This is a genomic window from Virgisporangium aurantiacum (genome assembly GCF_016863635.1).
GTDB lineage: Bacteria > Actinomycetota > Actinomycetes > Mycobacteriales > Micromonosporaceae > Virgisporangium > Virgisporangium aurantiacum.
Map to the genome: position 1 here is coordinate 1 of NZ_BOPG01000071.1, position 114,933 is coordinate 114,933.

103 protein-coding genes and 1 pseudogene (1 of these 104 only partly in view) are annotated in these 114,933 nt (G+C 72.2%); 66 read left to right on the forward strand and 38 right to left on the reverse strand.

Features of this window, described 5'->3' with window-relative positions; genetic code table 11:
- Positions 1-1,118: 1,118 nt before the first annotated feature.
- Positions 1,119-2,873 carry a hypothetical protein gene (locus tag Vau01_RS46280; RefSeq protein ID WP_204006908.1) on the reverse strand — a complete coding sequence of 585 codons (1,755 nt, stop codon included), beginning with the start codon at positions 2,871-2,873 and terminating at the stop codon, positions 1,119-1,121.
- A 39-nt stretch (positions 2,874-2,912) separates the two neighbouring features.
- Between Vau01_RS46280 and Vau01_RS46285 the strand changes: the two genes are divergently transcribed.
- Together Vau01_RS46285 and Vau01_RS46290 are read left to right on the forward strand one after the other, a co-directional pair.
- Complete coding sequence (locus Vau01_RS46285) at positions 2,913-3,668, forward strand: tetratricopeptide repeat protein (RefSeq protein WP_239152430.1); 756 nt, start codon at positions 2,913-2,915, stop codon at positions 3,666-3,668.
- Positions 3,665-4,660, forward strand: coding sequence for an HAD-IIA family hydrolase (locus Vau01_RS46290; RefSeq protein ID WP_204006911.1), 996 nt, complete (start codon positions 3,665-3,667; stop codon positions 4,658-4,660). The genes Vau01_RS46285 and Vau01_RS46290 overlap by 4 nt, the downstream gene beginning before the upstream one ends.
- A gap of 166 nt (positions 4,661-4,826) precedes the next feature.
- On the opposite strand, the gene Vau01_RS46295 is transcribed toward Vau01_RS46290, so the two are convergent.
- Positions 4,827-5,162, reverse strand: a complete 336-nt coding sequence (locus Vau01_RS46295) for an SCP2 sterol-binding domain-containing protein (protein ID WP_204006913.1) — start codon at positions 5,160-5,162, stop codon at positions 4,827-4,829.
- Positions 5,163-5,290: 128 nt separating this feature from the next.
- Between Vau01_RS46295 and Vau01_RS65070 the strand changes: the two genes are divergently transcribed.
- The 16 genes from Vau01_RS65070 to Vau01_RS46375 all read left to right on the forward strand — a co-directional run bounded on the left by Vau01_RS65070 (position 5,291) and on the right by Vau01_RS46375 (position 25,789).
- Positions 5,291-6,277 carry a phasin family protein gene (locus Vau01_RS65070; RefSeq protein ID WP_308440516.1) on the forward strand — a complete coding sequence of 329 codons (987 nt, stop codon included), beginning with the start codon at positions 5,291-5,293 and terminating at the stop codon, positions 6,275-6,277.
- 20 nt (positions 6,278-6,297) lie between these two features.
- Positions 6,298-6,459: a hypothetical protein gene (locus tag Vau01_RS46305; RefSeq protein WP_204006915.1), complete on the forward strand. Its 162-nt coding sequence runs from the start codon at positions 6,298-6,300 to the stop codon at positions 6,457-6,459.
- Between the two features lie 10 nt (positions 6,460-6,469).
- Complete coding sequence (locus tag Vau01_RS46310) at positions 6,470-7,246, forward strand: TlyA family RNA methyltransferase (RefSeq protein WP_204006917.1); 777 nt, start codon at positions 6,470-6,472, stop codon at positions 7,244-7,246.
- Positions 7,243-8,130, forward strand: coding sequence for an NAD kinase (locus Vau01_RS46315; protein WP_204006919.1), 888 nt, complete (start codon positions 7,243-7,245; stop codon positions 8,128-8,130). The genes Vau01_RS46310 and Vau01_RS46315 overlap by 4 nt, the downstream gene beginning before the upstream one ends.
- A 35-nt stretch (positions 8,131-8,165) precedes the next feature.
- Complete coding sequence (gene recN, locus Vau01_RS46320; protein ID WP_204006920.1) at positions 8,166-9,911, forward strand: DNA repair protein RecN; 1,746 nt, start codon at positions 8,166-8,168, stop codon at positions 9,909-9,911.
- Between the two features lie 106 nt (positions 9,912-10,017).
- Positions 10,018-11,190 (forward strand): putative cytokinetic ring protein SteA, encoded by a 1,173-nt coding sequence (steA, locus tag Vau01_RS46325; protein WP_204006921.1) that lies wholly within the window; start codon positions 10,018-10,020, stop codon positions 11,188-11,190.
- A gap of 20 nt (positions 11,191-11,210) precedes the next feature.
- Positions 11,211-12,152, forward strand: a complete 942-nt coding sequence (locus tag Vau01_RS46330; RefSeq protein WP_204006922.1) for a copper transporter — start codon at positions 11,211-11,213, stop codon at positions 12,150-12,152.
- Positions 12,142-13,008 (forward strand): hypothetical protein, encoded by an 867-nt coding sequence (locus Vau01_RS46335; protein WP_204006923.1) that lies wholly within the window; start codon positions 12,142-12,144, stop codon positions 13,006-13,008. Before Vau01_RS46330 ends, Vau01_RS46335 begins: the two co-directional genes overlap by 11 nt.
- Positions 13,009-13,013: 5 nt before the next feature.
- Positions 13,014-14,603, forward strand: a complete 1,590-nt coding sequence (murJ, locus tag Vau01_RS46340) for a murein biosynthesis integral membrane protein MurJ (protein ID WP_239152412.1) — start codon at positions 13,014-13,016, stop codon at positions 14,601-14,603.
- Positions 14,604-14,610: 7 nt separating this feature from the next.
- Positions 14,611-15,795 (forward strand): glycosyltransferase family 4 protein, encoded by a 1,185-nt coding sequence (locus tag Vau01_RS46345; protein ID WP_204006924.1) that lies wholly within the window; start codon positions 14,611-14,613, stop codon positions 15,793-15,795.
- Positions 15,792-18,008: a hypothetical protein gene (locus Vau01_RS46350; protein ID WP_204006925.1), complete on the forward strand. Its 2,217-nt coding sequence runs from the start codon at positions 15,792-15,794 to the stop codon at positions 18,006-18,008. Before Vau01_RS46345 ends, Vau01_RS46350 begins: the two co-directional genes overlap by 4 nt.
- A 138-nt stretch (positions 18,009-18,146) precedes the next feature.
- Positions 18,147-20,408 (forward strand): rhamnogalacturonan lyase, encoded by a 2,262-nt coding sequence (locus tag Vau01_RS64840; RefSeq protein ID WP_204006926.1) that lies wholly within the window; start codon positions 18,147-18,149, stop codon positions 20,406-20,408.
- Positions 20,409-20,473: 65 nt separating this feature from the next.
- The gene (pyrG, locus tag Vau01_RS46360; RefSeq protein ID WP_204007118.1) at positions 20,474-22,162 is read left to right on the forward strand and encodes a CTP synthase; all 1,689 of its coding nucleotides are present in this window, start codon (positions 20,474-20,476) and stop codon (positions 22,160-22,162) included.
- Complete coding sequence (locus tag Vau01_RS46365; protein ID WP_204006927.1) at positions 22,159-22,749, forward strand: NUDIX domain-containing protein; 591 nt, start codon at positions 22,159-22,161, stop codon at positions 22,747-22,749. The genes pyrG and Vau01_RS46365 overlap by 4 nt, the downstream gene beginning before the upstream one ends.
- Before the next feature lie 32 nt (positions 22,750-22,781).
- The gene (locus Vau01_RS46370) at positions 22,782-25,415 is read left to right on the forward strand and encodes an ATP-binding response regulator (protein WP_239152432.1); all 2,634 of its coding nucleotides are present in this window, start codon (positions 22,782-22,784) and stop codon (positions 25,413-25,415) included.
- On the forward strand, positions 25,412-25,789 hold the full coding sequence (locus tag Vau01_RS46375) for a response regulator (protein ID WP_204006931.1): 378 nt from the start codon (positions 25,412-25,414) through the stop codon (positions 25,787-25,789). The genes Vau01_RS46370 and Vau01_RS46375 overlap by 4 nt, the downstream gene beginning before the upstream one ends.
- On the opposite strand, the gene Vau01_RS46380 is transcribed toward Vau01_RS46375, so the two are convergent.
- From Vau01_RS46380 to Vau01_RS46410, 7 genes are read right to left on the reverse strand one after another with little or no spacing between them, the layout of a single operon-like run.
- A complete protein-coding gene (locus Vau01_RS46380; RefSeq protein ID WP_204006933.1) occupies positions 25,782-26,573 on the reverse strand; it encodes an FHA domain-containing protein in 792 nt (263 codons plus the stop codon). The genes Vau01_RS46375 and Vau01_RS46380 overlap by 8 nt on opposite strands.
- 2 nt (positions 26,574-26,575) lie before the next feature.
- Positions 26,576-27,862 (reverse strand): vWA domain-containing protein, encoded by a 1,287-nt coding sequence (locus Vau01_RS46385; protein WP_204006935.1) that lies wholly within the window; start codon positions 27,860-27,862, stop codon positions 26,576-26,578.
- 1 nt (position 27,863) lies between these two features.
- Entirely contained in the window at positions 27,864-28,847 is a 984-nt protein-coding gene (locus Vau01_RS46390) for a PP2C family protein-serine/threonine phosphatase (RefSeq protein WP_204006937.1), read from the reverse strand.
- Complete coding sequence (locus Vau01_RS46395) at positions 28,844-31,237, reverse strand: tetratricopeptide repeat protein (protein WP_204006939.1); 2,394 nt, start codon at positions 31,235-31,237, stop codon at positions 28,844-28,846. The genes Vau01_RS46390 and Vau01_RS46395 overlap by 4 nt, the downstream gene beginning before the upstream one ends.
- Complete coding sequence (locus Vau01_RS46400) at positions 31,234-32,463, reverse strand: hypothetical protein (RefSeq protein WP_204006941.1); 1,230 nt, start codon at positions 32,461-32,463, stop codon at positions 31,234-31,236. The genes Vau01_RS46395 and Vau01_RS46400 overlap by 4 nt, the downstream gene beginning before the upstream one ends.
- 2 nt (positions 32,464-32,465) lie before the next feature.
- Positions 32,466-33,434 carry a glutamate ABC transporter substrate-binding protein gene (locus Vau01_RS46405; protein ID WP_239152414.1) on the reverse strand — a complete coding sequence of 323 codons (969 nt, stop codon included), beginning with the start codon at positions 33,432-33,434 and terminating at the stop codon, positions 32,466-32,468.
- Positions 33,431-34,870, reverse strand: a complete 1,440-nt coding sequence (locus Vau01_RS46410; RefSeq protein WP_204006943.1) for a GlnX family signal transduction membrane protein — start codon at positions 34,868-34,870, stop codon at positions 33,431-33,433. Before Vau01_RS46410 ends, Vau01_RS46405 begins: the two co-directional genes overlap by 4 nt.
- 183 nt (positions 34,871-35,053) lie before the next feature.
- Between Vau01_RS46410 and Vau01_RS63945 the strand changes: the two genes are divergently transcribed.
- From Vau01_RS63945 to Vau01_RS46430, 4 genes are all read left to right on the forward strand, one after another.
- A complete protein-coding gene (locus Vau01_RS63945; RefSeq protein WP_239152416.1) occupies positions 35,054-35,776 on the forward strand; it encodes a TM2 domain-containing protein in 723 nt (240 codons plus the stop codon).
- Between the two features lie 124 nt (positions 35,777-35,900).
- Positions 35,901-37,016, forward strand: a complete 1,116-nt coding sequence (gene ald, locus Vau01_RS46420) for an alanine dehydrogenase (RefSeq protein WP_204006945.1) — start codon at positions 35,901-35,903, stop codon at positions 37,014-37,016.
- Complete coding sequence (xerD, locus tag Vau01_RS46425; protein ID WP_204007124.1) at positions 37,013-37,921, forward strand: site-specific tyrosine recombinase XerD; 909 nt, start codon at positions 37,013-37,015, stop codon at positions 37,919-37,921. The genes ald and xerD overlap by 4 nt, the downstream gene beginning before the upstream one ends.
- Before the next feature lie 16 nt (positions 37,922-37,937).
- Complete coding sequence (locus tag Vau01_RS46430; protein ID WP_204006947.1) at positions 37,938-39,008, forward strand: zinc metalloprotease; 1,071 nt, start codon at positions 37,938-37,940, stop codon at positions 39,006-39,008.
- On the opposite strand, the gene Vau01_RS46435 is transcribed toward Vau01_RS46430, so the two are convergent.
- A complete protein-coding gene (locus tag Vau01_RS46435; protein WP_204006949.1) occupies positions 38,977-40,455 on the reverse strand; it encodes an alkaline phosphatase PhoX in 1,479 nt (492 codons plus the stop codon). The genes Vau01_RS46430 and Vau01_RS46435 overlap by 32 nt on opposite strands.
- A 259-nt stretch (positions 40,456-40,714) precedes the next feature.
- On the opposite strand from Vau01_RS46435, the gene Vau01_RS46440 reads away from it, so the two are divergent.
- Genes Vau01_RS46440 through Vau01_RS46475 form a run of 8 tightly spaced genes read left to right on the forward strand, consistent with a single transcriptional unit; the run spans position 40,715 to position 47,863 of the window.
- Entirely contained in the window at positions 40,715-41,653 is a 939-nt protein-coding gene (locus Vau01_RS46440; protein ID WP_204006951.1) for a ParA family protein, read from the forward strand.
- A gap of 37 nt (positions 41,654-41,690) precedes the next feature.
- Complete coding sequence (locus tag Vau01_RS46445; protein WP_204006953.1) at positions 41,691-42,266, forward strand: hypothetical protein; 576 nt, start codon at positions 41,691-41,693, stop codon at positions 42,264-42,266.
- 14 nt (positions 42,267-42,280) lie between these two features.
- Complete coding sequence (locus Vau01_RS46450; protein ID WP_239152418.1) at positions 42,281-43,165, forward strand: segregation and condensation protein A; 885 nt, start codon at positions 42,281-42,283, stop codon at positions 43,163-43,165.
- A 43-nt stretch (positions 43,166-43,208) separates the two neighbouring features.
- Positions 43,209-44,450 carry an SMC-Scp complex subunit ScpB gene (gene scpB, locus Vau01_RS46455; protein ID WP_373320415.1) on the forward strand — a complete coding sequence of 414 codons (1,242 nt, stop codon included), beginning with the start codon at positions 43,209-43,211 and terminating at the stop codon, positions 44,448-44,450.
- The gene (locus Vau01_RS46460) at positions 44,440-45,174 is read left to right on the forward strand and encodes a pseudouridine synthase (RefSeq protein WP_204006957.1); all 735 of its coding nucleotides are present in this window, start codon (positions 44,440-44,442) and stop codon (positions 45,172-45,174) included. Before scpB ends, Vau01_RS46460 begins: the two co-directional genes overlap by 11 nt.
- Before the next feature lie 57 nt (positions 45,175-45,231).
- A complete protein-coding gene (gene cmk, locus Vau01_RS46465) occupies positions 45,232-45,891 on the forward strand; it encodes a (d)CMP kinase (protein ID WP_204006959.1) in 660 nt (219 codons plus the stop codon).
- Entirely contained in the window at positions 45,888-47,255 is a 1,368-nt protein-coding gene (der, locus tag Vau01_RS46470; RefSeq protein WP_204006962.1) for a ribosome biogenesis GTPase Der, read from the forward strand. Before cmk ends, der begins: the two co-directional genes overlap by 4 nt.
- Positions 47,256-47,302: 47 nt before the next feature.
- Positions 47,303-47,863 (forward strand): TetR/AcrR family transcriptional regulator, encoded by a 561-nt coding sequence (locus Vau01_RS46475; protein WP_204006964.1) that lies wholly within the window; start codon positions 47,303-47,305, stop codon positions 47,861-47,863.
- 374 nt (positions 47,864-48,237) lie between these two features.
- Here Vau01_RS46475 and Vau01_RS46480 read toward each other — a convergent pair whose 3' ends face one another.
- Positions 48,238-49,089 (reverse strand): alpha/beta fold hydrolase, encoded by an 852-nt coding sequence (locus Vau01_RS46480; RefSeq protein WP_204006966.1) that lies wholly within the window; start codon positions 49,087-49,089, stop codon positions 48,238-48,240.
- Positions 49,090-49,220: 131 nt separating this feature from the next.
- Here Vau01_RS46480 and Vau01_RS46485 point away from each other — a divergent pair, with 131 nt between their 5' ends.
- The gene (locus Vau01_RS46485; protein WP_204006968.1) at positions 49,221-50,189 is read left to right on the forward strand and encodes a hypothetical protein; all 969 of its coding nucleotides are present in this window, start codon (positions 49,221-49,223) and stop codon (positions 50,187-50,189) included.
- A gap of 48 nt (positions 50,190-50,237) precedes the next feature.
- Entirely contained in the window at positions 50,238-51,284 is a 1,047-nt protein-coding gene (locus tag Vau01_RS46490) for a carcinine hydrolase/isopenicillin-N N-acyltransferase family protein (RefSeq protein WP_204006970.1), read from the forward strand.
- Here the strand turns inward: Vau01_RS46490 and Vau01_RS46495 are convergent.
- A complete protein-coding gene (locus Vau01_RS46495) occupies positions 51,272-53,263 on the reverse strand; it encodes a glycoside hydrolase family 99 protein (RefSeq protein ID WP_204006972.1) in 1,992 nt (663 codons plus the stop codon). The genes Vau01_RS46490 and Vau01_RS46495 overlap by 13 nt on opposite strands.
- A 328-nt stretch (positions 53,264-53,591) precedes the next feature.
- On the opposite strand from Vau01_RS46495, the gene Vau01_RS46500 reads away from it, so the two are divergent.
- Complete coding sequence (locus Vau01_RS46500; RefSeq protein WP_239152420.1) at positions 53,592-55,118, forward strand: FAD-dependent monooxygenase; 1,527 nt, start codon at positions 53,592-53,594, stop codon at positions 55,116-55,118.
- An 11-nt stretch (positions 55,119-55,129) separates the two neighbouring features.
- Positions 55,130-56,515 carry a tetratricopeptide repeat protein gene (locus Vau01_RS46505; RefSeq protein ID WP_204006974.1) on the forward strand — a complete coding sequence of 462 codons (1,386 nt, stop codon included), beginning with the start codon at positions 55,130-55,132 and terminating at the stop codon, positions 56,513-56,515.
- Positions 56,516-56,522: 7 nt separating this feature from the next.
- On the opposite strand, the gene Vau01_RS46510 is transcribed toward Vau01_RS46505, so the two are convergent.
- Positions 56,523-57,110, reverse strand: coding sequence for a helix-turn-helix domain-containing protein (locus Vau01_RS46510; RefSeq protein ID WP_204006975.1), 588 nt, complete (start codon positions 57,108-57,110; stop codon positions 56,523-56,525).
- A gap of 78 nt (positions 57,111-57,188) precedes the next feature.
- On the opposite strand from Vau01_RS46510, the gene Vau01_RS46515 reads away from it, so the two are divergent.
- The 3 genes from Vau01_RS46515 to Vau01_RS46525 all read left to right on the forward strand — a co-directional run bounded on the left by Vau01_RS46515 (position 57,189) and on the right by Vau01_RS46525 (position 60,414).
- Complete coding sequence (locus tag Vau01_RS46515) at positions 57,189-57,707, forward strand: DinB family protein (protein ID WP_204006977.1); 519 nt, start codon at positions 57,189-57,191, stop codon at positions 57,705-57,707.
- Positions 57,708-57,746: 39 nt separating this feature from the next.
- On the forward strand, positions 57,747-58,496 hold the full coding sequence (locus Vau01_RS46520) for a hypothetical protein (protein ID WP_204006979.1): 750 nt from the start codon (positions 57,747-57,749) through the stop codon (positions 58,494-58,496).
- Positions 58,497-58,695: 199 nt separating this feature from the next.
- Positions 58,696-60,414, forward strand: a complete 1,719-nt coding sequence (locus tag Vau01_RS46525) for an amylo-alpha-1,6-glucosidase (protein ID WP_204006980.1) — start codon at positions 58,696-58,698, stop codon at positions 60,412-60,414.
- A gap of 13 nt (positions 60,415-60,427) precedes the next feature.
- Here Vau01_RS46525 and Vau01_RS46530 read toward each other — a convergent pair whose 3' ends face one another.
- From Vau01_RS46530 to Vau01_RS46540, 3 genes are all read right to left on the reverse strand, one after another.
- Positions 60,428-61,441, reverse strand: coding sequence for a LacI family DNA-binding transcriptional regulator (locus Vau01_RS46530; RefSeq protein WP_204006982.1), 1,014 nt, complete (start codon positions 61,439-61,441; stop codon positions 60,428-60,430).
- 54 nt (positions 61,442-61,495) lie between these two features.
- Positions 61,496-62,983 carry a GGDEF domain-containing protein gene (locus tag Vau01_RS46535; protein ID WP_204006984.1) on the reverse strand — a complete coding sequence of 496 codons (1,488 nt, stop codon included), beginning with the start codon at positions 62,981-62,983 and terminating at the stop codon, positions 61,496-61,498.
- A 155-nt stretch (positions 62,984-63,138) separates the two neighbouring features.
- Positions 63,139-63,963: a rhamnogalacturonan acetylesterase gene (locus tag Vau01_RS46540; protein WP_239152422.1), complete on the reverse strand. Its 825-nt coding sequence runs from the start codon at positions 63,961-63,963 to the stop codon at positions 63,139-63,141.
- A gap of 433 nt (positions 63,964-64,396) precedes the next feature.
- Between Vau01_RS46540 and Vau01_RS46545 the strand changes: the two genes are divergently transcribed.
- Positions 64,397-64,894: a SigE family RNA polymerase sigma factor gene (locus tag Vau01_RS46545; protein WP_204006986.1), complete on the forward strand. Its 498-nt coding sequence runs from the start codon at positions 64,397-64,399 to the stop codon at positions 64,892-64,894.
- Complete coding sequence (locus Vau01_RS46550; RefSeq protein ID WP_204006988.1) at positions 64,891-65,754, forward strand: hypothetical protein; 864 nt, start codon at positions 64,891-64,893, stop codon at positions 65,752-65,754. The genes Vau01_RS46545 and Vau01_RS46550 overlap by 4 nt, the downstream gene beginning before the upstream one ends.
- Before the next feature lie 10 nt (positions 65,755-65,764).
- On the opposite strand, the gene Vau01_RS46555 is transcribed toward Vau01_RS46550, so the two are convergent.
- Both Vau01_RS46555 and Vau01_RS46560 read right to left on the reverse strand, forming a co-directional pair.
- Complete coding sequence (locus tag Vau01_RS46555; protein WP_204006990.1) at positions 65,765-66,445, reverse strand: GOLPH3/VPS74 family protein; 681 nt, start codon at positions 66,443-66,445, stop codon at positions 65,765-65,767.
- Between the two features lie 43 nt (positions 66,446-66,488).
- Positions 66,489-67,163 (reverse strand): cytidylate kinase family protein, encoded by a 675-nt coding sequence (locus Vau01_RS46560; RefSeq protein WP_204006992.1) that lies wholly within the window; start codon positions 67,161-67,163, stop codon positions 66,489-66,491.
- Between the two features lie 171 nt (positions 67,164-67,334).
- On the opposite strand from Vau01_RS46560, the gene Vau01_RS46565 reads away from it, so the two are divergent.
- Positions 67,335-67,808: a hypothetical protein gene (locus tag Vau01_RS46565; RefSeq protein WP_204006994.1), complete on the forward strand. Its 474-nt coding sequence runs from the start codon at positions 67,335-67,337 to the stop codon at positions 67,806-67,808.
- Here the strand turns inward: Vau01_RS46565 and Vau01_RS46570 are convergent.
- Positions 67,786-69,666: a beta-glucosidase family protein gene (locus Vau01_RS46570; RefSeq protein ID WP_204006996.1), complete on the reverse strand. Its 1,881-nt coding sequence runs from the start codon at positions 69,664-69,666 to the stop codon at positions 67,786-67,788. The two genes, Vau01_RS46565 and Vau01_RS46570, sit on opposite strands and share 23 nt — an antisense overlap.
- A 110-nt stretch (positions 69,667-69,776) precedes the next feature.
- On the opposite strand from Vau01_RS46570, the gene Vau01_RS46575 reads away from it, so the two are divergent.
- The 9 genes from Vau01_RS46575 (at position 69,777) to Vau01_RS46615 (ending at position 77,761) form a co-directional block, all read left to right on the forward strand.
- Positions 69,777-69,929: a hypothetical protein gene (locus tag Vau01_RS46575; RefSeq protein WP_204006998.1), complete on the forward strand. Its 153-nt coding sequence runs from the start codon at positions 69,777-69,779 to the stop codon at positions 69,927-69,929.
- 84 nt (positions 69,930-70,013) lie between these two features.
- Positions 70,014-70,775 (forward strand): AraC family transcriptional regulator, encoded by a 762-nt coding sequence (locus Vau01_RS46580; RefSeq protein WP_204006999.1) that lies wholly within the window; start codon positions 70,014-70,016, stop codon positions 70,773-70,775.
- 12 nt (positions 70,776-70,787) lie between these two features.
- Positions 70,788-71,825 carry a GNAT family N-acetyltransferase gene (locus Vau01_RS46585; RefSeq protein WP_204007002.1) on the forward strand — a complete coding sequence of 346 codons (1,038 nt, stop codon included), beginning with the start codon at positions 70,788-70,790 and terminating at the stop codon, positions 71,823-71,825.
- 37 nt (positions 71,826-71,862) lie between these two features.
- The gene (locus Vau01_RS46590; protein ID WP_204007004.1) at positions 71,863-72,609 is read left to right on the forward strand and encodes an SDR family NAD(P)-dependent oxidoreductase; all 747 of its coding nucleotides are present in this window, start codon (positions 71,863-71,865) and stop codon (positions 72,607-72,609) included.
- Between the two features lie 73 nt (positions 72,610-72,682).
- Positions 72,683-73,837 carry a sensor histidine kinase gene (locus Vau01_RS46595; RefSeq protein ID WP_239152436.1) on the forward strand — a complete coding sequence of 385 codons (1,155 nt, stop codon included), beginning with the start codon at positions 72,683-72,685 and terminating at the stop codon, positions 73,835-73,837.
- Complete coding sequence (locus Vau01_RS46600) at positions 73,830-74,507, forward strand: response regulator (protein ID WP_204007008.1); 678 nt, start codon at positions 73,830-73,832, stop codon at positions 74,505-74,507. The genes Vau01_RS46595 and Vau01_RS46600 overlap by 8 nt, the downstream gene beginning before the upstream one ends.
- Positions 74,508-74,566: 59 nt before the next feature.
- On the forward strand, positions 74,567-76,828 hold the full coding sequence (locus Vau01_RS46605) for an MMPL family transporter (RefSeq protein ID WP_204007010.1): 2,262 nt from the start codon (positions 74,567-74,569) through the stop codon (positions 76,826-76,828).
- A 62-nt stretch (positions 76,829-76,890) separates the two neighbouring features.
- The gene (locus Vau01_RS46610) at positions 76,891-77,136 is read left to right on the forward strand and encodes an Lrp/AsnC ligand binding domain-containing protein (RefSeq protein ID WP_204007012.1); all 246 of its coding nucleotides are present in this window, start codon (positions 76,891-76,893) and stop codon (positions 77,134-77,136) included.
- A 4-nt stretch (positions 77,137-77,140) separates the two neighbouring features.
- Positions 77,141-77,761, forward strand: a complete 621-nt coding sequence (locus Vau01_RS46615) for a hypothetical protein (protein ID WP_204007014.1) — start codon at positions 77,141-77,143, stop codon at positions 77,759-77,761.
- A 6-nt stretch (positions 77,762-77,767) separates the two neighbouring features.
- Here the strand turns inward: Vau01_RS46615 and Vau01_RS46620 are convergent, their stop codons facing one another.
- The 3 genes from Vau01_RS46620 to Vau01_RS46630 all read right to left on the reverse strand — a co-directional run bounded on the left by Vau01_RS46620 (position 77,768) and on the right by Vau01_RS46630 (position 79,253).
- Positions 77,768-78,088: a hypothetical protein gene (locus Vau01_RS46620; protein ID WP_204007016.1), complete on the reverse strand. Its 321-nt coding sequence runs from the start codon at positions 78,086-78,088 to the stop codon at positions 77,768-77,770.
- A 104-nt stretch (positions 78,089-78,192) separates the two neighbouring features.
- Entirely contained in the window at positions 78,193-78,852 is a 660-nt protein-coding gene (locus tag Vau01_RS46625) for a class I SAM-dependent methyltransferase (protein WP_204007018.1), read from the reverse strand.
- 2 nt (positions 78,853-78,854) lie between these two features.
- Positions 78,855-79,253 (reverse strand): winged helix-turn-helix transcriptional regulator, encoded by a 399-nt coding sequence (locus tag Vau01_RS46630; protein WP_204007020.1) that lies wholly within the window; start codon positions 79,251-79,253, stop codon positions 78,855-78,857.
- A 105-nt stretch (positions 79,254-79,358) separates the two neighbouring features.
- Between Vau01_RS46630 and Vau01_RS46635 the strand changes: the two genes are divergently transcribed.
- Positions 79,359-80,261: an NADP-dependent oxidoreductase gene (locus tag Vau01_RS46635; protein WP_204007022.1), complete on the forward strand. Its 903-nt coding sequence runs from the start codon at positions 79,359-79,361 to the stop codon at positions 80,259-80,261.
- Between the two features lie 10 nt (positions 80,262-80,271).
- Here the strand turns inward: Vau01_RS46635 and Vau01_RS46640 are convergent, their stop codons facing one another.
- Complete coding sequence (locus Vau01_RS46640; protein WP_239152424.1) at positions 80,272-80,991, reverse strand: VOC family protein; 720 nt, start codon at positions 80,989-80,991, stop codon at positions 80,272-80,274.
- A 40-nt stretch (positions 80,992-81,031) separates the two neighbouring features.
- A pseudogene (locus Vau01_RS63950) lies at positions 81,032-81,211 on the reverse strand (carbon-nitrogen hydrolase family protein); the annotation flags it as partial.
- A gap of 387 nt (positions 81,212-81,598) precedes the next feature.
- On the opposite strand from Vau01_RS63950, the gene Vau01_RS46645 reads away from it, so the two are divergent.
- Positions 81,599-84,616: an AfsR/SARP family transcriptional regulator gene (locus Vau01_RS46645; protein WP_204007024.1), complete on the forward strand. Its 3,018-nt coding sequence runs from the start codon at positions 81,599-81,601 to the stop codon at positions 84,614-84,616.
- 14 nt (positions 84,617-84,630) lie between these two features.
- Here the strand turns inward: Vau01_RS46645 and Vau01_RS46650 are convergent, their stop codons facing one another.
- Positions 84,631-86,100: a M20/M25/M40 family metallo-hydrolase gene (locus Vau01_RS46650; RefSeq protein WP_204007026.1), complete on the reverse strand. Its 1,470-nt coding sequence runs from the start codon at positions 86,098-86,100 to the stop codon at positions 84,631-84,633.
- A gap of 127 nt (positions 86,101-86,227) precedes the next feature.
- Here Vau01_RS46650 and Vau01_RS46655 point away from each other — a divergent pair, with 127 nt between their 5' ends.
- Genes Vau01_RS46655 through Vau01_RS46670 form a run of 4 tightly spaced genes read left to right on the forward strand, consistent with a single transcriptional unit; the run spans position 86,228 to position 89,680 of the window.
- Positions 86,228-86,752, forward strand: a complete 525-nt coding sequence (locus tag Vau01_RS46655) for a PadR family transcriptional regulator (RefSeq protein WP_204007028.1) — start codon at positions 86,228-86,230, stop codon at positions 86,750-86,752.
- Positions 86,749-87,426, forward strand: a complete 678-nt coding sequence (locus Vau01_RS46660; RefSeq protein WP_204007030.1) for an ABC transporter ATP-binding protein — start codon at positions 86,749-86,751, stop codon at positions 87,424-87,426. Before Vau01_RS46655 ends, Vau01_RS46660 begins: the two co-directional genes overlap by 4 nt.
- A complete protein-coding gene (locus tag Vau01_RS46665) occupies positions 87,423-88,739 on the forward strand; it encodes an FtsX-like permease family protein (RefSeq protein WP_204007032.1) in 1,317 nt (438 codons plus the stop codon). Before Vau01_RS46660 ends, Vau01_RS46665 begins: the two co-directional genes overlap by 4 nt.
- Positions 88,740-88,780: 41 nt before the next feature.
- Positions 88,781-89,680, forward strand: a complete 900-nt coding sequence (locus Vau01_RS46670; protein ID WP_204007034.1) for a hypothetical protein — start codon at positions 88,781-88,783, stop codon at positions 89,678-89,680.
- Positions 89,681-89,803: 123 nt separating this feature from the next.
- Here Vau01_RS46670 and Vau01_RS46675 read toward each other — a convergent pair whose 3' ends face one another.
- Positions 89,804-91,135 (reverse strand): glycosyltransferase, encoded by a 1,332-nt coding sequence (locus tag Vau01_RS46675; protein ID WP_204007036.1) that lies wholly within the window; start codon positions 91,133-91,135, stop codon positions 89,804-89,806.
- A gap of 83 nt (positions 91,136-91,218) precedes the next feature.
- Between Vau01_RS46675 and Vau01_RS46680 the strand changes: the two genes are divergently transcribed.
- The gene (locus Vau01_RS46680) at positions 91,219-91,869 is read left to right on the forward strand and encodes a TetR/AcrR family transcriptional regulator (RefSeq protein ID WP_204007038.1); all 651 of its coding nucleotides are present in this window, start codon (positions 91,219-91,221) and stop codon (positions 91,867-91,869) included.
- A 23-nt stretch (positions 91,870-91,892) separates the two neighbouring features.
- Here the strand turns inward: Vau01_RS46680 and Vau01_RS46685 are convergent, their stop codons facing one another.
- The 3 genes from Vau01_RS46685 to Vau01_RS46695 are packed head-to-tail and all read right to left on the reverse strand — an operon-like array spanning position 91,893 to position 95,766.
- Entirely contained in the window at positions 91,893-92,951 is a 1,059-nt protein-coding gene (locus Vau01_RS46685; protein WP_204007040.1) for a 3-oxoacyl-ACP synthase III family protein, read from the reverse strand.
- Positions 92,942-94,798: an acyl-CoA dehydrogenase family protein gene (locus Vau01_RS46690; RefSeq protein WP_204007042.1), complete on the reverse strand. Its 1,857-nt coding sequence runs from the start codon at positions 94,796-94,798 to the stop codon at positions 92,942-92,944. Before Vau01_RS46690 ends, Vau01_RS46685 begins: the two co-directional genes overlap by 10 nt.
- The gene (locus Vau01_RS46695) at positions 94,795-95,766 is read right to left on the reverse strand and encodes an acyltransferase domain-containing protein (RefSeq protein WP_204007044.1); all 972 of its coding nucleotides are present in this window, start codon (positions 95,764-95,766) and stop codon (positions 94,795-94,797) included. Before Vau01_RS46695 ends, Vau01_RS46690 begins: the two co-directional genes overlap by 4 nt.
- 184 nt (positions 95,767-95,950) lie before the next feature.
- On the opposite strand from Vau01_RS46695, the gene Vau01_RS46700 reads away from it, so the two are divergent.
- Positions 95,951-97,153, forward strand: a complete 1,203-nt coding sequence (locus Vau01_RS46700) for an MFS transporter (RefSeq protein ID WP_204007046.1) — start codon at positions 95,951-95,953, stop codon at positions 97,151-97,153.
- Between the two features lies 1 nt (position 97,154).
- Here Vau01_RS46700 and Vau01_RS46705 read toward each other — a convergent pair whose 3' ends face one another.
- Complete coding sequence (locus Vau01_RS46705; protein WP_204007048.1) at positions 97,155-99,536, reverse strand: ATP-binding protein; 2,382 nt, start codon at positions 99,534-99,536, stop codon at positions 97,155-97,157.
- 109 nt (positions 99,537-99,645) lie between these two features.
- Here Vau01_RS46705 and Vau01_RS46710 point away from each other — a divergent pair, with 109 nt between their 5' ends.
- The 7 genes from Vau01_RS46710 to Vau01_RS46740 all read left to right on the forward strand — a co-directional run bounded on the left by Vau01_RS46710 (position 99,646) and on the right by Vau01_RS46740 (position 106,645).
- Positions 99,646-99,783 carry a hypothetical protein gene (locus Vau01_RS46710; protein ID WP_204007050.1) on the forward strand — a complete coding sequence of 46 codons (138 nt, stop codon included), beginning with the start codon at positions 99,646-99,648 and terminating at the stop codon, positions 99,781-99,783.
- Between the two features lie 10 nt (positions 99,784-99,793).
- Positions 99,794-101,629, forward strand: a complete 1,836-nt coding sequence (locus tag Vau01_RS46715; RefSeq protein WP_204007052.1) for an Hsp70 family protein — start codon at positions 99,794-99,796, stop codon at positions 101,627-101,629.
- Positions 101,630-101,706: 77 nt separating this feature from the next.
- A complete protein-coding gene (locus Vau01_RS46720; protein ID WP_204007054.1) occupies positions 101,707-102,963 on the forward strand; it encodes an MFS transporter in 1,257 nt (418 codons plus the stop codon).
- Positions 102,964-103,099: 136 nt separating this feature from the next.
- The gene (locus Vau01_RS46725; protein WP_204007057.1) at positions 103,100-103,630 is read left to right on the forward strand and encodes a hypothetical protein; all 531 of its coding nucleotides are present in this window, start codon (positions 103,100-103,102) and stop codon (positions 103,628-103,630) included.
- Positions 103,630-104,730, forward strand: coding sequence for an efflux RND transporter periplasmic adaptor subunit (locus Vau01_RS46730; protein WP_204007059.1), 1,101 nt, complete (start codon positions 103,630-103,632; stop codon positions 104,728-104,730). Before Vau01_RS46725 ends, Vau01_RS46730 begins: the two co-directional genes overlap by 1 nt.
- Positions 104,727-105,425: an ABC transporter ATP-binding protein gene (locus Vau01_RS46735; RefSeq protein WP_204007061.1), complete on the forward strand. Its 699-nt coding sequence runs from the start codon at positions 104,727-104,729 to the stop codon at positions 105,423-105,425. The genes Vau01_RS46730 and Vau01_RS46735 overlap by 4 nt, the downstream gene beginning before the upstream one ends.
- A complete protein-coding gene (locus tag Vau01_RS46740; protein ID WP_204007063.1) occupies positions 105,422-106,645 on the forward strand; it encodes an ABC transporter permease in 1,224 nt (407 codons plus the stop codon). Before Vau01_RS46735 ends, Vau01_RS46740 begins: the two co-directional genes overlap by 4 nt.
- Before the next feature lie 11 nt (positions 106,646-106,656).
- Here the strand turns inward: Vau01_RS46740 and Vau01_RS46745 are convergent, their stop codons facing one another.
- The 5 genes from Vau01_RS46745 to Vau01_RS46765 form a co-directional block, all read right to left on the reverse strand.
- A complete protein-coding gene (locus Vau01_RS46745; protein WP_204007065.1) occupies positions 106,657-107,382 on the reverse strand; it encodes a hypothetical protein in 726 nt (241 codons plus the stop codon).
- A 15-nt stretch (positions 107,383-107,397) separates the two neighbouring features.
- The gene (locus tag Vau01_RS46750) at positions 107,398-107,928 is read right to left on the reverse strand and encodes a SigE family RNA polymerase sigma factor (RefSeq protein ID WP_204007067.1); all 531 of its coding nucleotides are present in this window, start codon (positions 107,926-107,928) and stop codon (positions 107,398-107,400) included.
- A gap of 84 nt (positions 107,929-108,012) precedes the next feature.
- Positions 108,013-108,906, reverse strand: a complete 894-nt coding sequence (locus Vau01_RS46755) for an endonuclease/exonuclease/phosphatase family protein (RefSeq protein ID WP_204007068.1) — start codon at positions 108,904-108,906, stop codon at positions 108,013-108,015.
- A gap of 10 nt (positions 108,907-108,916) precedes the next feature.
- On the reverse strand, positions 108,917-109,852 hold the full coding sequence (locus tag Vau01_RS46760; protein WP_204007070.1) for a DJ-1/PfpI family protein: 936 nt from the start codon (positions 109,850-109,852) through the stop codon (positions 108,917-108,919).
- 12 nt (positions 109,853-109,864) lie between these two features.
- Entirely contained in the window at positions 109,865-111,358 is a 1,494-nt protein-coding gene (locus Vau01_RS46765) for an MBL fold metallo-hydrolase (RefSeq protein ID WP_204007072.1), read from the reverse strand.
- A 77-nt stretch (positions 111,359-111,435) separates the two neighbouring features.
- On the opposite strand from Vau01_RS46765, the gene Vau01_RS46770 reads away from it, so the two are divergent.
- Complete coding sequence (locus Vau01_RS46770; RefSeq protein ID WP_204007074.1) at positions 111,436-112,293, forward strand: helix-turn-helix transcriptional regulator; 858 nt, start codon at positions 111,436-111,438, stop codon at positions 112,291-112,293.
- 228 nt (positions 112,294-112,521) lie between these two features.
- Positions 112,522-112,941, forward strand: a complete 420-nt coding sequence (locus Vau01_RS46775; RefSeq protein ID WP_204007076.1) for a pyridoxamine 5'-phosphate oxidase family protein — start codon at positions 112,522-112,524, stop codon at positions 112,939-112,941.
- A gap of 24 nt (positions 112,942-112,965) precedes the next feature.
- Here the strand turns inward: Vau01_RS46775 and Vau01_RS46780 are convergent, their stop codons facing one another.
- The 3 genes in view from Vau01_RS46780 to Vau01_RS46790 are tightly spaced (at most 28 nt apart) and all read right to left on the reverse strand, a layout consistent with a single transcriptional unit that may run on beyond the window.
- Positions 112,966-113,919: an AraC family transcriptional regulator gene (locus Vau01_RS46780; RefSeq protein ID WP_204007078.1), complete on the reverse strand. Its 954-nt coding sequence runs from the start codon at positions 113,917-113,919 to the stop codon at positions 112,966-112,968.
- 28 nt (positions 113,920-113,947) lie between these two features.
- Positions 113,948-114,859: an NmrA family NAD(P)-binding protein gene (locus Vau01_RS46785; RefSeq protein ID WP_204007080.1), complete on the reverse strand. Its 912-nt coding sequence runs from the start codon at positions 114,857-114,859 to the stop codon at positions 113,948-113,950.
- Positions 114,856-114,933, reverse strand: the end of a protein-coding gene (locus Vau01_RS46790) for an NmrA family NAD(P)-binding protein (protein WP_204007081.1). Its footprint extends 798 nt past the window's final position; only the last 78 of its 876 coding nucleotides appear in the window; the start codon falls outside the window, past its right edge; its stop codon occupies positions 114,856-114,858. The genes Vau01_RS46785 and Vau01_RS46790 overlap by 4 nt, the downstream gene beginning before the upstream one ends.

Sequence of the window (114,933 nt, forward strand, 5' to 3'; positions counted from 1 at the left end):
CATGACGAGGGCCGCCGTGATGGCGGCCCTCGTTTCATTTCATGTACGGTCCGATCCAACCGCCTGCCGTTTCAGCCCCCGCAGGCCGGGTACGGACCCTTTGGAGAGGGAAAATAGTGACGGACTCCTCGTCGCCGGATCCGTCCCCGGATCCCCGCGATCGCAATGACGCCGGCCGCGCTCCGAGAAGCGGCAACGGCCCCGACCGCCCTGCAGGCCGCGACAGCGCCCCGGGCGGCGGTCGCAACTCCGACAAGTCCGGTGACCGCCCGGGCCGTGACTCCGATCGCGGTGACCGTGGCGGCTTCCGCGATCGTGGCAGCTCCGGCGGCGGCGGTTTCCGCGACCGCGGCGCCTCGGGCGGCGGTGGTTTCCGTGACCGTGGCAGTTCCGGTGGTGGTGGCTTCCGTGATCGCGGCGGCTCCGGTGGCGGTAGCTTCGGCGACCGCGGCGCCTCGGACGGCGGCGGTTTCCGCGACCGTGGCGGTTCGGGCGGCGGTGGCTTCCGCGACCGTGGCGGTTCCGGCGGCGGTGGCTACGGTGGCGGCGATCGTGGCGGCTCGAGTGGCGGCTTCGGTGGCGGTGACCGCGGCGGCCGAGGCGACTCCGGCGATCGTGGCCGCTCCGACCGCGGATCGCGCGAGGGCGGCTTCCGCGAGGGCGGCGGTTTCCGCGGCGGCAGCAGTGGCGGTGGTTTCCGCAGCGGCGGCGACCGCGGCGGCAGCGGTGGCGGTTTCCGAAGTGGTGGCGACCGCGGCGGTAGCGGCGGCGGCGGTTTCCGCAGTGGCGGCGACCGTGGCGGTAGCGGTGGTGGTTTCCGCAGTGGCGGCGACCGCGACGGCGGGTTCCGTGGCAGCCGTGAGGGTTCCGGCTACCGACCCCGCGAGGGAGGCAACCGCGAAGGCGGGTTCCGGGGCAACCGCGAGGGCTCCGGCTTCCGCGACCGCGAGGGCGGCTTCCGCGGCGGTGACCGCAGCAGCTCCAGCGGCGGCGACCGCGGAGGTTCGAGCGGCGGCTTCCGCCCCGACCGCCCACCGCGCGACCGCGGCGACTCGGATCGTGGTGCCGGTGGTTTCCGCGGCGGCTCGGATCGCGGCGGCAGCGGTTTCCGGGGCGGTTCAGACCGTGGTGCCGGAGGGTTCCGGGGCAGCTCGGATCGTGGTGCCGGTGGTTTCCGGGGCGGCTCGGATCGCGGCGGCTCGGATCGTGGTGCCGGCGGTTTCCGCGGCGACCGCGACCGCGGTGGCGACCGGCCGGGTGGCTCCCGCGACGACCGGGGTGGTCGTTTCGGCGACCGCGACAGCGGGTTCCGGGGCAGCCGTGAAGGATCCGGGTACCGTCCCCGTGAAGGCGGCCAGGATCGCGATCGCGGCGGACGTTTCGGCGACCGTGAGGGTGGTTTCCGCGGCAGCCGCGAGGGTTCCGGATACCGGGACCGTGATCAGGAGAGGCCCGGCGGCGGATTCCGTGGTAGCCGGGAAGGCTCCGGCTTCCGTGACCGGCCTTCGGGCCCCCGCGAGGGCGGCTTCCGTGGCGACCGCGACGGCGGCTCCCGGGGCGGCTTCCGCGATCGTGACCGGCCTACCGGCTTCCGTGGCGACCGTGACAGCGGCTCCCGCGACGGCGGTTCCCGTGGCGGTGCCCGCGAGGGCGGCTTCCGCTCGGGCGATCGTGATGGTGGGAACCGTGATGGTGGCTTCCGTGGGGACCGTGATGGTGCTCCGCGGGGCGACCGCGAAGGCGGCTTCCGTGGTGGGAACCGTGATGGTGGCTTCCGTGGGGATCGCGACGGTGCTCCGCGGGGCGACCGCGAAGGCGGTTTCCGTGGCGGGGACCGTGATAGCGGCCCGCGGGGCAACCGTGAAGGCGGTTTCCGTGGGGATCGTGATGGTGCTCCGCGCGGCGACCGTGATGGCGGCTTCCGTGGTGGGAACCGTGATGGCGGGTTCCGTGATGGCGGCCCGCGGGGCGATCGGGACGGTGGGTTCCGGGGCAGCCGTGAGGGGTCCGGGTTCCGTGATCGGGACGGGGGCTCCCGGGGCGAGCGGCCGGGCGGCTTCCGGGCGCGCGACAGGTTTGATCGGCCGGATGACGGGCGGGCCGGGCGGGAAGGTGGCCGGTTCGAGCGGCACGACGAGCGGACCGGGCGGGACGGGCGTCGGTTCGAGCGGCGGGATGATCGGCGGGGCTCGGGCGGCGGTGGCGGGGAGTTCCGCGATCGCGACCGGGGGGCCTTCCCGCGGGACGGCGAACGTCCGGCAGCCGGGGACGCGGGTGACCGGCCGCGGGGGCGGTCGGAGTCGGACTTCCGGGATCGCTCGGGTGGGCGGAACCAGGACGGCGACCGGTCGTACGGGCGGGATCGGCCGGCGGGCGACCGACCGGGTGGTCGGTACGGGCCGGCTGACGGTGAGCGGCGTCACAGCGGTGACCGGGGCGAAGCTGTATCCGGGGAGCAGGGCGTCGGCGTCGACGGGGTCGTCGAGGATCCGGCGGAGGACCTGGCCGAGGATCTGCCGGCGGACATGATCGTGGGCGGTGACCGATCCGAGGACACGGACGTCGACGAGACGGACGAGCTTGACGACGCCGGTGACGAGGACAGCGCCGCGGTAGCCGACGAGCACGACGACGAGCACGACGACGAAGACGAAGAAGAAGACGACGAGGACGAAGAGAACGAAGAGGACGACCCTCAGGACCGGGCCGACGACCAAGGCCTCGAGGACGACGAAGAAGACGAGGACGAGGACGACGAGGAGGAAGACGACGATCTGGACGAGGCGGTAGCCGCCTCCGACGAGTCCGTCGAGCGGCCCCGTGCGGGTGGGGAACCGGAGTTGCCGGAGGACATCGACCCGCGGGATCTGCACCCGGAGGTGCGGTCGGAGCTTCGTACGCTGACCGGCCCGGTGGCGACCCTCGTCGGCAAGCGGTTGGTGGCGTCGGGACTGCTGCTCGACGATGATCCGGCCGAGGCGCTGGCGCACGCCCTGGTGGCGCGGCGGTTGGCTCCGCGGGTGGCCAGTGTGCGGGAGGCGGTCGGGTTGGCGGCATACCACACCGGCCAGTGGTCGATGGCGGTCGCCGAGTTGCGGACCTACCACCGCATAGCCGGGCGGCAGACGCACCTCGCGGTCATCGCGGACTGTGAGCGGGCGCAGGGGCGTCCCGAGCGGGCGGTGGACCTGTACCGGGCCGCGAACCTCGACAAGCTGGAGCCCGACGAGGCGATCGAGCTGCTGATCGTCGCGGCCGGTGCGCGTGGGGACATGGGCCAGACGGACGCGGCGGTCGCGATGCTGCAGGTACCCGACCTGCGGGACGACGATGCCCCGTGGGGGCCCCGGCTGCGGTACGCGTACGCCGACAGCCTGCTGGCGGCCGGGCGCACCGATGACGCGCGGGAGTGGTTCGCCAAGGCCGCCGACGTCGACGAGGACCTGGTGACCGACGCCGCGGATCGGCTGCTCGAACTCGACGGCGTGGTCATCGACGACCCGACCGATCCGGCGGGCGGCGATGACACCGGGGGTGAGCGCGGCGACGCCGGCGGTACGTCGGGTGACGGGCAGACGCGTCACCCTGAATCCACGACGCGGCCCGGCCGCGTCGTGATATTCACCGAACCCCCGGCGGCCGACGATGGCCCGGACCCGGTGCGGTGACCATCGCATCCACCCACGACCTGTTCATTTTCGACCTGGACGGCGTGGTCTACATCGGGCCGGCGGCGGTGCCGGGCGCGGTCGCCGCGATCGGCCGGCTGCACGACGAGGGCCTGGCGGTCGCGTACGCGACGAACAACGCGTCGCGGCGGGCGTCGAGCGTCACGGCGCACCTCGCCGAGCTGGGCGTGCCCAGCGAGGCCGGCGAGGTGGTCACGTCGGCGCAGGTGTCCGCCGCGGTCCTGGCCGAGCGGCTGCCGGCGGGCAGCGCGGTGCTTGTCGTGGGGACGCGGGAGCTGGCGGCCGAGCTGACCGACGTGGGACTGCGTCCGGTGTGGTCGGCCGACGACGAGCCGGTGGCGGTCGTGCAGGGGTACGGGCGCGACATCGGCTGGCAGCAGCTCGCCGAGGGGTGCGTGGCGGTGCGCGCCGGCGCGTGGTGGGTGGCGACGAACGCCGACCGCACGTTGCCGTCGGCGCGCGGGCCGCTGCCCGGGAACGGTGCGCTGGTGGCCGCGTTGGCGGTGGCCGTCGACCGGGAGCCCGACCTGGTGGTGGGCAAGCCGGCGCCGGCGCTGTTCGAGCAGGCCGCGAAGCGGCGCGGGGCCGGGCGGGCGGTCGTGATCGGCGACCGGCTCGACACCGACATCGAGGGCGCGAACGCCGCGTCGATGGAGAGCGTCCTCGTGCTGACGGGCGTGCACCGGCCGGCGGATCTGCTGGCGGCGCCGGCGCATCAGCGTCCGACGTACGTGGCGGCCGATCTCGGCGGGTTGTTCACCGACGAGGACGCGCGGCCGGTGGCCGACGGCGGTGCCGGTTGGCGGGCCGAGGTCGACGCCGGTCACCTGGTGCTCCGGGGTGCGGGGTCGTCGGTCGACGCGCTGCGTGCGCTGTGCGCGACGGCGTGGCGGCTGGACGGTCCGCTGCCCCGGTTGCGGGCGGACGGCGAGGCGGCCGCGGCCGCTCTTGCGGATCTGCGTCTGGTGTAGGGCGGGCTTCCGCGCGGTGGCGCGGGTTCCGTGCGGTGGCGCGGTTTCCGCGCGTTGCCGCGCGGGCTCCGCGCGTTGATCTTGCAGTTGTGGTGCCGGATTTACTGGGGATTGACCCGGTTTGTGGGGCACCACAACTGCAAGATCAACGGGGACTGAGGCGCGTTTAGAGGAGTTTGCGGAGTTTCAGCAGGTCCATGACGCTGGCCTTGATCTTCAGGCGGCCGCTGGCGAAGGCCTTGCCGGCGTCGAGGGTGCCGGCCACCAGTTCCAGCAGGTCGTCGCTGTTGATGATCATCTTGATCTTGGCCCTGGGGTCGTCGCCGTCGGTGAGGTCGACGATCTTGCCGTTCTCCAGCCTGCCGTGGAACGCGGCCTGCAGGTCGGGGACCTGGCAGGCGAGCGTGCGGTTGAAGTCGAGCCGGCCACCGGCCTCGGCATTCGTGGCCAGCTTCGTGGCCAGCTGGTCGAGCGCCGTTCGGCATTGTTCAAGGGTGGCCATGTGGTGTCGTCCCCTTCTGAAGAACCTGGCAGGATCGCCACGCCGACGATGTGCGGCACGCTACCGCACCGCACCGGTTCTCTCCGGGTAGCGTTGCGGGGAACGGGCTTTGAGAGGAGCTGCACACGATGCGGCAAGACGCGTGGCGGGCGTACCTGGAGATGGCGCTCGGCGTCACGGAGGCGTCCGGCAAGAAGGCGTTGAAGACGGCGAAGCGGCTGGTCGGCAAGAGCGGCGTCAGCGCCGATCAGTTGCAGGGCATGGCCGACGAGCTGGTGCGCGCCAGCGCGGCGAACCGGGAGGCGGTGCGCACCCTCGTGCGGGTCGAGCTGGAGCGCGCGCTGAACGCGGTCGGGCTCGCCAAGGCCGACGAGGTGGAGACGCTGACCGCCCGCGTGCGGGAGCTGGAGGCGCAGCTTCAGGCCACTAACGTGGTCGCGCCGGCGGTCGCCGACAGCGGTCCGGTGCCGAGTTCGTTGGCCAAGAAGGCGGTCGCGAAGAAGACCGTGGCCAAGAAGGCGGTGGCAGCTCCGGCTCCGGCCGATGTGGCCTCGGCTCCGGCCGATGTGGCGCCGGCGGTGAAGGCGGTCGCGAAGAAGACGGTCGCCAAGAAGGTGGCGGGGGAGCCGGCCAAGGCGGCGGCACCGGCGAAGGCGGCTGGCTCGGCCAATGGCGCGAAGGCCGACAGCGCGAAGGCTGTTGGGCCCGCGAAGGCCGACGGCGCGAAGGCCGACGGCGCGGCGAAGGCCGCTGGGCCGACGAAGGCGACTGGGCCGGAGAAGGCCGACGGGGCGGGGAAGGCCGACGGGGCGGCGAAGGCGGCTGGGCCGACGAAGGCGACTGAGCCGGCGAAGGCGACTGAGCCGGCGAAGGCCGACGGGGCGGCCAAGGCTGCTGGGCCGGCCAAGGCCGCGAAGAGCGCTCCGGCGAAGAAGGCCGCCGCAAAGACTGCAGCCAAGACCGCAGGCAAGGGCGCCACCAAGGCGACCCCGTCCGCGGTCGGTGCGGAGATCACCGCGTCGGCGCCCGGCCCCGCCGGGCCCGTGCCGGCCCGCAAGGCCGTCAAGAAGACCACCACCAAGCGGACGCCCACCAGCGGCGAACCCGTTCCGTAGGCCCGACCGGAGAACAGACGATGACCGACGACCCCCAGGAGACGACCGGCCACCCGCGTGTCGACGCGGCGTTGGCCGAGCTCGACCGGATCGCCGACCTGCCGCCGGCCGAGCAGGTTGCCGGGTTCGCCACCGTGCAGCAGGAACTGCAGGGCACCCTGGCGACCATCGACGAGCGCTGACGCGCCGGGCATGGCTCGACGGAACCGGCTCGACGTCGAACTCGTGCGGCGGGGCCTGGCGCGATCGCGGGAACAGGCGGCCGCGTTGGTCGCCGACGGGCGGGTCGAGGTCAAGGGACTCGTGGCGGGCAAGCCGGCCGCGCTGGTCGACCCGGCCGACCCGGTGCGGGTGGTCGACGGCGGGCCCGACTTCGTGTCGCGCGGCGGGCACAAGCTCGCCGGCGCGCTCGACGCGTTCACCGGGCTGTCGCCAAAGGGCAGGAGATGCCTCGACGCGGGCGCGTCCACCGGTGGCTTCACCGATGTTCTGCTGCGCGCCGGCGCGGCGGAAGTGGTGGCGGTCGACGTCGGGTACGGCCAATTGGCGTGGTCGCTGCGTACTGATGATCGTGTTCGAGTCCTTGATCGCCAGAACGTGCGCGCGTTGACCCCCGACGTGATCGGCGGGCCGGCCGACCTGACCGTCGCCGACCTCTCGTTCATCTCGCTGACCCTGGTGCTGCCCGCGCTCGCCGCATGCACCACCACCGATCTTGTGCCTATGGTGAAACCGCAGTTCGAGGTCGGCAAGGAACGGGTGGGGCCCGGCGGGGTGGTCCGCGACCCCGGCCTGTGGGCGGAGGCGGTGACAGACGTGGCCAAGAGCGCCGAAGACCTCGGGTTCGGGGTGGCCGGTGTCACCCGCAGTCCGCTGCCCGGGCCGGCCGGAAACATCGAGTTCTTCCTGTGGCTGCGGCGCGACGCGCGTCCACTAGATCTTGAAATGCTCGAAGCGGTGACCACGTGACAGAGCGTGAGGCGCTCCTGGTGACCCACACCGGGCGGCGCCAGAACTCGGCGCATGCGCGCACCGTGGCCGCCGACCTGATCGCGGCCGGTTTCACCGTGCGGGTGGTCGCCGAGGAGGCACCCGAACTGGAGCTGCCCGGCGTGCAGCCGGTGCGCGGGCCGGCCGCCGCCGAGGGCGCGGAGATCGTGTTCGCGCTCGGCGGAGACGGGACGTTCCTGCGCGCCGCCGAGCTCGCCCGGCCGGCGAAGGTGCCGCTGCTCGGCATCAACCTCGGCAAGGTCGGGTTCCTCAACGAGGCCGAGATCAGCGACGTCGACACGGCCGTGCGCGACGTGGTGGCCCGCCGCTACCTGGTCGACGAGCGGATGACGCTCGACGTCGAGGTGGAGTGCGACGGCCAGTTGATCGCCCGGTCGTGGGCGTTGAACGAGGTCAGCGTCGAGAAGGGCATCCGGGAACGGATGCTCGAGGTGATGGTCGACGTCGACGGGCGGCCGCTGTCGCGGTACGGGTGTGACGGCGTGCTCGTCGCCACCCCGACCGGCTCGACGGCGTACGCGTTCTCGGCCGGCGGCCCGGTGGTGTGGCCCGACGTGCAGGCCATCCTGCTGGTGCCGAACAGCGCACACGCCCTGTTCAGCCGGGCACTGGTGACCGCGCCGACCTCGACGGTCACGGTCACGGTGGCGCCGTACACGACGTTCGCCCAGCTCCAGTGCGACGGGCGACGGGCGTGGACGCTGCCGCCGGGGTCGGTGGTGACGGCGCGCCGGGGTGAGCAGCCGGTCCGCGTCGTCCGATTGAGTGACAACCCGTTCACGGACCGATTGGTCGCCAAGTTCGGTCTACCCGTTGATGGCTGGCGGGGGCAACACACATAGCGAGTTGTCGTACCCCGCGACTATCGTCCTTCTTTGTGCTGGACGAGATCCGCATCACCGGTCTCGGCGTCATCTCCGACGCCACCCTTCCCCTCGGGGCCGGCCTCACCGTCATCACGGGCGAGACCGGCGCCGGTAAGACCATGGTCGTCACCAGCCTGGGCCTGTTGTTCGGCGGCCGCGCCGACGGCGGCCGGGTCCGGGCCGACACCGGCCGCGCGGTGGTCGAAGGCCGCCTGCGCCTGGCCGGCGCGGCGGCCCCGGTGGTACAGGCCCGGGTCGAGGAGGCCGGCGGTGAGATCGACGACGACGGGACCGTGCTGCTGAGTCGAACCGTCACCGCCGAGGGACGCTCGCGGGCGCACGTCGGCGGGCGGGCCGTGCCGGCCGGGGTGCTCGCCGAGGTGGGTGCGGCGGTGGTGGCCGTGCATGGGCAGAGCGACCAGTTGCGGCTGCTGCGGGCGTCGGAGCAGCGGGGGGCGCTCGACCGGTTCGCCGGCTCCGCGCACGAGAAGCTGCTCGGTGAGTACGGCGAGCGGTTCGCCCAGTGGCGCGCCGTCGACGAAGACCTGGCGAACCGGCGGCGCACCGCGCGCGAGCGTCACCAGGAGGCCGACCTGCTGAAGCTCGGCCTCGACGAGATCACCCGGGTCGACCCGCAGCCCGGTGAAGACGAGCTGCTCAAGGCCGAGGCGCAGCGCCTCGAACACGTCGAGGGCCTGCGCACCGCGGCGCAGTTGGCGTACCAGGTGCTCGGCGGCTCCGTCGACGACACGCCCGACGTCAACGGCATGCTGTCCACGGCCCAGCGCACGCTGGAGGCGCAGGCCGAGCTCGACGCGGTGCTGGGCGAGCAGGCCGGCCGGCTGGCCGAGGCCGCCACCGTCATCAGCGACGTCGCGCTCGACCTCAACCGGTACCTCGACGCGCTCGACGCCGACCCGGCCCGGCTGCAGGAGGTCTACGAGCGGCGGTCCGCGTTGCGGTCGCTCACCCGCAAGTACGCGGAGGACATCGACGGCGTCCTCGCCTGGGCGGCGCACGCGCAGGCCCGGCTCGGTGAGCTCGACACGTCCGACGAGGTGCTCGAGGAGCTCGACCGGGAGCGCCGCCGGCTGGCGGGTGACACGGCGGAGCTCGCCGCGAAGCTGTCGGCGAGCCGGCGCGAGGCGTCGGCCAGGTTCAGCGACGCGGTTACCGAGGAGCTGACGGGCCTGGCGATGCCGCACGCCCGGGTCGAGGTGGCGATCGGTCAGCGGCCGGTCGGCGGCGGCCCGACGCTGACGGTGGCCGGTGCCGAGGTCGGCGTCGGCCCCGACGGCGCCGACGAGGTGGAGCTGCGGTTGCTGGCGCACCCGGGCGCGCCGTCGCTGGCGCTGCAGAAGGGCGCCTCGGGCGGCGAGCTGTCCCGCGTGATGCTGGCCATCGAGGTGGTGTTCGCCGGTGCCGGCGGCCCGCCGACCCTGGTCTTCGACGAGGTCGACGCGGGGGTCGGCGGTCGGGCGGCGGTCGAGATCGGCCGACGCCTGGCGCGGCTGGCCCGCGATCACCAGGTCTTCGTGGTCACGCACCTGCCGCAGGTGGCCGCGTTCGCCGATCGTCACCTGGTGGTGGCGAAGGACACCGGTGGCGCGGTGACGACCAGCGGCGTGCGGCTGGTGGAGGACACGGAGCGGGCCCGGGAACTGGCCCGGATGCTGGCCGGCCTGCCCGACTCGGATCTGGGCATCGCCCACGCCGAGGAGCTCCTGGCGGTAGCCGCGAAGGAGAAGCGCCGCTGAGGCCGCGGCGCTGAGGCCGCCGGCAACGCGGCGAAATGGGGGATTTGTTCGGTATTCGCATGTCGCGGTCGGGAGAAGTCGCCGCGGCGTGCCAGGATGGTTCACGATGCGTCTACCAATGCTGCGCCGCACCCGGACCGCGGAACCCGGGCAAGTTGTCGGCACGGTCCGGCTCGACCGGCGAACCAAGCGGCTCGCCGGTCGGTTGCGGCCGGGCGACATCGCGGTCATCGATCATGTCGACGTCGACCGGGTGGCCGCCGACTCGCTGGTGGCGGCCGAGGTGGCGGCGGTGCTCAACGCCAAACCGTCGATCTCCGGTCGCTACCCTAACCTCGGGCCGGAGGTGCTGGTCAAGGCCGGCATCCCGCTGATCGACGAGTTCGGCGAGGAGCTGTTCGAGAAGCTCCGCGAGGGCGACGTCATCCGCATCGAAGGTAGCAAGATCTTCCGGGGCGACGAGCCGCTCGCCGAGGGTAACCGGCACGACACCGAGACCGTGGTGCAGGCGATGGCCGACGCCCGGGAGGGCCTGTCGGTGCAGTTGGAGGCGTTCGCCGCCAACACGATGGAGTACCTCAAGCAGGAGCGTGAGCTGCTGCTCGACGGCGTCGGCGTGCCCGAGGTGGAAACGCGGCTGAGCGGCCGGCACTGCCTCATCGTGGTGCGCGGCTACGACTACAAGGCCGACCTCGACGTCCTGCGTCCGTACATCCGCGAGTTCAAGCCGGCGCTGATCGGCGTCGACGGCGGTGCCGACGCGCTGGTCGAGGCGGGCTACACGCCCGACATGATCATCGGGGACATGGACTCCGTGTCCGACGACGTGCTGCGGTGCGGCGCCGAGGTCGTCGTGCACGCCTATCCCGACGGGCGCGCGCCCGGCCTGGCGCGCGTCGACCAGCTCGGTGTTCCCGCGGTGACCTTCCCCGCGGCCGCCACCAGCGAAGACATCGCGATGCTGCTCGCCGACGAGAAGGGTGCCACGCTGATCGTCGCGGTCGGCACCCACGACAAGCTGGTCGAGTTCCTCGACAAGGGCCGGGCCGGCATGGCGTCGACGTTCCTCACCCGCCTCAAGGTCGGCGGTAAGCTCGTCGATGCCAAGGGCGTGAGCCGGCTGTACCGGCAGAACCTCTCCACCTCGTCCCTGGTACTACTGGTGATGTCGGCCCTTGCGGCCATGGCGGCCGCCGTTGCCGTGTCCACGCTGGGTAAGGCGTGGCTCGGCGTCGCGGCCGAGTGGTGGGACAAGCTGATGTTCAACCTCTTCTCCTAGTCGTACTCAAAGAGGGCGAAGTGATCAACTTCCGGTACCACGTCGTGTCCATCGCCGCGGTGTTCCTGGCTCTGGCGTTGGGACTCATCGTCGGTACGGCCGCGTTCAACGGCCCGGCCGCCGACGGCCTCGCCGCGTCGGTCGACCAGATGGGCAAGGAGAACCAGAGCCTGCGGGACGAGGTCAAGCACCTCAACGAGGAGGCCGAGCAGGAGGAGAAGTTCGCCACCGAGGCGCTCCCCTGGATGATCGGCAACCGGCTGAACGGCAAGCGGGTCCTGATCATCACCACCACCGACGCCGACAAGGAGTACGTCGACGGGGTGGCCGAGGCGCTGCGGACCGTCGGCGGCGCCACGATCACCGGTCAGGTCTCGTTCCAGAAGCGGTTCGTCGACCCGGCGAGCAAGGAGGAACTGCTCGACCTCGTCGACAACGGCACCCCGTCGACCGTCACCGGGCTGCCGGCGAACAGCAACGGCGTCGAGACCGGTGCCGCGCTGCTCGCCGCGGTGCTCGTCGACCACAACCCGGAGGTCGCGGAGCCCGACCGCACCAAGACGCTCAACGCGTTCCTGGGCTCGTACCTCGTCGGCAGCCTCGTGAAGCAACCGGCCGAGGCGATCCTGGTGCTGGCCGGCCCGCCGTACAACGAGAAGGACGCCGGCAAGTTCAACACCGGTCTGAAGACGATCGTCGAGCAGTTCGACAAGGCCGGCCCGATCGTGGTTGCCGCCGAGAGCACCGCCGGCGACGGCAATCTGGTCGGCGCCGTCCGCGGCGACTCCGACCTGTCGAAGCCGGTCTCCACGGTCGACAACGCCGGCACGCCGCAGGGCCGGGCGGCGGTGCTGCTGGCGCTGGCCGACCAGATCGAGAGCAAGACCGCCGGCCACTACGGGGTGTCGGGCCAGAACGGCCTGATGCCGAAGGCGCCCGCGGGAACCAAGAATGGGTCGTAGGCGCGCGGTTCTTGCGGCGCTCGCGGGCGCGGCGGCCGCCCGCCTCGCGGTGCGGGCGATGTCCGCCGAGGTCCCGGCCACGAAGAGGGCGCGGGACTCGCTGCGGCGGACGAACTTCCGGGGACGCGACGTGAGCCTGGCCGGCGGCCTCGCCTACGCCGCCGGCGCGGGTGGGGTGGCGGCGCTGTCCGGCGGGCCGGTCGGGGTGGCGGCGGCCGTCGCCGGGCTCGGTGCCGGTGCGGTCGGCGCCTACGACGACGTGGTCGGCAGCCGGCCCGGGCAGGCCGGTGCCAAGGGGTTCCGGGGGCACCTGAGCGCGCTCCGGCAGGGCCGGGTCACCAGCGGCATGGTCAAGATCATCGGGATCGGCGTGGCCGGGATGGCCGCCGCCGGTCACCTCGATCACCGCACTGGGCGCTGGGCGCGCACCGGAATCGTGGCCGGTGCCGCCGACGCGGTGGTCGCCGGTGCGCTGATCGCGGCGTCCGCGAACCTGGTGAACCTGTTCGACCTGCGGCCCGGGCGGGCGCTGAAGGTGGGCCTGGCCGCGGCGGTGCCGCTGGCCGTCGCCGGTGGGCCGGGCGCACCGGCCGCCGCGGCCGCCGCCGGTGCCGCCGCCGCGCTGCTGCCCGACGACCTCGGCGAGCGGACCATGCTCGGCGACGCCGGCGCCAACGCGCTGGGCGCGCTGCTCGGCACGGCGGTCGCCGCCCGGACCGGACGGCGTGGGCGGCTCGCCCTGCTCGCCGGCGTGGTGGCGCTGACCGCGGCGAGCGAGAAGGTCAGCTTCACACGCGTCATCGAGGGGACCCCCGGGCTGCGCGAACTCGACGCCCTGGGGCGGGTTCCGAAATAACACAGGTGGCAGGCGCGCGGTTGGCCCGCGCCGCGAGCATGATCGCGGCGCTCACCGTGGCCAGCCGGGTTGCCGGATTTGGCCGCATTCTGGTGTTCACCTGGGCGGTCGGCCTGGCCCGGCTCGGCGACCTCTACCAGGCCGCCAACACCGTTCCGAACATCATCTTCGAGATCGTCGCCGGCGGGGCGCTGGCCAGCCTCGTGGTGCCGGTGCTCGCCGCGCCGCTGCGCGACGGCGACCGCGAGACCGTGCAGCGGACCGTCTCCGCCCAGCTCACCTGGGTCGTCACCATCCTTGCGCCGGTCGCTCTGGTGCTGGCGCTCGTGGCCGAACCCGTGGTGCGGTTGCTGGTCAAGGCGTCGCCCGACGACATCGAGACCGGCGCCACGATGCTGCGGATCTTCGCGCCGCAGTTGCCGCTGTACGGGATCGGCGTCGTGCTCGCGGGCGTGCTGCAGGCCCACCGGCGGTTCGTCTGGCCGGTGCTGGCGCCGCTGCTGTCCAGCGTCACCGTGGCCCTTGTGTACGTGGCCTTCGCCCTGCGCGCGGGCCCCAGCCCCGACGTGGCCGCGATCGACGGCGTCGACCTGGCGTTGCTCGCCGGCGGAACGACCCTGGCCGTGGCCGTCCTGACCCTGTGTCTGGTGGTGCCGGTGCGCCGGCTCGGGCTGCGGATCCGGCCGACCTACCGGCTCGGCGCGGTGGCCGGCCCGGTGCGGCGGCTGGCCGCCGCCGGTGTGGTGACCGTCGGCGCCCAGCAGGCCAGCCTCGCCCTGGTGATCGCGTTCGCCGGACGCGGGCCGGCCGGCTCGGTCGCGATGTTCGCCCTCGCCCAGACGGTCTTCCTGCTGCCGTGGGCGGTGCTCGCGGTCCCGATCGCCACCGCGGCGTTCCCGACGCTGGCCGCCAAGGAGGCCGACGGCGACCGGGACGGGTTCGCCGCCACCACCGCGACCGCCCTGCGGGCCACCCTGCTGGTGACCGCCGCCGGCGCCGCCCTGCTGGTGGCCGTCGCGCCGGACGCCGCGATCACGCTCGCCGCCCTCGACTCCGACCGGCCCGATCCCGCGCCGCTCGCCGCCGGCATCGCCGCGTTCGGGCCCGGCGTGATCGGCTACGGCCTGTTCGCGCTGCTGTCCCGCGCGCTCTACGCGCGGCACCGTCCCGCAGCGGTCGCGACGGCCACCGCGGTGGGCTGGGCCGCGATCGCGGCGGCGGCTGTCGTTCTCAGCCAGGTGGTACCGGACGGGGACCGCGTGGCCGCCCTCGCCGCCGGACACTCCGTCGGGCTGACCGTGCTCGGCGTCGCCCTGCTCGTGAGCGCGCACCGGCGCATCGGTCCGGCGGCACTCGCCGGAGCCGGGCGGGCCGCCCTGGTGGGGCTGGGGGCCGCCGCCGCGGGTACGGCGGTCGCGCTCGCGGCGCGTACCATCACGGTGCCGGACCGGCCCGGCGTCCCCCCGGCGCTGCTGCGTGGAGTCCTCTGCGCGGTGCTGGTCGTTGTGGTCTTCACGGCGGTGGCGTACGCCGCCGACCGGCACGATGTGCGGCCCGCCCTCGCCCGGGTGCGGCGATTGATCAAGAGGGAGTGACCGACACATGCGGGTGGCACTGGTGCTGGCCTCCAGCACCGGCGGCGTCGGCCGGCACGTGATGTCGCTCACCGCGGCGCTGGTCGAGACCGGCATCGACGTGACGGTGCTCGGGCCGGCCGCCACCGACACGCAGTTCGGGTTCGCCGCGCTCGGCGCCTCGTTCGTCCCGGTCGAGATCCCGGCCAGCCCGCAGCCCGCCGACGCGGTCGCCGTGCGGGTGCTGCGCCGGGCTTTGGCCACCGTGGCGCCCGAGGTGATCCACGCGCACGGCCTGCGGGCCGGCCTGGTCGCGGCGCTGGCCCGGCCGAAAACGGCCGGCTCGTCGCCGGGTGAGGCGACGAAAATGGCTGGTTTGTCGCCGGGTGAGGCGACGAGACGCAAGGTGCCGCTGGTGGTCACCTGGCACAACCGGGTGCTCGCCGGCGGTCTCCGCAAGGCGATCTACAGCCAGCTCGAGCGCTACGTCGCCGGTGCCGCCGACGTCACGCTCGGAGCGTCGTCCGACCTGGTCGACCGGGTGAGGGCGCTCGGTGGCAGGGACGTGCGGCTGGGCGAGGTCGCCGCCCCGACGCTGCCGGCGCCGGCACGCCCGCCCGGCGAGGTGCGGTCGGAGTTCGGCGTCACCGGCGGGCGGCCGCTGGTGCTCAGCGTCGGGCGGCTGCACCGGCAGAAGCGGCACGACCTGCTGATCGACGTCGCCGCCCGGTGGGCCGGCCGGGTCGAGGGACATACCGCGCTCGATCCCGTGCCGGCCGTGGTGATCGCCGGCAGCGGGCCCGAGTACGTGCCGCTGGCCGAGCGCATCCTCACCAGCCACGCGCCGGTGACGCTCGCCGGGCACCGGGGCGACGTGTCCGACCTGCTCGGCGCCGCCGACCTCGCCGTGGTCACCAGCGACTGGGAGGCGCGGCAGCTCTTCGCCCAGGAGGCGCTGCGCGCGGGCGTCCCGTTGGTCTCCACCGCCGTCGGCGGCCTGCCGGAACTGATCGGTGACGCCGCGGCGTTCGTCCCCCCGAACGACCCGGACGCGTTCGACGCGGCCGTGCGGACCCTGCTCGTCGACCGTGACGCGCGGTCCGACCTGGCGCGGCGCGGCCTCGCGCGGGCCGCGACGTGGCCGACCGAGGCCGAGACGGCCGCCCGGGTGGCCGCGCTGTACGCCGAGCTCGTGGCGGTCGGCGCGCCGTGATCGGCGCAGTGCACCAGTGGCGCGCGGCACTGCGGAGCCCGCACAACCGGGCATTGCCGTACCTGCTGGCGCTGGCCGTCGCCCTGATCGGGATCCTGGCGCTGGTGCCGCGGCCGCAGGCGGCCGCCATGCGGACCTCGGCCGGGCACGTGGTGCTGGTCGGCGCGCCCGGCTTGCGCTGGGACGACATCAGCCCGATCGAGACGCCGACGCTGTGGGCGCTGGCCCAGCAGGGTTCGGTGGGCGCGCTGGTGGTGCGTTCGGCCCGCGACACCACCTGCCCGGTCGACGGCTGGCTCACGCTCGGCGCCGGCGACTACGCGCGCGGGCCGAACGGGCTGACCGACGACGATCTCTGTTCGCTGGAGTACCCGGAGCTGGAGCCGGCCGGCCCGGACTCGCGGGGGGCGAAGCTGCCCACGATCGAGCACGCCGACATCTCCGCGACGAACCAGGACCTCGACAACGACCCCGACCTCGGTGCGCTGTCCGAGGCGGCCCAGTGCACCGCCGCGGTCGGCCCCGGCGCGGCGCTCGGGGCCGCGCGTCCGTTCGGGCGCATCGACCGGTACGCCGAGTCGGTCGACGGGAACCTGCGCGAGCTGCTCGGCTCGTGCCGGTTGTCGTTCGTCGACCTCGGTGTGATCGCCGGCGAGGGTTACTCCCGCATCGTCGCGGCGCGCAAGGCCGATCTGGCGCTGTCGGCCGTGCTCGGTTCCCGTCCGGACCGGTCGCTGGTGATCGTGGCCGGGCTGTCGGACACCGACAAGACGACGCGGCTGCACGTCGCCATCGCGCAGGGACCCGGGTTCGGGCCGGGCTGGCTCACCTCGCCCAGCACCGGCCGCGACGGCTACCTGCGGCTCATCGACCTCGCGCCCACCGCGCTGGCGGCGTTGGACCGGCCGGCGCCGCTGAACCTGTTCGCCGGCGCGGCCGCGACCCGGGAACCGGGCCGGCCCGCCGACCTGAACGCCGCCGTCGACCGGCTTTCCGACGCCGACCGGCTGGCCGGCGCCCAGCGACGGGTGTCGACGACGTTCTTCCTGGTGCTGGCGATCGCCGAGCTCGCGCTGTTCCTCGCGGTGATCCCGCTGCTGCGCACGTCCGTGCCGGGTGGCTCCTCGCTCCTGCTGTGGCGACTGCTGCCCCGCTGGCTGTCGACCCGGGTGCCCCGGACGGCGGGGGAGTGGGCCGAGTGGGGCCTGCTGGCCGCCGCGCTCGCCGCGCCCGCCGCGATGCTCGTCGACATGGTGCCGTGGTGGCGCACGTCAAGGCCGGGCTGGGTGTTCGCGGCCCTCTTCGCCCTGGTGCTCCTGGCGACCACGTCCGTGGTCGGCGTGCTGACGGCGCGGCAGCGGGCACTCGGGCCGGTCGGCGGAGTGGCCGGCGCCGCGGTGCTGGCGATCGGGCTCGACGTGCTCACCGGGTCGCGGCTGCAGTTGGACGGGGTCACCGGGTACTCGGCGTTGTCCGGCGCCCGGTACGCGGGCATCGGCACGATCGGGCTGGGCATGTTCACCGGCAGCCTCCTGCTGTTCGCCGCGGCCCTGGCCCAACGCGCCCCGCGCCGGTGGCGGCCGGTGGTGATCGCCGTGGTCGGCTCGGTGGGCGCGGTCATCGTCGGCAGCCCGTACTTCGGCGCCGACGCCGCCGGCGCGGTCGGCCTGACCGCCGGGGTCTGCACCGCCGCGGCGATGTCGGTGGGTGGCTGGTTGTCGTACCGCAGGCTGACCTGGGCGGTGCTCGCCGGGTTGGGACTGGCCACGACGTTCGCGCTGCTCGACCTGCGCCGGCCGGCGGAGCAGCAGAGCAGCGTCGGCCGGTTCTTCGCGCACGTCGACGACGGGACGGCGTCGCTGGTCGTCCGGCGGGCGGGGGAGTCGAGCGTGGTGACGTTCGCGAACAGCCCGCTGACCGTGCTGGTGATCGGGGTGGCGCTCTACACGTTGCTGGTGCTGCTGCAGGACCGGGGTGGGCTGCGCCGGGTGTACGGCCTGTTCCCGTCGGTGCGGGGCGCGCTGGCCGGCACGATCGTCGCGACCCTGCTGGCCGGCCTGGTCGAGGGCGTGGCGCTGAACGTGATGGGTGCGGCCCTGGCGGTCGCGATGCCGCTGACGGTGCTGGCGGTGGTCCGCGTGCGGCACCACGCCGCGGACCGCACGATCCCGGTGGTCATCGACCCCCCGGTGCGGGCCGCGTCCACCTCCTAACCCCGAGGTTTGTCGGGTTGATGGCTTAAGTCTTTGCAGGTAAATACGCGTCCACGGGTTGACAGGCGCTCCGGCGATTTGTAGGTTTCGATCGGCTGGAACGTTTCAGAAACCTGGCGCGGGCTGCGAGGAGTCGCCATGAGGGCGTGGAACCGGGTGCGGGTCGGTGCGTTGGTCACGGTCGCGGTCATGGTGGTGGGGACGCCCCTGCCGGCGGTCGCGGCACCCGCGCGGGGTGTGCAGTTGGAGAAACTCGACCGGGGGCTCGTCGTCGCCAGCACGGGCGAGGGGACGTTCCTCAGCTGGCGGTTGCTGGGGCATGAGGTCACCGGGCGTACGGCCACCGGCATGGCCGGGCCGGCGTTCGCGGTCTACCGGGACGGGCGCCGGATCGCGACGGTCACCGACAGCACGAACTACCTCGACCCGGGCGGTTCGGCGAGCTCGGTCTACCAGGTGGCGCCCGTGCGCGGGAAGCGGAGCGCACCGGCGACGGCGTGGGCCGGCACCCACCTCGACCTGCCGTTGCGGAAGCCGGCCGACGGGGTGACCCCGGCGGGTGAGGCGTACACCTACTCGGCCAACGACCTGAGCGTCGGCGACGTGGACGGCGACGGCTCGTACGAGTACATCGTCAAGTGGGACCCGTCGAACTCGAAGGACGTGTCGCAGGTCGGCTACACCGGCAACGTCTTCATCGACGCGTACGAGCTGGACGGCACCCCGCTGTACCGGATCGACCTCGGCGTGAACGTGCGGGCCGGCGCGCACTACACGCAGTTCCTCGTCTACGACTTCGACGGCGACGGCCGCTCGGAGATGATGTTCAAGACCGCGCCGGGCACGAAGATCATCAGGTACGACCGGACCGGCGCCGTGAAGTCGGAGCGGTTCATCACGATGCCGCGCGAGGACGTCCGCGCGGGCGTGAAGCACACCGACGACTACCGGATGAGCGCGGCGGACTACTTCGAGCACCTGGTGACGATGTTCCAGGGCTGGGACACACACCCCGAGGTGGTCAGGGGCGCGTGGCCGAAGACCCTGGAAGAGGCGTTCGGCATCCCGCCGGCGTACCCGTACCCGCTGAGCCGGGCGGACGCCACCGCGCTGGCCAACCACTTCGTCGACGTCTACGCGCCGGCCCGCAGCACCCGCAACCTGCTCCGGAACTTCGCCGGCTTCATCGTCGACGGGCCCGAGTACCTGACCGTGTTCGAGGGCGCCACCGGCCGCGAACTGCAGACGGTCCGCTACGAACCGGGCCGCCACGACGACGGGCTCATGTGGGGCGACTACGCGATGCCGCGGATCGAGCCGGGCAACCGGGTCGACCGGTTCCTCGCCACCGTCGCGTACCTCGACGGGAAGCACCCGAGTGCGGTGTTCGCCCGCGGCTACTACACCCGCACCACGCTCGTCGCCTACGACTGGGACGGCCGCCGCCTGCACAAGCGCTGGTACGTCGACAGCGGCTGGACGCCGATGACCAACCCGTTCAACGACACCCCGCACGGACGCGACGGCACCGACCCCGAGTTCAGGACGATCACCACGCAGGGTGCGCACTCGCTGAGCAGTGCGGACGTCGACGAGGACGGCAAGCAGGAGATCGTCTACGGCGCCGCCACCATCGACCACGACGGCAGCCTGCTCTACAGCTCGTTCGCAACGATGCCGGACGGCAGCGCCGCCCCGGGAACGACGGCCAGGCTCGGGCACGGCGACGCCATGCACGTCACCGACATCGACCCGACCCGGCCGGGCAAAGAGATCTACATGGTGCACGAGGGCGGCACGGGCGCGCCGTACGGCCACGCGATGCGCGACGCGAAGACCGGCGCGGTGCTGTTCGGCACGTACTCCGGCGTCGACACCGGGCGCGGCATGGTCGGCGACATCCTGCCCGAGCACCCCGGCCTGGAGGCGTGGGCCAGCACCGGCATGGGCCTCTGGACCGCGCAGGGCCAGAAGATCGGCGCCGCCGGACCGGGCACCAACCAGAGCATCCGCTGGGCCGCCGACCTGAGCACCCAGATCGTCGACGGCGCGCTCGCGGTGACGCCGTCGATCGAGGACTACCGGCGCGGCCGGCTGCTCACGGCCGAGGGCACGCTGGCCAACAACGGCACCAAGGGCAACCCGAGCCTCGTCGCGGACATTTTCGGCGACTGGCGCGAGGAGCTGCTCATGCGGACGGCCGACAGCAGCGCGATCCGGATCTACCTCAGCACCGAGGTGACCGCGCACAAGCTGTACACGCTGATGCACGACCCGCAGTACCGGGCCGAGGTGGCGCGCCAGCAGACGACGTACAACCAGCCGTCGTACACGAGTTTCCATCTCGGAACCGGCACCGTATGGGCGACGGTGCCCGTCCCGAACGGCCACTACAGGTAGAAGGCGGCGTGCCGAGGAGACCACCCCGGTGACGGGTGTTACTGTGGAGTCCCGTGGATCGAGCGATTTCGGGCAGAGCCTCAGGTAGAACGAGCAAGCACATCTTCGTCACCGGGGGCGTCGCCTCCTCTCTCGGCAAGGGCCTCACAGCCTCCAGCCTGGGTAACCTTCTCACCGCGCGGGGTCTCCGCGTGGTCATGCAGAAGCTCGACCCGTACCTCAACGTCGACCCGGGAACGATGAACCCGTTCCAGCACGGTGAGGTGTTCGTCACCGAAGACGGCGCGGAGACCGACCTCGACATCGGGCACTACGAGCGCTTCCTCGACCGTGACCTGGGCAGCAAGTCGAACGTCACCACCGGGCAGGTCTACTCGGCGGTCATCGCCAAGGAGCGGCGCGGCGAGTACCTGGGCGACACCGTGCAGGTCATCCCGCACATCACGAACGAGATCAAAGCCCGCGTCCGGGCGATGGCCGAGCCCGACGGCGGCCCGGCCCCCGACGTGGTGATCACCGAGGTCGGCGGCACGGTCGGCGACATCGAGTCGCTGCCGTTCCTGGAGGCGATCCGCCAGATCCGCCACGACATCGGGCGCGACAACTGCTTCTTCCTGCACGTGAGCCTGGTGCCGTACCTGGCGCCGAGCGGCGAGCTGAAGACCAAGCCCACCCAGCACTCCGTCGCGGCCCTGAGAAACATCGGTATCCAGCCCGACGCGCTCGTCTGCCGCAGCGACCGCGAGATCCCCGACAAGCTCAAGCACAAGCTGAGCCTGTACTGCGACGTCGACCGCGAGGCCGTCATCGCCGCGCCCGACGCGCCGAGCATCTACGACATCCCGAAGGTCCTGCACGCCGAGGGGCTCGACGCGTACGTCGTGCGCCGGCTCGGCCTCAGGTTCCGCGACGTCGACTGGAAGAGCTGGGACGACCTGCTCGATCGGGTGCACCACCCCGAGCAGACGATCACCGTCGCGCTGGTGGGCAAGTACATCGACCTGCCCGACGCCTACCTGTCGGTGAGCGAGGCCGTCCGGGCGGCCGGGTTCGCCAACCGCGCCCGCGTCCAGATCACCTGGGTCGCCAGCGACGACTGCGACACGCCCACCGGCGCCGCGCAGGCTCTCGCCGGGGTCGACGGCGTGGTGATCCCGGGCGGGTTCGGCATCCGGGGCATCGAGGGCAAGGTCGGCGCGAGCCGGTACGCCCGGGAGAACGGCATCCCGATCCTGGGCCTGTGCCTGGGGCTGCAGTGCATGACGCTCGACGTGCTCCGGAACGTCGCCGGCATCACGGACGCCAACTCGGCCGAGTTCGACCCGAACACCAAGGAACCGGTCATCGCGACCATGGCCGACCAGGAGGACATCGTCGCCGGCAAGGGCGACCTGGGCGGCACCATGCGGCTGGGCTCGTACCCGGCGAAGCTGGAGCCCGGGTCGCTGGTCGCCAAGGCGTACGACCGCACCGACGTCACCGAGCGGCACCGCCACCGGTACGAGGTCAACAACCGGTACCGCGACGCGATGGCGAACGCCGGCCTCCAGGCCAGCGGCCTCTCGCCCGACGGGAAGCTCGTCGAGTTCGTCGAGCTCGACGCCGAGAAGCACCCGTTCTTCGTGGCCACCCAGGCGCACCCGGAGCTCAAGAGCCGCCCGACCCGCCCGCACCCGCTGTTCACCGCGTTCGTCGGCGCCGCCGTCGAGTACGCCGCCCAGGACCGCCTGCCGATGGACCTGGCCAGCGCATGAGCTACGAGGTGCTGTCCAGTAAGGAGCGGCTCAAGAACCGCGTGTTCCGCATCGTCACCGACGAGGTGCGCATGCCCGACGGCGAGGTGGCCGAGCGCGACGTCATGCGTCACGTCGGTGCGGTCGGGGTCGTGGCGCTGGACCGGGACGAGAACGTCGTCCTGGTCCGGCAGTACCGGCACGCCCTCGGCCGGGAGATCTGGGAGCTGCCGGCCGGGCTCATCGACGTCCCCGGAGAAAAGCTGGCCGAAGCCGCGGCGCGCGAGTTGGCCGAGGAGACCGATCTCCGCGCGGCCCGCTACGACCTGCTGATCGACGCGAACCCGAGCCCGGGCTGCTCCGACGAGGTCATCCGGCTGTTCCTGGCCCGTGACCTCGACGAGGTTCCGGAGGCCGACCGGCACCGGCGCACCCACGAGGAGGCCGGGATGACGGTCTCCCGGGTGCCGCTGGAGACGGCCGTGGCGATGGCGCTGAGCGGGGAGATCACCAACGCGGCGTGCCTGGTCGGGATCCTGGCGGTGGCGCAGGCGAAGGCCCGCAACTGGGAGACCTTGCGGCAGGTGGACGAACCTCTACCACGATAGGTAATAACACAAGTACGCTGAGTCATGTGCTCATGATCGCCACCGCGGTGATGTTCGCGCTGATCTTCGCGCGGGCGATCTTCGCGTTCCTCTGGACCCGCGACCGGCTGCAGGGTGCCGTCGCGCTGGTCCTGGTGTCGGTCGCGGCGCTGTACGTGCTCCAGGTGAGCCGGGTGCTCGCCGGTGCCGTCCCCGGATCCGTGCGCCTGCCCGCGCTCATCGCCCTGTACGGCCAGCCGCTGCTCACGCTCGCGCTGGTCGCGATGATCAGGTCGGTGGCGTGGGCGTGGCCGGGGCTGGCGTTCGGCTACTGGCTCGGCGCGTCGGCGGCGGTCATCACGCTGCCGTCGCCGCTGCCGAACCCGGCCACGATGTCGCTGGTCGGCGGGTTCGTCCTACTGCAGTCGGTGGCCGCGGGGTACCTGGTGGCGGAGGCGCGAAAGCGGAAAGGCGCGGCCCGGGCCCGGATCGGGTTCGCCGCCACCGGCACGTTCCTGTTCGGCCTGGTGCTGCTGATCGCGGCGTCCAACCGGGTCTTCCCGAGCCTTCACCTGTCCGAAATTTCGCGCATTGTCGCCCTCGGCCCGACGCTCGCCTACGTGGTGGCGTTCATGCCGCCGGGCTGGCTGCGCCGCCAGTGGTCGGCCCGGACGGCGTACACGCTCATGGGACGGCTGCTGGCCGCGCCGGCGTCGGCCACGCAGCCCCGCGACATCTGGCAGCACTTCGTCGACACCGTGCGCGACGCGATGTCCGCCGAGGGCACGGTGGTCGTGATCGAATCCGGGCCGCTCGTGGTCGCCGGTTCCGCGCCGTCGTGTGAGGTGCCTTCGGGAGGACGCCCGGAGCGTGGCTCGGCGAAGTGGACCAAGATCGACGGACGCCGTTACCTGCTGATCGCCATCCCGCTGACCATGGAGGACGGCACCACCGGCACCCTCCTCGTGTTCGGCCTGCACCGCAGCCTGTTCAGCGAGGACGACATCGCCGTGCTCGCCGACCTCGGCCGGCAGGCCACCGTGCTCGCCGACCGCGCGGTGCTCACCTCGCAGCTGACCGACACCGTCGCGCAGCTGCGCGCCGCCAACGAGGCGAAGAGCGACTTCCTCGCCGCGATGAGCCACGAGCTGCGCACGCCGCTCAACGCGATCATCGGGTTCAGCGAGCTTATGGGTTACGAGGAGCTGGTCGGCGACCGGCGGCACGTGCCCGACGAGTGGATCGGCAACGTCCACTCCAGCGGCCGTCACCTGCTCGGCCTGATCAACGACGTCCTCGACCTGGCGAAGGTCGAGGCGGGCCGGATCGAGCTGCGGCTGGAGCCGATCGACGTCGGCGCCGCGGTGGCCGAGGCGGTCGCGCCGCTCACCTCGCTGATCGACGCGAAAAAACTGCGGTTGACGCTCGCAGCGCCGCCCGAGGTGGTGACCGCCGACCGGCTACGGCTGCGGCAGATGCTCAACAACCTGCTGTCGAACGCGATCAAGTTCACGCCCGACGAGGGCGCGATCTACGTGTCGGCCCACCGCGACGGCGCCTTCACCCATCTGAGCGTCGCCGACACCGGTCCCGGCATCGAGCCGGCCGAGCAGGCCCGCGTCTTCGAGGAGTTCCACCAGGCCGGCGACGCCGCGTCGCGGGCGGCCGGCACCGGGCTGGGACTGGCGCTGACCCGCCGGCTGGCCGAGGCGCAGCAGGGGCGGGTCGAGTTGTGGTCGGAGGTCGGCCAGGGGTCGCGGTTCACGCTGGTGCTGCCCGCGGCGACCGCCCCGGCACCGCACGCGCCCTCCGCCGAGGCCCCCGCGACCGACCACGGCGGCGTCCTGGTGATCGAGGACGATCCGGCGGCGGTCAGCCTCCTGCGGACCTACCTGACCGGCGCCGGGTACCCGATACACGTCGCCGCCACCGGCGAGGCCGGCATCGCCCTGGCCGGCACGGCCCATCCCGACCTGATCCTGCTCGACGTGCAGTTGCCGGGCATCGACGGCTGGTCGGTGCTGCGGAAGCTGAAGAAGGACGAGCGGCTGTGGCACATCCCCGTGGTGGTGGTGACCGTGATCGACGAGCGGGAGGTGGCGCTGGCGCTGGGCGCGGTCGACTACTTCGTCAAGCCGGTGGAACGGCGGGCCCTGCTGGACTCGATGGCCCGCAACACGGCCGCGGCCGCCGCCGCGGACCCGACCGGCCCGGGCGGCCCTGCCGGCCCGCGCCGGCCCGACGTGCTGGTGCTGGACCCGAGCGAGGCCGCGCGGGAGCGGACCGGCCAGTGGCTGCGCGACTGCGGGGTCGCCGCCGCGCTGGCCGGCTCGGTGGCCGACGCGACCGGCCTCGCCGAGTCCACGCCGTTCGACCTGATCCTGTGCGACGCCGCCGTCACCGGCCCCGACGGCACGCCGGTCCTCGACGCGCTGCGGGCGTCGCCCGCGACCCGCCCGGTGCCCGTCGTCATGCTGACCGACGGCACGATGACCCCGGCCGACGTCCTCCTCGCCGGTCTGATGGGCGGCCCACCCACCGACGACGACGCCCCGCACTCGGCACCGCTGCTGGGCGTGGTGTCCCGGGCCGACCTGAGTGCCCAGCACCTCCAGCGCTGGCTGGGCGACCGCGTACACCCGCTGGTGGTCGACGACGGCCCCGCGCTGGAGAGGGTGTCCACGTGACCCGCATCCTGCTGGTCGAGGACAACGAGCTGAACCGCTCGCTGGTCCGGGCGATCATCTCCCGCACCACCGAACCCCGCCTGCAGGGCGCCGACGTGGTCGAGGCCCAGACGCTCGAGCAGGCCAGGGCCGTGCTCGCCGGACCCGACGCCTTCGACGTGATCCTGCTCGACGTCCACCTCCCCGACGGCAGCGGCCTGGAGATCGCCCGCGACCTGGCCGACCGCTCCGATCGCCCGGCGGTGGTCGCCCTGACGGCGGCCGCCATGGCCCGGGAGCAGACCGCCGCGATGGACGCCGGCTGCGACATGTTCCTGGCGAAGCCCTACACCAGCACCGACCTGATCCAGACCGTCGTCGACGTCCTCAAGTGACGGTCAGCAGGGTCCAGGCGCCGGCGTAGATCTTGTCGCCGGGTTTGACGGCGATCGGGGCGCGCACCGGGATGGCCTTCGCCGGGTCGTTGACGTAGGTGCCGTTGGCCGAGCCCAGGTCGACCACCGCCCACCCGCCGTCGGCCTGGGGGAGGAGCAGGGCGTGGGCGTGGGAGATGCCGGGGTCCTCGGGCGGGCCGGTCAGGTCGACGTCCGGGTCGATGCCGCGGCTCTTGCTGCGCCGGCCGATCAGCACCTGGCTGCCGCGGAGCGGGAAGCGGCGCTCGGGGCAGAAGTCGGGGAAGGCCAGGGCGCCGGCGTCGGGGCCGCCCGCCTGGCGCACGATGTCGAAGTAGCCGCGGTCGGCGGTCACGCGCACGCCGGTGGCCGGGCCGTCGTCGGCGGACCGCTGTTCCGGCACAGCGGCCGGCGGCGCGACAACAGCGGGCGGCGCAACAGCCGGCGGCGCGGCAGGAGGCGCATCAGCGGGCGGCGTGGCTGAAGGCGCGACAGACGGCGTGGACGGCACCGAGGGCTCGTCCTCCATCAGCGTCGCCGTCATGAAGTCGTAGCCGTCGACCTCGCAGAAGCGGCCCGCCCGCGGCGTGCCGCACAGGGGGCAGGCATTGCCGGGGTCGGGGTCCGCGGCCGGCTGCGCGGCCGTCGGCTTTTCCAGGGGGACGGGGGGCGCGCTGACCTCGACCGGCGGCGCGGTCATCGAGCGGCCGCACACGTCGCAGTAGTCGTTGGCGGCCGATTGGTGACCGCGTGGGCAGGTGGGCATCCTCAATCGCCCCGCACCCGGCGGGTGACCGTCGACCGCACGTCGACGATCTCGGCGTCGACCGAGTCGGGCGAGCGCTTGAGGCGCACCGTCCCGGTGTCGGCGTCGACCACGTCGACGACCTTGGCCAGCAGCTTCGCCGTGTCCTCGCGGCCGGACTCGGCCGCCAGTTTGACCGCCCGGCCCAGCTTGGCGGTGGCCACCTCGTCGTCGCCGGCGGCGCGGGCGGCCATGCCCTCCTGGATCGCCGCGGCCAGGTCGGCCTGGCCGGTGTAGTGGGCGACGTGCGGGCTCAGGCGCGTCGACAGCGCGGTGTCGTCGGTCCACCGGGCCAGCACCAGCTTCTCGACCAGTTTGCGGTCACCGGCGACCAGGCTGACCCGGCCGGCCAGGATCTCCTCACCGACCGTGTCGGGCTCGACCTCGATCGAGACGTGGTAGTCGCGGCTCTCCGCCCCCCAGGCGCCGGTGGGGTAGTCGCCGATCCGGTCGCTCACCGCGGAACGCCGCCCGGTGAGGTCCTCGATGTGCGGGAACACCTGCTTCACGAACCGAACCGTAGAGCCGGCGGGCGTCCAGAGGCGCAACGACACCCGGGCGATCTCCTTGCCCATCGCCCGTTCGGTGAGTGCCTGGAACACCGCGGGCAGCTGTTCGGGTGATTCCAGCCCGTCGGCCGACCCCAGCAGGGCGGAGGCGATCTGACGCAGTTCGGTGGCCCGCCAGTCGGTGCCGACGCCGCGGCTGTCGCAGATGAACTTCCCCTCGCAGAGCCCGAGCGCGTGGGTCAGGCGGCTGGCCGGCTCGCCGTTCTGCCCGTCGGTGAGCAGGATCGCGTGGTTGACCTCGGCGGCCTGATCGGCGAACAGCCGCTCGGCCAGCCGGAGCCAGGTGCTCATCGCGGTGCCGCCGGACGCGCTGAGCCGCCGCACCGCCGTCTCGGCCCGCGACCGGGTATGCGCCGACGCCGGCTCCATGCCCTCCCGCGGCGGGTAGACCATGCGGGCCATCGAGTCGCCCGACACGATCGCGAACGGCACGCCGTCGTGCAGCGCCTCGATCGCGGCCAGGGTCGCCTTCTTGGCATTGGCCAGCTTCGTGGGCGGGTACGCCATCGAGCCCGAGGTGTCGACGATGATCACGGCGGCGGTGCTGGCCGACGCTGATGCGCGTCCCGGATGATCTTTGAGACCCGCGGCCGTGACCGTCACGACCGCATCGACCAGCCGACCGCCCTCGGGCAGGTACTCGTTCTGGTAGACCTCGGCGGTGAATCCGGGCTGTGTCACGTCAGGCCTCCTGCGCGGGCGGCGGGAACGGCAGCACCGCCACCGTGATGTTGTCGCGGCCGCCGCCCTCCAGCGCGAGCCGGGTGAGCGCGCGGGCCGCGTCTGCCGGCGAGCCGGTCGTCGCCGCGGTGACGAGCTCGGCCGGGTCCTTCGCGTAGCGGGACAGGCCGTCGGAGCAGATCAGCAGCCGGCCCGGCGCGTCCGGTCGCAGCGACACGGTGCGCGGCCGGGTGTCGAACGCGTCGGCGCCGAGCCAGCGCAGCAGCGCGACGGAGTGCGGGTCGACGCCCGGCACCGGCACCCCGGTCGCGGCGAGCTGGGCGGCCGGCGAGTCGTCGATCGTCAGCTGCTGGGCCTCGACGCCGTACGCGCCCACCCAGTACGCCCGGCTGTCGCCCACCCACCCGACGGTGATCTCCTCCGGCGCGATCACGGCGGCCACGTACGTGCAGCTCGGCGGCACCTCGGCGGCGCGGGCGCCGGGCAGGGCGGCCACGGCGTCGGCGGCGGTGCCGGTGGCCGCCTCGATGGCCTGGTCCGCCGGGACGCCGCGGGCGAGCATGTCGAGCAGCACCACGATCGCGGCGTCGACGGCGACCCGCGCGGCCGTGTCGCCGTCGGGTGACGTGGAGACGCCGTCGCAGACCACGGCCAGCGTGTTCGGTCCGGCGGACAGGCGGCCGACGGCGAGCGCGTCCTCGTTGCGCCCGCGCAGCAGCCCGCGGTCGGTGACCCCGGCGACGCCGGGAACCGCGAGCTCCATCCGGTCGAGCCCGCTGACCCGGGCCCGGCCGCACCGCTCACACTGCCCGTCGGCGGTGATCGCCGTCTCGCCGCACGACGGGCACGGCAGGACCCCGGCGGTGGTGGACTGCCAGGAGATCCCCCGGTCCGGGTCGCCGCCGCTGGCCCGCAGGTCGCAGCCGCACCGTTCGCAGTAGCGCTCGCCGTCGCCGACCGCGCTCTTACATGACGGGCAGTTCATACCCACGTCCGCGGGCGCACCCGGTTGGCCCGGTCGACCCAGCCGACCCGGCTCTCCGGGTCGGGGGCCATCTTCGCCAACGCCCGGTAGGCCTTCTCCAGCCCCAGCCGCAGCGACCGCTCGCTCAGCTCGTGGCCGAGCACGCGCGACCCGGCGGCCGGTGGTGCCGGTGTTCCGCCGACCCAGGCCAGCGACCGCTCCAGCATCTCCACCGCCAGCCACGCGTTGCGCTCGACGTCGAGCCGCAGCCGCTGCAGCCGGCCCGAGGCGTCGATCAGGTCGGTCTCCCGCACGTGGACCAGTTCGGCGCCGACCCGGGCCCGAACGGCGGCCACCTGCGCGGTGAGGTACTGGCTGGAGCTGTCGGGCACCTCGTCGAGCACGCTGACGCAGGCGACCCGGTCGGCGCGGGCCAGCCGCATCCGGGCCAGCCCGAACGCGGCGCTGACGAAGTCGCGGTCGGTGAGCCACACCCGCTCGTACCGGGGCTCGGCTGCGCGCGGGTCGCCGTCGAGTTCGCAGGCGGCGGCCAGGGCCAGCTTCGCGGCCGGCTCGCCGGGCAGTTCGCTGTAGACGGCGTCGAACGCGGACCGGGCCTCGGCCGGCCGGTCGGCGCGCAGGGCGACCAGGCCGCGGTGCCAGTCCAGCCGCCAGTCGGTGAAGCCGCGGGCGGAGTCGAGGTCGGCGAACGCGCCGTCGGTGTCGCCGAGTTCGAGCCGCGCCCGCACCAGCCGCAACCCCACCTCGACCGACTGCACCGGCGCCTGTGCCAGCACCGCGACGAGTTCCTCCGGGTCGGTGGTGGCGACCGTGGCCAGGTAGCCGACCCCGGGGTCGGTCGGGTCGGGCAACGGCAGCGGCAGCGCGGCCGCGATGTAGGCGCCGTTGACATGACCCTCGTCGGCGTTGCCGCTGAGCAGGCCCGCCACCGTCCCGAATACCCGGCGTTCCCGGGTGAACTGGCCGGACGGCTCGGGCCGGGGCACGCCCTCGGCCGCCGCGATCACCTCGCGCAGCACGCCGCGGACCTGCTCGGCCATCTCCGTGGTCGACCCGAACCGCCGCTGCGGGTCGCGGTGGGTCGCCTTGCGCAGCAACCGGTCGAACGACTCCTCGGCGGCCAGCACCCGGACCTCGCCCCGGTCGGGCAGCCGGTCGACGTACGTGGTGGAGAAGCCCCGGAACCCGAAGCTGAGCACCGCCAACGCCCGGCCCACGGTGTAGATGTCCGACGCCACCGACGGGCCGACGCTGGCCACCTCGGGTGCCTGGTAGCCGGGCGTTCCGTAGACGGCGCTCGACACGTCGTCGGCCCGGCGCACGGCGCCGAGGTCGATCAGCCGGATCTGGTCGTCGGCGTGGATCACGTTGTCGGGCTTGAAGTCGCAGTACAGCAGGTCGCGGTCGTGCAGGTAGCCGAGGGCCGGCAGCACGTCGAGGGCGTAGGCGAGCACCTGCGGCAGCGGCAGCGCTTCGCTGTGCTCCTCGCGGTGCTGGAGCAGCAGGTCGCGCAGCGACGGGCCGCCGACGTACTCCATCACGATGTAGCCGACGGCGGTGCCGGTGCGCGGGTCGGGGTGGCTCGCGAAGTCGTGGATCTTGACGATGTGCGGATGGTCGACGTTGACCAGGAACCGCCGCTCGTTGACCGCCGCCGCCATCGCGTCCGGGTCGCCGGTGTCGATGAGACCCTTGAGCACCACCCACCGGTCGGCGACGGTGTCGGAGATGTTGCGGTCGCGGGCCAGGTAGATCCAGCCCAGCCCGCCGTGCGCGAGGCAGCCGAGCACCTCGTACCGGCCGCTGATGAGGTCGCCCGGCGACAGCCGCGGCAGGAACGAGTACGGCGACCGGCAGGCCGGGCAGAATCCGCTGGTGAGGCCGGGCTGCCCGTTGCGGCTGCGGCCGACCGCGTGGTCGCAGCGGGCGCAGAAGCGGCGCTTCTCCGGCACCACCGGATCGTCGAGCACCGCCTTGGCCGGGTCGGGCCGCGGCATGCGCGGCATGTCGAGGAGGCCGGCGCCGAGCCGTCCCCGCGACGAGCGGCGGCGGCTGCCCGCCCGGCTGCCGCCGCTGGGCGGCCCGCTGGCGGCGGTGGGGGTGGACACCACGGGCGGGGGACCGGCGGCCGTGCTGGTTCCGGTGCCCAGCGCCGCGTTCAGGTCACCCCACGCGTCGGGCGCGACCGCCGATCCGGTCGGGGTCAGCTCCGGCGCCAATACGTTCGGGTCACCGGGTGACACCGGCATCGGTCGCGGTGGTTCCGTCGGTTGCGCATTCGGGGTGACGGGCTGAGCCTGCGCCGGCACCGCCGGAGCCTTACGGCCGCACTCGTCGCAGTAGCCCTCGGGGCCGTAGGTCCCCGGGCAGCCCGGGCGTCGACAGTTCATCGGCGCGTCCTCTCGTCCTGTTGCCGGGCCGCCGGGTTCCCACCGGCCAGCGTCGCCAGGAGTTGCTGGTAACCGTGCACGGCGCGGGTGGCGGCCGGCAGGTCACAGGGCCGGGTGTAGAGCAGGTCGTGGGCGGCGCGGTGGCGCGCGCTCAGGTCGGGGTGCTCGGAGAAGCCGAGCCGCGCCGCCTTGATCCGGTACGCGTCGAGCCGGCCGCGCAGTTCCGCCCGCCGTTCGATCAGCCCGTCGGCGGCGGTGCGTAGCAGGTCGGCCCGCTCCCGCGCGGCGGCGACGGCCCGGTCGAGGTCGTCGAGGTCGGCGCCGAACCGCAGCAGCCCGGCCGAGCCCGGCGGACCTGCAACGGGGCTTCTCAGCCCGTCCCAGCGGACCCGCAACTCGGGTGCGGCCGCCGGTGGCGCGGGCAGCCCCGGGTCCGCGATCTTCTCGTGCGCGACCGCGTAGGCCGCGCGGACCGTCTCCTCCGCCGCGGCCAGGTCGTCGATCGCCGCGCTGCTGGCGGCCCGGCGGGCGGCCAGCCCGCTCTTGAGCTCGACGGCGGCCGTGAGCCGGTCGCGCGCCGCGGTGGCGGTGTCGGCGAGCCGCCGCAGCACGGCGTCGGTCTCGCCCTCGGTGGCGCCCAGCGGATCGGCGACGGCCACGGCGCTGACCTCGGCGAACTCGGTGCGCCGCCCGGTCGAGACGGCCGGCGGGTCGCCGACCTCGGCCGCCAGCCGCTCGGCCGCCGCGATCGCGGACGCGATCGGGACCAGGCGCGCCGCGACGGCGTCGGCCGCCGTCGCGATCTGGTCGAAGGTGACGGTGACGTTCATGCAGCAGTCGACCAGGTGCCGGGCCGCCACCGGCAGCGGCACCGGCGTGGGCGCGGCGGCGATCGTGACCACCGGCCCGGACAGCAGCTCGGTGAGCCGGCCCAGGTCGACGCCGCCCAGCCGGGTCCGGCGGGCCCGGGCCGCCCGGGCCGCGTCGAGCGCGATGCCGAACGCGGTGAAGTCGGCCCACACCTCGCCCATCCGGGACCGGATCTGGGCCCAGGCCAGCGCGGTGCGGCCGGCCGTCGGCGCCGCCGACAGCAACGTGTGCGCCGGATGGGTGTCCATCGCGTACAGCGCGGCCGCGATGCGCTGGTGGTCGGCGGTGAGGGCGGCGAGTGTCTCGTCGACCGCCTGCCGGCTCAGCTGCGACCGGCCGGTGCCGTTCCTGACCACCTCTACGCCTGGTACCGGGCCGGCGGCGGCGCGGGCGCGGGGCCGAGCGTGGTCAGCCACCGGTTGTAGATCGCCGTCCAGGTGCCGTCGGCGCGGACCTTGTCGAGCACACCGTTGACGAAGCGCACCAGGTCGGCGTTGGGCTTGGCGATGCCGATCCCGTACGGCGCGGCGGCGAACGCCGGACCCACCACGCGGGTGGCCGGGTCCTGCGCGGCGAACCCGGCCAGGATCGCGTCGTCGCTGGAGACCGCGTCGATCTGACCCTGCTGCAGCAGCACCATGCAGTCGAGCGCGTCGGGCGCGGCGACCGGAATCGGCTTGGACTTCGCCGCCGCGATCGCCGTGATGTTGGTGCTGCCGGTGGCCGCGCACACCTTCTTGCCGCCCATGTCGTCGATGGTCTTCACCGGCGAGTCGACCGGCACCAGCAGCCGCTGGCCGCCGGTGTAGTACTCGGTGGAGAACGAGATCTGCTGCCACCGGTCGCAGGTCATCGTCATCGCGCGGACCACGAGGTCGACGTCGCCGTTCATCAGCGCCGGAATGCGCTCGGCCGCGGTCATCGACCGGAACTGGATCTTCGTCGGGTCGCCGAACAGCGCCCGCGCGACCTCCTTCGCCAGGTCGACCTCGAACCCGACCAGTTCACCGGTCTTCGCGTCGCGGTGCCCGAACAGGTACGTGTTCTGGCTGACGCCGACGATCAGCCGGCCGCGCTGCGCGATGCGGGCCATCGTCGAGCCCGCCGGCGGCTGGCCGGGCGGCGGCAGGGCGCCGGGGCGCAGGCTGGCCAGCGGGTCGCAGGTGGCCGTCGAGGGCGGGGCCGACGGCAGCACCGCCGGGTCCTGCACCCCGGCGGGACGCGGCTGCACCGGGGTGGTGTCGGCCGGGTCGGTCGGCTTCTGCGCCGCCGTGCAGCCGGCCACCAGCAGAACCGCCGCGATCGCCGCTGCTTTGATCGCCTTCATCGGTACTCCATGACGCGTTGCGCCATCCCGACCACGACCCCGATCAGGATCAACGCGGTGAGGAACCCGAGGCCACCGGCGACGCCGCCGAACCCGTCACCGGCGCTGGCGACCTCGCGGTCGAACATGTCGCCGCCGTGCCGCAGCCCCTGCGCGAGGTGCTCGTCGACCCGGTTGAAGATGCCGCCGGCGCCGGCGTCGTCGGTGCCGACGGCCAACTTCACCGCCTCCGGGTACTGGCCGCTGTCGTCGAGCTCGCGGATGCGCTTGTGCAGGTCGCGCCAGGCCTTGACGTCGGCGATCGCGGCGTCGGCGGCGGCCCGGCCGGCGGCGTCGGTGGCCTTCGCGCGGGCGTCGGCGAGCAGGCCGCCGTTGCCGTTCTCGCCGGCCAGCCGGTTCATCGTCTCCGCGAAGCGCTTCTCGAACGCGGCGCCGGCACCGCGCGCGACCAGCGTGAGCGACTCGTCGCCGCGCGCCTGCAGGGCGGCGATGCGCGCCTCGGTGAACACGTCGACCTGTGCCGAACCCTCGTCGCGGCTGGCGTCGAGGTGACCGGCGGCGCCGACCCACGCGATGCCCAACCAGAGGACGGCGACGAGCGCGGCCGCGGTGGCGGCCACCAGCCCGAGGTTGAAGACGCGGTTGGTGCGCCGGACCAGGAAGACCTGCACGGCGAGGAGGCCGATCAGCGCCAGGAGCAGGAGCGGGAGGGCGAGCCAGGGTGCGGCGGAGGCGTCGTCGCGGGCGTCCTTGAGCTGCACCGACACGGCGGTGTAGAGGCGCTGGGCGGCCGGGAGCAGCGCGTCACGCATCAGCGCCGACGCCTCCCGCAGGTATGCCGCGCCGAGCGGAAGTTGCTGCCGGTTGAGCGCCCGCGCCGTCTCGATGATGCCGGCGTAGACGGGCAGGTTGGCCGAGATCTGCCGCAGCGGCGCGTCGGCGGCCTCTGCGGTGACGCCGGCGGCGAGCCGGACCAGGGCGTCGCTGGCCGCGGCGAGGTCCTGCTGGTACCGGGTGCGTAGCGCCGGCGGCTCGGTGCCGCCGAGGAGGAAGGCGCTGGCCACGGTGGCGTCGGCGTCGGAGAGCGCGCGGTAGAGGTCCTGCGCGGCGACCACCAGCGGACCGTTGCCGGCCGCGACACCGCCGACCAGGTCGGACCGCTGCCGCACCGCGGCGATGCCGGTGGCGCCGGCCGCGAGCCCGAGCGCGACCAGGCCCGCGGTGAAGAGGAGCAGCAGCCCGGGCGTGCGCCGCAACCACGCGGCGACGCGGCGGCGCAGGCCGGTGCGGGCCGGGCCGCCGGGGAGGACGACGGCTTGTCCGTTGGTGCCCGCATTCGCGTTCGCGGGCAGCACGGGACCGCTCGGCTGGGCCGGCACGACCCGGTGTCCCTCGCCGGGCGGTGCGCTGTGCAACGGTGTCTGTACCGTCGCCACCACCTCCCCCTGGTAGGCGGCTCATCAATGAGCGCCGGTACGACGCAACGACCGGGGTCAACGGTAACCGGTTGGGGCCAGCGCGTGGTTACCCGGTGGGCGAACGCGGGGGCATCAGTTGGGTCTCTGTATGGCGCACATGGGCTCTCCCATCTGGTGGACCGCAGGCGCTACCGTAATCGCATGGCAGATCGGCCTGACCGCCCGCGGCGGACGGAGGTCCCCCTCCCGCCCATGCCCGCGGCGTGGCACGAACCGGTCGACGAGGCGGATCCGCGGAAGCTCGGGCCGCACCCGCCATCGCTCCACCCCCCGCTTTCGGTGCCGCCCGCCGGTCCGCCGATGGCCGCCGCCCACCCGCCCGGCCCGGTCCCGACGCCGAAGCCGCCCCGGATGGCGCCACCCCGGTTCGCCGTCCCGCCGCCGAACCCGCTGCTGCGTCCCACCGTCCCCCCGTACGCCCAGCAGCCGCTCACCACCGTCGTTCCGGTGGCGATGCCGCAGCCCCGCCCGGTGTCGCCGATCCCGTATCCCGGTCTGCCCGCGTCGGCCCCGCCGATGCCCACCGGCGTGTTCCCGGTCGTGGCACCGGGCTACGCCCAGGGCGAGACAGACCCGCTCACCGGCGAGCCGATGTCCGACCGGTCCAGCCTCACCGCCGGCCTGCTCCAGGTGTTCCTGGGCGCCTTCGGCGCCGGTCGCCTGTACACCGGCCACGTGGCGATCGCCCTGCTCCAGTTGGTGAGCGGCTGGTTCCTGTTCGCGTTCACGATGTGCGCCGGGCTGGGCTTCGAGGCGAACTCCGTGTGGGCGCTGTTCTGGGTCGGGCTGGCCTGGCCCGTCATCGACGGGATCGTGTTCCTCGGCTACGGCGGCAAGGACAGCAAGGGCCGCCGCCTCCGCTGATCCGGGCGGGGTATATGAAACCCCGGCCAGGGGGTACTTACACTTCGGCTTAGCGGCGCCCGCGTCACGAGGAGCCGGCGGCAACGGCGCCGCCCGCGCGTGGCACCGCGGGAGGTGGCTGGTCGTGAAGGTTGGGGTTCCCCGGGAAGTCAAGAACCACGAGTACCGGGTGGCGATCACCCCGGCAGGGGTGCACGAGTTCGTCCGGAACGACCATCAGGTCTTCATCGAGTCGGGGGCGGGGCTCGGGTCGTCGATCAGTGACGAGGAGTTCCACTCCGCGGGCGCGACGATCCTGCCGTCGGCCGACGCGGTGTGGGACGAGGGCGACCTGATCCTGAAGGTCAAGGAGCCGATCGCCGAGGAGTACGGGCGCATGCGCAAGGGGCAGGTGCTGTTCACCTACCTGCACCTCGCCGCGTCGAAGCCGTGCACCGACGCGCTGGTCGAGCGGCAGGTCACCGGCATCGCGTACGAGACCGTCGAGCTGCCCGACCGGTCGCTGCCGCTGCTCGCGCCGATGAGCGAGGTGGCCGGCCGGCTGGCGCCGCAGGTGGGTGCGTACCACCTGATGCGGCAGGGCGGCGGCCGGGGCGTGCTGATGGGTGGCGTCTCGGGCGTGTACGCGGCCAAGACCGTGGTGATCGGCGCCGGCGTCAGCGGGATGAACGCGGCCGCGATCGCGCTGGGCATGCAGGCCGAGGTGCTGCTGCTCGACAAGAACGTGCAGAAGCTGCGCGAGGCCGACCGCATCTACCAGGGTCACCTGCAGACCGTCGCGTCGAACCTGTTCGAGATCGAGCGGGCGGTGCTCGACGCCGACATGGTGATCGGCGCGGTGCTGGTGCCCGGCGCGAAGGCGCCGACGCTGATCAGCAACGAACTGGTGAAGCGGATGAAGCCGGGCAGCGTGCTCGTCGACATCTCCATCGACCAGGGCGGCTGCTTCGAGGACTCGCGGCCCACCACGCATGCCGAGCCGACGTACCGGGTGCACAACTCGATGTTCTACTGCGTGGCCAACATGCCCGGCGCGGTGCCGCACACCAGCACGTACGCGCTCACGAACGTCACGCTGCCGTACGCCCTGGAGCTGGCGAACCGGGGCTGGCGCGAGGCGCTGCAGGCCGACCCGGCGCTGGCCAAGGGCCTCAACACCTACGGTGGCGGGGTCACGTACGGTCCGGTGGCCGAGGCGCACGGCATGACGCACCTCCCGCTCGAGGACGTACTCAGCTGAACCAACTCGAGCGCGCCGTCCGCGCCTACCTCGACCATCTCGCGGTCGAGCGGGCGCTGTCGGCGAACACCCTGTCCGCGTACCGGCGAGACCTGGGTCGCTACGTGGCCGCGCTCACGGCGTCACAGATAAACGACCTCAACCACGTGAAGCCCGGCAGCGTCAGTGCGCATCTGGCGGAGCTGCGCACGGGCCCGGCGCCGCTCTCGGCGGCGTCCGCGGCCCGCGCGGCGTCCGCGGTGCGTGGGCTGCACCGCTTCGCGGCGCGGGAGGGACTCGCGGACGCCGACCCGACGGCCGACGTGAAACCGCCGAAGCTGCCGAAGCGGCTGCCCAAGGCGCTCGACGTCGACCGGGTGGAGCGCATCCTGGGCGCGGTGTCCGGTGACGACCCGCGCGGCCTGCGCGACCGCGCCCTGCTGGAAACGCTCTACGGGACGGGCGCGCGCATCTCCGAGGCCGTCGGGCTCGACGTCGACGACCTCGATCTGCAGTCCGGCCTGGTGACGCTGCACGGCAAGGGTGGACGTACGCGGCTGGTGCCGGTGGGCGGCTACGCCTCCCGCGCGCTCGACGCCTACCTCGTGCGCGGCCGGCCGGCGCTGGCCGCGGCCGGCCGCGGGACCCCGGCGGTGTTCCTCAACCACCGGGGCGCGCGGCTGTCGCGCCAGAGCGCCTGGACGGTGCTGAGCCGCGCCGCGTCGACGACCGGGCTGGACGGCGTATCGCCGCACACGCTGCGTCACTCGTTCGCCACCCACCTGCTCGACGGCGGGGCCGACATCCGGGTGGTGCAGGAGCTGCTCGGCCACGCCTCGGTGACGACCACGCAGGTGTACACGCTGGTCACGGTCGACCGATTGCGCGAGGTCTATGCGACGTCGCATCCACGGGCGTTGGGATAAGCCCTACTATCTGTCGATGATCCCGTCCCGGTGGCAGCTGGCCTGCGCGGCCGCCTTCCTGACGCTGGTGGCGGTGGGCTTCGCGCTGCTGGTCACCGAGTCGGCGGCGGGTGCGGTCGTCGCCGCCGGTGCGGTGTGGCTGTCGTTGTGGGTGCACCTGGCGCTGCACGAGGGCGCCCATCTGGTGACGGCGCTGGCGGTGCGGGTGCCGGTGGTGGCCGTGCGCATCGCACCGTTCGGCGGGTGGCGGAACGAGGTGCTCACCCGGCCGTCGCCGGCGGCGACCGCGTTGCCGGCGCGGATGGCGCTCGTCCACCTGGCCGGCCCGGTGGCGAACCTGGGTACCGCGGCGGTGCTCGCCGTCGTGGCGTCGTGGCCCGGGCCGGCGACCACGCGGCTGGCCCTGATCGTCGCGGCGGCGGTCGCCGGGCTGCTCGGCCTCGGCAACCTGATCCCGGGGTCGACGCCGCCCAACGACGGCAGCAAGATCCTCCGCTGGCTGTCCAGACCGGCCTCGGCCGAGATCCGCGCCGGGCTCCGGATGATCCAGTTCCAGGAGGAGATCAGCCGGACCCTGCGGGCGCTGGACCCCGATCCCACGGTCGCCGCGTTCATCACGAAGTGCGACCGGGCGGTGTCGCACGATCTCGTCCCCGACGCCGAGCGGCTCCAGGCGATGGCCCACGCCGACGGCACCGATCCCGCGGTCGCCGCGTCGATCGCGCGGACGATCACGGTGCAGTTCGGGCTGTGGTACCTGTACGCCGCTGCGGTGAGCCGCACGCCGGTGGAGCACAAGGAGATCGTCGAGCTGGCGGAGCTGGCCCGGGTCGGCTTCGACGCCGGTGTGCCGGCCGCCCGGCTCGCCATGGGGCTGGTCGAGCTGCTCGCCGGGCGGCCGGGGGAGGCGCGGTCGCTGCTGCTGGGCGCCTTCCCCGACGACCTGCGCGGCGTCGCGCTGCTGCTCCGGACCGGGGCGGAGCGTCAGCTCGGCAACGACAGCGACGACCTCGTGGCCGGGGCGGGCCCCGGCCACGACCGGCTGGCCGAGGTTGTCACAGGACTCCCCGGCGCCACGGGCCGGTGATCGCCGCCGTGAAGCCGCTCCCTTCCGCCGCCGTTCCGTAGACGTTGACGAACAGCGTCTGCCCGTCCGGGCTGAAGCAGGCGCCGGCCAGTTCGCTGGCGCTGAACCGGTTGACCAGGAACTCGAAGGTGCGTCCGGCCCGGGTCAGGCCGATGAGCCGGTTGACGTCGGTCAGGCCGGGGGCGAGCGGGTGCTCGTCGCCGTCGACGCTGCCGGCGTCGTCTTCGCAGACCAGGAGGTTGCCGCGCGGGCTGACGGTGAGGTTGTCGGGGGAGTCCAGCACCGAGCCGCCGGGTGACTCGAACACCAGCCGCAGCACGCCGCCGTCGTGCCCGGGTTCGTACTCCCAGATCTGGCCGTAGCCCTCGGCGAAGCCGTCGGCGTTGACGTCGCCGTTCTTGGCGTCGCCGCCGCTGGTGGACGCGATGAAGAAGCTGCGGTCGGCGGCCCAGATGCCCTCGAGCCGGTTGAACTTGGCGCCGCCGGCCGCCCAGCCCTGCGCGAACACGCTGTTGGCTCCGGGCAGTTCGGCCTCGACCACCGGCTCGGGGTCGGGGTTCTCGATGTCGCGCCAGGTCACCGGCAGCCGCCGGTGTTCGGTCTGCCCCTCGCGGAGGTCGGCCTGCGGGCGTCCCTTGATCATGAGAATCTGCAGGCGACCGCCGCGGTCGAGCCGGGCCGGGTCGCGCGGCAGGAAGCGGTAGAAGCCGCTGCCGCGGCCGGAGCCGGCGTCCTCGGTCAGGTAGACCACGCCGGTGCGCTGGTCGGTGGCGACCGCCTCGTGCGAGAACCGGCCCATCGCGGTGAGCGGTTCCGCCGGGACGGTGGTGCGCGCGTCGATCGGCACCAGGAACACGTACCCGTGCTTCCGGCCGTAGCCGGCCTGCGTGCCGACGATCGTCTCCTCGCAGGTCAGCCAGCCCCGGCGGCGCCACGCGATGCCGCCCGCGCAGTTGATGTGCGTGCCGTTGACGCCGATGTGGTCGCGGACGATCGTGCGGGTGCGCGGGTCGTAGTCGAGCACGGTGACGCCGCCGCCGGACAACTGGTCGTACCGGGTCTGCGCCGGGCCGCCGACGGTGCCCTGGCCGGGCGCGTTGCGGTCCTCCTGGTTGCGGGTCAGCCGCACGGTGCGGCCGGGACCGTCGAAGGCGGCCATGCCGTCGTGGCTGCTCGGGTTGCGCAGCGACGGGTCGCTCACCATCGGCGTGCCGGTCTTGCCGAACACCACGTAGGAGAAGCCGGCCGGCAGGGCGAAGTACGACACGCCGGGGTCGTTGGCGGCGGGGACCGGGCGCAGCGGCCCGTAGCCGCCGGTGTAGTTCTCGGGATTGTTTCTCGGCGGCGTGGCCGCCTCGGCGGCGGAGTCGAACACGGCGGCGGCGAGCACGGCTCCGCCGGTAGCGGCGGCTCCACGGGCCAGGAACGAGCGGCGATCCAGCTCCATGACTGTCCTCCTCGACGATGAGTCGGCATCCAGCCGGCTCCGAGCCGGCTCCGAGCAAGCCTTGAGGATATAGACCTGGATGAACTCTCGGGCGGTCTCCGTACGGCGCCGTACGGAGCGTGTCGAAACATGCCAACCTTTCATATCCGCGACACGCCGCACGCGCTGGTGAAGACGTTCCATGCGGTGTCGTACAGTCGGGCGACGGCCAGCCCGCCGGCCCGGTGTCGGGCTTGCCGCCTGGAGGGCGAGGCTGAGCATGGCGGGCATGGAGCAGCAGGCCGAGGCGTGGACCACCACCATGCGGGCCGAGCAGGCATCGATGGACATTGGTGCCGAACTCGGTCCGTCGGATCCGACCGCCTACACGGCCCGCAAGCCGATCCCGGAACCGTCGCCGGTCGACCGGCACGGTCCCGCGCGCATCATCGCGATGGCGAACCAGAAGGGTGGCGTCGGCAAGACGACGTCCACCATCAATCTCGGCGCGGCGCTGGCCGAGTACGGCCGGCGCGTGCTGGTGGTCGACTTCGACCCGCAGGGTGCGCTGTCGGTGGGTCTGGGTGTCAACCCGCACAACATGGACCTGTCCATCTACAACCTGCTGATGGACGGCGACGTCGGCATCGACGACATCCTCATCAAGACCGACATGGCCGGCCTGCACCTCCTGCCGGCGAACATCGACCTGTCGGCGGCCGAGATCCAGCTGGTCAACGAGGTCGCGCGGGAGATGGCGCTGGCCCGGGTGCTGCGCCCGGTGCTGCGCGAGTACGACTACATCCTCATCGACTGCCAGCCGTCGCTGGGCCTGCTCGCGATCAACGCGCTCACCGTCGCGCACGGCGTGATGATCCCCCTGGAGTGTGAGTTCTTCAGCCTCCGCGGGGTCGCCCTGCTGCTCGACACGATCGACAAGGTGCGCGAGCGGCTCAACTTCGACCTCGAGCTCGAGGGCATCCTCGCCACGATGTACGACTCCCGGACCACCCACTGCCGGCAGGTGCTGCAGCGGGTCGTGGAGGCGTTCGGCGACAAGGTGTACCAGACGGTGATCACGAAGACCGTCAAGTTCCCCGAGTCGACGGTGGCGGGCGCGCCGATCACCACGCTCGATCCGGCGTCGTCCGGCGCCCGCAACTACCGTCAGCTGGCTCGTGAGGTCATCGCCGCCCACGACGAACGTCTCGCTCGTTAGACCGTTCATGCTGTGGGCTCTCGCACAGCCCGCGGCGATGGCGGGGCTGATAGGCGCGTTCGCCATCGGGGTCGGCCTCCGCGCGGCGGTCGCGCGCATTTTCGGGGTTTCCGGTGACGGCATGAGCACGCGTCTCGACCCGCTCGGCGTCGTGGCGGCGTGCTTCAGCGGCACGGGGTGGGGCAGTCCCGGTGCCGCTCCGGCCAGTCGTCGCGAGTGGTGGGCGATCGCCGCCGGCCCGGTCGCGGCGCTGGTCGCCAGCCAGCTGGCGTTCGTCGCCTATCGCCGGGCCTACCCCGACATGGGCCTGCCGCTGCGCCTCTACCGCCCGTCCGACGTGCTGCACGGTGCGGTCGCGCCGACGCACGCGGCGCAGCTCATGCTGTCGGTGGCGGTCGGGCTGCTGTGCTTCGGGCTGCTCGCGCTGCTGCCCGTCCCCCCGTTCGACGGTTACCGGCTGATCACCGTGCCCACCCCCGACGGCCCGGCCGCGTGGGAGCGGCTGGCCGCGCTGGTGGCGTTCGTGCTGCTGGTGGTGCCGGTCGCCGGGCGTCCGCCACTGCTCATGGCGCTCGATACGGTGGCCGGGCCGCTGGTGCGGGTGTGGGCGTGAGTTACCGTTCTGCGGTGGCAGAGCCTGGGTCGGGTACCGCCTCGGGGCCGGAACCCGAGGCGGTCGTCGCGCCCGGTTTCCACGTCAAGCTGGTCAACTTCGAGGGCCCGTTCGACCTGCTGCTGCAGCTGATCGCCAAGCACAAGCTCGACGTCACCGAGCTGGCCCTGCACCGCGTCACCGACGATTTCATCGTCTACATCCGGGCCATGGGCAAGGACTGGGACCTCGACGAGGCCAGCGAATTCCTGCTCATCGCCGCGACGCTGCTCGACCTGAAGGCGGCCCGGCTGCTGCCGTCGGCGTCGGTGGAGGACGAGGAGGACCTGGCCCTCCTGGAGGCCCGCGACCTGCTGTTCGCCCGGCTGCTGCAGTACCGGGCGTTCAAGGAAGCGGCGGCGTTCCTCCAGAAGATGGAGGCGGCCGCGTCCCGCCGTTATCCCCGCTCGGTGCAGATGGAGGCGCAGTTCGCCGACCTCCTGCCCGAGCTGATCCTCGGCATCGGCGCCGAACGCCTGGCCGCCCTGGCCGTGAAGGCCATGACCCCCCGACCCGAGCCGACCGTGTCGATCAGCCACGTGCACGACGTCAAGGTCAGCGTGCGCGAACACGCCAACCTCCTGCGGGAACGCCTGTTGCAGATGAGAACCGCGACCTTCAGAGTGCTGTGTGCCGACTGCGCGAATACGCTGGAGGTGGTTGCGCGGTTCCTGGCGCTGCTCGAGTTGTACCGCGAGGGCCTGGTCGGTTTCGATCAGGTACAAGCCCTGGGCGAGCTGACCATCCGCTGGACCGCCGGCGACGCCGACGGCACCACCCTGAAGGTCGACGAATACGCCGGCACCACCGACCCGCCCCCCAAGCCCACCGCCGACCCTGGACTCCCGGACACGCCATAGCGTGGACAGAATTCCAAGATCGCCCGAGAGACAGGTATCCCCCGTGACGCGTGACGAGTCGCTTGCCGAGCAGGCGGCAGCGTGGGTGCCACCATGGTCCCGCTCCGAAGAGCAACAGCCCGTGCCCGAGCAGGCCGAGGAGCAGCCCGCAGCGGAGCAGCCCGTGGCCGAGGAGTTGGCGGCCGAGGAGCTGGCGGCCGAGCCCGTGGCCGAGCAGCCCGAGGAGCAGTCCGCGGCGGAGCAGCCGGTGGCGGAACAGCCCGCGGCGGTCGAGCCCACGGAGCAGCTGGCGGCGGAAGAACCTGCGGCGGGGCAGCCTGCGGAAGTGCCCGCGGCGGAAGAGGCTGCGGAGCGGTCGGCGGCGGAGCGGTCCGTGGAGGCGCCGGTGGCCGAGGCAGATTGGGAATGGGACGATTCCGATACGTCCGACACTCTGGATATCGCCGCCCACCTGGAGCCGACCGAGCCGGCGGTCGCGGCCGAGCCAGCCGTAGCGGTCGAGGTGGGGGCGATTCTCGAGCCGGAGCCGGCGTTTCCGGGGGAGCCGCTGGAACCCGTCGAGCCGTTCGAGCCGGTGGAACCGCTGCCGCCGATGGAGCCGATGGTCCCGGCCGAGCCGGTCGAGCCGTTGGTGCCCGACGAGCCGGTCGAGCCGCTCCTGCCCGACGGATCTGCGCTGGCCGGAGAGCGGGCAGACGCGTCTTCGATTGAAGCCGCAACCGAAGCCCAGCTGGCAGCGGTCCCGTCAGCGGAACTGAAAGGCGCCCTCGAAGCTATTTTGCTGGTCGTCGACGAGCCGGTCGGCGAGATCATGTTGGCGCAGATCATCGAGCAGCCGACCGAGCGGATCGCGGCGATGCTGGCCGAGCTGGCCGCCGAGTACGACCGGGAGCAGCGGGGGTTCGAGCTGCGGTCGGTCGCGGGTGGGTGGCGGTTCTACACGCGCACGGCGTACGCACCCTACGTGGAGCGGTTCGTGCTCGACGGGCAGCAGGTGCGGCTCACGCAGGCGGCGCTGGAGACGTTGGCGGTGATCGCGTACAAGCAGCCCGTGGCGCGGTCGCGGATTTCGGCGATCCGGGGGGTGAACTGCGACGGGGTGGTGCGCACGCTGCTGTCGCGGGGGCTCATCGAGGAGTGTGGCAGTGAGCCCGACAGCGGGGCGCACCTGTACCGTACGACGACGCTGTTCCTGGAGAAGTTGGGGCTGAACTCGGTCGACGAGTTGCCGCCGCTGGCTCCGTTCCTGCCAGACGACGTGGAGGCCCTCGCCGATGCAACCTGACGGTGCCCAGCGCCTGCAGAAGATTCTCTCGGCGTCGGGGGTCGCGTCGCGGCGGGCGGCGGAGGAGTTGATCGCCGCGGGGCGGGTCACGGTGGACGGGCGGCGGGCCGAACTCGGCGACCGGGCCGACCCGGCCACGGTGGAGATCCACGTCGACGGCGAGCGGATCGTCACCGACAAGTCGCGGGTGTACCTGGCGATCAACAAGCCGCGCGGTGTGGTGTCGACGATGGACGACGAGCGCGGCCGTGCGGCGTTGGCCGACTTCCTGCCACCGGGTACGCGGCGGGTCTACCACGTGGGGCGGCTCGACGCCGACAGCGAGGGCCTGCTGCTGCTCACCAACGACGGTGATCTGGCGCACAAGTTGATGCACCCGGCGTACGAGGTGAAGAAGACGTACCTGTGTCACGTGCAGGGTCCGATCCCGCGCGGGCTCGGGCGTCAGTTGCGCGAGGGGATCGAGCTGGAGGACGGGCCGGCGTCGGCGGACTCGTTCCGGATCGTCGACGCCGAGGGCCGCAACGTGCTGGTCGAGATCGTGGTGCACGAGGGGCGCAAGCACATCGTGCGGCGGATGATGGCCGAGGTCGGGCACCCGGTGAGCCGGCTCATCCGGGTCGCGGTCGGGCCGGTGAAACTCGGCGATCTGAAGGCCGGGCGCACCCGGCGGCTCAGCCCGTCGGAGGTCGCCGGGCTGTTCAGGTTGGTGGAGTCCGCCTGACTACCGCTCTCCGGTGACGGGTACTGTCTTTGAGGACTTCTGGCGAGTGGAGGGCTGATGAACGGCGGCTGTGTGGTCGCGGTGGACGGCCCTTCCGGGTCGGGCAAGTCGACGGTGTCGCGGCGGTTGGCGGTGGCGCTGAGCGCCCGCTATCTCGACACCGGCGCGATGTACCGGGCGGTCACCTGGGCCGTGCTGCGGGCGGGCGTCGACCCGTCCGACGCGGCCGCGGTTGCCGCGGTGTGCGCCCGGGTCTCGCTCGACGTCGGTACCGACCCGCAGGCGCCGCACATCCGCGTCGACGGGGTGCCGGTCGACGGGCCGATCCGTGGCGTCGACGTCACGGCCGCGGTGTCGGCGGTCGCGGCGGTTCCGGCGGTGCGCGCAGCGCTGGTCGCGCTGCAGCGCAAGATCATCGTGGCCGCGGACCGCATCGTCGTCGAGGGGCGTGACATCGGGACGGTCGTGGCGCCCGACGCCGATCTCAAGGTGTACCTGACGGCGTCGGTCGACGAACGGGCCCGGCGGCGCAGCGGCGAGAACATGGTCGACGTCGACACGACGGCCGCCGATCTGCGTCGCCGCGACCAGTTCGACTCCACGCGGGCCGCCGATCCGCTGCGGCGCGCCACCGACGCCGTCGAACTCGACACCACGCGGCTCGGCATCGACGAGGTGGTGTCGCGACTCCGGGAGCTACTGGGTGTTCGGGCATGACGTCGCCGTCTGATTTTCTCGAAGAGCTCGACGACGACGGCCTTCTGGTACCGGTGGTCGCCGTGGTCGGCCGGCCGAACGTGGGCAAGTCGACGCTGGTCAATCGCATCATCGGACGGCGCCAGGCCGTCGTCGAGGACATTCCCGGTGTGACCCGCGACCGCGTCGCCTACGACGCGCAGTGGTCCGGTCGGCGGTTCACGGTCGTCGACACCGGTGGCTGGGAGCCCGACGCCAAGGACCGGGCCGCGCGCATCGCCGCACAGGCCGAGATCGCCGTGGCCACCGCCGACGTGGTGGTGTTCGTGGTCGACGGCGTGGTCGGGCCGACCGACGTCGACGAGGCGGCCGTGCGGATGCTGCGCCGCGGCGGCAAGCCGGTGCTGCTGGTCGCCAACAAGATCGACAGTTCGCGGCAGGAGCCCGAGGTGGCGGCGCTGTGGTCGCTCGGTCTCGGCGAGCCGTATCCGGTGTCGGCGCTGCACGGCCGGGGCTCGGGTGACCTGCTCGACGCCGTTCTGGCGGCTCTTCCTACTCCCGCGCCGGTGGAGGACTTCTCCGACAAGCCGCGCGGGCCGCGCCGGGTGGCGCTGGTCGGCCGGCCGAACGTCGGCAAGTCCAGCCTGCTGAACAAGCTGGCGGGGGAGGAGCGGGCGCTCGTCGACCCGGTGGCCGGTACCACCGTCGACCCCGTCGACTCGCTGGTGCAGATCGGCGGCGAGGAGTGGCTGCTCGTCGACACGGCCGGGCTGCGCAAGCGGGTCGGGCAGGCCAGCGGCACCGAGTACTACGCCAGCCTGCGCACCGCGGCCGCCATCGACGCGGCCGAGGTGGCGATCCTCCTGCTCGACTCGGCCGAGCCGATCAGCGAGCAGGACACCCGGATCCTGTCGATGGTCGTCGACGCCGGCCGGGCCCTGGTGCTGGCGTTCAACAAGTGGGACCTGGTCGACGAGGACCGCCGCCTCCGCATGACCCGCGAGATCGAGCGGGAGTTGCGGCGGGTGCCGTGGGCGTTGCGCGTCAACGTGTCCGCGCGGACGGGTCGTTCGGTCGACAAGCTGGCCCCGGCTCTGCGGTTGGCGTTGGCGAACTGGGAACGCCGGGTGCCGACCGGCCAGCTCAACAGCTGGTTGACCGCGCTGGTGCAGGCGACGCCGCACCCGATCCGCAGCGGCAAGGCGCCCCGGGTGCTGTTCGCGACCCAGGCCGGCACGTCGCCGCCGAAGTTCGTGCTCTTCACGACCGGTCCGCTCGACCCCGGGTACGTCAGGTTCATCGAACGCAAGCTCCGCGAGGAGTTCGACTTCGAGGGAACGCCGGTTCACGTGACCGTGAAACCGCGTCAGAAACGTTCTCGCTAAGCGTTTCTGCAGGTCATTCCGCTGCCCGTACGTTAGCGTACGGAAACATGAACGCTCGTCTTTCCGTGGAGTCCTGGGCGGCCGCCGCGCTCGACGCGCTGATCGACGGCGGGGTGCCGGCGGTGGCGGTCGAGCCGCTGGCTGTTCGCCTGGGTGCCACCAAGGGCAGCTTCTACTGGCACTTCAGCAACCGTGACGCCCTGCTGGCGGCGGCGCTCGAGCTGTGGGAGAAGCGCTACAACGAATCGATCGAGGTTGCTGACCAGGTGGCTGAGCCGGCCCGGCGGCTGGCCTTCCTGTTCGCCGACGTGATGTCGGGCAGCACCGACGAGGTCAACCTGCTCGCGGCGGCGGACCATCCGCTGGTGGGCCCGGTGGTGCGACGGGTGGCCGCCCGCCGGACCGACTACCTGATCGACCTGTTCCGTCAGATGGGCTACTCGTTGGGCGAGGCGCGGCGGCGAGGGCTGCTGGCGCATCAGGTGTATATCGGGTATATCGAGATGTCCCGGCGGCTGCCGGAGTTGTTGCCGAGCGGCGTGGCGTCGGAGCGGCATTACGTCGAGACGGTGCACGCCATGCTGACCGGCCCTGTCACGGTCGACTGATCCCGTACGCCCTGGTCTTTCATCCTAGCCTCCTAGGATGCGGAGGCGGGGTGAGGCCGTGCCACGCGCGCCCGCCCCTCGAGCGTCGATCTTGCAGTTGTGGTGGGCTACAAACATGGGCAAATGCGGGCGAAAAAGGCGCCACAACTGCAAGATCGACGCCAGAGAACCGCCGGCGGTTCTCGATCTTGCAGTTGTGCCCGCCTTTTCGCCGGAATTCGCCCGTTTTTCGGCGAGCACAACTGCAAGATCAGCGACGATGGGTCCGCTGTGGACCACCACCTGAGTGGTTTGGGGTCGCATGATTTGTGGATCTTGGACTGCGCGAGGTGCCATGGCCCCTTCAGGAGTCCAAGATTCACAAATGGGAGCTCCTACGGGAGGACCTCGCGGAGTTTGTTCGCGAACGCCTCGGGCTGGCCGGTCATGCCGTACTCGCCACCGAGGAAGCCGCCGTGGTTGCTGGGGAAGACCACGGCCTCGGTGCCCAGCCGTTCGGCGACGGCCAGGCCGCCGCGGTGGGCCATCTCGCCCACCGACTCCGCGCCGACGCCGAGGACGATGCGGGTCGACGCCGCGCGCAGGGCGTCGAAGTCGGGCTCGTAGTGGGTGCAGGTCAGCAGGTTCTGCCCGAGGAGCGCGTCGTCGCGGGAGCCGTCGTCGTCGGCGGACATGCCGAACTGGGCGGGGTCGGGCATCGGGAGGTCGGCGAAGTTGGCCGGGACCTCGCCCTTCAGGCCCACCGCGGTGATGAACTTGACCATCCCCGGCCCGGCGCCGGACTCCTCGTACGTGCGGCGGATGTCGAGCACCGCGGCCAGTGCCTGCTCGCGGTCGGGCAGGACGGTCAGGGCCGGGGGCTCATGTGCCACGAGCGTCCGCACCTGCTCGGGGTAGCGGGCCACCAGCGCGAGGGCGTTGATCGCGCCGCCGCTGCTGGCGAAGATGTCGACCGGGCCGGTGCCGAGGGCGTCGATCAGCCGGTGCAGGTCGTCGGCGTGCAGGTCGGGGGTCGACTCGGTGGCGCCGTCGGTGCGGGTGCTCCGGGCGATGCCGCGCGGGTCGTACGTCACGACGGTCCGGTCGGTGAAGTGCTTGGCGAGCGTGGCGAAGCCGGTGGCGTCCATCGGCGAACCGATCAGCAGCAGAACGGGGTGGTCGCCGCCGTCGGCGGAGAAGACGTCGTAGTGCAGGACGGCGCCGGGGACCTCGAGGGTATGGCTCATGCGGTGGCTCCTTCACGGGTCAGTTACCGGTAGGACCGGCCGACGTGGGCGAACTCATCGCCCGTCCGCAAAAATAATGCGCGCCGGCCCGGCCCGGTGGTGCATTGACGGGCGCGCATAGCCTTGCCGGCATGCCGTTGACCCGTCGAAGTGTCCTGTTCGGTTCGGCCACCGCCGCGTTCGGGCTGGCCACGGGCTCCTGCAGCCTGATCGACTCCGGCGGTGGCACCAGCGGCGAACTGCCCAGCACCAAGGACGTCCGGGGCGCCCTGGAGAAGCTGGCGAAGGAGACCGGTCGGGAGACGTTCCAGTCGGTGTCCGTCAACTCCAAGGAGTTCCACGACGTCGACCTGGACGCCGAACTCCTGATGGACGACGGCGGCGTGCAGAACTACGAGTACGACGGGTCGTGGAAGAAAAAGAAGTACGACGAGAAGACGATCCTCACCTCGCCGGCCTCGGTCGGGATCGCCGGCCTGCCGCTCGACCGGCTCGCCGCCTACGCCGGCAAGGCGGGAGCGACGGTCGACACGCTCGCCTTCCGGGTCGACTACGTCGGGAAGCTGCACGTGGAGGCGTGGGCGAAGTCGGACTGGGTGGGGCTCAAGGCGGACGCGTCCGGCCCGGTGCCCGAACTCCACCATGACGACGTCGCCGGCGTGAAGGCCGCCATCGCGGAAATGGTGGCCGTTTACGGGACCCGCGCGGAGCGGGTCGGTTCGTTCAACGAGTTCGTGCACATGGACGCCGACGTCGACGGCTGCCAGGCGGGCGTGCGCATCATCCGTTACCCGCGGATCGCGGCGAAGGCGACGATCACCCAGGAGTCGCGGTACGACCCGGCCCTCCTGTTCGACCCGAGCAACTTCGACCCGACGGTGGCCGTCACCCGCAAGGGGACCATCGCGAAGGAGGCCGGCGTCGAGGGGACGGTGTGGGACTGGGAGTACCGTCGCCCACCGCAGGGCGGCGCCCCGCTCGTCTCGTTCGGCATCGGCCCGAAGGGCCCCAGCGTCCGCGTCTGGCTCGATGCCGACGGCGGGGTCGCCGCCGTGGTCAACGGCGAGTGCGCCGCGGGCAGCGGCTGGTGCCCGAAGTAAAACCACAGACCGACGCAACCGATCGCGCTTCCCGCGGGTCCACCGGATATGAGGGCCATCCTCGCGGCGTTCGTCGTGGCCGGCGTGGTCGCGGCCGGCACGGCCGCGTGCACACGATCAGATGAGACGCGCGCAGGGGCGCCGCCCAGCCACGAGGTGGGCGGTGGCCCGGTCGGCGCTTCGCGCCAGACGCCCGCCGAAGCCGACGCCACGTTGGCCAGCCTGCGCCGCCTGCCCGGCACCACCGACGTCTACGCGATGACCTACACCGGCGACTACGACGACCTCGCCGGCGTGGTGACGCCACCGTCGGCGTCACCGTTCGGGTGTTCGCTCTTCTACGCCTCCGGCGACGCCGCCCGTCCCGTGTACGCGCGGAACTTCGACTGGGACCCGAACCCCGCGCTGGTGCTGCACACCGACCCGCCCGACGGCCACGCCTCGGTGTCCATCGTGGACATCTCCTACCTCGGCCTGCCGGCGGGCGTCGACCCGCTCACCGACGCGGCCGCCCGCCGCAAGCTCCTCGACTCGCCGCTGCTGCCGTTCGACGGCATGAACGCCAAGGGCCTCGTCGTCGGGCTGGCCGCCGACGACTCCGCCCGCGCGGCCCGGGATCCCGGCCGGCCCACCGTCGGCAGCGTGCGCATCCTGCGGCTGATGCTCGACCGCGCGGCCACCGTCGACGAGGCGCTCGCCCTCCTCGACCGGTTCAACCTCGACTTCGACGGCGGCCCGCCGCTGCACTACCTGATCGCCGACGCGTCCGGTGCCTCGGCCGTGGTCGAGTTCGTCGACGGCCGGCTCGTGGTGACGCGCGGCGGCCCGCCGTGGCAGGCGCTGACGAACTTCCGCCTCGCCGGCTCGGGCGACGCCGTCCGGAAGGCCGACCGTCGCTACGCCACCATCGGGGCCACCCTCGACCGGCAATCCGGCCGGCTCGACTGGCGGCAGTCGCTGGAACTGCTGCGGTCGGTGGCCCAGCCGCACACCCAGTGGTCGGTGACCTACGAACCGCGCGGCGGCGCCGTCCACGTGGTCACCCGCCAGAACTGGGCGGCGGTACACGACTTCACGCTGGCTCAGGTCGGATAGACGCGGAACTCCGACACCTGGCCGGCCGGCCAGCCGGTGTTGGCGGTGAACGTCAGCCGCAGGTACCGCGCGGCGGTGGCCGGGTACGTGATCGTCACCGTGTTGCCGGTCGCCGGGTTGAACGTGTACCCGGCCGGGCCGACCACCGTGCTGAACGCCGAGCCGGTGGTGCTGCCGCTCACCGACAGCGTCTGCGTGCGGGTGCCCCACGCCGACGCCGGCGGCAGCGTCAGCACGATCCGGCGGGTGTCCACTGTGGACCCGAGGTCGACCTGGATCCATTGCGGGAACGCGTTGTTGGCGCTCTCCCAGTAGGTGTTCGGGTTGCCGTCGACGGCGTTGCCGCTGCCGTAGACCTGCGTGTGGCTGCTCTCCGCGGTCGGGCGTCCCTGTGCCAGGTTGGTGTTCGGCGTACCGGCGGTCGTCGCCGTCACCTGGTTGGAGCCGGCCGAGGCGTTGCCCGCCGCGTCGAACGCCGCCACGGAGAACGTGTGCGCCGTGGCCGGCGCGAGGCCGGTCACCGTGAACGCGAGCGTGCCCGTGGTGCCGACGACGGTGCTCGTCGCGCCGGTGATCCGCGCGATCCGGTAGCCGGCGACGGCCGTGTTGTCGGTCGAGGCGTTCCACGCCAGGGCGACGGTCGTGTCGGTGACCCCGGTGACCCGCAGGTTGCCCGGCACCGTCGGCGGTGACGTGTCGCCGTTGCTCACAACCGTTGGGGTGAAACGCGTCGGGGTCAGCGCGACCTGTCCCTTGAGCATGCGGCCGCCGTCGTTCGTGAGGCGGAGGTAGTAGTCGGCGGAGCACGGCGTGCCGTCCTCGTCGAGGGCGCGCATGCCGGAATTCGTGGGCTGGAACGCCGCGCTCTCCGCCGTCTTCGCGATCTGGTTGCCCTCGTTGAACTCGTCGAACATCGAGATGTAGACGCTCTGCACGCCGGCCCGCGTGTGGTTGTAGAACTGGCGCCACATCAGGTCGCCGTGCCGGCGGTGCCCGGCGGCGAGGTCGCCGGGAATGACGCACGGCTGGTAGTCGATGCCGCGGGCGTTCAGATCGGCGAGGTCCGGGAGCACGCGGTTCTGGTAGAACCAGTCGGCGCCGTTGTTGTCGCTGATCCGGCCGACCATCCACGGCGAGATCATGTGGAACGCACGGTAGACGTTCTCGAATCCGGGGCGCGAGTCGTCGGTGCCCAGGCGCCAGTGCGTCGGCACGCCGCCGATCACGTAGCAGCCCTGTGCCTTGAACCAGTTGATGACGTCGAGGCACGCGGCCGGCGCGAACGGGCGCCCGTCGTCGTTGAAGCCGAAGCCCCAGATGCACACCACCGGCAGGCCGTTCTGCCGCGCGTACGCCGGCGACGACGTGTACGCCGACATCTTCGTGGTCCAGTCGGTCTTCGTCTCCGACTGCATGTTCGTCCAGTTGGTGACGTCGTACATGATGTAGAACTTCCGGCCGGTCGCCTCGGCGGCCTGGCGCACCTTCGCGGTCATCGCGTCGCGCGTCGGTCCCTCACCACCGAACGGGTTGAACCGTTGCAGCGCCGCGGTGTCGCAGCCGTTCTGCTGCATCCAGCGGAAGTGCGTGTCGACGGTCTGCTGGTCGTAGGAGGAGAACAGCGTCGCCGGCTGGCCGTTGCCGAGGTTGGCGAAGTTGGTGCGGTAGCCGCGGGTGAAGTCGCGCATGTCGGGCCAGCAGGTGATCGAGCAGGCGCCGGGCGCCGGCGACTGGGACCAGTTCGGGCTGTAGTGCCACCAGCCGTTGATCGGCGCGCCGTCGCCGACGCAGGCGAACCAGCCCTGGTAGCCGACGGTGACCTTGCCGACGATGTCACCGGGCGGGCTGGCGGCGGTCGCGTTCGACGGGGCCGCGGTGGCCCCCGACGGGTCGGCGGTGGCCTCCGACGGGACCGCGAGCGCCGAAGCGGCGGCGGCGGTGAGACCTGAGGCGACGACTGAGCGGCGGGAAACTCCCATGGGAACTCCTCGGGCGGGGGTAACGGGCGGGCGGGCCCGTGAACAGATGCTCGCAGCATAGTGGAATTCTTCGATGTATCGCTGCAAAATCTCGACTATCTCGCGTCGACCGGTCACCCACGTGATGGGCTGCCACATCGAGATGCGCCGCGCCTTCGGCGGCGAACAGGCGGGGTGGGGGAGCGGCATCCGCAGCGGTGTCGCCGGCCTCGGGCCGCGTCCCAGCTGATCTTGCCCTTCTCAACGTATACCGGACCCCGGGGCTTGCGGCAAGATCCGGGTGGTGCCGCAGAATCGTCCACCTGTGCCTAGTGGTGGGGGATTGTCAGTGACAGACGTCGATGTCGTTGTCGTGGGTGCCGGTCCGGCGGGGCTGATGCTGGCCGGCGAGCTGCGCCTGGCCGGCGTGCGGGTGCTGGTGCTGGAGCGGTACCCGGAGCAGCGGAAGACCCCGAAGGCCGGCGGTCTCGGCGGGCAGATCCTGGATCTGTTGCGGTACCGGGGGATTCTCGACCGGCTCGCGGCGGTGTGCGGACCCGAGCCGGCGCCCCGGTTCCCGTTCGGCGGCGTGCATCTCGACCTCACCGGTCTGGCGGATCCGCCGATGCGGTCGCTGCCGTTGGGGCAGGCGGACCTCGAACGGGTGCTGGCCGACCGTGCGGGCGAGCTCGGCGCCGGGATCCGGCGCGGGCACGAGGTCGTCAGCCTCGATCATGACGACGACTCGGTGACCGTCGAGGTGCGCGGACCCGACGGCGCGTACTCCGCCACCGCCCGGTACCTGGTGGGGTGCGACGGCGCGCGCAGCCGGGTCCGCGACCTGGCCGGGATCGCGTTTCCCGGCACCACGTATCCGGAGGTCCACCGGTACGTGCGGGTGACGGTGCCCGATTCGCTGACCCGGCTCGACAACGACGACCTGGACGTGCCCGGGCTGGGCCGGATCCGGGCCGGCGAGTTCGTCCGGACCGGACGCGGCGTCTTCGGGTACGGCGCAAGCCCCGACTCCCTGTTCCTCTACACGAACGAGGACGAGACGTCCGACTACGACGACGACGTGCCGATGACGCTGGCCGAGTTCGGTGCGAGCGTCCGGCGCGTGCTCGGCGCGGACCTGCCGATGGGCGAGCCGTTGCGGTTGTCGCGGTTCACGTTCCAGGCCCGGCAGGCCGAGCGTTACCGCGCCGGCCGGATCCTGCTCGCCGGCGACGCCGCGCACCTGTTCCCCGCGACCGGGGTGGCGATCAACGCCGGAATGCTCGACACGGTGAATCTCGCGTGGAAACTGGCCGCCGTGGTGGACGGTTGGGCGCCGGTGGGTCTGCTCGACACCTACCACGACGAACGCCACCTCGCCGGTCGCCGCACGCTGCTGCACACGCAGGCACAGGTGGCCCTGCGCCGCGGCCAGGACGCCGCCGCCGACGCCCTCCGCGACGTGTTCACGGAACTCCTCACCGACGAGCAACCCGCCCGGCGGCTGGGATCGCTGCTCGCCGCCGCCGACATCCGTTACCCGATGCCGGGCTCCGACCGGCACCCGTCGGTGGGCACGTTCGTGCCGGATCTCCCGGTGGACCTGGCGAACGGCCGGCCCGTGCTGCTGGACCTGGCCGGCCGCGAGGACCTCCGCACGGCCGCCGACGGCTGGCGGCACCGGGTGGACGTCCGCACCGTGGACGCTTCCCTGTCCGCCGACGCCGTTCTGCTCCGTCCGGACGGCTACATCGCCTGGGCCGCACCGGTCGGCGAGCCCACCGACACTGCCGTGGCCGGTCTGCACGAGGCGCTCTCCGCGTGGTTCGGCGTCGGGGCTTCGGCGGCCCGCCCGGGCGGGTTTGCCGCCGCGATATAGGTTCGCCACCTATGAGCGGGATCGAGCTGTACGAGCGCGCCGTCAGCGCACGGGACGCGGGGCGGTGGGACGAGGCGGCGGACCTGTTCGAGCGGGCGTTCGACGCGGGGCACGCCGTCGCCGGGTTGGACCTGGCGCTCGGGCTGTCCGCGCACCGCGACCACGCGTCGGCCGAGGTGTGGTGCCGGCGGGCGGCCGACAGCGGCGTCGCCGCCGCGGCGTTCGAGGTCGGGTGCATCGAGCAGCGGCGCGGTGACCTCGACGCGGCCGAGCGGTGGCACCGCCAGGCCGCCGACGGTGGCGACGCGAGCGGCATGCTCAACCTCGGCGCCCTGCTCGAGAAGCGCGGGGATACCACCGACGCCATGGACCTCTATCGGCGGGCGTGGGACCTCGGCGCCCACGAGGGGGCGTTCAATCTCGGCCGGATGATCGAGGACGAGGGGCGGGGTGACGCGGAACAGGCCGCCGAGTGGTACGAGCGCGCCGCCGAGCGGGGCAACGGCGCCGCCTTCTACAACCTCGGGTTCATCCGTGGTGACCAGGGTGACCCGGACGCCCAGATCCGGTGCTGGCGGCGGGCCGCGGACCTCGGTCACCGCCACGCCGCCCCTGCCCTCGCCCACGCCTTCCACCAACAAGGCGACCGGGCGCGGGCCCGGTTCTGGCGGTTCCTCCCGACCGGCCTGGGCGCCTACAGCGCGGAGTTCGAGGCGTTCGCGGGAGGGGTCGCCGTGGCGGCGATCTGCCGGCAGTGGGCGCTGGACAAGGAGACCGGCGACGGCTACATCGAGTACGACCTCGACGCCCGCACGTTGACCACGGGTGGCCGCGTCTTCCACGGCATGACCGCGCTGGGCAGCTTCTCGCGGCTGGACGGGTCCTGGCTGTGGACCTGGAACAACGACAACTTCCGCGCGGACCACCCGGCCGTCGCGCCGTTGCGGAGGATCCGCGACTACGGCGTGGAGCATGACATCCCCGAGCTGACGATCGGACGCCTCGACCTGTCGGGCTTCCCGAACCCGGAACAGGCGGCCACCACGATGGTCCTCGTGGCGGCCAGCATTCTCGGCGGCAACGGCGTGAAGGCCTGCGCGGTCGGCGGCGGCGACGGCATGGGCTACTACCACCTCGACGATCCGCGGCTACCGGCCGACGCCTACGACCCGGCGACGACGCCCGAGGCGATCAAGACCGCGGTCGCGGTCTTCGCCCGCGATCAGCGGAAGCTGGTGACCGACTTCATCTCCCGCTACGGCGCCGCGCTCGCCCTCGGCACCGAAGCGATCATGGGCACGTTCCCGGGCGGACACCGCCTCCTCGTCCGGTTCACGCCCGACGGCCGGCGGATCCAGACCATCACCTCGGACCGGGGCAGACCCGACACCGGGTGACGGCGCGTCAGGGGTGCCGGGCCCGGGCCGGTGAAAGGTGGACGCGTTCGCCCTGCACGCCGAAGAGCGTGAGCACTTCCGCGGACCGGCTGCCGGCGCTGCCGATCCAGTGCGGAAGGTGGGTGTCGAATTCGGCGGCTTCGCCGCTGCCGAGGCGGAACTCCTGGTCGCCGAGCACGAAACGGATGGTGCCGTCGAGGACGTAGAACCATTCGTACCCGTCGTGCGTCTGCGGTTTCGTCGTGGCCGCCCGGCCGGCGGGCGGATAGATCACCTTGTACGCCTGGACGCCGCCGGCCCGCCTGGTCAGCGGGATGACCGTCAGCCCGAACCGCCGCACCGGCCGCAGATGGATGCGCGGATCGCCGGTCGGGGGCGCCGCGACCAGGTCGTCGAGGGGGACGCCGTGCGCCCGCGCCAGCGGCAGGAGTTGTTCCAGGGTCGGGCGGAGTTTCCCGTTCTCCAGGCGCGAGAGTGTGCTCGCCGTGAGGCCGGTCTGGGCGGCCAGCTCGCCGAGCGTGGTGCCCCGCGCCCGCCGTAGCGCACGGAGGCGCGGCCCGACGCCGGCGAGAACGGCCGCTTCGCTGTCACCCATGGTCCCATCTTGCGGATCGGCAATTTTTCTTGCAACCGGGGAACAACGGTGGCGATGCTGGCCGCGGAGGTGGCACCCATGGTCACGACAGCGGACATACCGGGCCGGCGCACGAGGCGGCGGGTCAAGGACGTCGGCCCCGCGTGGACCGGCGCCGACGAGGCGGCCACCCTGCGGGGATTCCTCGACTACCTGCGCACCTCGATCGCGGGCAAGGTCGCGGATGTGCCGGAACCGCAGGTCCGCACCGGCGGCGTCCCCTCCGGCACCAATCTCCTCGGCCTGATCAAGCACCTCACCCGGGTGGAACGTTTCTGCTTCCTCGCCGAACCGATCACCAACATGCGCCGCACCATGCAACCCACCCGCCAGGAGACGCTCGACGGCCTGCTCGCCGACTACCGGCGCACGATCGAGCAGGCGAACGACGTCATCGAGACCTGGACGGACCTCACGCTCGACGCCCCCCGCCCACCCGGCCGGAGCCTTCCGCCGTCGCGGAGGTGGGTCCTGGTCCACATGATCGAGGAAACCGCCCGGCATGCCGGCCACGCCGACATCCTCCGCGAACAGATCGACGGATCCACCGGTCGCTGACGCCGCCGTCCGGGGCCCGGCGGGCCGCGAAGACCGGGTATGGACAGCCGCACCCGCCGAGTCCGCCGGCAGACCCTCGACGTCGGTGACCTGCGGGGAGCGCGGCGCGACGCCGTGCGCGCCGCGGTGGGCGGGCTGTGCGCGCGGTCCTTCGCCGGTGAGCGGGGGGCGGAACTGATGGACCTGATGTTCGACACCGACACAGGGATCATCCGGCGCATCCAGCTGTTCCGCGACGCCGCGGATGGCGCGGATCGCGTGGTCGGCTTCGTCTGCGCGCTGCGCCAGGACGTCCGGCTCGACGGCCGGGTGGTGACCGTGTTCCGGGCGGTGGCCGCGATCGAGCCGGAACACCGGCACCGCAACCGCACCGCGCTGTTCGCGCTGCGGGAAGCGGCGCGGCTGCGCCTCCGCCATCCGTGGCGGCCGGCCTACCTGCTCACGCCGATCATCCATCCGTCGAGTTACACGGCCCTGGCCCGGTTCTCCCGACGGCTCTACCCGAGCCCGCGCCGCCCGCACGACCCGGCGCTGGACCGGCTCGTGGTCGCGCTGGCCGACCTGGTGGACCCGTTCGGCCCGGCCCACGGTCCGCTGCTGCGCGAGCGCCGGATCAGCGTGCGCGACGCTCCGGTGCTCGACACGCCGTACGCCCGCTTCTACGTGGCGGTCAACCCGCGCTTCGCCGAGGGGTGCGGCCTGCTCGTGCTCGTCCCGCTGGCCATCACCGACCTGCTGTCGTTCGTGGCCCGGCGGACCATGACGGTCCTGCGGCGGTCCGCTCGGTGAGGACCGCCGGCGGTGGTGTCGAGGCGCTGGAGGTTCACGGCGACGTTGCCGGTCGCTCCGGAGCGGCTATGCGAATCGATTCGAAGCGAATGTAGGGCTCGCAACTCAGAGCTGCAATGGCACGGCGGGTCATCTTGACGGTGGAAATTCCGCGGAGTTACGGTGTGGCCGAATCGATTCGACACTGGGGACGCTCAGAGTGAGGCACTACGTGACGCCTGCCGGCCCGACGTTCTCCATCCAGGACATCCCGTTCAGCCACTCCGGATCCTGGTTCGACATCTCGCCGGTGGTGGCCGAGAAGACGTACGCCGACGACCTGCACCTGGTCTCGCACCAGACCGGCATGCATCCGATCCTGCGGTTCACCCCGTCCGCCGTGACGACGGTGGACGCCACCCCGACGCTGCTGACCTGGCGACACGACACCGGCCGGATCGACCTCGTCTACGAACGGCCCGACACCGTCCGGATCCGCGGTGACCGGCTCGGCCTGCGGATCGCCGCCGCGGGTGACACGCTGACCCCGTTCGGCGGGACGTACCTGTTCCGGGATCCGGTCGACGGCGCGCACGTGTTCACGTCCTACGAAACCGGCCGCCGTTACCGCGTCACCGTGCTTTCCGGTGCCCTGGAACAGACCACCGGCGTCCAGGCCCTCGGCCACGCCGACCGGCACCTGACGCTGGCGGCCGGGCAGCCGTGGGAGGTGGCCGTCGAGGAGTTCGGCACGGCGCGCCGGCCCTACCGCGGCGAGGTGCCGTTCGATCGGCTGCATCGCGAGGTCTCGGGACGGTTCCGGGACTTCGTCGACGCGGTGGCGCCGTGGCGGACCCGGGCGACGCCGGCGGCCGAGTTGGCCGCGTACGTGCTGTGGTCTGCCACCGTCGCCCCGGCGGGGTTCGTCACCCGGCCGGCCGTGCTGATGTCCAAGCACTGGATGGACAAGGTCTGGAGCTGGGACCACTGCTTCAACGCCCTCGCCCTGGCCGCGGGCGACCCCACGCTCGCCTGGCACCAGTTCCAGCTGCCGTTCGACCACCAGGACGACAGCGGCGCGTTGCCGGACTCGATCACGCACTCCGAGGTGCTCTACAACTTCGTCAAACCACCCATCCACGGCTGGGCCTGGCGACAGCTGCGCGACCTCGGCCTACCGGTCTCCGTCTCGCGTGCCGACCTGACCCGGGCCTACCACCGGCTGGCCCGCTGGACCGAGTTCTGGCTGGACGCCCGCCGCGTCCCCGGACATGACCTTCCGCACTACCAGCACGGCAACGACAGCGGCTGGGACAACTCCACCAGCTTCGACGGCGACCGCGTCATCGAAAGCGCCGACCTCGCCGCGTTCCTCGTCATCCAGCTGCGCTGCCTGGCCGACCTCGCCGCCGAACTCGGCGAGCCCGCGGCCCGATGGCTCGACACCGCCGACCGGATCCTCGACGCGATGACCCGCCACCTGTGGGACGGCGAGCGCTTCGGCAGCCGCAGCGCGACCACCGGACAGCGCCGAACGGGTACCAGCCTGCTCGACCTCATGCCGATCGTGCTCGGCACCGCCCTTCCCGGTGCGATCGCGGACGCGCTGGCCCGTGGCATCGAGGAGCACCTGACCACACACGGGCTGGCCACCGAACCGGTCGGCTCGCCGCGCTACGACGCCGACGGGTACTGGCGCGGCCCGATCTGGGCGCCCTCGACCGTCCTGATCGAAGACGGCCTGCGCCGCGCCGGCCACGTACGCCTCGCCGACGACATCAGCCACCGCTTCCGGGCCCTGTGCGAGAAGTTCGGCTTCGCCGAGAACTTCGACGCCGAGACCGGCACCGGGCTGCGCGACCGCGCCTACACCTGGACGGCGAGCAGCTACCTGATCCTCGCCGCCGCGCACGAGCAACGCCGGGCGGCCGGCGCCTGATCGCGCGGCATGCTCAGCGCCGTGGCACCGGACCGGTGCTGGACCGCAACGAGATCGGCGGGCTGTACAACCGGTGCCCCGGCGGGGTCCGGGGCACCGCGATGCCCTCCAGCAGCAGCCGCACCGCCTCGGTGCCCATCTCCACGATCGGCACGTCGGCCGCGGTCAACGCCGGACGGAAGTCCTCGGCCCAGTGCCGCGCCGCGACGCCGGCGATGGAGAAGTCGCGCGGCACCGCGAGACCCGCCGCGTCGAGGGCCCGCTGGATACCCGGCAGCGCGGCCTCGTTGATCGTCGCGATCGCGGTGACGCTCGGGTGCGCGGCCAGCAACTGCTCCACGCACGCCTCGCCGGCTGTCGCGTCGTCGCCGCAACAGACGTCGACACCGGTCAGCCCGCGTTCGGCGACGGCGGCGGCGAAACCGGACCGGGCGCGGTGGCCCGGCCCGTAGCCGGCCGCGACGAGTTCGACGGACCGGTTCACCAGGGCGACGTGGCGGTGTCCGAGGTCGGCCAGGTGGTTGACGCAGCGGCCGATGAGTCCCGCGTAGTCGACGTCGACCCAGGCCATGTCGTGCGGTTCGGCGGTGCGGCCGATGGTGACGAACGGCAGCGGGCTCTGCCGGAGCCGGTCGACCCGCGCGTCCTCCATCCGGATCTCCATCAGGATCACCCCGTCGACCCGGCGCCCCGTGACGATCCGCTCGAACGACCGGTCGTGGTCACCACCCGACGGCGACAGCAGCACGTCGAGATCGGCCCGCGCGGCCGCCTCGACGACGCTGGCGACGAACCCCAGTTGCATGTCGGTCAACCGTTGGCTGGCCGGCGGGATGACCAGGCCCAGCGTGTGCGTGCGTCCGGCCCGCAGGGCCTGGGCGCTGGCGTTCGGCCGGTAGTCCAGTTCGTCGATGACGGCCTGAATCCGCTGCCGCGTGCCCTCCGACACCGCCCGCTTGCCGCTGAGCACGTACGACACCGTGCTGCGGGACACGCCGGCCCGCCGGGCGATCTCCCCGATGTTCATCCCGCTCCCGACGTCGATCGATTCTGCAGGTTACCGAATCGATTCGAAGATCGGTCAGCGGCGGGTCCGTTTCATCGTGTACATCGCGGCGTCCGCCGCGCGCACGACCGCGTCGGGGTCGTCCGCCGGGCCGGCCGCGACGCCCACGCTGGCCCGGATCGTCAGCTCGTGGCCACCGATGACCGCCGGTTCGGCGAAGCTGGCGTCGATCCGCGTGGCGATCTGCCGGGCGACGTCCTCGGTGGTGTCCGGCAACAGCACGGCGAACTCGTCACCGCCGAGCCGGGCGACCGTGTCCCCGGCCCGCGCGCCGGCCCGCAGCCGCTCCGCTACGGCGCACAACAGCGCGTCGCCGACGTGGTGCCCGTGGGTGTCGTTCACCTCCTTGAACCCGTCCAGGTCGATGAGCAGGACGGCGATGTCCGCCGCCGGCGGCCGGCGGTCGGCCGGGTCGCGCGTCCCCTGCCGCCGTTCGAACAGGGACCGGTTGGCCAACCCGGTGAGGGGGTCATGGCTGGCCTCGTGCCGGAGCCGTTCCTGCAACCGGCCGTTGTCGGAGAGCGCCACGATCTGGCGGGTCACCACCAGCGCGGTGGTGAGCACGACGCCGGCCACGACGCCCCACACCCGGGCGTTCACCGTGCCGCCGAGCAGCGCCATGACGAGGAGAACGTGCGCCGCCGCCACGACGGCGTACGGGAGCCGGCTGTACGGGCGGCGGCGTCGGGCGCCGAGCAGGTACGGGTCGGCGCGGAGTTGAAGTTCCTGGACGCGTGGCGCGGCGAGGAGCAGCACGCAGGGGACCAGCCGCGCGGCGAGACTCAGGGCCGGCCGGTTCGAGTCGACCAGTGCCGGTGCGAGCGCCGCGCCCGCGCCGACCATGCCGCCGCTGAGCCCGCCGAGGATGCCGGCCAGGGTCGTGAACGGCGCGTTGCCGCCCAGCGTCAGCTTGATCAGGCTGAACGCGCAGGCGAGCATGAGTCCCACGCTGAGCAGCCGACCACCCAGCCCACCGCTGCCGGCCGAGCCGGAGTCGACGGCCAGGTACCACGCGAACGCGCTCACCCCGGCCATGATCGTGGCGGCGTCCAGGCCGAACCGCAGCCGCTGCCGGCCGGCCAGCCGGGTCGGATGGGTGAGCATCGCGGCCAGGCAGCACAACGCGCCGACCGACAGCAGCGCCGTCTGGACCGGCCCGCCGGCGGTGGACTCGATGACCGGGTGGTGCCAGGTGGCCACCGCCTGCGCGGCGTCCCCGGCCAGGAACGCCAGGCCGGCGACGAGGATGAACCGCCAGAACCGGCCGGTCGAGGACGCCATCGGCAGCCGGCCGAGCCGCCAGCACAGCGCGCAGAAGCCGATGTCGAGCGCCACCTGCACGGACCAGAAGCCGGTCACCTGGAGGGTCACGTCACCGAGATCGAGGGCGTACCAGGCGATCAACGCCAGGCCGAGGACGGCCAGACCGCCCAGCACCGGGTCGCGGCGGAGGACCTGACCGGGCGATGCCGTCCCGGTACGCGCGCCGAGGGCGATCGTCACCGAACTCACCACCATCCTCCGAGACCATGGGCGGGCCCACACATCGCCAGCGAAGGCACCCATCGGCGGCGGGAACCGGCACCTGAGGTGACTGCTCATGTGCTACGGCACACGCCAACCGCGGGTCGGGGAGGTCGGGGAGGTCGGTGCGGCGGTCAGCTTTCCGCCGGTCGTTTCGGTGGCCAGACCAGCACGGTGTCCGGGATGTCGGGGTCGTGGATCGCCCGGAGGTCGCGGCCCGGCAGCGTCCTGGCGTGCGCGGCGACGAGTCGCGCCACCTCGATCGCGCCGTGCGCCTGGAAGTGCGTGTTGTCGGCGATGCCGGTGGGGTAGTTGGGTGACTCTCCCGGGTCGAGCCACAGGAAGTGGTCCTTGGTCGCCTCGGTGCCGAGCGTGGTCCACAGGTCGAACGACAGTGCCGTCAGATCGACGAGCGGCGTGCGCGTCTCGCGGGCGAGGGCGCGCATCGCGTCCGGGTACTCCCCGTGGGACAGGTACGGAGCGCCGTCGGCGGTGAAGCGTCGCCGCTCGACGGGCGTCACCAGCACGGGACGGGCCCGTCTCGCCCGCGCCCCGTCGAGGTAGCGCCGCAGGTAGTCCTGGAACGTCGTCCACGGATCGGTGCCCCGGGCCGGGTCCTCGATCTTCTCGTCGTTGTGGCCGAACGACACCAGGAGGGTGTCGCCGGGCCGGATGGCGGCGAGAATGAGGTCGAGCCGGCCCAGGTCGGCGAAGCTCTTGGAACTCGCCCCGGACAGCGCGGCGTTCTGCACGGCCGTCCCGGGCCGCAGGAACACCCCCAGCGCCTGGCCCCAGCCCGCCCGCGGGACGTCCGCCGTCGCGTACGTCGCGGCGGTGGAGTCGCCCGCCACGAACACCGTCCGCCGTCGGCCGGCCTCGGCCGCTCCGCCGAACCCCCACACGCCGCCGGTCGCGCCGGCGAGCGCGGCGCCGAGAACCGTTCTCCGTCTGATCGTCACCGGGTCATTAAATCAACAACCTTCGATTCAGGAAAGCGCTTTCCTGTGCTGGTCGCCGCCCCGGTTCCCCGGCCTTGCGGGCGGCCCCGGTCGTGGCGGCACATCGTGGAGGATGATCAGGCCCCCTGCACTGATCATCCTCCACAATCACCAGCGGGCGGCTGCGCCAGATGACCGGCGTTCGGGGGCCGCGAGGTATTTCCGCGCAACCGGTACGGCGAGGTCGAGGGCCGGCTCCATGACGACCCGCGTCGGGTTGCCCGGTCGCGCCGACCGACGTCGGACGGCTGCCTGCGGCACGCCAACCGGCATGGCCCGCCCTGCGCGACCGGGTACCGGCCGTCATCTATACGGCCGCGGAATCCGCTGACGACCCCGGCACGGTGGAACCTTCTGCCCGTCCCGTGTTGTTGACGGGCTGAAGGGGGAGCGGATGGAAGATTTCGATGGGTACGTGGCCGTCGCGTGGCAGCGGTTGTTGCGGTCGGCCTGGTTGCTGACCGGTGACTGGCACCGGGCGGAAGATCTGTTGCAGACCGTCCTGGCCCGCGCCTACGGCCGGTGGCACCGGCTGCGCGACGGCTCACCCGACGCCTACCTGCGGGCGATGCTCGCCACGACGTATCTCAGCTGGTGGCGCCGCCGGTGGCGGGGCGAACTGCCCACCCGCTACCTGCCGGAGACACCCGCCGGCGACGAGCACGGCGCGGTCGAGGTGCGTCAGGTGCTCGGTGAGGTCCTCGCCGACCTGCCCCGTCGGCAACGGGCCGTGCTCATGCTCCGGTACCACGCCGACCTCACCGAGGTCGAAACCGCCCGGACGCTCGGCATCAGCGTCGGCACCGTCAAGTCGTCCACCTCACGGGCGCTCACCCGGCTCCGCGCCGATCCACGGCTCCGCGAACTCGTTGGCGAAGGGATCCCATCATGACCGAGCACGGACTCGGGCGCCTGCTGGACCGGGCCGTCCCCGCCGTCCCGGACCACCTGCGCACGCCGCCGATCGCGGCGGTCCGGCGTCGGGCGCGTCGGCGCCGCGCCCTGGTCGGCGCGGCGGCGACCGGCGGCGCGGCCCTCGCGGTGACGCTCGCCGCCGCCGCCGTGATCGCGCTTCCCGGAGCGCCCGACGCCACGGTGACGCCGGCGGACACGACCGCGACGGCCGACCGCACCGCGCTGCGCTGGCCGCTGGCCGTGGTCGCGCGGGACGACCGGACCGTCACCGTCTACCCCCTCCCCGCCGAGGGCGAATGCCTGGAACTCGCGGGCGTCACGGCGACGTTCACGGCCGACGCGGGCCGGGTGGTGGTCACCGCGCGCGGCGAGAGCCGACGGGCCGCCAACTGCTGGGAGTCCGGCGCCGCCGTGCCGGTCGAGGTCACGCTGCCCGAACCGCTCGCCGGTCGCACCCTGGTCGACGCGGCGACCGGCCGGCCGGCTCCGGCCTACCCCGAGCGGATCCTGCCGATCGTCCCGCCGCTCTGGCACGAGGATCCGGTGACGATCCGGACGCCGGCCCCGAACGGCGACCTGTTCGCGGTCGTCTACAGCCGGCCCGACCGGCTGGGCCTGACCATTCTCGTCGCTCCGGCCGACGGCGCGGAACCCGCCGGACCACCCGGCGAGACCATCGCGATCGGCGGCCGCACGGCCGTCCTCGCCGACCACGACCGTCATTGGACGCTGCGCTGGCGGGCCGACGGCTTCGACCTGAAGATGGACTTCACCGACAACGGCGAACATCTGACCCGCGATCAGGTCCTCACCATCATCGGCCAACTGGGCTGGTGACCGGCGTGGGTCAGTGCCGTGCGGTGCCCAGTGCCGTCTGGATGGCCCGCACCAGCACGGCGACCACGAGGGCGACCGACGGCCGGACGGTGGACATCTCCATGCTCACCGCTCCGGTGAAGCCCGCGCCGTCGCCGATGTTCCCCAGCCGTTGGCGGGCCGCCACGAGGTCGTCGCCCGTCAGGCCGAGCGTGGGCTCCATCCGCACCGCCGCCACGAGCGTCGCGAGGGCCGCCGTCCGCTCGTCGGGCATGTCGTCCGAGGCCAGCGCCTGGTTCAGGCGGGCCCGGATGTCGGCCTCCACCGTCGGATCGACGGTGGGGTACCGGTGCAGGTGGATGAAGCCCATCGTGGTCTCGTCGACGTCACGGATCACGCCGCGGGCGCACAGGTCGGCCAGGACCCGATCGCGCAGCCCGTGCCGCAGCCGCTGCAACCACGAGGCCGGCGTGTGCGGCGTGTCGGCGGCGAGCCGCGCCAGGACCTCGTCGATGATCGACACGCCGGTCGGCGTCGCGTCCCGGACAATGATCATCCGGTCGGCGTACCCGACCCGGCCGGCGAGCGCCAGCTCCACCAGCACCGCGGCGGCCATTCCGAGGTCGAGGCCGATCTGGGACCCCGCCGCCCGGCCTGACTCGTCGTCGTACGCGAGTAGGAGCAACTCCTCGGCCAACGCAACGGATCCCATGGTCTGGAACCTAGCGCGCACACGGCCGTAACGCACCAGCGTGTCAGCCCGACCTTGGCTCCCAGACCGGCCGCCGGGGCTCGTCGTTGTGCACGATGACGTCGACGTGATCGGTCGGGCGGACCGTGGCGAAGTAGAACCGCTGGGCGGGGATGTACCGCTCCCGCCAGCGCCGTTCGACGTCGGCCCGGGACGACACCCGACGCTCCCGGATCACGGCACGGTCCACGGTCTTCTCGAGATCGGTCGACACGAAGACGCGGAGCTCCCACCGGTCGATCAGTTCCGGGCGCATGAGGAAGACGCCGTCGAAGACCAGCACGGCGTCCGCGCGGGCGGTCGCGACCGGCGGGGACAGCACGGCGTCCGCGGTGCGGTCGTAGACCGCGGGCCGGAAGCGTCGATCTCCGCCCGGGCCGAGCGGGTCGAGGAGAACCCGGGTCAGCGCGTCGTGGTCGTGGGTGTCGTAGTAGCAACCTTCGGCCGAGTACTCGCCGCGTGGGTAGCGCCGTGCCCGCGGGAAGAGGAAGTCGTCGATCGTCGCGCGGATGACGTCGCGGCCCCGTGCGCGCAGGACGACGGCCAGTTCGTCGGCGAGAGTGGTCTTGCCGGCGGCGGGCGGCCCGTCGATGGCCACCCGCGTCGGGTGCGCGACCGCGACCGACCCGACCGCCTCGGCCAGGCGGCCGATCACCTCGTCGCGGGTACCTCGGCCCATGTCCCGCCCCGTCCGCCGGCTGTCGGTCGATCGACCGAAGGGTAGCGCGCTCGCGTCGGTCGGTCGACCGAACATCTGCCCTGGAAGACCGGCGGGGCGGGGTGGCGGGGATCGCGCGGGGCGAGCATGCTGTACCGCTGACGTATCGAACGAAACGGGGGGTTCAGTCACATGCGCGCGCCACGGTTCGCGGTCCTGCTCGCAATCGGTCTGCTCGGCTTCACCCTGGTCGGCTGCGGTGCCGACAGCGACGACAACTCCGGTGCTGCCGCGCCGAAACGGCCGGCGCTCGCGCCCGGCGAGGAGCTCGTCCGGTACTCGCGGGTGGGCGGCGAGCCCCTGGTCGACGACGAACTCACCGTCCAGCCGGACGGCAGCTTCACGGTCGAGCAGGACGGGAAGGGGTCGGCGTCCGGGAAGCTCACGGAGGCGGAGCTGGCCGCGTTGGAGAAGGTGTTCACCGACAACGGGTTCGACAAGATCGACAGCGATCTGACCCGGAACAGCAGCACCGACATGGACAAGCCCAGCTACGACATCCGCTACGCCGGGCACTCGGTCACGATCATCCACGGCAACCGGACGAGCGCTCTCCAGCCGATAATCGACGCCTGCGACGCGTTCATCGCGAGCCACCTAACGTGAAGCCGTCGGAGAGTGCGGTGTCGAACGAGGTTCCCACGGTCACCTCGTAGCCGCCCCGTGCCGTCGTCCAGTGTTCCGTGCGCGGGTTCCAGTACTCCAGCAGGTGCAGGTCCCGCAGGTCCGCCGCGCTGATCCGGATCTCCACCGGGCGCGACTGGCCGGGCGCCAGCGTGACCCGCTCCCAGCCGAGCAGCCGCTTCGACGGCTCGTGCGCCGAGGCGGGCAGTTCGACGTACGCCTGCGCGGTCTCGGTGCCGGTCCGCCGGCCGGTGTTGGTCACCCGGAACCGGATCCGCAGGTCCCGGCCGTAGGAGACGTCGAGCCGGTCGTACGCGAACGTCGTGTACGTCAGCCCGTGGCCGAACGGGAACAGCGGCTCGATGTTCCGCGAGTCGTACCACCGGTACCCGACGGCCAGCCCCTCGGAGTAGGAGACCTGCCGCGGCTCGGTGTTCCCCGGCGCGCGCACGGTCGACCCGTCGGAGAACGTGCCCGGGTACCGGGTCGGATCGCCGGCGGTCGGCAGGTCGGCCTCGCTCCGGGGGAACGAGTGCGTGAGCTTGCCGCTGGGCGCCACGTCGCCGAAGAGCAAAGCGGCGATCGCCGGCCCCATCTGCTCGCCGGCGTACCAGACCTCGAGGACGCCGCGCACCGAGTCGATCCACGGCATCACGACCGGGCCACCGGTCTGCAGCACCACGACCGTGTTCGGGTTGGCCGCGGCGACGGCCGCGATGAGCGCGTCGCCGTTGCCGTCCAATGAAATGTTCGGTCGATCGGCGAACTCGCCCTCGCGGTAGTACCCGAACACCACCGCGACGTCCGCGGTGCGCGCGGCTTCGGCGGCGGTCGCGGGGTCACTTCCGTCGTCGTAGACAACGGGACCGCGTGAGCGCGCGACGATGCTGTCCAACGGCGCCACGGCGGTGCACGGGATGTTCGGTGCGGTGTGCAGGCAGACGCTGGACGCGTCGACGTCGCCGGTCGCCGGGGTGTTCGCGGCGGTCGGCCCGATCACGGCGATCCGCCGCGACGAACCGGTGAGCGGCAGCGCGCCGTCGTTCTTCAACAGCACCGCGCCCTGCTCGGCGAGCCGGCGGGCGAGCGCCTCGCTCTGCGGTGTGCTGACGTCGACGTCCGGTGCCGCGATGCGGGGCACGTCGAACAGCCCGGCCGCGATGTGCGCGCGGACGATCCGCAGCGCCGCCCGGTCGACGTCGCGCACGCTGAGGCGTCCGGCGGCGATCTGGTCCTTGATGGCCATCGGCGTCCAGTACCGCCACGCGTTCAGTTCCTGGTCGAGCCCGGCCCGCAGCGACGGGGGACCGGCGGTGAGGTAGTGCCGGGCGCCGAAGTCGGTGACCACCCAGCCGTCGAACCCGATCTCCTGCCGGAGGATGGTGTCGAGCAGCAGCTGGCTGCCGCAGGCCCAGTCGTGGTTCACCTGGTTGAACGAGCACATCACCGACCCGACGTCGCCCCGGTCGATGGCGATCTCGTAGGGCAGGGTGTAGATCTCGCGCAGGGTGCGTCCGTCCACATTGGACGAACTGTTGTTGCGGTCGGTCTCCTGTTCGTTGGCCACGAAGTGCTTGAGCTGCGACTGCACCGGTTCGCGGTCGTTCGCACCGACGCCGCGGCTGTACGCGCCGGCCATCAGGCCGGCGAGCACCGGGTCCTCGCCGAGGTACTCCGACGTGCGGCCGCTGCGCGGATCCCGTCCGCTGGCGATGCCCGGGCCGAGGAGCACGTTGCGCTGCTTGCGCCAGGCCTCGTGGGCGACGGCCGCGCCCTTCTCGCGGGCGAGCGCCGTGTTCCACGACGACGACAGCGACACGTTCGCGGGGAACACGGTCACTGAACGTCGTCTGGGCCGGGTCGTTGGCCGAGTGCTCGTCGAGCCAGCGCAGTTTCTGGTCGAGAGAAGAGGCCGCCAGCAGCGCGTGGGCGCGCTGCGTCGGCGACTTCGTGCGGTCCATCCAGGGGACGCGCGTGCAGTCGGCCGCCGCGGCGGGCGGCGTGCGCACGAGCTGGACGCCCGGCGCCACCACCACCACCACCATCAGCAGCGCGACCAGCAGTGCTCTCTTCGCATGCGTCGATCCTGTGACCGGCCGGTGAACAGCGGCTAGGCCGAAGTTCGCCGGAGGCAGCACGAAATGCACCTCGGCTTGACTCCGCCCGCGCCGGGCGTACATTGCCGGAATGGCCGACCCGCCTGTCGACCGGTCCGGGGCGTTGCTGCACTTCACCGAGGGCACGCTCGCCTACGCGGGGCACTACCTGCACGAGCGGAGCCACCCCGTGCACACCCACAGCTTCCTCGAGGTCGCGCTGGTGACCGGTGGGCACGGCGAACTGGCCTGGACCCGCGAGGACCCGCTGTACAACTATCTACTGTGGACGGGCCCGTACTCGTCGCCCGGCCGCGGTGTGCTGGCCACCCGGCTGCCGCCGGCGGCGCGCGTCGAGTGCGGCGAGCACCTCGACGCGCTCGATCGCCTCCGGTCGCGTCCGTTGAGCCGGTTCCGCGGCGAGCTCATCGGTCGTCTCGTGCTGTTTCTCGGTTGCCTGGCGCGCGCCGTCGCCGACGACCCCGGCCACGCCACCGATCAGCCCAACGGCCCGGCGCACCCCGCGGTGATCCGCGCGATGCGGTTGATGGAGGCCGCGCCCGAACGCCGCTGGACGCTCGCCGACCTCGCCGCCGAACTGCACCTGACCCGGGGCTACCTGGTGCGCCGCTTCAAGGCGACCACGGGCCTGCCGCCGATGGCCTACCTGTCCCGGTTCCGGGTCGAGACGGCCGCCGCCCTGCTGCTGCACACCGACCAGTCGATCACCCAGATCGCCGAGGCCGTCGGCTGGCCCGACGCCAACTACTTCGCCCGCCGCTTCCGGACCCACTACGGGCTCAACGCGACCACGTACCGGGCCCGGTTCTCCCAGTTCACCAGGCAACTGTAAGGAGGAGCACCGGTGCACGTTCGCATCGACCGCTTCGATCCCGGGGCGGCCACCGGGACCGAGCTGCGGGACTACCACGACCTGGTGCTGGCCTCCGGTCGGGTCGACCGGCCCGACGAGGAGCCACCGGCGTACGAGACAGTGGTCGGCCGGCTGCTCGTCCCGATGACCGCGCGGGGGCCGGAGCGGTTCTGGGTGGCCCGCGTCGACGGGCAGGTGATCGGCATCGCGGTGGTGGGTTTCCCCGACGACGAGAACCGGGCGCTCGCGATGACCGACATCCGGGTCCATCCGGCCCGGCGCCGGGCCGGCATCGGCACGCGGCTCCTGCACGCGGCGTTGCCGGCGATGCGCGAGGACGGTCGTACGACGGTGGTCGGGTGGGGCGTGACGGCCGGTGGGGCCGGTGCGGCCTGGGCCGGAGCGCTGGGCTTCCGGGTGGTTCACCACGATGTGCTGCAGATGCTGGACATCCCGTCGGTCGACCCGGCGGTTTGGAACGTCGCGGCACCGCCCGGGTACCGGACGGAGCGCTGGATCGGCACCACGCCGGAGGAGCTGTTGACCTCCTACGCGCGGGCCCGGGGCGCGATCCACGACGCACCGTGGGAGGAGACCACCTACCGGCCTCCACAGTGGACACCCGAGCGGGTCCGGTCGGCCGAGGCCGGCCTGCGCGAACGCCGGGTCGAGCAGCGCGTGGTGGTCGCCGTGCACGAGGCGACCGGCGTGGTCGCCGGCCTGACCGAGGTGGAGCTGCACGAGACCCGCCCGGACCTCGCGTACCAGGGCGACACCGCGGTGCCGGCGGCGCACCGGGGCCGGGGGATCGGTCGCTGGGTCAAGTCGCACATGGTGCGGTGGCTGCGGGACGAGCGTCCGGGCGTGCGGCGGGTGGGCACGTCGACCGCCGCCGCCAACGTCCACATGATCAGGGTCAACCACGAGGTCGGGTACCGGACGGTGCGGAGCATGGTCGACGTCGAGGCCGAGGTGGCGGCGCTCGCGCCGCGGGGACGGCGCCAGGCAGGCATCGATCGTGTGGAATGATCCGGTCGTGAGCGGTCCTGCTCTCGCGATGGACGGCATGAGTGCCTTGGTCATCGGTGGCGGCGGCGGTGGTATCGGACGTGCGATCTCACGCGCGTTCGCCGCGGCCGGGGCGGCTGTCGCTGTTGCCGATCGCGATCAGGACCGGGCGGCTGAGGCCGCCGACGAGCTGACCGGGTCCGGCGCCCGTGCGGTCGCGTTGGTCGGTGACGTGCGGTCGCGTTCCGACGTGGACGGGTTCGTCACCGGGACCGTGGCGGAGTTCGGTCGGCTCGACGCGCTGGCGACGGTCGTCGGGGGACAGGTCGCGTTCGTACCCGCGGTGCGGCTGCACGAAATGGGCGATGAGGACTGGGACCTCGTCTACGAGCTGAATCTTCGCTATGTCGCGCGTGCGGCCCGCGCCGCCATCCGTGCTTTCCTGCACCAGGGAACGGGCGGATCCATCGTCAGCATCGGCTCAGTCACGGGACTGATGGCCGCGCCCCGGCAGGCGGGCTACGGCGCGGCCAAGGCCGGCCTCGTCAGCCTCGCCAGGACGGTTGCCGCGGAGTACGCCGGCGACGGCATCCGGATGAACGTCGTGGCGTGCGGTGCGATCGCGACGTCGGCGCGGCCCGCCGGTAACGCCGCCCAGGTCCCGATGGGCCGGATCGGTGTACCGGATGACGTCACCGCGGCAGCGGTCTACCTGGCCTCGCCACTGTCGTCCTACATGACCGGGCAGACTCTCGTGGTCGACGGAGGCGTCACCGTCCGCGGCCCGTTCTCCGCCCGGGACTGACCCGCTCGCTCCCGAGAGTGAGGCGCGGGCATGCCACCGCCACCGATACTGGCGGCGGAGGATTGTGCCCGTGATGGAGCGGCTGGCGGCCATGCGGCGGCGGTTCGAGGCTTTACCGCCGATCGTGGTGGACGTCGTGCTCGCCGTCGTCTGCTTCCTCGCGACCGTGACCGGCCCGGTCAAGTTCTCCCACCATCCCGGCTGGCTCACGATGGGGCTGGCCGCGGTGACGGCGGTTCCGCTGGTCTGGCGGCGGCGGGCGCCCGTGCTGGTCACCGCGCTGGTGGCGGTCGGGACGCTGGGCCTGACCGTCACCCGGGCCATCCAGGCCATCCCGATGCCGTACGGGCAGGTCGTCGCGACGTACACGGTCGCGGCGGTGGCGCCGCCGATCTGGCGGTGGACGGTCCTCGGCGTGACCGCGGCCCTGACCGTGCTGTCGGTGCTGGTGCTCTTCGAGCAACGGCCGTCGACGCTGGCACTGGCCGGGCTGCCGTTCGTGGTCGCGTACGCGCTCGGGGTCAGCACGCGGGCGCGGCGGAACCGGATCGCGATGCTCGAGGAACGCTCCCGGCGCCTGACGGAGTCGGCCGCGGCGACGGCCGTGCGGGAGCGCGAACGGATCGCCCGGGAGATCCACGACATCGTGGCCCACTCGGTCAGCCTGATGGTGGTGCAGGCGGAGGCCGGTCTGGTGCAGGCCGGCGATCCGGACCGGGCGGCCGACAAGTTCGAGACGATCTCCGGGACCGGCCGGGAGGCGCTGGCCCAGTTGGACCGGGCGCTCGGCGTGCTGCGGGCGAACGGCGACGAGGGGACGCGGCAGCCGCAACCGGGGCTCGCCGATCTGCCGGCGTTGGTGGAACGGGCCCGGCAGGCGGGCGTCGCCGGCGAACTGACCGAGGACGGCCACCCCCGGCCGATCCCCGCCGACCTCGCGGCGGCGGTGTACCGCGTGACGCAGGAGGCGGTCACCAACGCGATCCGGCACGCTCACGCCCGTCACCTATGGGTTTGCCTGTCGTGGCGGCCCGCCGCCCTCGCGATCACCGTGGACGACGACGGCCGGGGGCCGACCGCCGCCCCGCCGGCCGGCGGACACGGGCTGATCGGGATGCGGGAACGGGTGGACGCGTTCGGCGGTGCTCTCACCACCGGTGCCCGCCCGGGCGGGGCCGGCTTCCGGGTCGCCGCGGTGCTGCCGCTGAACGGGGACGGTCGTGGCTGAGCCGATCCGGGTGCTCGTCGTCGACGACCAGGCGTTGGTCCGGCAGGGCTTCGCCGTCATCCTGGCGGCGGAACCGGACCTCACGGTCGTCGGCGAGGCCGGGGACGGCGCGGCGGCGGTCGCGGCCACGCTGGAGACCCGGCCGGACGTGGTGCTCATGGACGTCCGGATGCCCGGCGTCGACGGCATCACCGCCACCGCCGAGATCTGCGCCCGCACACCCGCCCGGGTGCTCATGCTGACCACCTACGACCTCGACCAGCACGTCTACGACGCGTTGCGGGCCGGGGCGAGCGGCTTCCTGCTCAAGAGCATGCGCGGGCGGGAACTGGTCGACGCGGTGCGGGTGGTCGCCGCCGGGGAGTCCCTGCTGGCGCCGACGGTCACCCGCCGCCTGATCGCCGACGTGGTGCGCGGGGGGCCGCTTCCCGACCCGGGTTCGGCGAAACGTCTGGCGGCACTGAGCCGGCGGGAGACCGACACGCTCCGGGCGCTCGCCCGGGGGTTGTCCAACGCGGAGATCGCGGCCGACCTGTTCGTCACCGAACACACGGTGAAGACGCACGTCAGCAACCTGCTCGCCAAGCTCGGGCTGCGTGACCGGGTGCAGGCGGTCGTGCTCGCGTACGAGTCCGGGCTGGTCGTCGCGGGGACTCCCGCGAAGGAGTGAGCCCCGGGTCCCTCGCGTTGGCGTTCCGCCCGCCCGGCCCGGCCGCCGAGCATCGAGCCATGCTCTCCGTGGTCGCCCGGCTGTCGGTCCGCCGGCCCGTTCTGGTTGTCGTGGTGTGGTTGGCGGCCGTCGCCGGCTCGTTCGCCGTCGGCACCGGCGTCTTCGACCGGCTCGTCAGCGACGTCGGCCAGGTTCCGGGCAGCGAGTCCGACCGCGCCGCCGACCTGATCGACCGGGCCGACGGGCCGCGCTCCATCTCGCTCAGCGCGATCGTGTACGGGGCGCCGGTCACCGATCCGGCCCTGATCGCGGCGGTCGACGCCGCGATCGCCGACGTCCGGGGAATGCCCGGCGTCGTCGCCGTCACCGACCCGGTGCCGTCGACCGCCAGCGGGCGGGCGTTCGGGTTGCGGGTCCAGGTCGAGCCCGGACCGGACGCCGACGCGACCGTGCGCGCGGTGAACGACCGGCTGCACCGCATCGCCACCGGCACCGTCGCCGGGCCCGGCGCTGTGGCTGTCGCCGTGTCCGGCGGAGGGCTGACCGACCAGGAGTTCAACCACCAGGCCCAGTCCGACGTGCGGAAGGCCGAAACGCTGACCACGCCGGTCGTGCTGCTGTTGCTGCTGTTCGTGTTCGGCGGGTTGACCGCCGCCGGGCTGCCGCTGCTGATCGCGGTGGCCGGGGTCGGCGGCACGTTCGCGATCCTGTTCGCGTGCAGCGAGGTCACCGACGTGTCGGTGTACTCGATCCAGGTGGCCACGATGCTGTCCGTCGGCCTCGCCGTCGACTACGGGTTGCTGATCGTGAGCCGGTTCCGGGAGGAACGCGCGGTCGTCCCGGGCGTGCCGGCCGCGGTGATCCGCACCATGGCGACGGCCGGGCGCACCGTCGTCTACTCGGGGCTGACCGTCGCCGCGGTGCTCGCCGGTCTGCTGGTGTTCCCCGACCCGTTCCTGCGCTCGATGGGGGTCGCCGGCGTCGGCGTGGTGACGTTCGTCGTCGCGGCCGCTGTCACCCTGCTGCCCGCGCTGCTGGCACTGGCCGGGCGGCGCATCCGCCCGGTGCGCCCGGCGCCGCGCATCCGCACGGTACGGCCGGCGCGGCCGGCGCCGGCGCTGTTGGCGCTGGCCGGGCGGCGCATCCGCTCGGCGCTGCCGGTGCTGCCGGTGCTGCCGGTGCGGCCGGCGCCGGCGCACGGCGGCCGGTTCGCCGCGATCGCCCGGGCGGTGCAGCGCCGGCCGCTGCTGACCCTGCTGGCCGCGGCGGCGCTGATGCTGCTGCTCGCCGTGCCGGTCCTCGACCTGCGGCTGGCGCAGGTGGACGCGCGGCTGCTGCCCGCCACGACGCAGACGCGCCAGGTGCACGACGCGACCGCGGCGCACTTCCCGGAACTGGACACGCCGGCACCGATCGTGATCGCGATCGGGGCGCCGGCCGACAGCCCGGTGGTCGCCGCGCTGCGGCGGCGGATCCTGGCGGTGCCCCACGTGACCGGGATCGCGCCGGCCGCCGGAACCGGACCGGTGACGGTGCTGCGGGCGACCATCGACGTGCCCGGCTACAGCCCGCAGGCGCGCCGGGCGGTGGCGGCGATCCGGGCTCTCCGGCCTGTCCGGCCTCTCCCGCCTTTGGCAGCGCCGGTCGAGTTCGCGGTGACCGGGGACACGGCCTTGCTCGTCGACTACGAGGCGATGATCACCGGCCGCCTGCCGTACGCGGTCGCGGTCATCGCGCTCGGCACGCTCGTGCTGCTGTTCCTGTTCACCGGCTCGGTGCTGCTGCCGGTCAAGGCGGTGGCGACCAACGTGCTGAGTATCGGTGCCGCGCTCGGCGCCGTGGTGTGGGTGTTCCAGCAGGGCCACCTCGCGTCCTGGTTCGGCACCACCAGGCTCGACGCGACGCACGTGTCAGTGCCGGTGCTGGTCGGTGCGATCGCGTTCGGCCTGTCCGTGGACTACGAGGTGTTCCTGCTCTCCCGGATCCGGGAGAACTGGCTGGCGACCGGCGACAACCAGGAAGCGGTGGCCCGCGGCCTGCAGCACACCGGACGGATCATCACGTCGGCCGCGCTGCTGCTGGCCGTCGTGTTCGCCGGCTTCCTGACGGCCGGTTTCGTGCCGGTCAAGGCGATCGGGCTCGGACTGACGCTGGCGGTGGCACTCGACGCCACGGTCGTGCGCCTGCTCCTGGTACCGGCGACGATGACGCTCGCGGGCCGCTTCAACTGGTGGGCCCCCGCCCCGCTCCGCGGTCTGCACACCCGCCTGGGCCTGACCGAGCCCGCGGGCCCTCGCCGAGCGCAGGCTGTCCGTCAGTAGCCAACGCGCCCATGCCATTCGAAGGGGACTCAATGGTAAGCGGATCTGTTGTCTCTGCGTACGTGTTGATCACCGTGCCGGCCAAGCGTTCGGGAGATCTGGTCAACACCCTGCTCGACGAGTTTCCCGAGTTCGTCAAGGAAGCCGAAGCTGTCTACGGCGAGGCCGATGTCATCGCGCGGATCGAGACCTCGTCCGTCGATGAACTGCACCAGCTCGTCATGGAGAAGATTCAGAAGTTGCGCAATGTGACCGTCACCCGGACGTTCATCATCATCCCGAACATGCGCTCAGTGCAAACCGGATAGCAACGTGTCGAGCACGGCGTACATCGCGATCGGCGTGATGGGCGGAGCGGTCATCGCGGGCGTCTTCTCCGTTCTTGTCGTTCTGGTCGGGCATCGAACCAGCCAGCGCAAGGCGCATCTGGAGAGGGCGGTCGAGAAGCACCTCGAACGCTACGAGAGGGTCTTCGTCGCTGCTCGAACCGCCCAGGACTCGCTGCGTAACTACCTGCGGATCAGCGGCCGCGTCGACGACCGCTCCGACCCGTTCCTGTTCCAGCTCCTGGCAATCGCCACGGAATCCGTCAACGAATTCTGTGTGTCGGTTACCTGGACCCACAATCCGGGAATGTTGTATTTGGACATCAAACTGGAGGAGAAATGCCTCTCGGTGCGAGACCTGCTGCTGGGCTGGCTCGCGGTGCGTCGAGTTCATTGGGGTGAGGTCGCCACGGTTCGGAGGACCGAACAGTACGAACCCATACCACTCGACCAGGTCCCGAATCTCAGGCTCGGCGACTACCGCGAACTGCGCCTGGAAACCCGCCGCCTCGTGCTCAGCAGCGCCGAGGACATTTCCCGCCTCCGGCAGATCGACAAGCTGCTTTCCGCCGTCATCGCGGATCTCAAGGCAGTGGTCGCCTATTGACCGGGGTCAGAGGCCCAGGCAGTCGTTGACGGCGTCCTCGAAGTCCTCGTCGTTGCGTGTCGTGCGGTCGGCGAAGGACAGGCAGTCGCTGAAGATCCACCACAGGTCGTAGATCTCCGCCTCCTGCGGCTCCGGCGTGGTGAGGTCGTACACGCACCCCCGCAGCGCCGCCCGACCCGTGTGCTCCTCGCACGTGACCACGGCCCGGTGGAACTCGACATGCTGCGGCGTGCGGGGGGCCGCCGCGGCGGGCGTCGACGTGGCCGCCAGGCCCAGCCCGGTGGCCACTGCGGCGAGCGCGAGCCGCCTGACATGTGTCATCGACATGGTGACTCCTTCGGATCCACGTACGGCAGGGTGCCGTACGCGTCCATGAGTCACGGACCCGCGCGACGCCAACACAAAACCGGTGTCGGCTGGGCGACACTCCGTCAGGTGGGTGGCGGCGGTGCCGGGTCGGTAGCGGACCGGGCAACGAGCAGGTGGAAGGAGTCGGGGCCGGGTCCGACGCGACGGTGATCGACCGGGGTCAGCCCGGCGGCGGTGAGGGCGGCGTGCACCTCGGCCAGCGGGCGTAGTCGGAACCCGTGGGCCGTCACCGGGTCACGTCGCATCGCGTCGGGATCGCCCAGGCCGAGGACCAGCCGACCGGTCGGCGACAGCGCGCGGGCCAGTTCGGCGAAGACGGTGTCCGGCACGAAATAGATGGTGTTGATCGTCATGGCCGCGTCGAGGGATCCGTCGGGGAGGGGCAGGTCGGTCATCGAGGCCTCGTGCAGCGCGAGGCGCCCGTCGGCGACGGCACGGCGGTGCCGGTACCGGACGCGATCGAGCATCACCGGGGAGATGTCCACGCCGTGGACGCGGCCGGTCGACCCGACCCGGTCGAGCAGCAGGGCCAGACCCATGCCGCCGCCGAAACCGATGTCGGCCACGACGTTGCCCGGTGCGGGTGCCAGCGCGTCGACGGCAGCGGCGACAGCGTTCCGGTTGGCGCGATTGAGCATCGATCCCATGGCCCGGCCGGCGACGCCGTGCGGGCGGCGGAGTTGTCCCGCCAGACCCACCAGCAATCTCTCCCTGATGGTCATGTTCAGGGGCGTGCGTCGTAGTGGGTGCGGGCTTCGAAGACCTGGTCCATGTGTGTCTCCGCCCAGTTCTTGATCGCGATCATCACCGGGAACAGGTCGTGGCCGAGCGGGGTGAGTTCGTAGTCGACGCGGGCCGGTACCGAGGCGGTGACCGTGCGGGTGACCAGGCCGTCGCGTTCCAGTGTGCGCAGGGTCTGGGTGAGCATCTTCTGGCTGACGCCGGCGATGCGGTTGGCGAGCTGGCTGTGCCGCTGCGGGCCGCCGGCGAGGGCTGGGATCACCAGGGCGACCCACTTGTCGGTGAGCCTGCTCAGCAGTTCGCGGGTCGGGCACCGGTCCAGGAACGCGTCGTAGTCGCGTTTGGCCTGTTCACGGCGTTGCGCCGCGGTTGTCGTCGCCATTTCTCCTCCATCGGTGCCCTAGGCACTTTACGGTACCTACTTTCTCATGGTGCCCGTCGGTTCGTACGGTCGTGGTGATCACGAGATTCCATGAAGGAGACGGCGATGCGCGCAGTCAGCTATGCACAGTTCGGCGGGCCGGAGGTCCTGCACGTGGCCGACGTGCCGGTGCCCGAGCCGGGGCCGGGGCAGGTACGGGTGCGGGTCGCCGCGTCCGTCCTCCACCCGGTCGACCTGATGATCCGCGCCGGTCGGTTCCCGGCCCCGCTGCCGACCGGTCTGCCGTACACACCCGGCTGGGATGTGGCCGGCACCGTCGACGCGGTCGATCCGGCGGTCGAGGGGTTCACGGTCGGCGACGAGGTCATCGGCTTCTCGCCATGGCTGCAGACCACGGTCGGTGCCCACGCGGAGTACGTGGTGCTCGACGCGGCCGGGCTGACCGCCGCGCCCGCCGGCGTTCCCGCCACCGAGGCGGCGACCCTGCCGACCAACGGTCTCGCCGCCGCCCAGGCCCTCGACCTGCTCGCGCTCCCGGCGGGTTCGACCGTGCTCGTCACCGGCGCCGCCGGGCAGGTCGGCGGGTTCGTCCTGGCGCTGGCCCGGGCGGCCGGCCTGCACGCCACCGGACTCGCCGGAGCCGACGACCGTGCGTTCGTGGAGTCGCTGGGCGCGGCGTTCCTGTCGCGCACCGACGACCCGACCGGGACCTTCGACGCGGTCGTCGATCTGGCGGTCGTCGGTCCCTCGCTGCTGGACCACGTCCGCGACGGCGGCGGCTACGTGGCCGCGTCCCCGCCGCTCCGGCCGGAGCCGGTGCGGGGAATCCGGACCTTCGCGCTGGAGGTGCTTCCGGACGGACGGCGGCTTGGCGAACTGGTCACCCTCGTCACCAGCGGCGACATCCCGCTACGGGTCGCCGGTGTGTACCCCTTCGACGACGCCGCGGCCGCACACGACCGGCTGGCCCGGGGCGGCGTCCGCGGCGGCGTGGTGATCGTCCCGTGACCTGTGGCTTTCAGCCGGAGGCCGGGCCGTCGTCGACGCACATGATGTTGCCCTCGCTGTCCTTGAACCAGGCAGCCTTTCCCATCCCGGGGATGGTGGCCACCGAGCCGTTCCACTCGACGCCGGGCATGCCTTCGTAGACCTCGAAGACGACCCCCTTGGCAACGAGATCGCGCACCTCTTGATCGACGTCCTCGACATGCCACTGGGCGATCGTGTGACCCGCCTGCCCGGCGAGTTCGGTCTTGTAGACGTTGAAGAAGGTCCCGCTGGCGGTCCGGTACCGCAACGCCTGCCCGCCGAACTCGGCGACGGGCGTCAGTCCCAGCTTGTCCGAGTAGTACTCGCGGGCTCGGTCGAGGTCGGCGGCGGGAATGTTGGCTTCCACAGCGCTGTGGCTCAGCATTGTTCCTCCCGATGCAGGCGAAGCTCCGGCGCGGCCACGCCCCGCGGAGCGTACGCCGAAGAGGCGCTCCGCAGGCCGGTTGGCCTGCGGATTCGGCCGTTCGGGTGACCGGGCGGCACCGATGAAGTGTGGGGCGGTGTCGAGGACGGCCATGCCGGTGGTGCCGGTGGCGACCCGGGTGAGTACGGCACCGGTCGGGTCGAGCACGCTGGTCGGGCCGAGACCGATGCGGGACTCGTCGCGCTCGCCGGTGACGTCGGCGGAGACCAGCCACATGCCGGTCTCGCGGGCCCGCCGGGCCCGGTACCAGCAGTACCCGCGCATCGTGGGCGGCGACCGCGGCAGCGGCCTGCGGGAACTGTGTGTCGTAGCAGATGTTGATTCCGAACCGGACCCGGTCGAGATCGAAGACCGGGTAGCTGTCGCCGGCGACGAAGACGGATTCCCCGATGGTCAGGAACGTCTTGCGGTACCGGCCGAGCACCTGCCCCCGGGTGATGACCAGCGCGGTGTTGAAATAGACGCCGCCAGCCCGCTCGATCATGCCGATCACCAGCGTCAGCAGGTCGACCTCCGCGGAGTCCGCCCGCACGGCGAAGTCGCGGACAACCCGCAGCGCCCCGTCGATGTCACCGAGAATCTCGTGTGGTGGTTGTCGTGCCCGTCCCAACGAGTCGATCTTGCAGTTGTGCTCGCCGAAAAACGGGCGAATTCCGGCGAAAGGGCGGGCACAACTGCAAGATCAGCGACGTTGGGTCCATCGTGCCGAGAGTGTCGGGTACCCGATTGATCGGGCCGACGCGATCGGTGTAGCGGGGCGCGGGGAGCGGCAGCGCTGGTCCACCCCCCTCTTTTTGCGGACCAGCGCCCCCGGCGACCACCGTAGGAAAGAGTTCGATACGAACTCGATACGTCAGGTACAAAAGGGGTCGTGGACGTCAGCTTCCGAGTACTCGGGCCACTGGAAGTCCACTACGGAGACTCCCGGCTCGAGATCGGCACACCGAAGCAGCGCACCGTTCTGGCGATGCTGTTGTTGCACGCCAACCAGGCGGTGACTCCGGCCCGGCTGGTCAACGAGTTGTGGCCGGAACACGCGCCGAACTCCGCGCACGCCAACGTCACCACGTACCTCAGCCGCCTGCGCCGCGTCCTCGCCGGGGCGGGCTGTCGATTGGAGCGGAGCGACTCCCGTTACGTGCTGACCACCCGGGCGGAGACGATCGACCTGCACCGGTTCGCGGCCGAGGCCGCCGCCGGCGATGCGGCGTCGGCCGCCGCTGATCCGGCCGCTGCGGCAGAGCGTTGGGGACGCGCGGCCGCGATGTGGCACGGCGAGATCTTCGAGGGCGTGCCGACGGGACCGACACTCGACATCGCCCGGACCGAGTGGACGGAGCGCCGGACGACCGTCCTCGAACAGTACGCCCGGGCGCAGCTGCGCCTGGGGAATCCGGCCGTCGTGGTGGCGGATCTGCGCCGCCATGCCGGCGCCGAGCCGCTTCGGGAGTCCGGCTGGCTGCTCCTCATGGCCGCGCTGTACCTGGAGGGCAATCCCGCGGCCGCGTTGCGCGCGTACGAGGACGCGCGGTCGGTCCTCGCCGAGCAGTTGGGTGTCGGTCCGACCGCGCACCTGCGCCGCATGCGGGACGCGATCGGCATCGACGACCGCGTCCGGGTCCTTGCGCAGCTCGACAGCGACACCGACAACGGTGCCGCCGGGGCCGCGGGCGCGCCGGTGGTGCCGCGCAGGAAACCGGCGCAGCTGCCCGCCGACGTTTCCGCGTTCACCGGTCGTACGGCTCAACTTCACCAGTTGACCTCGCTGCTGCGCCGTCCTCAGGGCCGGTCCACTGTGGTCGTCTCCGCGATCTCCGGCACGCCGGGCGTGGGCAAGACCGCCTTGGCGGTGCATTGGGCGCACCAGGTGGCAGAGCGGTTCCCCGACGGGCAGCTGTACGTGAACCTGCGCGGCTACGACCCCGACGAGCCGATGACCGCCGCGGACGCGTTGGCGCGGTTTCTGGCCGTCCTCGGGGTGGCCGACTCCGACATCCCGGTGGAGACCGACGAGCGGGCCGCCCGGTACCGCACCGAGACCGCCGGCCGGCGGATGCTCATCGTTCTTGACAACGTGCTGTCGGAGGATCACGTTCGGCCGCTGCTGCCCGGCACGGGTTCCTGCGCCGTCGTGGTGACCAGCCGCGACCGGCTGGCCGGGCTGGTCGCTCGGGACGGCGCCACCCGGCTCGATCTGGACCTGCTGCCCGAGGCCGACGCCGTCGCCCTGCTGCGCCAGCTCATCGGTGTCCGCGTCGACGCCGAACCCGAGGCCGCCGGCGCGTTGGCCAGCCTGTGCGCGCGGCTGCCGCTGGCCCTGCGGGTCGCCGCCGAGCTGGCTGTATCGCGGGCGACGACGAGCTTGGCCCAGCTGGTTGCCGAGCTGGGCAACCGCGACCACCTGCTGGACCGTTTGGACGCCGGCGGTGACCCGCACGCCGCGGTCGCGGCGGTCTTCTCCTGGTCCTACCGGCACCTGCCGGCCGACGTGGCGCGGGTGTTCCGGCTGTTCGGTCTGCACCCCGGCCGCGACGCCGACGCGTACGCCGTTGCCGCCCTGGCCGACACCGATCTCGACGCGGCCCGTCGCGCGCTGGATCTGCTGGCCCGCGCGCACCTCGTCCACCCGACCGGCGCCGACCGGTTCGGCATGCACGACCTGCTGTGGGCGTACGCGAAGGACGAGGCCGCCACCGACGACCGCCGAGCGGCGTTGGGCCGGCTGTTCGACTACTACCTCGCCACCGCGGCAACCGCGATCGACCTGCTGTACCCGGCCGAGGCGCACCGCCGGCCACGCGTGCCCGCGGTGACGACACCCGTGCCGGACCTGGGTGACCCGGCCGCGGCCCGGCGGTGGCTCGACGCCGAGCGCGCCTGCCTGCGTGCCACCGCCGGGTACGCGGCCACCGATGGCTGGCCCACGTTCTCGATCCGGCTTCCCGCGCTCCTGTTCCGCTACCTCGCCGGCGGGCTGCACGACGACGGCCTCGCGATCTTCCGCCATGGCCGGCACGCCGCCCGGCAGGTCGGCGATCGAGCCGGTGAGGCGAACGCCATCAACGGCATCGGCTCCGCATACGCCCAGGTGGGCCGGCACGCAGCGGCGGCTGAGCAGTTCAACCGGGCGCTGCGGCTGTTCGGCGAGGTGGGTGACCGCACCGGTGAGGCCCGCGCCCGGACCAATCTCGGGCTGACCGACGAACGGCTGGGCCGCTACGCGTCGGCCGCCGACCAGCACGAGCGGGCGCTGGCGAACTTCCGGCACGTGGGTGACCGCACCGGTGAAGCACGCGCGTTGACCAACCTCGGCATCGTGGAACAGCGGCTGGGCCGGCATGCCGCGGCGGGCGACCACCTGAGGCAGGCGTACGACCTGTTCAGCCTGCTCGGCGACCGGACCGGTGAGGCCAGCGCGCTGGACAAGCTCGGCACCGTCGACGCGGAGCTGGGTAGGTACGAACCGGCCGTCGACCATCATCAACGGTCCCTCGCGCTGTACCGGCAGCTCGGCAACCGGCGCGGCGAAGCGGGTGTGCTGGACAACCTCGGCATCGCGCACTGCCTGCTCGGTCGGCTGGAGGAGGCAGCGGCGTTCCACCTGCGCGCGCTGGCACTGTTCCGTGAGATCGGCGACCGCGACGGTGAAGCCTGGGCGCTCAACGGTCTCGGCGCGGCCTCCGAGCCGGCCCACGCCGCGCACCACTACGCCGCGGCGCTGACGGTCGCCGCCGAAACGGGCGTCCGCGACCAGCAGGCCCGCGCACACGCCGGCCTCGCCACGGCGTACCGGGCGACCGGCGACCTCGGCCGTGCCCGCGAGCACGAGGCGTACGCGTCGGCCCTGTACACCGACCTCGGCCGGCCGGCGCTGAAGGCCCTTTTGTGACGACGGAGAGCGCGCTACTGCGACGGCAGGGGGAACGCGACCGGGCTGTGCCGCCCGCGCCGGTCGACCGCGCGGACGCCGAAGAACACGTTGTCCTTGGAGAGGTCGATCCGGGCGGTGGTGACGTCGCCGACCGGGACGACGTGGGTCCACACCGGTTCGGTGGTCTCCCGCCACACCACCTCGTACCCGGCGAGGTCGGGCTCGGGTCCGCGGGTCCAGACCAGATCGGTGTCGTTGGTCAGGCGGTTGGTGAGGATCTGCACGCCGGTCGGGGTGCCCGGACCCTGCGCAAGTGACCACAGGACCGCGGCGTTGACCCGGGCAACCCGCCCGATGTAAGCGAAGTCGCAGAACTCCGGCAGGTCACCGAACTGCTTGCCGTTCTCGACCCGCACGTCCTGGTGCTGGTGGGCGAAGTCCTCGCGGGGCTCCGTGAACCGCGCGGCCGGGTACGCCTGCTCCAGGAACGCGATGTGGTCGCTGCCGCGCAGATACCGGTCCCGTCGGTAGATGACCCGGATGCGCATGCCGGTGGCCGGGTTCTCGGCCACGTCCTGCACGAATCTGGCCAGTTGACGCGACGGGGAGTCGTTCTCGCCGCCGACGTTGCGACGGATGTTGGCCTGCTGCGGCGTCTCGGCGGTGGGCACGCCCTCGGCGAACAGGCGGACCGTGTGCGGGTCGCGGCTGCCGTCGTCGCCGACGCTGCTGCCCACGATGTCGTAGCTGAACATGCCCTGGACGTCGGCGCCGGCGGCCTTCATCAGCGTGGCCATGTGCCGGGACCCGAAGAGCCCCTGCTCCTCGCCGGCGACCGCCGCGAGGACCACGGTGGCCCGGAGCGGACGGGTGGCCAGCAGCCGGGCGACCTCCATGGCCACGGCCACGCCCGAGGCGTCGTCGTCGGCACCCGGGGCGTCGGCGACGGCGTTGAGCACGTCGGTGACGCGGGAGTCGTAGTGCCCGGTCACCACGTAGATCCGGTCGGGTGCCTCGACTCCACGGAGGGTGGCGACCACGTTCGTGATCGTGGTGGCGGTGGGGATCCGCGGTGCCGGTTCCTGGACGTACGACTGGAGCTCGACGCTCATCCGCCCGCCGGACGTGGCGGCGTACCGCTGGAACTCCTGGAAGATCCAGTCCCGGGCCGCCCCGATGCCCCGGTTCGGGTCGTCCTGGCTGGACAGCGTGTGCCGCGTGCCGAACGCGGCGAGACGGCGAACGATGGCTTCGATGCGCCCGGCGTCGACCCGGCGCAGGAGGTCGCGCAGCTCCGGGTCGGGCGCCTGCGTGGTGGCCGGACGCGGGCCGGAAGCGCCGCCGGTCGCCGCGGCCACGTCCGGTTCGGCCGCGGCGCGGGTGGCCGCTCCGACGGCACCGACGAGGGCGCCCCCGGTGGCGAGCGATCCGGTCAGTACCACGCGCCGGCTGGGCGTACCCGGGATGACCACGGGTGACGGCTCGGACGATGACGTCGCCATGAGGCGTTTCTACGCCCCGGACCGAAGCGCATCCATAGCTGTCTCTATGTTTGGCCCATCGCGCCAGGACGGGCGCGGCAAGCGTGGCGTTCGACGTTACTATTCACAATGTGTATAGTGGCCCCCTGTGAGTGTCGCGCACGTCCTGTTGGGAATGCTCGCGGAGGGTGCAGCCCACGGCTACGACCTCAAGCGGGCGCATGATGCCCGGTTCCCCAGCGCCAAGCCGCTGGCGTTCGGGCAGGTCTACACGGCGCTGGCGAAGTTGGAACGCGAGGGGCTGGTCGAGGTGGCGGAGACGGGGCAGGACGGCGGGCCGGAGCGGACCACGTATGCGCTCACCGGCGAGGGCGGGGCGGCGCTACGCGATTGGCTCGCCGGTACCGAGACGCCGGGGCCGTACTCCGCCGACGAACTGGTACGCAAGGCGGTCACCGCGTTGCGGCTCGGCGTCGACGCGAGCGGCTTCCTGCGTTCGCAGCGGGCGGTGCACCTGGCCCGGATGCGCGATCTGCTGAGCCAGCAGCGCGACGCGGTCGACGTCGACGCGCGCATCGAGATCGACCACTCCATCTTTCACCTCGACGCGGATCTCCGGTGGCTGGAGACCGCGGCACAACGGGTGTCCGGTAAGGGGGCGGATCCGTCATGAGTGTGCTGGTGGCCGCGCACGCGGTGCGCAAGTCGTTCGGCCGGACCGAGGCCCTTCGCGGTGCCACGATGTCCGTCGACGACGGCGAGGTCGTCGCCGTCACCGGTCGGTCCGGCAGCGGCAAGTCCACGCTGTTGATGTGCCTGGCCGGTGTGCTGCGGCCGGACGCCGGGCGGATCGAGTACAGCGGCGGGCGGCTCGACGAGTTGTCCGAACGGGATCGCACCCGGCTGCGCCGGCGGGAGTTCGGGGTGGTGCTCCAGTTCGGCCAGTTGGTGCCGGAACTGACCGCCGTGCAGAACGTCGCGCTGCCCTTGCTGTTCGAGCGGCACGAGCGGGCCGCGGCGATGCGGTCGGCCATGAGCTGGCTCGATCGCCTCGGCGCCGGCGACGTTGCGGGCGCCCGGCCGGGCGAGTTGTCCGGCGGTGAGGCGCAGCGGGTGGCGATCGCCCGGGCCCTCGTCACCGGGCCACGCGCGATCTTCGCGGACGAGCCGACCGGCGCGCTGGACACGGTCTCCGGCGATCAGGTGCTCACCGCGTTGCTGACGGCCGCCCGGTCCAGCTACGCGACGGTCGTTCTGGTGACCCACGACAACCGCGTCGCCGCCCATGCCGATCGCGAGATCGTCCTGCGTGACGGCGCCGTCGAGCCGGCGGCGGTGGCGCGATGATCGGCGTCAGCCTGGCCCTGATCCGCGCCGGCGGCTGGCCCCGCATGGTGCTCCTCGCGACGTGCACCGCGGTGGTCAGCGGGCTCCTGCTGGTGGTCGTCGCGATCCTGCGGCTACCCGCCGAGCCCACCGAGTCGCTGTTCGCGCTGGTGTACGAGCCGGGCCTGCGCGGGGGCACCGCATTCGGCACAGCCATGCTGTGCGTGCCGGCGCTTCTGTTGCTGCACCAGGCCGTGCGGCTCGGCACGGCCGCGCGGGAGCGCCGGCTCGCGTCGCTGCGCCTCGCCGGCGCGACGCCGGGCGACGTCCGCGCGATCGGAGCGATCGAGGTGACCGTCCCCGCGTTCGTCGGCAGCGTCGCGGGAATCGGCGTCTACGGCCTGCTGCGCGTCCTGTTCGGGGGGAGTGCCGCGTACGTCCGGCTCGTGCCCACCACCGTGGCTCCGTCCGGGTGGCAGGTGGGTCTGGTCGTCCTCGGCGTCACAGGGCTCGGCCTGGCGGTGGGCCTGTTCGCATCCCGGCGAATGGTGGTCACGCCGCTCGGCGTGACCCGGCGGCAGGCCCCGCCGCCGCCGCGGCCGTGGGGGGCGTTGCTCATGCTCGCCGCCCTCGGCGGCGCTGTGCTCTCCACGTTCACCACGAGAATGTCCCGCCAGGTCGACCAGCTGATCATCCTGGCCATGGTGACGCTGGCGGTGCTCGGCATCGTGAGCCTGGCGCCCTGGTTCGCGTACCGGGCCGGCCGGTTCGTCCTCGGGCGCACCGCCTCGCCCACGACGACGCTGGCCGCCGGCCGCGTGGTGGCAGAACCGCGGGCGGTGGGGCGGGCGGCGGCCGCCGTCGGCGGCATCGCGCTGGTCGCCGGCGGCGCCGGCGCGCACCTGGACGACGTCGTGCGGCCGGCCGACAGCGACACCTTCTTCAGGGTGTCCTACCTGCTGGTGGCGCTGCTGTTGCTGACGGCTCTGCTGCTGGTCGTCGGCACGCTCGTCGTGCACTCGGTGGAGTCGCTGCTGGACCGCAAGCGCTCGATCGCCGCGCTGGCCGCGCTCGGCACGTCGCCCAGGGAGTTGGAGCGGGTCCAGTTCGCCGAGATCGCGCTCGCGTCCATGCCGGTGGCGGCGGCCGGTGCGCTGATCGGCTCGGTCGCGATGGGCGTCCCCACACTCACGTCGCCGTTGTCGATCGCCCTGCCGTTGGTGACGATCGCGGTCGTCCTCGGCCTGCTGTGGCTCGCGGCCGAACTGGCGGTGCGCGCCACCCGGCCATGGGTGCGCCGCGCCACGGCGGTGGACAACCTGCGCACGCCCTGATCCGGTGGGAACCGCGTGCGCTGTCCTTCCGTCGAACGGACATGAGGACACTGACGGGGACCGGGGCGGTGTTCGCCGCGGGTCTGCTGCTGTTTGCCGGAGACGTGGGAAGCGCCGGCCGCGACGCCGGTGCGGCACCCACCGCGCCGTCGGCCTCCGCGCCGGCTGCCTACCCGAGGAACCTGATCCCGGACGGGTACACCGGTCGCTTCCGGATCGGGGCGATGGTTCTGCAGGACGAGCACCACGGCCCGCAGTTGTGCGTCGCTGCCTTCACCTCGAACCCGCCGCAGTGCGGCGGGCTCGACATTCCCAACTGGAGCTGGGACGGTCTGCCTTCTGAGACCGCCGCGGCGACCAAGTGGGGCAGCTACGTGCTCATAGGCACGGTCGACGGCACCACCTTCCGGCTCACCGAGCCGGCGCGGGCCGCGACGGACGACGACCGCGGCCTGTTCCGGCAACGACTTTGGCCCGGCTCTTCCATTCCCTGTCCGACTCCGGCCGGGGGATGGCGGCCGGTCGACCCGGCCCGCACCACGCACGAGGCGTTCGCGGCGGCCTACGGCATGGTCAACGCCCAGCCCGACTACGCCGGTTCGTGGCTGGGACGGTTGACGCCGCCCGACGGGACGAACGATCCGGACAAGGTCGTGCTCGTCGTCCGGTTCACCGGGGACCTGGCCCGGCACGAGGTCGAGATCCGTGCCGCGTACGGCGGCGCGATATGCGTGACCGCAGCCGAACGCTCGATGGCCGAACTCACCAGGATCCAGGTGGACGAGGCCAGCGAGCCGGGGACGACGTCCTCCGTCGACCCCGTCACCGGCATCCTCGGGATCGAGGTCTTCGTGGGGACCCAGGCACGGCAACGCGAACTGGACGCCAGATACGGCCCGGGGGTGATCGTCCTCACCGGGCTGCTCATACCGATCGACTGACCGATCGTCAGGCTGACAGGGCGCCGGTGAGACGTTCCAGCCGGTTGGCCACCCGGGTGAGCTCCCGGACCTGTCCCGCGAGCGCCGAGGGTGAACGGATCTCCAACCGTGCCCATTCCGCCGTCACCTCCGGTCATGCGTCGGCGAGTCGCGGTGCGTGCGGCCGGCGCCCTCGGCGGGGATCAACCCGTCGACGATGTCGGCGAGGTGGTGGACGCCGCGGGTGGTGGCCATGCGTTGGGCGATGCGGCGTGCGGCGTCGCGGTACCGGTGGTCGTCGAGCACGGTGCGAACGGCGTCGCGGATCGCGGCGGGGGTCGGGGTTTCGGTCCGGAGCCGACGCCCGACACCCGCCCAGGCGACCCGGGCGTTGACTTCGGGTTTGTCTTCGTGGGTGCCGGCGGCCACGATCGGCACGCCGTAGCGCAGGGCGTACTGCACGCCGCCGTACCCGCCGTTGGTGACGTAGACATCGGTCCTGGGCAGGAGGTCGTCGTAGGGCAGGAACTCGGCCGCCCGCGCGTTGGCGGGCAGCGGCGGCAGCGACCCGATGGGGCGCCCGCCGGTGGCGACGGCGATCAGCACGTCCTCTTCGGCGAGGCCCTCCAGCGCCGGTGCGATCAGCTGTCCGTAGTCGTTGTTGGCGGCGGTGCCCTGGGTGAGGTGGACGACGGGTCGCGAGCCGTCGAGTTCGGCCCACCACGGCGGAAGGGGCGCCTGCGAGCCCGACGCCGAGATCGGTCCCGCGAAGTGCAGGGTGGCGGGGGCATCCGAGCGCGGGTACTCGAACTCGGGCACGGTGAACTGCACGATCGCCTCGGCGTGCCGCGGCCAGTCGAGCACCGCGAAGGGAATCGAGCGGCCGTGCAACTGATGGAAGATCTGCTCGGCGATCCGCTCGACCGGCGGAAACACCAGCTTGCGGGTGATCGTGGCGAGGAACCCGTTGCGCAGCCGGCCGAGCGGGCCGCGCAACGGGGTGAGCCCCATGCCGAAGGGCGCCGTGTCGCGGCTGGAGATCGGCAGCGGAAAGATGCCGCACACCACGATCGGCGGCCGCACGCCGAGCGGGTGACCCAGCAGGAACGCACCGCCCACGAACGCCGGGTCGATCAGCAACACGTCGGCCGGTTCGGCGGCGTGCGCCGCCATCACGGCATCGTGTTGGGGCAGCCCGGGGCGGACGAAGACGTGCTCGATGTCGTGGGCGACCGCCTTCGTGCCTTTCAAGGCGGCGCGCCCGGGAAACGTCTCGTTCCAGTTCTGCCGGTCGTCGAAGTCGGCGTCGGCCGGCAGCGGCACATGCGCGGCGCCGGTGGCCCCGACCCGTTCGGCGAATCGGGATCCGGTGATGAACCGCACCCGGTCGCCCCGCCCGGCCAGATGCCGCGCGACCGCCAGCAGCGGGGTGACGTGCCCGTGGATGGGCATGGTGGCGATGATGATCGACGACATGACGACGCCTCTCCGCGGCCACGAAAGATCGGATACATTAGGACCCATGGAGCAGTATTCATCTGTACGCGATACTAGTCAATATGTCGGGCGCTGAGACCCGCCCCCGCGCCTACCGGTCCGAGCTTCGCCAGCAGCAGGCGGCGCAGACCCGCAGGCGCATCATCGAAGCCGCCATCGAGGAGTTCAGCCACCACGGCTACCAGGCCGCCACGCTCGCGCAGATCGCCAAGCGAGCCGGTGTCTCGATCGAGACGGTGCAGAAACAGGGTCCCAAGACCGCACTCCTGTGGGCCGCGGTCGAGGTCGCCTCGTTCGGTGTCGAAGGACGCGGCCTCGACTTCCTCACCACCGGCTACGGCATGGCCATGCTCAAGATCCCCGATCCGGACGGGTTCGCGACGTTCATCGGCGAAACGTTCCTCGTGCTCAACGAGCCGACGGCCGGCGTCTGGACCGCGGTCACCGGTGTGGCTCCCGCAGACAGTGAACTGCGCGGCCAGTTCGTCGAGCGGCTCGCCGAGATCAGGGAGCAGGTCGAGAACGTCCTGCGCGTCGTGGCGGAGCGGGGTTGGCTGCGCACCGACGTGCCCTTCGACGACCTGGTCGAGGCGTTCTGCGTCATCATCAGCGTCGAGACCTACGTGCGCTTCGTCCGCCTGGACGGCAGGTCACCCGGGCAGTACAAGGCGTTTCTGACGCGAACCGTCCGCGACACGATCCTCCGGCGCTGACCCGGCAGGCGCGAGCGACGGCATCATCGATCGCCGACGGTCTGCACGGCTGTCGCACCGGACCACGTGAGCACGGCGCCGGCCCAGGTCATCCCGGCCCCGACCGCGGCCAGCAGGACCCGGCTGCCCGCGACGAGCTGGCCGCGCGCGCACGCGGCGGCCAGGGCGTACGGCACGCAGGCCGCGCCCACGTTGCCGATCTCGTCCGCGACGATGACCAGCCGCTCCGGTGGCACGCCGATCTTCGTCGCCACGTTCCGCAGCAGCGACGGATTGGGCTGGTGGGCCACCACCAGGTCGATGTCGGCCAGTTGCAGCCGCTGCGCCCTCAGGCAACTGTCCACAATGGACGGCAGCCGCGCCGCGATGAAATCGCCCACGGCCCGCCCGTCCATGCGGACGGCGTGCGCCCGCTCGTGCAGCGAACGATCGCTGGCCGGCATCCGGCTGCCGCCGGCCGGGATGTTTACCAGATCGACGAGGGTGCCGTCCGAGCCCAACTCGAAACCGGCGAACCCGGTGCCGGCCGGCACCGGCCCGAGCACCGCCGCCGCGGCGCCGTCGCCGAAGAGGACCGCGGTGGACCGGTCGGCCGGGTTCAGGAACTTGGACAACACCTCCACCCCGACCACGACCGCGTGGCCGCCCTGTCCGCCGTTCTGTCCGCCGTTCTGCCCGGCGCGCAGCCAGTCGTGCGCCACCTTGGCCGCGAACAGCCAGCCCGAGCAGGCGGCCGTGACGTCCATCGCGACCGCATTCCGGGCCCCGACGGCCGCTTGCACCCGGCAGGCCGTGGCCGGACCCAGCTCGTCCGGGGTGGAGGTGGCCAGCAGCAGGAGGCCGACGTCATCGGCGCTGATGCCGGCGGCACTCAACGCCGCCCGAACCGCGGCGGCGGCGAGGTCGGACGACGCCTCGTGGGGCTCCGCGGCATGCCGGTTGAGAATGCCGGTCCGCCGCGCGATCCATGCCGGGTCCAGGCCCAGCGGTGCGGCGACCTCGTCGTTGCCGAGCCGGCGGGCCGGCAGGTGTGTGCCCATGCCCAGCACGCCGATCGCGGACGGTCCGGCGGTCACTGCCATGCCGACACCCCGGCGGCGAGGGCGGCGGCATAGTCGACGGCACCCATCGGTGACCGCACCAGCTCGTCCGGGAAGCCCATCACGTCCTGCAACAGCGGCAGGTGCGGGACGACCCGGTCGCACAGGTCGTCCTGGACGGCGGGCAGCGAGCGGGCCACGTCCGGCGCCAGCAGGCCCATGCCCATCAGCGTGGCGGCGTTGCGCCTGGCCTCGGCCACGGCGAACAATCCGGCCAACGGCCGGAGCACGCCGATCAGCTCGGCGTCGGACACGGCGGCGAGCGTGTCGACGACACTGCCCGCGGCCAGCCGGGTGGCGTACGCCTCGCCCAACTCGCGAGCCTCGTCCAGAAGCGGGTTCCACCGCTCGAAGGGCTCCCGCGTGGGTTGCTTCTCGAGCTTCCCGCGCAGCTCCGCGGCGAGCAGGTGTTCCTGTGCCCGCGCCAACCGCAACCACCACCGCGCCGTGCCGATCCGCTCGTGCGCTCCGGGCGCGGCCGGCGCCGCGCCGGATTCCGCCCCGGATTCCTCGGCCAGGGCGCAGCCGGTGTCCATCGCGATCAGGGCATTGCTGCCGCCCGCGGTGACGAAGGCGGTGGTGAACCCGGCATACCCGGCCAGGCGATTGGCGTCGAGATAGCCGTGCAGACCGCTGCGCACCTGACACTCGCCGATGAGACGCGACGCGGTGGCGACCGCGAACCCCTTGAGCGCCGCCAGCGGCCGGCTCACCGAGGCCCACGGAGTAAGCCGTACCGCGCCGGAATCGCTCGCGCTCGCGTCGGCCGCCTGGGTCCACAACGCCCGCGCGCGGTTGGCGACACACGTGACGGCGAACGCGTCGGCGAGCGCGGTCAGCAGCGCCCGCCGTTGCGGCTGGTACGCCAGAACCGGCGAGCCGGACGCCATCCGGCCGAGGGAGACCCGACGTGACGAGTGGCGCAGCGCGAGCACGACGCTCTGCCTGGCGGTTGCCGCGGCCGCGGCGGGCACCGTGGCCCACAGCGCCTGGCCGACGGACAGCGTGCGTTGCAGGCGGCCGTCCGCCGAGCCGAGGGGATCGTGGAAGACGCCGTCCCGATCGATCGAGGCGCTGTCGCGCAGCCAGCGCCTGAACGGCAGCCGTACGTCCCGGAAGGTGACCAGACAGTAGTCCAGCGGCAGGGCACCGAGCTCACCCACCGGGCTGAAGCCGACGCCGGGTCGCGCACCGCGGGCGTCGCACAGGTCGACGAGGAACGCGAACACCCCACAGTCGGCACCGCCGACCAGCAGGCGGGCCAGCACCGCCGCGACCTGCGGCACCGGCGTGTCGACGGCGGCCACGAACTTCGCCGCGCCGGCCTCGGCGGTGTCCAGGATGAATTCCCGCGCGACCGGGTCGAAGCGGGCGGTGGTGCGGGTCCCGACATGACTGCTGGCCGCCCCGACCTCGGTGACCATGTACGCGCCCTTGACCCGGCCGGTCTCCAGGTCGCGTAACTCTTCGCTCAGTTCGGCCGGATCGCCGGACAGCGAGAACACCGAGTTGAGGCACAGGGTGTAGTGGGTCACCAGGCTCATGAACAACGCCGGCTCGGACACCGCGGCCCAGGCGTGCGCGGTGATCAGCCGCTCCGGCTTGTCGAACAGCTCGTGGGCGGGGGGCATGCAGCCGGCCACCCGGCCGAGCAGGTGCGCCATCCGCCGGGTCCGGCCACCGGCGCCGGCGTCCATCGCGGCACCGGCACGGTGTGCGGCGTCGGGCGGTGCGGTCAGGGCGGCCAGGAGTCGCTCGTGCAGTGCCGGGTCGTCGGTGCCGTGGACGATGTGGGCGAGTTCGCGTCGGGTCGGGCCAACTTCGGTCATGGACGGCCCCGAACGGGAACTGCGACGGTGGCCGGTGACGGGGTCGAGAAGATGGCCGGCTCGGCGAGCGTCGGATGCGCGGTCACCGGACCGAGCACGCGACGCACGCTGCGGAGCAGTGAGCGGCCGGTGCCCGCGTCGAGGAACACCGCGCCGTCGACGGCGACCTGCCGCAGGACGTCCGGAACCCGGGCCGGACGCACGAGGCCGTCGACGAGGGCGCCGTGCAGGTCGTCCGTCGACCGGTAGGACCGGCCGGCCACGGCCGAGTACAACGGCACGCGCGGATGGTCGATCGGGATGTCGCGAATGGCCGTCAACAGTTCGGCGGCCCGCGGCGCCAGGCCGGGATGGTGCGAGGTGAACGGCAGCGGCAGCCGGGCGGACCTCAGACCGAGCCCGGCGGCCAGCCGTTCCACGGCCGACAGCTGCTCCACCGGGCCGGCGACGACGGTGCTCGCGTCGTCGTTGACGCAGGCCACCACCACGTCGTCCGCGTCCGCCGCACGCAGCAGTTCGCCCGCACGCGCCTCACCCGCGCCGAGTGCCGTCAGCCCGCCGACACACCGGCGGAGCGTGCGGGCCAGGTGCACGGTGAGCCGCGCACCGTCGGCGATGGTCACGGCACCGGTCGCGGCCAGGGCGGGCAGCTCGCCGAAACTCACGGCGAGCACGCGGTCCGGGGCCCGTCCCACCGAGCACAGCGCGGCGTGGACCGCGACCGATGAGCCGTACTGGACCAGCAGCGACACCTCCAGCGATGCCTCGTGCAGGCCGCCCGCCCCCACCTCCAGCCACGGCCGCACCGGGCCGACACCGTGTTCCCGTCCCACCGCGTCGACCTGTTCGAACACGAGCTCCACCGCCTCGCACACGGCCGGGTACGAAGCGGCGGCCGTGGTCAACGCGCGGATGTCGAAGTCGCCCTGCCCCGGGAAGAGAAGCGTCGTATCCAGGGGATCCTCCACTGTCGATCGATGGCGAGCCTGCTTCCGGCCGAGCATGCCACCGGGTCCTGACGTCGACCTTTCACAGTGCTTTCACGGGAGCGACGCCGGTTACCTGAGCCTTGAGGGTCGAGAAAGGGTCGCGGCCTAGTGTCCAGGCTCCTGAGTGCTCGGACAGGTACGCACAGTCGGTCGGAGAGACCACATGAATCGTCGTCTTCTCACCCTCGCGATCGGTGCTTTCGCGGTTGGCACCGACAGTTTCGTGGTGGCGGGAGTTCTTCCGCGGATCGCCACCTCGTTCGACGTCTCGGTCCAGGCCGCCGGTCAACTGGTCACGGTGTTCGCCCTGTCGTACGCGGTGCTCTCGCCGGTCATGGCCGCGTTCACCGCCCGTTGGCCGCGGAAACGCGTCCTCCTCACCGGCCTGGCCGTGCTGATGGTCGGCAACATCGCCACCGCCGTGCTGCCCACGTTCGGGCTCGCGCTGGCAAGCCGGGTCCTCGCGGGCCTCGGCGCCGCGATGTACACACCCACCGCGAGCGGCGCCGCGGCGGCGCTCGTACCGCCGGAACAGCGCGGCCGTGCGCTCGCCGTCGTGATGGCGGGGCTCAGCGGGGCCACCGCGCTGGGCGCGCCGATCGGCACCCTCATCGGTCACGCGTCCAACTGGCGTATCACGACGGTGTTCGTCGCGGTCCTGTGTGCGCTTGCCTTCGCCGGCGTGGCCTTCCTGCTGCCACCGGTGCCCGGACTGCCGAGCGTCAGCCTGCGCAAGCGCATCGCGCCGATCGGGGACGCGCGGGTGGCGTTCACCTTGCTGACGACGGTGTTCCTGATCGCGGGCCTGCACACCGTCTACACCTACATCAGCGTCTCCTACGACCGGGCCACCGGTGGCGGCGGAACCGCCCTCGCGATCCTGTTGTGCGCCAACGGGGTGGCGGCAACGGTCGGAAACCTCGGCTCCGGCAGCCTGACCGACAGGTTCGGCAGCCGCCGGATCATCAACGTCGCGCTGGCCGTCGCCGCCGTCGACTTCGCTCTCATGCCGTTGACCAGCATGTATTTCTGGACGTCGGTGCTGGCCATCGTGGTGTGGGGGCTGTGCGGCTGGGGCGTGCTGGTGCCACAGCAGCACCGGCTGATTCAGATCTCGCCGGCCAGCGCGCCGTTGACGATCGCGCTCAACGCGTCCGCGATCTATGTCGCCGTGTCGATGGCCGGGATGATGGGCGCCCTGGGAATCAACCTCGTCGGTGCGCACAACCTCGGCCTCGTCGCCGCCGCGCTGATCGCGTCGGGATTCGCGGCGGCGGAACTCGCCCGGTCGCTCATCGCCCGGTCGCTGCGGACCCGGGCCCCTGAGCCCTCGGCGATCCCGATGGTCACCCCGGCGCCGTCGTAGTTCACCGTGCCGGTGGACTGCGCAGGCCGGACGGGAGCGCGAGCTTGGCGCGGAGATCGTCGGCGTTGGGGTGGTCGAGGGTGTCGAAAATCGCCAGGGCGGCCTGCCACGCGGTCCGGGCGGTGTTGCCGTCGCCGGCCGCGTGCTGGGCGTCACCGAGGTGGGTGAGGGCCTGTGCCTCGTAGTAGGGCTCGCCGAGCGCACGGAACAGGTGCAGTGCCCGGGTGTAGTAGTGGGCGGCCCGTTCGTGTTCGCCGTTGCGGAGGTGGGCGTATCCGATGCTGTCGAGGCTGTTGGCCTGACCGATCCGGTTGCCGAGTTGCTGGTACAGGGCGTGCGCCCGCCGGCAGTGGATCAGTGCCTTCCGCTGGTCGCCGAGCAACGCGTAGTACCAGCCGGTGTTGTTGTGGACGTGCGCCAGGCCCCGCTGGTTGCCCGTCTGCTCGAACAGTTGCAGGGCCCGGTGGGAATGGCTGATCGCGGCGGTGCCGCGACCCTGCTGGTCCGCTGTCCAGGCGAGCCGGTGCTCGGTCCAGGCCAGCCCGTTGTGGTCCGCGGTGCGCGCGTGCAGGACCGTCGCGTGGTGCAGGTAGCGGTTGGCGTCGGCGAACTGGTCGAGCCGGGCATAGGCGTGCGCGAGGTCCCGGTAGACGGCGGCCTGGGCGGCCGTGTCGCCGGTTCGGCGGACCGCGGCCAGCGCGATCGTCTGGGTGGCCAGAGCGTCGTGCCAGTGGCCGCGGATGTGCAGGAAGACGATCAGGGTCCAGGCCAGCTGCCAGGTGTGGTTGTGCAGGCCCAGCGCGGCCGCCTGCCGGATGGCGGCCAGCAGCACGGGACGTTCGGCTCTGAACCAGGCCGTTGCCTGCCGGTGTCCGGTGACGGGTTCCGGTGTGACGCCGGGCTGGGCCGGACCCGGCGAGACGTCGTCGCGGTGAGCGGCGATGTGACGCGCGGCGGCGTGTGCCGTGTGCAGGTAGTGGTCGAGGAGCCGCAGTTGTGCGGAGGTCCGCTGTTCGGCGTCGAGCGTTTCGACGAGTTCCGTCGCGTAGCTGCGCAGGAGATCGTGGAACAGGTACCGGTCCGGGGAGTGTTCGGTGAGCAGATTGGCGTAGGTGAGTTCGGACAGCAGGGCGCGGGCGTCGCAACCGGCCAGACTCGCCGCGGCCGCCGCTGACAGGTCCGGCCCGGGATGCAGGGCCAGCAGCCGGAACAGGCGGGCCGCCGCCGGTCGCAGGCGGCGGTACGACCAGGACAGCACCGTGCGCAGGTCGGTGGTCGGGTCGCCGCCGTTGAACCGGTCGAGAGTGTTCCCGGCCGCGAGTTCGGCGTTCAGGTCGGCCAGCGTGAACGTGGGATGGGTGGCGGCGCGGGCGGCGACGATCGCCAGCGCCAGCGGTAGGCGCGCGCACGTCGAGATCAGTGCCCGGGTCGCGGCGGGCTCGGCGGCCAGGCGGTCGGCACCGAGCCGCTCGGTCAGCAACTCGGTGGCACCCGTCGAGGTGAGCAGATCGAGTCTGAGCGGGTGGGCCGCGTCGGTGGCGACCAGCGCCGTCGGCTGATAGCGGCACGTGACCAGAACCAGGCAGCCGGCGGCCCCGGGCAACAGCGGGCGGATCTGCTCGACCGAGGACGCGTTGTCGAGGACGATCAGGATCCGGCGCTGCGCGAGTTCGGTGCGGTACAGGCCGAGTTGGGCATCCGGGTCCATGGGGATCCGGTCCGGTGGCGTCCCGAGGGCGTTGAGGAAACCGCGCGCGGCCGCGGCCGGTGTCACCGGCGGGCCGACCGGATCGAACCCTTTCAGGTTGATGAACAACTGACCGTCCGGAAAACGGTCGGCGACGCGGTGTGCCCAGTGGATCGCGAGGGTGGTCTTGCCGACGCCCGCCGGGCCGGACACCGCGACGACCCGCACCGGTCGTCCGTGCGGGCCGCCCGCCAGCAGGTCGTCCAGTGCGGCCACCGCGTCGGCCCGCCCCGCGATCGCCGCCACCGGCGCGGGTAGCTGCCGCGGAACCGGGCCGTTGTGGTGGCCGGCCGGAGGCGGCTGCGGGCCGGCCGCCGGCGGCGCGGGTCGTGCGGCAGCCGTCGGGGCACGGCGACGCTGTGCCTCCGCCAACCGGTCCCGGGCGTCAGCCAGCGCCTCGTGCTCGGCCGGGCCGGCGCCGAAGAGATCGACAAGTGCGGCGAACCGGTCCGTCGGTGGCAGCGTCTGACCGTTGAGGTACTGACCGATCGCGCTGCGCGCCCACCCGGTCTGCTCGGCCAGGGTCCGGTAGGTGGCGGGCGCGGCCCCGGTGAGCCGCGCCTGCCGGCGTCGCAACCGACGCAGCAGCGCTGCCAGTTCGGCGACGGTCGACACCGCGGACGCGTCAGCGAGCATGAACCGATCGTAGAAGACCGATCTCACCTCCGGCGGACAGCGGTGGACAACGGCGGACAACAGTTGGTGGTCCTGCGCCGCCGACCGCGTGATTGCCGAGGATGGATACGTGACGACGGCCGACGAGCCTGCCGGGACCCCGGTGGGCCAACACACTGCGTCGATCCCGATCCCGGAGCCGATCGCGGCCGTGGTCGTTGTCGTCGTCACGGGCGACGACTCGCCCGCCGCCCGGTTCCAGCGGTAGGCGGGGACCGGTGCTGACGGCGGGTCCGCGCCTGGGTATCGACTTCGGGACGTCCCACACGGTCGCGGTGCTGATGTCCGCCGACCGCGTCCTGCGGCCGTTGCTCTTCGACGGGTCACCGTTGCTGCCGTCCGCGGTGTACGCGGAACCGGACGGCCGACTGCTGATCGGGCGGGACGCGTGGCATTCGATGCGGACCGCGCCGGCGCGTTTCGAGCCGTACCCGAAGCAGCGCATCGACGAGGGTGCGGTGCTGCTGGGCGAGGCGGAGGTGCCGGTCGTCGAGTTGATCGCGGCGGTGCTGAGGCGGGTGGCCGGTGAGGCGGCGCGGGTGAGCGGCGACCCTCCGGTGGAGGCGGTGTTGACGTGTCCGTCGGGGTGGGGCACCGCCCGCCGGGAGGTGTTGCACGAGGCCGCGGCGGGCGTGTTCGCGCGGTCGCGACTGGTGGCCGAGCCGGTCGCCGCGGCCTGTTGTTTCGTGGCGGCGGCCGGCGGCCGGATTCCCGTCGGCGGGTGTGCGGCCGTGTACGACTTCGGTGCGGGCACCTTCGACGCCTCGGTGGTGCGGCGCACCGCGGACGGGTTCGAGGTCCTGGCCGAACGCGGTCTGAGCGAGACCGGCGGTCTCGACATCGACGCGGCGATCGTCGCCCGCCTCGGCGAGACGTACGCGGCGCTCGACCCCGTCCGGTGGGACCGGTTGATCTCGCCCGTCAGACCGGACGACCAACGGCTGCGTCGCACGCTGTGGGACGACGTGCGCACGGCGAAGGAGATCCTCGCCCGCACCACCGCCACGATGGTCCACCTTCCACTGTTCGACGTGGACGTTCCGATCACGCGGGAACTGCTCGACGACGTGGCGAGGCCGATCGTGCAGCGCACCGTCGACGCGACCCGGGCGGCGATCGACGCCGCCGGCGTGCGGGTGACCGACCTGGCCGGTGTCTTTCTCGTCGGCGGCTCCAGCCGGTTGCAGTTGGCCGGATCCATGCTGCACCGCGCCTTCGGCATGCCCGTGACAATCACCGACCAGCCCGAACTGGTCGTCGCCGAGGGAAGTCTGCACGCGGCCGTCGACACCGACACCGACACCGGCGGGCCGGCGACCGACGCCGGGCACCCCGACGCCGGGACGCCGGCTGCCGGGCCCGCACAGCCGGGAGCCGGGTGGCCCAGCGCCGGACCGGAAGTCACCGGTCCGCTGCCGCCCGCGCCGCGCCGACCGGTGCGCACGGCCCGGGTGGCCGCCGCGGTGGTTCTCGCTCTGCTCCTGGCCGCCGTCGGCGTGTGGGTCGGCACGGACCGGGACGGGAAAGGTGATTCCCCGGACGGTGGCCTTTCGCAGGCGCGCACGCTTTCGGCCCCGGCGGCCGACCCGTCACCGTCGCCGTCGCCGTCCCTGCCGTCACCGTCGTTGACCCCGGCGCAGTGCCTCGTCGGCACCTGGCGGCAGACGGCGAACCGCTCGACGTGGACCGTCGGCGGACGCACCGTCGAACTGCAGAGCAGCGGCACGATCAACCGGTTCCGTGCCGACGGCATCGCGGTGGTCGAGTATCTCGGCGCCGGCGTGACCCGCACCGGCACCAGCGGCGGCAACCGGTACGAGATCACCAGCGTGGGAACCATCACGGTCGCCTACGCGGCCAGCGACCACACGATCTACCTCCGGGACGCGACATCCATCGGCACCCTGACGACGAAGGTCAACGGGCGGGTCGTCGAATCCGGCACCATGGTCGCGAGCCTCGAACCGGAGGACTACACCTGCTCCGGCGACACCCTTCGGTTCTGGAACAGCCGGTGGACCATCGACGCGGTCCGCGTCAGCACGACCACGTGACCCATGCCGCGGCGAGCGTCCAATCCGGTTACCAATCGGTCGACAAGATCGGCACCAATCGAGGGTAGCGTCCAACCGTGACCGTGGACGGGCCCGCAGGCAGCACCGGTGCCCGCCTCGATGAGTCGACGCGCCGCGCCGGCGTGAACCGGCCCGCGCCCACCGTGCCCGACTCCCGGGCGGGGTGGTGGGCGGTGGGCATGACGTTCGTCGCGCTGGGTGTCGCGTTCGGGTTCTCGTACAACTTCGGCAGCGTGGTCGCACCGATGCGGGCGTCCCTCGGGCTCAGCGCGGGCCAGGCGGGTTGGGTGTTCTCGGTCTTCCCGTTCACCTTCCTCGCCCTCAGCGGCGTCACCGGAAGGCTCGCCGACCGGTACGGCCCGAGGCCCATGCTCGCCGTCGGCGGCCTGGTTCTCGCGGCCGGGCTCGGGCTGACCGCGACCGCCGGTCATGTCGCGACGGCGGTCGCGGGTTACCTGGTCGTGGGCGTCGGCGTGAGTTGTGCCTACGTACCGTCGGTCGCGAACGTCGGCGCGTGGTTCGTGCGGCACCGGGTGCAGGCGATCGGGATCGCGGTGACGGGCATCGGCGCCGGCACGGTGCTCGGGCCGATCGTCACGGCCGCGCTCGTGGACGCGCTCGGGTGGCGCCGCACCGAGGCGTGGCTCGGCCTCGCCGCCATGGTGGTGCTGCTGGCGTGCGCCGCGGCGATGCCGGTCGCGGCACGCCGTCGACACGCCGACGCCACCTGGACGGCCGGTCGACTGGCCGGTGACCCGATGTTCCGCACGCTGTACGCCTCCGGCTTCGCGATGGGACTCGTGCTGTACGTGCCGTTCGTGTTCGTCGCCCCGATGGCCGAGCAGGGCGGCGTCACCCCCATCCGGGCCGCCGCCCTCATCAGCGTCATCGGGTTCGCGAGCACCGCGGCCCGGATCCTGTTCGGCCTCGTCGCCGGTCGGGTCGGTGTCGTGACCGCCTACAAGGCGACGACCGTCACCATCTGGGCGTCCTTTCTGATCTGGGTGCCGTCCCGGTCGTACTGGGTGCTGCTGGTGTTCGCACTGGTCTTCGGGGCGGGCTACGGCGGCAACATCGCGCTCATGCCGGCGATGCTCGGCCACTACTACGGCATCGACAGCCTCGGCACGGTCACCGGCGTGATGTTCACCAGCGCCAGCGTCGGCGCGCTGTTCGGCGCACCCCTGGCCGGGCTGCTCATCGGCGCTTCCGGCGGGTACCTGCTCCCGGCCGTCGTCACGTTCGCCGTCGCCACGCTGGGCACGGCCGGCCAGGTGTTCCTGCCAAAGGTCCACCGGTCCGGGACGCCGTAGCGTCCGTCGACGCGTGGTGGCGCCGGACCGGCGTGTATCGCGGACGTATCGAAAATCGCATACGTCACCGCAACAGTCCCTGGTCTTCAGTGATGGCCGACCGGCTCGACACCATCACCCCACGCGGAGACCGAACATGAGTGGAAAACTACGGCCGCTGGCCGCCCTTGCCATGGTCGCACTGATGGGTGCGGGCTGTTCGAACTCACCGGCCGAAACCGGCACCGCCAACGACACCGCCACCTCTCGGGAGAGGGCGATGAAGTTCGCCCAGTGCATGCGCGACAACGGCGTGAAGGACTTCCCCGATCCGGGCCCGTCGGGCGAGCTCACCGTCGACGGCGTGTTGAACGGCACGTCGCTGGACCCGAACACCGCGGTGTGGAAGAGCGCCATCAGCGCGTGCAAGGACCTGGAGCCACCGGGGTTCACGGGCCAGAAGAGGAGCGCCGAGGAGCAGAAGGCGGCCCTGAGGTTCGCCCAGTGCATGCGCGACAACGGCGTGAAGGACTTCCCGGACCCCAGCCCGGAGAGTCCGCTGATCGACACGAACCGGATCCCGTCCGCCGCGACGAAGAGCGGCATGGACGCTCTCAACGCCGCGGGGGAGAAGTGCGGCGAATACTCGAAGGCCGCGGGCGTCAAGGCCGACGGGAAAGGCAAGTAGTGAAGCGGAAGACCTGGCTGCTGGCCGCGGCGACCGTGCTGGTCGCCGGCACCGCCGTCGGTGGCGCGGTCGTCGCGTTCGGTCCGACGCGAACGACCCCGACCGCGCAGGAGTCGTCGACGAACACCGCGACGGTGGAACGGGGAAGGCTCTCGGCGATGATCTCCCAGAGCGGGACCCTGACCTACCGGGCGCAACCGAACGGCTCGCCGTACTCGGTGATCAACCAGGCCAGCGGGACCTACACCGAGCTGCCCGCCGACGGCGACGAGATCACGTGTGGCGACGTGCTCTACCGGGTGGACGAGAAGCCCGTGCTGGCGTTGTGCGGCATGGTCCCGGTCTACCGCGACCTGCGTAGCGGCCTCGCGGGCCACGACGTCCGCCAGCTCAACGGGAACCTGCACAAGCTCGGATACGACGCCGCCGCCGGCGTCACCATCGATCCCGCCGACAGCGTCTTCACCTGGCGGACGCAGCAGGCTCTCCGGGTGCTCCAGCACGACAAGGGCATCGGCCTGACCGGAAGGCTCGATCTCGACGACGCGATCTTCCTGCCCGAGGCGGTCCGGATCGCCAAGGTGACCGGCGAGCTCGGCGCACCCGCCCAACCGGGCGCACAGGTCGCGCAGGCCACCTCCGACACGATCGAGGTGCAGGTGGCCCTCGATCCGTCGCAGCAGGGCGGGGTGAACACGGGCGACCCCGCGCAGATCACCCTGCCGGGCAACAGGACGGTCACCGGAAAGGTGGACCGGTTGGGCCGGGTGGCCCAGGTCCCCGCCGGGCAGAACACCAACGCCGGGGACGCCACCATCCCGGCCTACATCAGGCTCGACGACCCGGCGGCGGCGCGCGGTCTCGACCGGGCCCCGGTGCTGGTCGCGATCACGGTCGACGAAGTGGAGAACGCCCTGAACGTGCCGGTCACGGCGCTGGTCGGGAAGTCCGGCGGCGGGTTCGCGGTCGAGGTCGTGCGCCCCGGCGGGCGACGGGAACTGGTCGGCGTGGAACTGGGCCTGTTCGACACCGCCGGCGGGCGCGTCCAGGTCGAGGGCGGCCTCCGCGAAGGCGATCACGTGGTGGTGCCGTCGTCATGAGCGGTGAGACGGTTCTGGAACTCGATGCGGTAACCAAGGTCTACGGTGAGCAGCCGCCGGTGCCGGCGCTGCGGGGGGTGTCCTTCTCCGTCGGGCGGGGCGAACTGGTGGCGATCGTCGGGCCCTCCGGTTCGGGCAAGTCCACGCTCCTGCACGTCATCGGGACGCTGGAGCGACCCAGCAGCGGCGTGGTCCGGATCGGTGGAGCCGACGCGGCGCGGCTGACCGACCGCGAGCTGTCGCTGCTGCGGGCCCGGGAGATCGGGTTCGTCTTCCAGCAGTTCTTCCTGGCCGAACATGCCACGGTGCGGGAGAACGTCGCCGACGGGCTGCTCTACGCCGGCGTCCGGGCCGCCGAGCGGTACCGGCTCGCGGATGAGGCGCTCGAACGGGTCGGCCTCTCCGATCGCGCGACGTTCAAGCCCAACAAGATCTCCGGCGGGCAGCGGCAGCGGGTCGCGATCGCCCGGGCTCTCGTCGGGCGTCCGGCGATCGTTCTCGCCGACGAACCGACGGGGAACCTCGACAGCACCACCGGGGCATCGATCATGGCGCTCATCCACGAGCTCAACGCCGCGGGCTCCACCATCATCATGATCACCCACGACGCGGGTCTCGCCGATCAGCTCCCTCGCCGGATCCGACTGCTGGACGGTCGGGTGGTCTCCGACACCGGCGACGGAGAGCGGCCATGAGCGCCAACAGCGGGCGCCTGGGGTTCCGGGACGGGCTGCGGGTGGCGAGTGTCGGGCTGCGCGCCCGGCCGCTGCGCGCCGCGCTGTCCGCGCTCGGAATCGCGATCGGAACGGCGGCGATCGTGGGCGTCCTGGGGCTGTCCTCCTCCTCGCAGGCCGGGCTGCTCGCGGAGATCGCCCGGCTCGGCCCGAACATGCTGACCGTCGAGGCCGGGACGAGCCTCTCCGGGGGTACCGCACAGCTGCCCCGCGAGGCGCCGGCGCGGATCGCGCACCTGGACAACGTCCAACTGGTGGCACACACCGCCCTGATGAAGGACGACAACGTCTACCGGAACCCGATGATCCCGGCGGCCAACACCGGTGGACTCCAGGTGCGGGCCGCCAGCCTGAACCTGCCCGCGGTGCTCAGAACCGTTGTCGCACGCGGCACCTGGCTCAACGAGGGCACCGCCCGCGAGCCGGTCGCGGTGCTCGGTTCGACCGCCGCGGAGCATCTTGGCATCGACCGGATCCACCCTGATCAACGGATCTGGCTGGGCGGCCAGTGGTTCAACGTCGCGGGCATTCTGGAGCCCTCGCCGCTGGAACCCGAGATCGCCAACAGCGCCCTCGTCGGTTATCCGGCCGCACAGCGGTACCTCGGCTACGTCAGCCTGGTCGGCGGTGAGGAGGAGACCGGCCCGCCGAGCTCGATCTACGTGCGCGCCGACATCGATCATGTCGCGGCGGTGCGGTCGCTGCTCGCGGAGACCGCCAACCCCGAGGCGCCGTACGAGGTGGCCGTCAGCAAGCCCTCCGACGTGCTCACCGCCCGGGCCGCGGCCGCTGGGGCGTTCGACAGCCTGTTCCTCGGACTCGGGGTGGTGGCTCTGATCGTGGGTGCCGTCGGTGTCGCCAACATCATGATCATATCGGTCCTGGAGCGCCGCTCGGAGATCGGCCTGCGTCGGGCCCTCGGCGCGACGCGGGGTCAGATCCGGACCCAGTTCCTCGCGGAGTCGATCCTGCTCGCCGTCGGCGGGGGCGTCGTCGGCGTGCTGGCCGGGGCCGCGGCGACCGCCGTGTACGCCGGTTCGAAGAACTGGGCCGTCGTGATCCCCGTCGAGGCGTGGTCGGGCGGCATCGTCTCGGCCATCCTGATCGGCGCGTTGGCCGGCCTGTTGCCGGCCCTTCGAGCGTCCCGGATGCCACCGACCGTGGCGTTGCGGACGGTGTAGCCCATTGCCGGTCAGCCGGGTTGGTAGATGCCCACGACGGCCTGGCCGGACCGGGCGGTGAACGGGCCGGATCGGAGGATCTCACCGCCGACGCGTGGTTCGTACCTCGCCTCGGGCGTGCCGACCCGGACGGTGATGGTCATCGGCTCGTTCAGGCGGACCGGGGTGTCCGCCTGGATCATGTTGTGAACGTGCTGCCACCAGCGGCGCTGCTCGTCGTCGGTGGCTGGTCGGTCGGGAAGGGCGGACCGGCCGGATTCCTGGTTGCAGGTGGCGACCCCGTAGGGCAGGCGGCTGCCGTTGATCAGGATTTCGATCTGGTACTCGGTGGGGACGGGGGTGGTGGCGCAGTCCATGGAGATGGAGAAGTTCCATTGCCGGGGGGTGAAGAGCAGCGTGAACTCCCCGTGGCCCGGTGACAGCGGTTCGAGCTTCTGCAGGACGAGGGACTGTCCGCGGTTGTGGGCGGGCAGCGTCAACGGCGGGGCCGAGGTGGGTGGCGTGGCCGATTCACCGACGGTCGTCGGCGGTTCGTCGGTGGTCGCCGACCGTGGCCAGGTGATCGCGGTACCGGTCAACGCGGCGAGGGCGAGGACGGTGCCGGCTGCCGCGGCGCCCACCCTTCTGTTCCGGCGCCGGACGAGCCGGTGTCGGATCTGGTCGAGGTGCCCTGCCGGGACCGCCCGGCCCCGGCTGCGTTCGTCCATGAGGTCGCGGAGCGTGTCGTCGAGTGACATGGGTTCCTCCTCGGATCAGGCGTGGGTGCGGGGGAGCTGGGCGTCGGCGGACGGTCGGTACGGGGAGACGACCGCGCGGAGCCTGGCCAGGGCACGGCTGGCCTGGCTGCGTACGCCTCCCACCCCGATTCCGAGCACGTCGGCGATCTGTTCGTCGCTGAGGTCCTCGAAGTAGCGCAGCACCAGAACGGCCCGCTGACGCGGTGGGAGCTCGCCGAGCTGTCGCCACAGCCGGTCGCGCTCGTCGACGGCGTTCGTCTGGTCCGGCGTCCGCGGGCTGGCCGCGTGGTCGACGAGGTCACCGGCGGCGATCTCGCCGATCCACCGGCGTCGTCGCCAGGACAGGTGTGTCGTCACCATGACGCGCCGGACGTAGCCGTCCGGGCTGCCCGAGTCGAGGCGGTCCCAGGCCGACCACGCCTTGACCAGCGTCGTCTGGACGAGGTCCTCCGCGATCTGCCAGTCCCGGGTGAGCAGGTACGCGAGGCGCAGCAAATGGGGTGACCGCGCGGTTACATACTCGTCGAAGCCCGTCCGGTCCCGCACGATCGCCTCCGTCACATGGACAACCCGTGCTACCCACTACGCCGAAGCCGGCCGGAACCGTTGCATGCCGCGGTGGTGTCGCCGTCAGCGGCTTTCCGGGTGGGCGGCGCCGCGCAGGAGCCTGTGGTCGGACAGGCCCGGTTCGACCGCGTCACCGCGGACGGTGTGGAAGTCGGCCGTCGTCACGAAGATGTTGTCGAACTTGCGGTCACCGGCGACGGTGCCTTCACCGGACCGGCATTCGGAGACCCCGGCGGCCAGGCAGTCCGCGGTGAAGTGGTCGCGGTCGTTCTCGTCGACCTCGGCGAAGGTGCCCGTGCCCGCGGTTCCGGCGCGGATCGGGCCGAGCACGGTGTCGGTGAACGGATCCGCGTTGACGTCGGCGCCGATCAGCACGGGGGACGCACCGGCCCAGCCGCCGATGTGCGCCATGACCTGTGCGGCGCCGTTGTCGGGCAGGATGTACTGGGCGAGGTGGGTGGTGCAGGCGAGCGTGACCCGGTTGTCGATCGTCCCGCGGGCACAGAGGACGGCGCGCAGCTCGGTGCCGGCGGGAACGGTCAGGTTGCCGACCAGTCGATCGACCGGACCGGTCGTCTTGACCAGTACGCCGAGGCCGAAGCGGCTGTCGGCGTTCCACTTCGTGCAGCCCGGGGTCGCCTGAACCGTCGACGACCACACCGCGCGGTATCCGGGCAGCGCGTCGCGCAGCGCGATCCACTGCCCGAGGCACAGCTCCTGGAGCATCACGGCGTCCGCGTCCCACGCGGTGATCTGCCGCTTCATCTCGGTGGTCCAGGCCGACAGGCTCAACGGGCTCTGGCAGGTGCTCGCACCGCACACGTTGTACGAGATCGTGCGCACGGGTCCGGCCGTACCCGGTGACACGACGTCCGCGTGGGCGGCGGGTGCGAGCACCGCCGTGCCGATGGCGACCAGCAACACCAGTACCGCCGGGAACCGGCCAAGATCTCTCATCGATCGAGTATCACCTATGCCTCTCGCGGGCGCCGGTGTGTTCGACCGTCAAACCGATGGTGAAGACCTCGTCCCGTATCGATCGAACGTCGACCGCGCCGTGCCACTTGATGCCCTCGTCATCGGTGAACTCCCAGCCGCCCGTGTCGGTCGAGTTCCGTGCCACCCACTCACCGGCGCCCAGTTGGGCACCGACCAGCCTCACCAGCTCCACCGCCGAGGACGCGCCCCGCACCTCCCACCTGACCTCCCACTCACGTGCCGAGCCTTCGGTGCTGAGCACCGTGGCGGACACGCCCGGCGGAGTGTCCAGGAGCAGATTCCTGCGAAAGACGGTCCGGATGTGCCGGTCGGCGAGGTTGGCTCGGGCATAGGTGGAGTCGGGTTGCCAGTCGTACTCCATGTTGAGCGCCACCATCTGCGCGCGTCCCCTCCCGAACAGCTTCGAGACCAGGTGCAGTGAGCCGTCTATTCCGGAAGAGATGCCAGCGGTGGTGATGAACTTGCCGTTGTCCGCATAGCGCTGGTCGCGGACGACCGTGACCGTCGGCGCAATGGCCGACAGACCGTCCTGCAGGTCATAGAACGTCGTCGCGGTGAGACCGTCCAACAGACCGGTCTTCGCCAGAATGTACGCTCCGTTGCAGACCGACATCACGTACTCGGCGCGCTCCGATCTCTTCTGGATCCATCGGATCACACTCGGGTTCTCCTGCGTGGGCCCGACCTCGCCGCCCGGGATGAGCAGCACGTCGGCTGCCGGCGCATTGTCCATCGCGTAGTGCGGCATGACCCTCATGCCCATCGCGGTCGTGATCATCTCCGGCTCCACCGCGACGGTGAAGACCTCCATTCCCGCCTGGCCGAGGACCTCGTACGGGCCGGTGTAGTCGATGATCTGGACGCCATCGAAGAGCAGAATCGCGACCTTCCTGCGATCAGGCATCGGTCCTCTCCTTCAGATCTGTGTTGCCCGGAACGGCTCGTAGCCGCGATAGCCCGCCAACGCCAGCGCGCGGCGGAATTCCTCGCTGGTGACGACGCGCCTGTTGTGCCCTTCGAGGAGCGCCGTGAAGTCGTCGATGCCAAGCGATTTCAGCTTCTCGGCGAACTCGATGCCGATCGGCATCGCCGGATTCACGCCACCTCCGGTCGCCGGCGAGATGAAGACGTCGGCCTGCCAGACGATCCCGTGGATGGGCAGGTGCACGATGGTGAGCTCCGCCGAATGGGCGTTCGGGCCGACGTCGTGGAGCACCATGGTCTGGGTGCCGTCGGAGATCGTGTGTTTGTCGCGGAACTCCTCGATCGCGGGGCCGCTGTCCGGGGCGAGGTACGGGTCCGGCGAGATGGTCCGGCGCACCTGTGCCAGCCGGCGATAGAACTCGACGTGGCCGGGCGTGGTGAGCAGGGTTGCGCCGGCGTGGAAGTACGCTCGCGCGCCGCCGCCATGGTCGCCATGGGTGTGGCTCGGCACCACGTAGCGCACCGGCTTGTCCGGGAAGGCGTCGCGGAGCGCCGCGATGGTCGAGTCGGCGATGCGGAAACTGTCCGGGCAATCGACCACCGCGAGGAAATCACGGAACTCGACGATCATCACGCCGTCCACCTGGGTGTCCAGGTAGACGCCGTCGGCGACCTTCTGCAGGCGTGCGGCCGCCTCCGTCTTCTGCGGCTGCGAATAGCCGGGCGGTATCTCGAACTGGTCGTCCGCGAGCGCGGTGTCCGTGCGATAGTCCAGGTCGAGTTCGCGGGCGATCTCGTGGTTGAACCAGTCCGTTCGGCGGGTAGGGAAGTACACGCCGCGGATCGCGTGCCAGTCGGAGTACTCGACCCGGTCGGTCACGTCGCCGTAGACGCCGTCATCGTGGATCCACTCGAATCCGCTGAACGCACCGCTGTCCGCGTCCACCAGCAGGGTGATGGTGGCCCTGTCGCGCTGGGTCCAGGCCAACGCGTGCATGGGCCTGCCGTCGCGCACGGTGTTGCCCAGCGAACGCAGGTTGATGCCGCTGTCCCACGCGTCCAGCAGCATCAGCGGCGGAATCCAGCGCGGGATCAGGGCCCACGGGCCATCGGCGTCGCGCCCGGAGAAGGTGGCGATGATCTCGCTGCCGTGATGGTTGCGGGCGGGTTCCCAGTGCGCGCCATGGTCGCCGTTCAGCGCCCAGGCGCCGCCGAACCGGCCGATACCGGGGTACGACGTGTAGTTCTCGGCGAACATCCGCTCGCCCGCACGGTCGACGATGACGGTGCCGCTGGCGGGTTCCCGGTCCCAGGGCGGGAACGCCCGTCGGCTCTGGTTGATCATGTTGCGATGGCCGGTGTAGCTCAGCGAGACGTTGCGCAGACGGCGGATGTCGGCTGAACCGCCGGCGACCTCGATCGCGCGTGCCAGCGCCGTGCGCGCCTGCCGGTAGGAGTGCAGGGTGAATTCGGCCGCGGCGGCCACGACGCCCGGTGGCCGGGCCGGCGCGCGTAGGATGCCTTTCATGACGGCCAAGCCTGAGGCCGTCGGAGGTCCTGGTCTTGAACAAACGCAAGGTGGACTGCGACTGCCGCCGCCGGCGAGATCTCGCGGTCGGCGAGTTCTACGGCGATGTGGTGCGCAGACAGGCCTCCCCGCAGTTCGTGCTCTCCGAACTCCACCATGCCCGCGGGCGCGAACTGCCGACGCACACGCACCAGACGGCCTACTTCAGCCTGCTGATCGAGGGGCACTATGCGGAGACCTTCGATGGCCGACGCCACGAGTACGACCCGTTGACCGTCTGGTGGCACCGTCCGGGCGTGGTTCACGATGATGTGGTCGGGCACAGTGGCGGCCGCTTCTTCAACGTCGAACTGACCCGGGAAGGGACGGACGTGCTGGCCGAAGCCGGGCCGGCACGCCGCGACTTCCACGAACACGGGACGCGTGTCGTCTGGCTCGCCTGTCGGCTGTTGCGCGAACTTCGACACTGGCAGCCGTGCTCCGCACTGGTCGCCGAGGATCTGGCTCTGGAACTGGCCGGGTGCGCACTGCGGAATCCCGGATGGCCGACGTCGCCGCAACCGGCGTGGCTCGGTCGGGTGATGCAGAAGCTGCATGACGAACCGGCCAGACGTCACTACACCTCGGTTCTCGCACACGAGGCCGGCGTGCATCCGGTCTATCTGGCATCGGTGTTCCGGCGCATCCATCAGCGGACCATCGGCGAGTACCTGCGCGCGTTGCGCGTCCGCCAGGCCGCGAACCTGCTGCGCCGCGCCGACCTACCGCTCGCGCAGGTCGCGGTGGCACTCGGTTTCGCCGACCAGGCCCACTTCACCCGCATCTTCGGCGATATCGTCGGCATGACGCCGAGCGCGTTCCGTCAGCTGTTACGCCCGCGCGGGTCGGGTTGATCCCCGACAACGCACCGGGTCATTGGAGTATCGCTGTTGGCGATGATTCCGATCGCAATCAATCGCTTTTCATGACGCGCGACGTGCGGCACAGTCAGTTCGGCTGCCGCTTGGTAGCTACTCACCAAGGAGCAGTACATGGCAGAGTCAGAGCCGACTCCCCAGCAATTGTCCAGCCCTCGCGGCACACCCCTGACGGCTCTCAGCTGGGCGGACGTACGCACGCGGGTGGCCGGGGCCGACGACTTCCTACTCGCGACCACCGACCCGGACGGGCGGCCGCACGTGGTGCCGGTGCTGGGCGTATGGCTCGAAGAGTCGGTCTGTTTCGCCACCTTCCAGCAGTCCCGCAAGACCCGCAACCTCGTGCGCAACAACGGCTGCGCGGTCACGGTGCCCGGTCATGACGTCGACCTGGTTCTCGAAGGCGCCGCCCATCTCGTTCGGAACGCAGCCAGGCTGCAAAGGATCGCCGACCTGTTTCCGGCCAAGTATCCGTGGTGGCACCCGTTCGTCAGAGACGGCGAGTTCTACGATCCGGCCGACACCGCCCTCAGCGATCCTCGACATGTCTACGCGGTTGAGCCGGCGCAGGTGTTCGCATTCGGCAAGGAGGACGGATTCAGCGCCACCCGCTGGCGCTTCTAGATGCTCCGACCGCGCCTGGGCCGGTCACCGCAGCAGGTCGACGTCGCCGACCGCGGCCCGGTACCGGCCCGGCGCCTGGCCCACCGTGCGTTTGAACGCCCGCGCGAACGCGAACTCGGAGTCGTAGCCGACCCGATGGGCGATCTCCCGCAGCGGATGGCGTTCCTCGCGCAACAACCGGGAGGCGACGGACATGCGCCAGGAGGTCAGGTACGTCATGGGCGCCTGGCCGGTCAGCTTGACGAACCGGCGGGTGAATGCGGTCCGGTGTGCCCCGACCGCGCGGGCGAGCGAATCGACACCCCACGGGCGGCCGGGTTCGCGGTGCATGAGGGCGAGCGCGCTGCCGACCACCGGGTCGTACAGCGCGCCCACCCAGCCGTCGGCGGCCGTGCTCCGCTCGGCCAGCCAGGCCCGCAGGACGTAGACGAACAGCAGCTCGACCAGCGGTGTGATCACCGCGCCGGCGCCGGGGTCGGCGCGGTCGACCTCGTCGGACAGCAGGTCCACCGCCGCGGCCAGCCCCGTGCCGCGGGCCTGCGCCGCGGTGATGTGGACCACCGGCGGAAGGGTCGCCGTGAGCGGGTGCAGGAGCCCGTCCAGCAGATAGCCGCCGCACAGCAGGCTGGTCTCCGGGCCCGAACCGTCGAGGATCAATTCCCGCACGGGGACCTCTCCCAACGGGCCACCGAGGATCTCGGTCAACAGCCGCACCGGCGAACCCGGCGTGTCGACCATGGCGAACGCCGACCCTGACGGGAGGAGCACGACGTCTCCGCCGGTGAGGTGGATCGGTTCGCCGCCCTCCGGCATCAGCCAGCACGCACCGGAGGTCACCACCTGGAAACTGGCCACGCGCATGGCCGGTACGCCGAACCCCCACGGAGCGCGGAACAGGTTGCGGCTGTACACCGCGGTGTTGCGCCGGGTGGTGCCGACGACGTCGGCCACGATGTCGGCCACCGGATCGCCAACCATGCTCACCATCTTCGTCGTCGCCGGCCCGTCAGCGCCGGAACAGGTGATGGTGCTTTTCGAGGAACTGGCGTACCGACGTGGCCGGGCGCCCCGTCACCGATTCTATGGTGTCGTAGACACGCTCCGGGTCGGTGAGCGAGCCGTTGCCGACGCGCTCCATGTAGTCGCGGACGCCGCGCATGTACACCGGGTCGAAACCGCCCGCGACCATCTGGTCGTAGAACACCTGTGGCTTCGCCGGTTCGTAGCGCCAGGACCGTTCCGTGATCCGGCCGAGCGCGTCGGCGATCTCGGTGACCGACGCCGACCCGGCGGCCACGTGGTACGCACATCCGTTGTGCGCCGCGGGATCGCGCAGCGCCGCGGCGGCCACCGCGGCGACGTCTCCGGTGTCCACCCAGTTCGCCCGACCGTCGCCGATGAAGTAGGTGAGGACTTCGGGTGCCGTCACGCTCATCGGCAGCATCTGCAGGAAGGCCGCGGGCCACACGTGGGTGTATCCGAGCCCGGAGCGTTCGATGTAGGCCTCGACGAGTTCGTGCCAGGCGGCGTATTCGACGGTGTTCGGGTCGGAGTGGCTCGAACCGAGGTGGACGATGTGCGAGACCCCCGCCGCCTTCGCCGCGTCGACGGCCACCTTCGACTGCACGAGCATCTTCACGGTGTAGGTGGTGAGCAGGAATACGCGGTCGATCCCCGCGAAGCCGGGTTCGATGGCGCCGAGACCGCCCGTCGCCGCGTCGTCGAGGTCGAACCGACGCACCTCGATGCCCCGCTCCCGCAGCGCCGCAGCCGCGCCGGGCCGGCGACAGGCGGCGACCAGACGCAGCCGCCCGGCTTCGTGATCGGGGACGAGTTCGTCGACGAGTGCGGAGCCGATGTTTCCGCTGGCTCCGATGACCAGAACGGCCGGCGCGTCGGTCGTCGTCGTGGTGTTCACCGGCGCCACGCTCCCGCCGCACTTACGGCGAACTCGCCGAAACTGACCGGCGGCCGGCCGGTCACCGTCAGGAT

Bases quoted from the DNA above. Each gene is read 5' to 3' on its own strand.
- Vau01_RS46530 (WP_204006982.1), bottom strand. From the start codon at position 61,441: ATGAACATCGGGGAGATCGCCCGGCGGGCCGGCGTGTCCCGCAGCACG.
- Vau01_RS46390 (WP_204006937.1), bottom strand. From the start codon at position 28,847: ATGAACTGCCCGTCATGTAAGAGCGCGGTCGGCGACGGCGAGCGCTAC.
- Vau01_RS46665 (WP_204007032.1), top strand. From the start codon at position 87,423: ATGATCGGCGTCAGCCTGGCCCTGATCCGCGCCGGCGGCTGGCCCCGC.
- Vau01_RS46755 (WP_204007068.1), bottom strand. From the start codon at position 108,906: ATGAGAGATCTTGGCCGGTTCCCGGCGGTACTGGTGTTGCTGGTCGCC.
- Vau01_RS64840 (WP_204006926.1), top strand. From the start codon at position 18,147: ATGAGGGCGTGGAACCGGGTGCGGGTCGGTGCGTTGGTCACGGTCGCG.
- Vau01_RS46705 (WP_204007048.1), bottom strand. From the start codon at position 99,536: ATGCTCGCTGACGCGTCCGCGGTGTCGACCGTCGCCGAACTGGCAGCG.
- Vau01_RS46560 (WP_204006992.1), bottom strand. From the start codon at position 67,163: ATGGGCCGAGGTACCCGCGACGAGGTGATCGGCCGCCTGGCCGAGGCG.
- Vau01_RS46630 (WP_204007020.1), bottom strand. From the start codon at position 79,253: ATGGCGACGACAACCGCGGCGCAACGCCGTGAACAGGCCAAACGCGAC.
- Vau01_RS46510 (WP_204006975.1), bottom strand. From the start codon at position 57,110: ATGGGTGACAGCGAAGCGGCCGTTCTCGCCGGCGTCGGGCCGCGCCTC.
- Vau01_RS46370 (WP_239152432.1), top strand. From the start codon at position 22,782: ATGATCGCCACCGCGGTGATGTTCGCGCTGATCTTCGCGCGGGCGATC.
- Vau01_RS46555 (WP_204006990.1), bottom strand. From the start codon at position 66,445: ATGGGATCCGTTGCGTTGGCCGAGGAGTTGCTCCTACTCGCGTACGAC.
- Vau01_RS46565 (WP_204006994.1), top strand. From the start codon at position 67,335: ATGCGCGCGCCACGGTTCGCGGTCCTGCTCGCAATCGGTCTGCTCGGC.
- Vau01_RS46620 (WP_204007016.1), bottom strand. From the start codon at position 78,088: ATGTCGATGACACATGTCAGGCGGCTCGCGCTCGCCGCAGTGGCCACC.
- Vau01_RS46760 (WP_204007070.1), bottom strand. From the start codon at position 109,852: ATGCCTGATCGCAGGAAGGTCGCGATTCTGCTCTTCGATGGCGTCCAG.
- Vau01_RS46595 (WP_239152436.1), top strand. From the start codon at position 72,683: ATGGAGCGGCTGGCGGCCATGCGGCGGCGGTTCGAGGCTTTACCGCCG.
- Vau01_RS46780 (WP_204007078.1), bottom strand. From the start codon at position 113,919: ATGGTTGGCGATCCGGTGGCCGACATCGTGGCCGACGTCGTCGGCACC.
- Vau01_RS46490 (WP_204006970.1), top strand. From the start codon at position 50,238: ATGAGGGCCATCCTCGCGGCGTTCGTCGTGGCCGGCGTGGTCGCGGCC.
- Vau01_RS46735 (WP_204007061.1), top strand. From the start codon at position 104,727: ATGAGCGGTGAGACGGTTCTGGAACTCGATGCGGTAACCAAGGTCTAC.
- Vau01_RS63945 (WP_239152416.1), top strand. From the start codon at position 35,054: ATGGCAGATCGGCCTGACCGCCCGCGGCGGACGGAGGTCCCCCTCCCG.
- Vau01_RS46485 (WP_204006968.1), top strand. From the start codon at position 49,221: ATGCCGTTGACCCGTCGAAGTGTCCTGTTCGGTTCGGCCACCGCCGCG.
- Vau01_RS46660 (WP_204007030.1), top strand. From the start codon at position 86,749: ATGAGTGTGCTGGTGGCCGCGCACGCGGTGCGCAAGTCGTTCGGCCGG.
- Vau01_RS46440 (WP_204006951.1), top strand. From the start codon at position 40,715: ATGGCGGGCATGGAGCAGCAGGCCGAGGCGTGGACCACCACCATGCGG.
- Vau01_RS46635 (WP_204007022.1), top strand. From the start codon at position 79,359: ATGCGCGCAGTCAGCTATGCACAGTTCGGCGGGCCGGAGGTCCTGCAC.
- Vau01_RS46365 (WP_204006927.1), top strand. From the start codon at position 22,159: ATGAGCTACGAGGTGCTGTCCAGTAAGGAGCGGCTCAAGAACCGCGTG.
- Vau01_RS46475 (WP_204006964.1), top strand. From the start codon at position 47,303: ATGAACGCTCGTCTTTCCGTGGAGTCCTGGGCGGCCGCCGCGCTCGAC.
- Vau01_RS46345 (WP_204006924.1), top strand. From the start codon at position 14,611: ATGCGGGTGGCACTGGTGCTGGCCTCCAGCACCGGCGGCGTCGGCCGG.
- Vau01_RS46395 (WP_204006939.1), bottom strand. From the start codon at position 31,237: ATGAACTGTCGACGCCCGGGCTGCCCGGGGACCTACGGCCCCGAGGGC.
- Vau01_RS46460 (WP_204006957.1), top strand. From the start codon at position 44,440: ATGCAACCTGACGGTGCCCAGCGCCTGCAGAAGATTCTCTCGGCGTCG.
- Vau01_RS46625 (WP_204007018.1), bottom strand. From the start codon at position 78,852: ATGACCATCAGGGAGAGATTGCTGGTGGGTCTGGCGGGACAACTCCGC.
- der (WP_204006962.1), top strand. From the start codon at position 45,888: ATGACGTCGCCGTCTGATTTTCTCGAAGAGCTCGACGACGACGGCCTT.
- Vau01_RS46590 (WP_204007004.1), top strand. From the start codon at position 71,863: ATGAGTGCCTTGGTCATCGGTGGCGGCGGCGGTGGTATCGGACGTGCG.
- Vau01_RS46745 (WP_204007065.1), bottom strand. From the start codon at position 107,382: ATGTCACTCGACGACACGCTCCGCGACCTCATGGACGAACGCAGCCGG.
- Vau01_RS46650 (WP_204007026.1), bottom strand. From the start codon at position 86,100: ATGGCGACGTCATCGTCCGAGCCGTCACCCGTGGTCATCCCGGGTACG.
- Vau01_RS46335 (WP_204006923.1), top strand. From the start codon at position 12,142: ATGGGTCGTAGGCGCGCGGTTCTTGCGGCGCTCGCGGGCGCGGCGGCC.
- Vau01_RS46380 (WP_204006933.1), bottom strand. From the start codon at position 26,573: ATGCCCACCTGCCCACGCGGTCACCAATCGGCCGCCAACGACTACTGC.
- Vau01_RS46675 (WP_204007036.1), bottom strand. From the start codon at position 91,135: ATGTCGTCGATCATCATCGCCACCATGCCCATCCACGGGCACGTCACC.
- Vau01_RS46505 (WP_204006974.1), top strand. From the start codon at position 55,130: ATGAGCGGGATCGAGCTGTACGAGCGCGCCGTCAGCGCACGGGACGCG.
- Vau01_RS46725 (WP_204007057.1), top strand. From the start codon at position 103,100: ATGAGTGGAAAACTACGGCCGCTGGCCGCCCTTGCCATGGTCGCACTG.
- Vau01_RS46680 (WP_204007038.1), top strand. From the start codon at position 91,219: ATGTCGGGCGCTGAGACCCGCCCCCGCGCCTACCGGTCCGAGCTTCGC.
- Vau01_RS46445 (WP_204006953.1), top strand. From the start codon at position 41,691: ATGGCGGGGCTGATAGGCGCGTTCGCCATCGGGGTCGGCCTCCGCGCG.
- Vau01_RS46685 (WP_204007040.1), bottom strand. From the start codon at position 92,951: ATGGCAGTGACCGCCGGACCGTCCGCGATCGGCGTGCTGGGCATGGGC.
- Vau01_RS46545 (WP_204006986.1), top strand. From the start codon at position 64,397: ATGGAAGATTTCGATGGGTACGTGGCCGTCGCGTGGCAGCGGTTGTTG.
- Vau01_RS46495 (WP_204006972.1), bottom strand. From the start codon at position 53,263: ATGGGAGTTTCCCGCCGCTCAGTCGTCGCCTCAGGTCTCACCGCCGCC.
- Vau01_RS46295 (WP_204006913.1), bottom strand. From the start codon at position 5,162: ATGGCCACCCTTGAACAATGCCGAACGGCGCTCGACCAGCTGGCCACG.
- Vau01_RS46580 (WP_204006999.1), top strand. From the start codon at position 70,014: ATGGCCGACCCGCCTGTCGACCGGTCCGGGGCGTTGCTGCACTTCACC.
- Vau01_RS46700 (WP_204007046.1), top strand. From the start codon at position 95,951: ATGAATCGTCGTCTTCTCACCCTCGCGATCGGTGCTTTCGCGGTTGGC.
- Vau01_RS46405 (WP_239152414.1), bottom strand. From the start codon at position 33,434: ATGAAGGCGATCAAAGCAGCGGCGATCGCGGCGGTTCTGCTGGTGGCC.
- cmk (WP_204006959.1), top strand. From the start codon at position 45,232: ATGAACGGCGGCTGTGTGGTCGCGGTGGACGGCCCTTCCGGGTCGGGC.
- Vau01_RS46430 (WP_204006947.1), top strand. From the start codon at position 37,938: ATGATCCCGTCCCGGTGGCAGCTGGCCTGCGCGGCCGCCTTCCTGACG.
- Vau01_RS46480 (WP_204006966.1), bottom strand. From the start codon at position 49,089: ATGAGCCATACCCTCGAGGTCCCCGGCGCCGTCCTGCACTACGACGTC.
- steA (WP_204006921.1), top strand. From the start codon at position 10,018: ATGCGTCTACCAATGCTGCGCCGCACCCGGACCGCGGAACCCGGGCAA.
- Vau01_RS46305 (WP_204006915.1), top strand. From the start codon at position 6,298: ATGACCGACGACCCCCAGGAGACGACCGGCCACCCGCGTGTCGACGCG.
- Vau01_RS46640 (WP_239152424.1), bottom strand. From the start codon at position 80,991: ATGCGCGGGTACTGCTGGTACCGGGCCCGGCGGGCCCGCGAGACCGGC.
- Vau01_RS65070 (WP_308440516.1), top strand. From the start codon at position 5,291: ATGCGGCAAGACGCGTGGCGGGCGTACCTGGAGATGGCGCTCGGCGTC.
- Vau01_RS46310 (WP_204006917.1), top strand. From the start codon at position 6,470: ATGGCTCGACGGAACCGGCTCGACGTCGAACTCGTGCGGCGGGGCCTG.
- Vau01_RS46740 (WP_204007063.1), top strand. From the start codon at position 105,422: ATGAGCGCCAACAGCGGGCGCCTGGGGTTCCGGGACGGGCTGCGGGTG.
- Vau01_RS46515 (WP_204006977.1), top strand. From the start codon at position 57,189: ATGGTCACGACAGCGGACATACCGGGCCGGCGCACGAGGCGGCGGGTC.
- Vau01_RS46690 (WP_204007042.1), bottom strand. From the start codon at position 94,798: ATGACCGAAGTTGGCCCGACCCGACGCGAACTCGCCCACATCGTCCAC.
- Vau01_RS46520 (WP_204006979.1), top strand. From the start codon at position 57,747: ATGGACAGCCGCACCCGCCGAGTCCGCCGGCAGACCCTCGACGTCGGT.
- Vau01_RS46605 (WP_204007010.1), top strand. From the start codon at position 74,567: ATGCTCTCCGTGGTCGCCCGGCTGTCGGTCCGCCGGCCCGTTCTGGTT.
- Vau01_RS46670 (WP_204007034.1), top strand. From the start codon at position 88,781: ATGAGGACACTGACGGGGACCGGGGCGGTGTTCGCCGCGGGTCTGCTG.
- Vau01_RS46435 (WP_204006949.1), bottom strand. From the start codon at position 40,455: ATGGAGCTGGATCGCCGCTCGTTCCTGGCCCGTGGAGCCGCCGCTACC.
- Vau01_RS46550 (WP_204006988.1), top strand. From the start codon at position 64,891: ATGACCGAGCACGGACTCGGGCGCCTGCTGGACCGGGCCGTCCCCGCC.